108 protein-coding genes, 3 tRNA genes and 1 pseudogene (2 of these 112 running past the window's edge) are annotated in these 115,343 nt (G+C 39.2%); 64 read left to right on the top strand and 48 right to left on the bottom strand.

The window, feature by feature from the left end; genetic code table 11:
- Positions 1-700, bottom strand: partial view of a TonB-dependent receptor gene (locus GJ691_RS04975; RefSeq protein ID WP_154364395.1) — the beginning only. The gene continues 2,255 nt to the left of window position 1, outside the view; the window shows 700 of its 2,955 coding nt (coding positions 1-700); it begins with the start codon at positions 698-700; the stop codon falls past the left edge of the window.
- A gap of 545 nt (positions 701-1,245) precedes the next feature.
- Here GJ691_RS04975 and GJ691_RS04970 point away from each other — a divergent pair.
- Together GJ691_RS04970 and GJ691_RS04965 are read left to right on the top strand one after the other, a co-directional pair.
- On the top strand, positions 1,246-1,707 hold the full coding sequence (locus GJ691_RS04970) for an Lrp/AsnC family transcriptional regulator (RefSeq protein ID WP_154364394.1): 462 nt from the start codon (positions 1,246-1,248) through the stop codon (positions 1,705-1,707).
- A 324-nt stretch (positions 1,708-2,031) separates the two neighbouring features.
- Complete coding sequence (locus GJ691_RS04965) at positions 2,032-2,370, top strand: hypothetical protein (RefSeq protein WP_154364392.1); 339 nt, start codon at positions 2,032-2,034, stop codon at positions 2,368-2,370.
- Between the two features lie 248 nt (positions 2,371-2,618).
- On the opposite strand, the gene GJ691_RS04960 is transcribed toward GJ691_RS04965, so the two are convergent.
- Positions 2,619-3,050 (bottom strand): RrF2 family transcriptional regulator, encoded by a 432-nt coding sequence (locus GJ691_RS04960; RefSeq protein ID WP_154364390.1) that lies wholly within the window; start codon positions 3,048-3,050, stop codon positions 2,619-2,621.
- Positions 3,051-3,173: 123 nt separating this feature from the next.
- Between GJ691_RS04960 and GJ691_RS04955 the strand changes: the two genes are divergently transcribed.
- From GJ691_RS04955 to GJ691_RS04880, 16 genes are all read left to right on the top strand, one after another.
- The gene (locus GJ691_RS04955; RefSeq protein ID WP_154364388.1) at positions 3,174-3,680 is read left to right on the top strand and encodes a c-type cytochrome; all 507 of its coding nucleotides are present in this window, start codon (positions 3,174-3,176) and stop codon (positions 3,678-3,680) included.
- Between the two features lie 11 nt (positions 3,681-3,691).
- Complete coding sequence (locus GJ691_RS04950) at positions 3,692-4,273, top strand: fasciclin domain-containing protein (protein ID WP_154364386.1); 582 nt, start codon at positions 3,692-3,694, stop codon at positions 4,271-4,273.
- A 30-nt stretch (positions 4,274-4,303) separates the two neighbouring features.
- Positions 4,304-6,262, top strand: a complete 1,959-nt coding sequence (gene nosZ / locus GJ691_RS04945; RefSeq protein ID WP_154364384.1) for a Sec-dependent nitrous-oxide reductase — start codon at positions 4,304-4,306, stop codon at positions 6,260-6,262.
- A gap of 129 nt (positions 6,263-6,391) precedes the next feature.
- Positions 6,392-7,015, top strand: coding sequence for a hypothetical protein (locus GJ691_RS04940; RefSeq protein ID WP_154364383.1), 624 nt, complete (start codon positions 6,392-6,394; stop codon positions 7,013-7,015).
- A 28-nt stretch (positions 7,016-7,043) separates the two neighbouring features.
- Positions 7,044-7,481: a nitrous oxide reductase accessory protein NosL gene (locus tag GJ691_RS04935; protein WP_154364381.1), complete on the top strand. Its 438-nt coding sequence runs from the start codon at positions 7,044-7,046 to the stop codon at positions 7,479-7,481.
- An 84-nt stretch (positions 7,482-7,565) separates the two neighbouring features.
- A complete protein-coding gene (locus tag GJ691_RS04930) occupies positions 7,566-7,859 on the top strand; it encodes a cupin domain-containing protein (RefSeq protein ID WP_154364379.1) in 294 nt (97 codons plus the stop codon).
- Positions 7,859-9,097 carry a nitrous oxide reductase family maturation protein NosD gene (locus GJ691_RS04925; protein ID WP_154364377.1) on the top strand — a complete coding sequence of 413 codons (1,239 nt, stop codon included), beginning with the start codon at positions 7,859-7,861 and terminating at the stop codon, positions 9,095-9,097. The genes GJ691_RS04930 and GJ691_RS04925 overlap by 1 nt, the downstream gene beginning before the upstream one ends.
- Complete coding sequence (locus GJ691_RS04920; protein ID WP_154364375.1) at positions 9,094-9,804, top strand: ABC transporter ATP-binding protein; 711 nt, start codon at positions 9,094-9,096, stop codon at positions 9,802-9,804. The genes GJ691_RS04925 and GJ691_RS04920 overlap by 4 nt, the downstream gene beginning before the upstream one ends.
- Positions 9,797-10,579, top strand: coding sequence for an ABC transporter permease (locus GJ691_RS04915; RefSeq protein ID WP_154364373.1), 783 nt, complete (start codon positions 9,797-9,799; stop codon positions 10,577-10,579). Before GJ691_RS04920 ends, GJ691_RS04915 begins: the two co-directional genes overlap by 8 nt.
- Positions 10,580-10,617: 38 nt before the next feature.
- Entirely contained in the window at positions 10,618-11,817 is a 1,200-nt protein-coding gene (locus GJ691_RS04910; protein WP_154364371.1) for a hypothetical protein, read from the top strand.
- A gap of 52 nt (positions 11,818-11,869) precedes the next feature.
- The gene (locus tag GJ691_RS04905) at positions 11,870-12,958 is read left to right on the top strand and encodes a sensor histidine kinase (RefSeq protein WP_154364369.1); all 1,089 of its coding nucleotides are present in this window, start codon (positions 11,870-11,872) and stop codon (positions 12,956-12,958) included.
- A gap of 2 nt (positions 12,959-12,960) precedes the next feature.
- Positions 12,961-14,283, top strand: a complete 1,323-nt coding sequence (locus GJ691_RS04900) for a sigma-54-dependent transcriptional regulator (protein WP_154364367.1) — start codon at positions 12,961-12,963, stop codon at positions 14,281-14,283.
- 383 nt (positions 14,284-14,666) lie between these two features.
- Entirely contained in the window at positions 14,667-14,852 is a 186-nt protein-coding gene (locus tag GJ691_RS04895) for a hypothetical protein (RefSeq protein WP_154364365.1), read from the top strand.
- Between the two features lie 12 nt (positions 14,853-14,864).
- A complete protein-coding gene (locus tag GJ691_RS04890) occupies positions 14,865-16,157 on the top strand; it encodes a Glu/Leu/Phe/Val family dehydrogenase (RefSeq protein ID WP_154364362.1) in 1,293 nt (430 codons plus the stop codon).
- Positions 16,158-16,323: 166 nt separating this feature from the next.
- Complete coding sequence (locus GJ691_RS04885) at positions 16,324-16,743, top strand: GreA/GreB family elongation factor (protein WP_154364359.1); 420 nt, start codon at positions 16,324-16,326, stop codon at positions 16,741-16,743.
- A complete protein-coding gene (locus GJ691_RS04880) occupies positions 16,740-17,129 on the top strand; it encodes a hypothetical protein (RefSeq protein WP_154364356.1) in 390 nt (129 codons plus the stop codon). Before GJ691_RS04885 ends, GJ691_RS04880 begins: the two co-directional genes overlap by 4 nt.
- A gap of 67 nt (positions 17,130-17,196) precedes the next feature.
- On the opposite strand, the gene GJ691_RS04875 is transcribed toward GJ691_RS04880, so the two are convergent.
- From GJ691_RS04875 to GJ691_RS04790, 19 genes are all read right to left on the bottom strand, one after another.
- Complete coding sequence (locus GJ691_RS04875; protein ID WP_154364353.1) at positions 17,197-17,658, bottom strand: hemerythrin domain-containing protein; 462 nt, start codon at positions 17,656-17,658, stop codon at positions 17,197-17,199.
- Between the two features lie 15 nt (positions 17,659-17,673).
- Positions 17,674-18,405, bottom strand: coding sequence for an iron-sulfur cluster repair di-iron protein (gene ric / locus GJ691_RS04870; RefSeq protein ID WP_154364350.1), 732 nt, complete (start codon positions 18,403-18,405; stop codon positions 17,674-17,676).
- Between the two features lie 68 nt (positions 18,406-18,473).
- Positions 18,474-18,908, bottom strand: a complete 435-nt coding sequence (locus GJ691_RS04865) for an RrF2 family transcriptional regulator (protein WP_154364346.1) — start codon at positions 18,906-18,908, stop codon at positions 18,474-18,476.
- A gap of 101 nt (positions 18,909-19,009) precedes the next feature.
- Complete coding sequence (locus GJ691_RS04860; protein WP_154364343.1) at positions 19,010-19,402, bottom strand: group III truncated hemoglobin; 393 nt, start codon at positions 19,400-19,402, stop codon at positions 19,010-19,012.
- 22 nt (positions 19,403-19,424) lie between these two features.
- Positions 19,425-20,546, bottom strand: coding sequence for an ABC transporter permease (locus GJ691_RS04855; RefSeq protein WP_154364339.1), 1,122 nt, complete (start codon positions 20,544-20,546; stop codon positions 19,425-19,427).
- 101 nt (positions 20,547-20,647) lie between these two features.
- Positions 20,648-21,754, bottom strand: coding sequence for an ABC transporter permease (locus GJ691_RS04850; protein WP_154364336.1), 1,107 nt, complete (start codon positions 21,752-21,754; stop codon positions 20,648-20,650).
- 4 nt (positions 21,755-21,758) lie between these two features.
- Positions 21,759-22,493 carry an ABC transporter ATP-binding protein gene (locus tag GJ691_RS04845; RefSeq protein ID WP_154364334.1) on the bottom strand — a complete coding sequence of 245 codons (735 nt, stop codon included), beginning with the start codon at positions 22,491-22,493 and terminating at the stop codon, positions 21,759-21,761.
- Positions 22,494-22,539: 46 nt separating this feature from the next.
- Complete coding sequence (locus GJ691_RS04840; protein ID WP_154364332.1) at positions 22,540-23,442, bottom strand: ABC transporter ATP-binding protein; 903 nt, start codon at positions 23,440-23,442, stop codon at positions 22,540-22,542.
- 13 nt (positions 23,443-23,455) lie between these two features.
- Complete coding sequence (locus GJ691_RS04835) at positions 23,456-24,352, bottom strand: HlyD family secretion protein (protein ID WP_154364329.1); 897 nt, start codon at positions 24,350-24,352, stop codon at positions 23,456-23,458.
- A gap of 28 nt (positions 24,353-24,380) precedes the next feature.
- Positions 24,381-25,673, bottom strand: a complete 1,293-nt coding sequence (locus GJ691_RS04830; protein ID WP_154364327.1) for a TolC family protein — start codon at positions 25,671-25,673, stop codon at positions 24,381-24,383.
- A 27-nt stretch (positions 25,674-25,700) separates the two neighbouring features.
- Positions 25,701-26,303, bottom strand: coding sequence for a TetR/AcrR family transcriptional regulator (locus GJ691_RS04825; RefSeq protein ID WP_154364325.1), 603 nt, complete (start codon positions 26,301-26,303; stop codon positions 25,701-25,703).
- Positions 26,304-26,463: 160 nt separating this feature from the next.
- The gene (locus tag GJ691_RS04820) at positions 26,464-27,168 is read right to left on the bottom strand and encodes a sulfite exporter TauE/SafE family protein (protein WP_154364310.1); all 705 of its coding nucleotides are present in this window, start codon (positions 27,166-27,168) and stop codon (positions 26,464-26,466) included.
- A gap of 158 nt (positions 27,169-27,326) precedes the next feature.
- On the bottom strand, positions 27,327-27,773 hold the full coding sequence (locus GJ691_RS04815) for a FixH family protein (protein WP_154364308.1): 447 nt from the start codon (positions 27,771-27,773) through the stop codon (positions 27,327-27,329).
- 19 nt (positions 27,774-27,792) lie between these two features.
- Positions 27,793-29,214, bottom strand: coding sequence for a cytochrome c oxidase accessory protein CcoG (gene ccoG, locus GJ691_RS04810; protein WP_154364306.1), 1,422 nt, complete (start codon positions 29,212-29,214; stop codon positions 27,793-27,795).
- Positions 29,215-29,240: 26 nt separating this feature from the next.
- The gene (locus tag GJ691_RS04805; protein WP_154364304.1) at positions 29,241-30,194 is read right to left on the bottom strand and encodes a cbb3-type cytochrome c oxidase N-terminal domain-containing protein; all 954 of its coding nucleotides are present in this window, start codon (positions 30,192-30,194) and stop codon (positions 29,241-29,243) included.
- Positions 30,191-30,385 carry a CcoQ/FixQ family Cbb3-type cytochrome c oxidase assembly chaperone gene (locus GJ691_RS19675; protein WP_246200116.1) on the bottom strand — a complete coding sequence of 65 codons (195 nt, stop codon included), beginning with the start codon at positions 30,383-30,385 and terminating at the stop codon, positions 30,191-30,193. The genes GJ691_RS04805 and GJ691_RS19675 overlap by 4 nt, the downstream gene beginning before the upstream one ends.
- Positions 30,386-30,391: 6 nt before the next feature.
- Positions 30,392-32,590, bottom strand: coding sequence for a cytochrome-c oxidase, cbb3-type subunit I (ccoN, locus tag GJ691_RS04800; RefSeq protein ID WP_154364302.1), 2,199 nt, complete (start codon positions 32,588-32,590; stop codon positions 30,392-30,394).
- Positions 32,591-32,592: 2 nt separating this feature from the next.
- Positions 32,593-32,817, bottom strand: coding sequence for a cbb3-type cytochrome oxidase assembly protein CcoS (gene ccoS / locus GJ691_RS04795; protein ID WP_154364300.1), 225 nt, complete (start codon positions 32,815-32,817; stop codon positions 32,593-32,595).
- Between the two features lie 73 nt (positions 32,818-32,890).
- On the bottom strand, positions 32,891-35,266 hold the full coding sequence (locus tag GJ691_RS04790) for a heavy metal translocating P-type ATPase (RefSeq protein WP_154364298.1): 2,376 nt from the start codon (positions 35,264-35,266) through the stop codon (positions 32,891-32,893).
- 116 nt (positions 35,267-35,382) lie between these two features.
- Here GJ691_RS04790 and GJ691_RS04785 point away from each other — a divergent pair, with 116 nt between their 5' ends.
- Positions 35,383-36,084, top strand: coding sequence for a Crp/Fnr family transcriptional regulator (locus GJ691_RS04785; protein WP_154364296.1), 702 nt, complete (start codon positions 35,383-35,385; stop codon positions 36,082-36,084).
- Between the two features lie 149 nt (positions 36,085-36,233).
- Positions 36,234-37,133, top strand: coding sequence for a universal stress protein (locus GJ691_RS04780; RefSeq protein WP_154364294.1), 900 nt, complete (start codon positions 36,234-36,236; stop codon positions 37,131-37,133).
- Here the strand turns inward: GJ691_RS04780 and GJ691_RS04775 are convergent.
- Positions 37,130-37,354, bottom strand: coding sequence for a hypothetical protein (locus tag GJ691_RS04775; RefSeq protein WP_154364280.1), 225 nt, complete (start codon positions 37,352-37,354; stop codon positions 37,130-37,132). The two genes, GJ691_RS04780 and GJ691_RS04775, sit on opposite strands and share 4 nt — an antisense overlap.
- A 194-nt stretch (positions 37,355-37,548) precedes the next feature.
- Between GJ691_RS04775 and GJ691_RS04770 the strand changes: the two genes are divergently transcribed.
- The 4 genes from GJ691_RS04770 to GJ691_RS04755 all read left to right on the top strand — a co-directional run bounded on the left by GJ691_RS04770 (position 37,549) and on the right by GJ691_RS04755 (position 44,600).
- Positions 37,549-38,826 carry an NAD(P)/FAD-dependent oxidoreductase gene (locus tag GJ691_RS04770; RefSeq protein WP_154364279.1) on the top strand — a complete coding sequence of 426 codons (1,278 nt, stop codon included), beginning with the start codon at positions 37,549-37,551 and terminating at the stop codon, positions 38,824-38,826.
- 276 nt (positions 38,827-39,102) lie between these two features.
- On the top strand, positions 39,103-40,260 hold the full coding sequence (locus tag GJ691_RS04765; RefSeq protein ID WP_154364278.1) for a homogentisate 1,2-dioxygenase: 1,158 nt from the start codon (positions 39,103-39,105) through the stop codon (positions 40,258-40,260).
- A 338-nt stretch (positions 40,261-40,598) separates the two neighbouring features.
- A complete protein-coding gene (locus GJ691_RS04760) occupies positions 40,599-42,671 on the top strand; it encodes a hypothetical protein (protein WP_154364277.1) in 2,073 nt (690 codons plus the stop codon).
- A 513-nt stretch (positions 42,672-43,184) separates the two neighbouring features.
- Positions 43,185-44,600: an alkaline phosphatase gene (locus tag GJ691_RS04755; protein WP_154364276.1), complete on the top strand. Its 1,416-nt coding sequence runs from the start codon at positions 43,185-43,187 to the stop codon at positions 44,598-44,600.
- 746 nt (positions 44,601-45,346) lie between these two features.
- On the opposite strand, the gene GJ691_RS04750 is transcribed toward GJ691_RS04755, so the two are convergent.
- From GJ691_RS04750 to hutH, 8 genes are all read right to left on the bottom strand, one after another.
- Positions 45,347-46,015 (bottom strand): RluA family pseudouridine synthase, encoded by a 669-nt coding sequence (locus tag GJ691_RS04750; RefSeq protein WP_154364275.1) that lies wholly within the window; start codon positions 46,013-46,015, stop codon positions 45,347-45,349.
- 109 nt (positions 46,016-46,124) lie between these two features.
- Positions 46,125-48,077, bottom strand: coding sequence for a YgiQ family radical SAM protein (locus GJ691_RS04745; protein ID WP_154364274.1), 1,953 nt, complete (start codon positions 48,075-48,077; stop codon positions 46,125-46,127).
- A gap of 360 nt (positions 48,078-48,437) precedes the next feature.
- On the bottom strand, positions 48,438-48,980 hold the full coding sequence (locus GJ691_RS04740; protein WP_246200115.1) for a hypothetical protein: 543 nt from the start codon (positions 48,978-48,980) through the stop codon (positions 48,438-48,440).
- A 17-nt stretch (positions 48,981-48,997) separates the two neighbouring features.
- Entirely contained in the window at positions 48,998-49,414 is a 417-nt protein-coding gene (locus GJ691_RS04735) for a hypothetical protein (RefSeq protein WP_154364273.1), read from the bottom strand.
- Positions 49,415-49,546: 132 nt separating this feature from the next.
- Entirely contained in the window at positions 49,547-50,497 is a 951-nt protein-coding gene (gene hutG / locus GJ691_RS04730; RefSeq protein WP_154364272.1) for a formimidoylglutamase, read from the bottom strand.
- Between the two features lie 2 nt (positions 50,498-50,499).
- Complete coding sequence (locus tag GJ691_RS04725; protein WP_154364271.1) at positions 50,500-52,524, bottom strand: urocanate hydratase; 2,025 nt, start codon at positions 52,522-52,524, stop codon at positions 50,500-50,502.
- A 5-nt stretch (positions 52,525-52,529) separates the two neighbouring features.
- Positions 52,530-53,777, bottom strand: coding sequence for an imidazolonepropionase (gene hutI, locus GJ691_RS04720; protein ID WP_154364270.1), 1,248 nt, complete (start codon positions 53,775-53,777; stop codon positions 52,530-52,532).
- 60 nt (positions 53,778-53,837) lie between these two features.
- Positions 53,838-55,418 carry a histidine ammonia-lyase gene (gene hutH, locus GJ691_RS04715; RefSeq protein ID WP_154364268.1) on the bottom strand — a complete coding sequence of 527 codons (1,581 nt, stop codon included), beginning with the start codon at positions 55,416-55,418 and terminating at the stop codon, positions 53,838-53,840.
- Positions 55,419-55,495: 77 nt separating this feature from the next.
- Between hutH and GJ691_RS04710 the strand changes: the two genes are divergently transcribed.
- Entirely contained in the window at positions 55,496-56,380 is an 885-nt protein-coding gene (locus GJ691_RS04710) for a LysR family transcriptional regulator (RefSeq protein ID WP_154364266.1), read from the top strand.
- A gap of 40 nt (positions 56,381-56,420) precedes the next feature.
- Entirely contained in the window at positions 56,421-56,975 is a 555-nt protein-coding gene (locus GJ691_RS04705; protein ID WP_154364264.1) for a nitroreductase family protein, read from the top strand.
- Positions 56,976-56,987: 12 nt separating this feature from the next.
- On the opposite strand, the gene GJ691_RS04700 is transcribed toward GJ691_RS04705, so the two are convergent.
- Complete coding sequence (locus GJ691_RS04700) at positions 56,988-57,503, bottom strand: DUF456 domain-containing protein (protein ID WP_154364262.1); 516 nt, start codon at positions 57,501-57,503, stop codon at positions 56,988-56,990.
- Between the two features lie 124 nt (positions 57,504-57,627).
- Here GJ691_RS04700 and GJ691_RS04695 point away from each other — a divergent pair, with 124 nt between their 5' ends.
- The 10 genes from GJ691_RS04695 (at position 57,628) to GJ691_RS04650 (ending at position 65,084) form a co-directional block, all read left to right on the top strand.
- Positions 57,628-58,104 (top strand): hypothetical protein, encoded by a 477-nt coding sequence (locus GJ691_RS04695; RefSeq protein ID WP_154364260.1) that lies wholly within the window; start codon positions 57,628-57,630, stop codon positions 58,102-58,104.
- 60 nt (positions 58,105-58,164) lie between these two features.
- Positions 58,165-58,767, top strand: a complete 603-nt coding sequence (gene ruvC, locus GJ691_RS04690; protein WP_154364258.1) for a crossover junction endodeoxyribonuclease RuvC — start codon at positions 58,165-58,167, stop codon at positions 58,765-58,767.
- A gap of 190 nt (positions 58,768-58,957) precedes the next feature.
- On the top strand, positions 58,958-60,091 hold the full coding sequence (gene hemW, locus GJ691_RS04685) for a radical SAM family heme chaperone HemW (RefSeq protein WP_154364256.1): 1,134 nt from the start codon (positions 58,958-58,960) through the stop codon (positions 60,089-60,091).
- Positions 60,092-60,215: 124 nt separating this feature from the next.
- Positions 60,216-60,968: a cyclase family protein gene (locus tag GJ691_RS04680; RefSeq protein ID WP_154364254.1), complete on the top strand. Its 753-nt coding sequence runs from the start codon at positions 60,216-60,218 to the stop codon at positions 60,966-60,968.
- 87 nt (positions 60,969-61,055) lie between these two features.
- The gene (locus tag GJ691_RS04675; protein WP_154364252.1) at positions 61,056-61,415 is read left to right on the top strand and encodes a DUF4260 domain-containing protein; all 360 of its coding nucleotides are present in this window, start codon (positions 61,056-61,058) and stop codon (positions 61,413-61,415) included.
- The gene (locus tag GJ691_RS04670) at positions 61,408-62,031 is read left to right on the top strand and encodes a DUF4230 domain-containing protein (protein ID WP_154364250.1); all 624 of its coding nucleotides are present in this window, start codon (positions 61,408-61,410) and stop codon (positions 62,029-62,031) included. Before GJ691_RS04675 ends, GJ691_RS04670 begins: the two co-directional genes overlap by 8 nt.
- A gap of 65 nt (positions 62,032-62,096) precedes the next feature.
- Complete coding sequence (locus tag GJ691_RS04665) at positions 62,097-62,420, top strand: Dabb family protein (protein ID WP_246200114.1); 324 nt, start codon at positions 62,097-62,099, stop codon at positions 62,418-62,420.
- 11 nt (positions 62,421-62,431) lie between these two features.
- Positions 62,432-62,791, top strand: a complete 360-nt coding sequence (locus GJ691_RS04660) for an MmcQ/YjbR family DNA-binding protein (protein WP_154364246.1) — start codon at positions 62,432-62,434, stop codon at positions 62,789-62,791.
- Between the two features lie 3 nt (positions 62,792-62,794).
- The gene (locus tag GJ691_RS04655) at positions 62,795-63,268 is read left to right on the top strand and encodes a DinB family protein (RefSeq protein ID WP_154364244.1); all 474 of its coding nucleotides are present in this window, start codon (positions 62,795-62,797) and stop codon (positions 63,266-63,268) included.
- Between the two features lie 43 nt (positions 63,269-63,311).
- Positions 63,312-65,084: a MutS-related protein gene (locus GJ691_RS04650; RefSeq protein ID WP_154364242.1), complete on the top strand. Its 1,773-nt coding sequence runs from the start codon at positions 63,312-63,314 to the stop codon at positions 65,082-65,084.
- A 177-nt stretch (positions 65,085-65,261) separates the two neighbouring features.
- On the opposite strand, the gene GJ691_RS04645 is transcribed toward GJ691_RS04650, so the two are convergent.
- Complete coding sequence (locus tag GJ691_RS04645) at positions 65,262-66,362, bottom strand: DUF4407 domain-containing protein (RefSeq protein ID WP_154364240.1); 1,101 nt, start codon at positions 66,360-66,362, stop codon at positions 65,262-65,264.
- Between the two features lie 341 nt (positions 66,363-66,703).
- Between GJ691_RS04645 and GJ691_RS04640 the strand changes: the two genes are divergently transcribed.
- Positions 66,704-67,282 (top strand): PhnA domain-containing protein, encoded by a 579-nt coding sequence (locus GJ691_RS04640; RefSeq protein ID WP_154364238.1) that lies wholly within the window; start codon positions 66,704-66,706, stop codon positions 67,280-67,282.
- A 215-nt stretch (positions 67,283-67,497) separates the two neighbouring features.
- On the opposite strand, the gene GJ691_RS04635 is transcribed toward GJ691_RS04640, so the two are convergent.
- Positions 67,498-68,892: a dipeptidase gene (locus GJ691_RS04635; RefSeq protein WP_154364236.1), complete on the bottom strand. Its 1,395-nt coding sequence runs from the start codon at positions 68,890-68,892 to the stop codon at positions 67,498-67,500.
- A 122-nt stretch (positions 68,893-69,014) separates the two neighbouring features.
- Here GJ691_RS04635 and GJ691_RS04630 point away from each other — a divergent pair.
- From GJ691_RS04630 to GJ691_RS04575, 12 genes and pseudogenes are all read left to right on the top strand, one after another.
- Positions 69,015-69,096 (top strand) — tRNA-Leu (locus tag GJ691_RS04630).
- 186 nt (positions 69,097-69,282) lie between these two features.
- A complete protein-coding gene (locus GJ691_RS04625) occupies positions 69,283-72,027 on the top strand; it encodes a substrate-binding domain-containing protein (RefSeq protein ID WP_154364234.1) in 2,745 nt (914 codons plus the stop codon).
- A 231-nt stretch (positions 72,028-72,258) separates the two neighbouring features.
- Positions 72,259-73,611 (top strand): sugar porter family MFS transporter, encoded by a 1,353-nt coding sequence (locus tag GJ691_RS04620; protein ID WP_154364232.1) that lies wholly within the window; start codon positions 72,259-72,261, stop codon positions 73,609-73,611.
- 38 nt (positions 73,612-73,649) lie between these two features.
- Positions 73,650-75,275 carry a glycoside hydrolase family 32 protein gene (locus tag GJ691_RS04615; RefSeq protein ID WP_154364230.1) on the top strand — a complete coding sequence of 542 codons (1,626 nt, stop codon included), beginning with the start codon at positions 73,650-73,652 and terminating at the stop codon, positions 75,273-75,275.
- Positions 75,276-75,288: 13 nt separating this feature from the next.
- The gene (locus GJ691_RS04610; protein WP_154364228.1) at positions 75,289-78,441 is read left to right on the top strand and encodes a SusC/RagA family TonB-linked outer membrane protein; all 3,153 of its coding nucleotides are present in this window, start codon (positions 75,289-75,291) and stop codon (positions 78,439-78,441) included.
- Between the two features lie 12 nt (positions 78,442-78,453).
- On the top strand, positions 78,454-80,196 hold the full coding sequence (locus tag GJ691_RS04605; protein ID WP_154364226.1) for a RagB/SusD family nutrient uptake outer membrane protein: 1,743 nt from the start codon (positions 78,454-78,456) through the stop codon (positions 80,194-80,196).
- A 78-nt stretch (positions 80,197-80,274) separates the two neighbouring features.
- Positions 80,275-81,162, top strand: a complete 888-nt coding sequence (locus tag GJ691_RS04600; protein ID WP_154364224.1) for a carbohydrate kinase family protein — start codon at positions 80,275-80,277, stop codon at positions 81,160-81,162.
- Positions 81,163-81,440: 278 nt separating this feature from the next.
- Positions 81,441-81,522, top strand: a tRNA-Leu gene (locus tag GJ691_RS04595).
- Positions 81,523-81,763: 241 nt separating this feature from the next.
- Positions 81,764-82,309 (top strand): annotated as a pseudogene (locus GJ691_RS04590) (IS3 family transposase); the annotation flags it as partial.
- 120 nt (positions 82,310-82,429) lie between these two features.
- Entirely contained in the window at positions 82,430-82,696 is a 267-nt protein-coding gene (locus tag GJ691_RS19670) for a hypothetical protein (protein WP_246200113.1), read from the top strand.
- A 273-nt stretch (positions 82,697-82,969) separates the two neighbouring features.
- Positions 82,970-84,877: a glycoside hydrolase family 97 protein gene (locus tag GJ691_RS04580; protein ID WP_218944419.1), complete on the top strand. Its 1,908-nt coding sequence runs from the start codon at positions 82,970-82,972 to the stop codon at positions 84,875-84,877.
- 8 nt (positions 84,878-84,885) lie between these two features.
- Positions 84,886-86,502: a sulfatase gene (locus GJ691_RS04575; RefSeq protein ID WP_154364222.1), complete on the top strand. Its 1,617-nt coding sequence runs from the start codon at positions 84,886-84,888 to the stop codon at positions 86,500-86,502.
- Between the two features lie 894 nt (positions 86,503-87,396).
- Here GJ691_RS04575 and GJ691_RS19805 read toward each other — a convergent pair.
- The 3 genes from GJ691_RS19805 to GJ691_RS04565 all read right to left on the bottom strand — a co-directional run bounded on the left by GJ691_RS19805 (position 87,397) and on the right by GJ691_RS04565 (position 89,257).
- On the bottom strand, positions 87,397-87,525 hold the full coding sequence (locus GJ691_RS19805; RefSeq protein ID WP_281351213.1) for a hypothetical protein: 129 nt from the start codon (positions 87,523-87,525) through the stop codon (positions 87,397-87,399).
- Positions 87,526-87,739: 214 nt separating this feature from the next.
- On the bottom strand, positions 87,740-88,003 hold the full coding sequence (locus GJ691_RS04570; RefSeq protein WP_154364220.1) for a hypothetical protein: 264 nt from the start codon (positions 88,001-88,003) through the stop codon (positions 87,740-87,742).
- An 18-nt stretch (positions 88,004-88,021) separates the two neighbouring features.
- Positions 88,022-89,257, bottom strand: a complete 1,236-nt coding sequence (locus tag GJ691_RS04565) for a 3-deoxy-D-manno-octulosonic acid transferase (protein WP_179955027.1) — start codon at positions 89,255-89,257, stop codon at positions 88,022-88,024.
- A gap of 82 nt (positions 89,258-89,339) precedes the next feature.
- On the opposite strand from GJ691_RS04565, the gene GJ691_RS04560 reads away from it, so the two are divergent.
- From GJ691_RS04560 to GJ691_RS04550, 3 genes are all read left to right on the top strand, one after another.
- Entirely contained in the window at positions 89,340-90,494 is a 1,155-nt protein-coding gene (locus GJ691_RS04560; protein WP_154364218.1) for a DegT/DnrJ/EryC1/StrS family aminotransferase, read from the top strand.
- A 38-nt stretch (positions 90,495-90,532) separates the two neighbouring features.
- On the top strand, positions 90,533-91,549 hold the full coding sequence (galE, locus tag GJ691_RS04555) for a UDP-glucose 4-epimerase GalE (RefSeq protein WP_154364216.1): 1,017 nt from the start codon (positions 90,533-90,535) through the stop codon (positions 91,547-91,549).
- Between the two features lie 127 nt (positions 91,550-91,676).
- Complete coding sequence (locus GJ691_RS04550; protein ID WP_154364214.1) at positions 91,677-92,033, top strand: hypothetical protein; 357 nt, start codon at positions 91,677-91,679, stop codon at positions 92,031-92,033.
- On the opposite strand, the gene GJ691_RS04545 is transcribed toward GJ691_RS04550, so the two are convergent.
- Positions 92,030-92,530: an alpha-ketoglutarate decarboxylase gene (locus GJ691_RS04545; protein ID WP_154364213.1), complete on the bottom strand. Its 501-nt coding sequence runs from the start codon at positions 92,528-92,530 to the stop codon at positions 92,030-92,032. The genes GJ691_RS04550 and GJ691_RS04545 overlap by 4 nt on opposite strands.
- 218 nt (positions 92,531-92,748) lie before the next feature.
- Here GJ691_RS04545 and GJ691_RS04540 point away from each other — a divergent pair, with 218 nt between their 5' ends.
- Together GJ691_RS04540 and odhB are read left to right on the top strand one after the other, a co-directional pair.
- A complete protein-coding gene (locus GJ691_RS04540; RefSeq protein WP_154364211.1) occupies positions 92,749-95,544 on the top strand; it encodes a 2-oxoglutarate dehydrogenase E1 component in 2,796 nt (931 codons plus the stop codon).
- 28 nt (positions 95,545-95,572) lie between these two features.
- The gene (odhB, locus tag GJ691_RS04535) at positions 95,573-96,787 is read left to right on the top strand and encodes a 2-oxoglutarate dehydrogenase complex dihydrolipoyllysine-residue succinyltransferase (RefSeq protein ID WP_154364209.1); all 1,215 of its coding nucleotides are present in this window, start codon (positions 95,573-95,575) and stop codon (positions 96,785-96,787) included.
- A gap of 35 nt (positions 96,788-96,822) precedes the next feature.
- On the opposite strand, the gene GJ691_RS04530 is transcribed toward odhB, so the two are convergent.
- Complete coding sequence (locus GJ691_RS04530) at positions 96,823-97,275, bottom strand: retropepsin-like aspartic protease (RefSeq protein ID WP_154364207.1); 453 nt, start codon at positions 97,273-97,275, stop codon at positions 96,823-96,825.
- Positions 97,276-97,398: 123 nt separating this feature from the next.
- On the opposite strand from GJ691_RS04530, the gene GJ691_RS04525 reads away from it, so the two are divergent.
- The 9 genes from GJ691_RS04525 (at position 97,399) to GJ691_RS04485 (ending at position 103,571) form a co-directional block, all read left to right on the top strand.
- Entirely contained in the window at positions 97,399-98,166 is a 768-nt protein-coding gene (locus GJ691_RS04525; RefSeq protein ID WP_154364205.1) for a TatD family hydrolase, read from the top strand.
- Between the two features lie 4 nt (positions 98,167-98,170).
- Positions 98,171-99,199 (top strand): asparaginase, encoded by a 1,029-nt coding sequence (locus GJ691_RS04520; protein ID WP_154364203.1) that lies wholly within the window; start codon positions 98,171-98,173, stop codon positions 99,197-99,199.
- Positions 99,200-99,265: 66 nt separating this feature from the next.
- Positions 99,266-99,353 (top strand) — tRNA-Ser (locus tag GJ691_RS04515).
- Between the two features lie 227 nt (positions 99,354-99,580).
- Positions 99,581-100,330, top strand: a complete 750-nt coding sequence (locus GJ691_RS04510) for a MotA/TolQ/ExbB proton channel family protein (protein ID WP_154364201.1) — start codon at positions 99,581-99,583, stop codon at positions 100,328-100,330.
- Positions 100,331-100,354: 24 nt separating this feature from the next.
- A complete protein-coding gene (locus tag GJ691_RS04505) occupies positions 100,355-100,786 on the top strand; it encodes a hypothetical protein (protein ID WP_154364199.1) in 432 nt (143 codons plus the stop codon).
- Positions 100,787-100,799: 13 nt separating this feature from the next.
- On the top strand, positions 100,800-101,408 hold the full coding sequence (locus tag GJ691_RS04500) for an ExbD/TolR family protein (RefSeq protein ID WP_154364197.1): 609 nt from the start codon (positions 100,800-100,802) through the stop codon (positions 101,406-101,408).
- 19 nt (positions 101,409-101,427) lie between these two features.
- On the top strand, positions 101,428-101,910 hold the full coding sequence (locus tag GJ691_RS04495; protein WP_154364195.1) for an ExbD/TolR family protein: 483 nt from the start codon (positions 101,428-101,430) through the stop codon (positions 101,908-101,910).
- A 195-nt stretch (positions 101,911-102,105) separates the two neighbouring features.
- Positions 102,106-102,816 (top strand): porin family protein, encoded by a 711-nt coding sequence (locus GJ691_RS04490; protein ID WP_154364193.1) that lies wholly within the window; start codon positions 102,106-102,108, stop codon positions 102,814-102,816.
- 140 nt (positions 102,817-102,956) lie between these two features.
- On the top strand, positions 102,957-103,571 hold the full coding sequence (locus GJ691_RS04485; protein WP_154364191.1) for an ExbD/TolR family protein: 615 nt from the start codon (positions 102,957-102,959) through the stop codon (positions 103,569-103,571).
- A gap of 145 nt (positions 103,572-103,716) precedes the next feature.
- Here the strand turns inward: GJ691_RS04485 and GJ691_RS04480 are convergent, their stop codons facing one another.
- The 10 genes from GJ691_RS04480 to rplM all read right to left on the bottom strand — a co-directional run bounded on the left by GJ691_RS04480 (position 103,717) and on the right by rplM (position 114,514).
- On the bottom strand, positions 103,717-104,322 hold the full coding sequence (locus GJ691_RS04480; protein WP_154364189.1) for a hypothetical protein: 606 nt from the start codon (positions 104,320-104,322) through the stop codon (positions 103,717-103,719).
- Positions 104,322-105,779: an RNA polymerase factor sigma-54 gene (gene rpoN, locus GJ691_RS04475; RefSeq protein WP_154364187.1), complete on the bottom strand. Its 1,458-nt coding sequence runs from the start codon at positions 105,777-105,779 to the stop codon at positions 104,322-104,324. Before rpoN ends, GJ691_RS04480 begins: the two co-directional genes overlap by 1 nt.
- 40 nt (positions 105,780-105,819) lie before the next feature.
- The gene (gene asnS, locus GJ691_RS04470) at positions 105,820-107,253 is read right to left on the bottom strand and encodes an asparagine--tRNA ligase (protein ID WP_154364185.1); all 1,434 of its coding nucleotides are present in this window, start codon (positions 107,251-107,253) and stop codon (positions 105,820-105,822) included.
- Between the two features lie 188 nt (positions 107,254-107,441).
- Positions 107,442-109,841 carry an efflux RND transporter permease subunit gene (locus tag GJ691_RS04465; protein WP_154364183.1) on the bottom strand — a complete coding sequence of 800 codons (2,400 nt, stop codon included), beginning with the start codon at positions 109,839-109,841 and terminating at the stop codon, positions 107,442-107,444.
- 145 nt (positions 109,842-109,986) lie between these two features.
- Entirely contained in the window at positions 109,987-110,544 is a 558-nt protein-coding gene (gene frr / locus GJ691_RS04460; RefSeq protein WP_154364181.1) for a ribosome recycling factor, read from the bottom strand.
- Between the two features lie 42 nt (positions 110,545-110,586).
- Positions 110,587-111,294, bottom strand: a complete 708-nt coding sequence (gene pyrH / locus GJ691_RS04455) for a UMP kinase (protein WP_154364179.1) — start codon at positions 111,292-111,294, stop codon at positions 110,587-110,589.
- Positions 111,295-111,448: 154 nt separating this feature from the next.
- On the bottom strand, positions 111,449-112,273 hold the full coding sequence (gene tsf, locus GJ691_RS04450) for a translation elongation factor Ts (protein WP_154364178.1): 825 nt from the start codon (positions 112,271-112,273) through the stop codon (positions 111,449-111,451).
- Between the two features lie 74 nt (positions 112,274-112,347).
- The gene (gene rpsB / locus GJ691_RS04445; protein WP_154364176.1) at positions 112,348-113,430 is read right to left on the bottom strand and encodes a 30S ribosomal protein S2; all 1,083 of its coding nucleotides are present in this window, start codon (positions 113,428-113,430) and stop codon (positions 112,348-112,350) included.
- A gap of 242 nt (positions 113,431-113,672) precedes the next feature.
- A complete protein-coding gene (gene rpsI / locus GJ691_RS04440; RefSeq protein ID WP_154364174.1) occupies positions 113,673-114,059 on the bottom strand; it encodes a 30S ribosomal protein S9 in 387 nt (128 codons plus the stop codon).
- The gene (rplM, locus tag GJ691_RS04435; protein WP_179955026.1) at positions 114,059-114,514 is read right to left on the bottom strand and encodes a 50S ribosomal protein L13; all 456 of its coding nucleotides are present in this window, start codon (positions 114,512-114,514) and stop codon (positions 114,059-114,061) included. Before rplM ends, rpsI begins: the two co-directional genes overlap by 1 nt.
- Before the next feature lie 252 nt (positions 114,515-114,766).
- Between rplM and GJ691_RS04430 the strand changes: the two genes are divergently transcribed.
- Positions 114,767-115,343: the beginning of a DUF5916 domain-containing protein gene (locus GJ691_RS04430; RefSeq protein WP_154364170.1), read on the top strand. The gene runs 2,075 nt beyond the window's last position; only the first 577 of its 2,652 coding nucleotides appear in the window; it begins with the start codon at positions 114,767-114,769; the stop codon falls past the right edge of the window.

Raw genomic sequence — 115,343 nt, 5'->3', positions numbered from 1 at the left:
CAATGGCATCGGAGCCATATTGAGCGGAGGCCCCATCCCTTAAGATCTCAACACGTTCAATAGAACCTGAAGGGATAAAACTCATATCTACAGAGTTGGCATCGGTACCTGTTTGTGTACCTGCCAAAAGTGCCGAAGTGTGTCTTCTTTTCCCATTGATCAGTACTAGCATTTGATTTGGTGCAAGTCCCCTTAAAGAAGGTGCTATAACCTGGGAGGCCAAATCCCCACCTTGTGATTGATAGGCCGTGAATGAAGGCGCTGTTTTCGTTAGCATTTGGGAAAGATCCACTTCGGGCATATTTACAGCGTTTTCACTAATGGAAATCACATCTATAGGCACCGCGGTCTTAAGTTTTGTTCTTGGCTGCCCTCTGGAACCGATAACTATGGCCTCGGTCAATTGTTCGGCAGATTCTTTAAGTGTTAAATTAATGGTAGATTGCCCATCTATGGCTACCTCTTCGGTAGCATAACCTATGTAAGAAAACACTAAAGTGCCTGTACTCGGGGCGTTCGGTATGGTATAGTTTCCGTCAAAATCGGAGATTACACCAATTGTTGATCCCTTGACTCTTATATTTACACCAGGAAGGGGGCCTGAACTATCGGATGTTGTTCCTGAAACGGAAATGTCTTGTGCATTTACCAGAAAAACTGAATTTATCAGTAGGAGTGTTAGTAAAAGAATTTTCTTCATAAGTCTTGAGTGTTAGTAGTTAAATGCTCATTATAACCACACGGTTAAAAGGCACTAGGTATGGGCTAATGCATCTATAACATATGGTAAAGAAAAGTTCCGGACACTTTTTCTGTTGCTTTCAATGGTCGATAATCAACCAATTGTAACAGAAGCAATATTAGTTAGAGTTTGTTTGAAATAAAAATAAGGAAATGGCGAAAAAGATATAAATAATGAGCCTATATGACTAAAAGGCTGAATAAAATGTAGTAAAATAAAAAAACACTAAGAATAATGCATAATGTAAATCGGTATATCTTAAAAACCTGCTTTATTGATATTTATCGTTTTTCGGGCATTTTTATCATAACTATAATCCTCCCTTTGTCAAAATGAATTATATGCATCATAAGGCGAATTATATTAATAAAAAAACACCAATAATTAAAAAAGACTAAATTATATTTACTAAAACAGAGTTAATGGTGTATAATGTGTAGATATTTAAAGGTCTTGATTAACATTGTTAGGGTCATTTCATCAGAAGAGATAAAGTATAGAATATGAAGAATAAATTAGATCAAATCGATTTTAAAATCATTTCCATTTTAAGTGACGAAGCGCAAATGCCCTATACCGAGGTAGCCAAAAAGCTTATCGTATCCCCTGGTACTATTCATGCCCGTGTAAGAAAAATGAAAGAGATGGGATTGATCACCGGGGCCAGCTTAAATTTGGATTATTCAAAAATTGGGTGGAAGTTAACGGTGTTTCTAGGAATCTATTTAAGTAAAAGTTCCCTTTATAAACAAGTAATGGATGATCTGGTAAAAATCAATGAAGTTGTGAAGATTCATCATACCACCGGTAAATTCGATATCTTTATTAAGATGCATACACGGGATAGTATGCATTATAGGGAGGTATATCAAAATCAAGTATTGGCCATAAATGGGATAAAAGGTGTGGAATCTTTTATTTCAGTGGAAGAAAAGCTCATTAGACACATTCAATTCGATTCCTAAAATTTTCTACTTCCATGATGATATCCTAGCTTATTTTCTTAATCATACACGGTTTTAAACACTTTTATTTTTAAGCCGTATTTCTTTCCCTCATTTTATTTCGTAATACCGTACGCAAGAAAGAGGCTCTATTTAGGAGATATCAGCGCTTATGAGCGTTCCAATTTGTGATGTTTGTAACTTTTTGAACAATTTGATACAAAAAAATGTGATATCCATGATATTTGACGTTAAATCAGGTTAAAAAATAGCAAGTTCACAATATAATAGCTTATATTTGTTATATTAATAAAAATACATGTCTTTAATTATAAAATTACGGTTATGAAAAAAATTGGTTTACTTCTTGTGGCGATATTATTTTTGGGCTCAGGTTGTATTTATGCAAATAACAAACCTATTTCCACTAAAAAATTAACTACGCAGATTTCTAAAATTTTAATGAACAATCCGATTCCGGATGATATCAAAGGTTCTGTAGCTGAATTGCGATTGGCTATCGATAGTTTTGGAGAGATTCAAATTCTCTCAGTTAATACAACGGATAAAAAACTTGAAAGTTACTTAAAGGAAAATATCGAAGACAATATGGTCAATTTAGGGACTTTTAAACCTGGAAAGGTGTATCGCATCCCTGTTTTAATCAGTGCGGATAAAGAATGATTTAATCTGGAGCACCTGATTAAGGAAAATATTGAAAATATGGAAAAGCCGATGTTTTACAGCATCGGCTTTTTTTGGTCTTTGATTTAACCGGTTATAAGAATTAACCTTTAGGCTGTTATTATGGCCGTGGTATTTTTCTTGACCTCTATTTTATAAATAATTCAATATAAGTTGTTTTGACTATCAGGGTGTTGAAAGAGAATATAATAATTGGATAAAAAATGGGCGTGTGTTAATGGCATATATTAGAATGGCAGAAAGGATTTCTCATTCTTTATATCCTTTACCATGTCTTCTATGGTTTTATGTTCAAGGTTATCAAGAAGGTTTTCTCTATAAGATGCTGCGAAATCATGTAAAGGGCATGGGTGATCACTATTGCAACGATTTATACTTAATAAGCAGGCGTTTAAGTTGCTGTCACCATCAATTATAGTAATAACATTGATCAAAGGGGTTGCCATATTTTTTTCATTAAGGTAAAAACCTCCATTAGGGCCTCGAGTTGAAGATACAACGCCATGTTTTGTAAGGTCTTGTAATAATTTGGAGATATAGGCTTGAGGAACGTTAATGGGTTCACTGAGGTTCTTAGCCATGATTTTATTCGATTCACTGGCGTTTACAGCCAAATAGAGTACCGCCTTCAGGGCGTACTTAGAAGAATTTGAAAACATATATTTACTGGAATTTGTTTTAACAAAGATTAAAAGATATTATTATCCGAAATATGACTTTTATCATTTTAATATTGATTTAAGCACTTTAGTTTTACGGTCTAATTTAATAAAATGTTTAACATGAAAATAGTATTAAAGAGTACAGCGATTCTTTTTTCATTACTAATGCTAAGTTGTGGGGGTAAAGAAGAAAAGAAAAAAGAAGGGTTTAGTGTAAAGCAAAAAAAGGCGACCACAGAGAAGGTTGCAGAAGTTCCGGTCGCTACTGAAGCAAAAGCTTCGGAGCGTATTGATTTGGTTAACAAGGGTGTAGGGCCAATTAAATCGGTAACATTGAATGAAACCGTTGATGAGGCAATGGCTGCAGAAGGTAAAGAGGTTTATGACCAAATGTGCTTGGCTTGTCACCGAATTGGGAAAAAGTTCATAGGTCCCGCACCTAATGGCGTTTTGGAAAGAAGAACACCGGAATGGGTAATGAACATGATTCTTAATCCTCAGGAAATGGTTACAAAAGATCCGTTGGCCAAAGATCTTTTAGCAGAATTCAATGGGTCTCCAATGGCCAATCAAGGATTGACAGAAGAGCAGGCGAGAGCCATTCTTGAATACTTTAGGTCACTTTAACCAACAATCATATGAAAACAACAACCAAATTTAAACTATTGTTTAGTTCATTTTCAATGCTACTATTATTTGTAGGTTGCAAAAATGAAGCAAAAACAGAAACCGATACTACTTCTTCAACAGCAACTGAAGTAGTAGAGAAACAGGGCCAAGCCTTTATTGAGGACGATGGCTCTACTCCAAATGTACTGCAGATAGCCATCGGTTCGCCCGATCACACCACTTTGGTAGCGGCTGTGCAAGCTGCGGGACTTGAGAATGCACTCGTAAATGCTGGGCCTTTAATGGTTTTTGCTCCAACTAATGAAGCTTTTGAAGCCCTGCCAGAAGGTACGGTAGGGAATTTACTGAAACCTGAAAACAAGGATGCTTTGGCGAATATTCTAAAGCATCATGTTACTGCCGGAAATTATTCCAAGGATTTTTTAAAGAAATTCAAAAAACTGGGGCAAGCAAATGACCAGAATACCACAGTAGAAGTAAAAGGCGAGGATGTGTATGTTGGTGGAGCTAAAATCATAGCTAGTGTAAAAGCTGGGAATGGTATCGTACATGTCGTCGATAAGGTCATAATACCTCCGACAGAAGAATAAACAACTCAATTAAACATAAAAACAATCACAATGAAAAAAATCAATTATTCAATACTTGCCCTTTTAGGTCTTGTAATGGTTTTCACCAGTTGCAACGATTCGGGCAAGAAATCTTCCAATGGGGCACTTGCATCCAACAACGCCGAAAAGGTGTACGTTGCACCAGGAGAGCAAGATGAGTTTTATGCATTTATGTCTGGGGGTTATAGCGGAAACCTTACGGTTTACGGACTGCCGTCAGGTAGAATGTTCAAAGAAATTCCTGTTTTTTCGCAATTCCCTACTTCCGGGTATGGCTATTCCGAAGAGACCAAACCTATGTTGAACACCTCTTTTGGTTTTGTTCCATGGGATGATTCCCACCACCCAGATATTTCACAGACCAATGGTGAATTGGACGGACGATGGATTTTCATCAACGGAAACAACACTCCACGTATCGCAAGGATAAGCCTTTCTACTTTTGAAACTGAGGAAATAATAGAATTGCCCAACAGTGCCGGTAACCATAGTTCTTCTTTCATAACTGAAAACACAGAGTATGTTGTTGCAGGTACCCGTTTTTCCGTGCCGGTACCTCAAAGGGATATGCCTATCAATGAATATAAAGGCAATTTTAAAGGGGCACTTTCCTTTGTAAGTGTGGATCCTGAAGATGGTAGATTGGATCTTAAGTTCCAAATAATGATGCCTGGCTTCAATTATGATCTTTCACATCCGGGTCGTGGAAAATCCCACGGTTGGTTCTTCTTCACTACGTATAATACAGAAGAAGCGAATTCATTGTTAGAGGTAAATGCATCTCAAAACGATAAAGATTTTATCGCGGCTATTAACTGGAAGAAAATCGAAGAGTATGTGAACAATGGTGGTGGCACAAAAATGCCGGCCAATTATGCACATAACGTATATAGTGATGAGACCCACACAGCAACTTCTACCATGGAGAAAGAGGTATTGACAGTTGACCCCACCAAAGTTCCTGGTGCGGTTTATTTCTTACCGACCCCAAAATCACCACACGGTTGTGATGTTGATCCTACCGGGAATTATATTATAGGTAACGGAAAACTATCAGCTGATCTAACCGTTCATTCTTTTGATAAGATGTTGGCCGCTATTGACGGTAAGAAGTTTGATGGTGAAGCTTACGGAATTCCTATCCTTAAATTTGATGATGTTCTTGCTGGAACGGTAAAAAGCGGAGGTTTAGGCCCCTTGCATACCGAATTTGATGGTAAAGGAAATGCTTACACAACATTCTTTATTTCTTCAGAAGTTGTTAAATGGAAATTGGGGACTTGGGAAGTAATCGACAGGAAACCTACGTATTACTCGGTAGGTCACTTGATGATCCCTGGAGGTAACTCTGCAAAGCCTTTTGGTAAGTATGTTGTTGCCATGAACAAGATCACTAAAGATAGATATCTTCCGACAGGTCCTGAATTGGAGCATTCTGCACAGTTATATGATATTACTGGCGATAAGATGGAGCTCATTTATGATTTTCCAACGCATGGTGAGCCCCATTATGCGGCCGGTATACCAGCGGAGATCCTAGCACCTAAATCCCAAAAAATATATAAGCTTGCAGAAAACAAACACCCTATGGCCACATTAGGTGTTAATGACGCAAGGGTTGAACGTAAAGGAAATGAAGTTCATGTTTATATGGCAATGATTCGTAGTCACTTTACCCCGGACAATATTGAGGGTATCAAAGTTGGCGATAAAGTATATTTCCATATCACCAATCACGAACAGGATTTTGATGTGCCACATGGTTTTGCAATGATCGGAGCTAACAATTCAGAGCTTTTGATTATGCCAGGACAAACGAAATCATTGGTTTGGGAACCTAAGGAAGTAGGGGTATGGCCATTTTATTGTACAGATTTCTGTTCAGCTTTACACCAAGAAATGCAGGGTTATGTTCGGGTGTCACCTGCTAATTCAAATATTGACCTTTCTTGGTCTTTAGGCGAATAATCTACACCGAAATTTAATATTTGATTCGATTGAAAGCGGGCAGTGAATATGATTTGCCCGCTTTTTTTTCAATATGCCAGCAACCTTTTCAAAACCAAACACAATATAAACCATCAAATAATTTTAGTGATGAAAAAAGCAAGTGTGTTAATGATCATCGGTCCATTATTGCTATTAGGACTGTATTTTTTTCCATTATGGAATATTATGTTGGGTGCGCCCCAATATCCCGAACCCTTAGGTATGAACATTCATATTACTGGAATTCAGGGGGTTTCGGAATTTGATCTTCAAAATATAGACGGACTCAATCACTACATTGGTATGAAGGTGATTCCAAAACCGGAAGATATGTGGGAGTTCACGGTTTTTCCTTACGTAATCGGTGGTATGGTTGCATTAGGTGTAATCATAGGCATATTTGGTCTTATGCACAAGGTTAGCTATAAATGGTTTTTAGGCTGGTTTATCTTAATGAGTATTTTAGGTATCTTGGGAATGTATGATTTTAATGCTTGGCTTCTTGACTATGGCTCAAACCTTGACCCTCATGCAATTATAAAGGTGGTCAACCCGGACGGTACACCAATGACGTATAAACCGCCATTGTTGGGATATCAGAAAATGTTGAATTTCGACGTTACCTCCCTACCCCATACAGGGGCGTATATGATGTTCATAGGTATGATGTTGACGGTCGTTGCATTTTTTGTTGGGAAAAAAGCCATAAAGCCTAAAACACCCTTAAGTTAATCAGTGTAACCCAATAAAATATAAACCCATGTTAAGTAGATTCTTTCTTTTTGTCGTAGTAATTGTTAGTATGGTATCTTGTACGGTAGGTCCAAAACCTATTGATTATGGTGCTGATGGATGCCATTTTTGTTCCATGACCATTGTAGATCGGCAGCATGCCGCTGAGATAGTAACTAAAAAAGGTAAAGCTTATAAGTTCGATGCTGCAGAATGTATGATGAATCATCTCAAGGATGTTGATGTAGCTACGATAGAACTTTTTTTGGTCAATGATTATCAAGATCCCGGAGAGTTGATCAATGCACAAGAGGCTACTTTTTTAATCAGTAAAAGTATTCCAAGCCCTATGGGCGAATACCTGTCAGCTTTTAGTTCAAGAAAGGCAGCGGAGCAGATTGAAACTGAAAATAAAGGACAGTTATATTCTTGGGAAGAATTGAAAGCAAGATTCAAAATAGAATAATAGTACTTAATTAAGGGTTGTTCGTAAGGGTAAATCACGTCCTTTCATTTCGATTGCCTTAGTATTAACAATAGATCATTCAAGATGTACGAGATAAACAGTCAAATAGCTGAACAAGGCTTTAATAAATTCCAATTACAAAAATTGGTAAAAGCTACCCATTATGAAGTCCTTAATATAAGTTTGGAAAAAGGTGAAGTTTTTCCGGAACACACCTCACCTACCCACGCCCATTTAATAGTACTTCAAGGTGAAATAATATTTCATATCAACGGAGAGAACTTTCGCTTAAAAGAACAGCAGTATTTTAATTTTCCCAAAGAACAAAAACATTGGGTCGAAGCAGTGGTAGATTCTAAATTTTTGGTCGTCAGGTAATGAAGCATTTCAGTAAGGTACTTGTTTTGATATTATTGCTTATGGGAACTTCCCTTTGGGCCAAAACCATTGTGGTATGTCAGGACTGCGAGTTGGGATCCATAAAGGAAGGAATTGCGGTGGCCGTTGATTTTGATACACTCCTCATCAAAAAAGGTACTTATAAGGAATACAATATCCTCATAGATAAACCTCTGACCTTGTTGGGTGAGAATTATCCGGTTATCGATGGTGGGAAAAGAGGGGAGATCATTCGTATCGTTTCCGATAATGTTACTGTAGACGGACTTTTTCTGATCAACGTCGGTACCAGTTACACAACTGATTATGCGGCCATAAGGGTGGTTAAAAGTGAAAATTTCATCATACAGAATGTAGTTTTGGAAAAACTTTTTTTCGGTATCTATTTAGAAAAATCGAACCATGGCAAGGTGTATCATAACAAAATAATCGGTGATGCCGTAGATGAGTATAACTCCGGAAACGGAATTCAATTATGGTATTCCCACAATGTAGTGGTGGATCGCAACATTGTACAAGGGGTACGGGATGGTATTTATCTGGAATTTTCTGATCATATAACCATCAATAACAACCAAAGTACCAACAACCTAAGGTATGGCCTGCATTTTATGTTTTCCAATGATGATACGTATACCAATAACACTTTTCAAAACAATGGGGCAGGGGTTGCCGTCATGTTTTCTAAACGTATTTTAATGAAAGGCAATACATTTAGACAAAATTGGGGTTCGGCCGCTTTCGGTATGTTACTGAAAGAAATAAACGATGCCGAGATAATTGATAATACCTTTGAGGAAAACACCATAGGAATAAACATAGAGGGCTCCAATCGTATTACTTATGAAGGTAATGACTTTATTAATAACGGATGGGCGGTAAAAGTACTGGGGGCCTGCTACACCAATTCATTTGTGAAGAATAATTTCTTATATAACTCTTTTGATATTTCGTATAACAGTAAGTTGAACGACAATAAGTTCGAGAACAATTATTGGAGCAATTATACGGGATATGACTTGGATAAGGATGGTATTGGGGATGTGCCTTACAGACCGGTGAAATTGTTCTCTTACATCGTGAACCGAACTCCGGAAACTATAGTTTTGTTGCGAAGCCTCTTTATGGATATTATCGATTTTTCCGAAAAAGTATCCCCGGTCTTTACTCCTGATAATCTTATGGATGCAATGCCTTTAATGAAAAAAACAGAATGATACAGATAGAGAATCTACATAAGAAATTTGGCAAGAACCAAGTACTTTCCCATTTGGATCTACGTATTGATGAAGGGGGTATTTTTGCCGTTTTGGGACCCAATGGATCGGGAAAGACCACATTGATCAAAAGTATTTTGGGAATGGTCGTTCCCAATAAAGGGAATCTTTCCGTACTTGGGGCATCCATACGAAAAAACTGGAAATACCGGCAAGAAATCGATTATTTGCCACAAATAGCCAATTTTCCGGGAAACCTTAAGGTCAAAGAATTGATCCGGATGATAAAGGATCTACGCCAAAAACCCAGTAATGAGCAAGAGCTTATTACACTTTTAGGCCTTGAGCCTTTTTTGGATAAAAAACTAGGTACCCTCTCAGGTGGCACCAAGCAAAAAGTAAATATCGTTTTGACCTTTATGTTCGATAGTCCATTGATCATCCTTGATGAACCTACCACAGGTCTGGACCCTGCTTCCTTGCTTAAATTAAAGGATCTGATCCAAAAGGAAAAGTCAAAAGGGAAAACGATCTTGATTACGACCCATATAATGCAATTCGTTGAAGAAATGGCCGATGAAATCGTGTATCTGTTAGAGGGTAATATTTACTTTAAAGGCACTATCGACGAATTGATGGCCAAGACCGAACAAAATGATTTTGAACATGCCATAGCGGCAATATCAACCCATACTACAAATGCTTAAGATCCTTAAATATAGTTTTTACGATTTAATGCGAAGTCGATGGAGTTATGTGTACTTCTTGTTTTACTTGGCATTAGGATTCGTGCTTCTTTTTTTGAACCACGACCTTTCTAAAGCTGTGATCACCCTAATGAACGTGATCATTGTTCTTGTACCTTTGATCAGTACGATCTTTGGGGTAATGTATTTTTATAATTCTAAGGAATTTACAGAGCTACTTTTGGCACAACCGTTAAAACGATCCTCGATTTTCTTGGGACAATATTATGGGGTTGCAGGTTCCTTGACCCTTAGTCTTATATTAGGATTGGGGATACCGTTTATCCTATACGGACTTTTTCAGAGCGATGCCATCTGGGACTTTTCATTGCTATTGGTTACAGGGGCATTTTTAACCTTGATTTTTACGGCTTTGGCATTCAATATAGCTTTATCTAATGAGAATAAGATAAAGGGCTTTGGTTATGCGGTTCTTATGTGGTTGTTCTTGGCGGTTATTTATGACGGATTATTTTTGTTGTCACTGATAATTTTCGAAGAGTACCCCTTAGATTCTTTTTCTTTGGCCGCTACCACCTTTAATCCTATCGATTTGTCACGGACCTTGATATTGTTGAAATTGGATATTTCTGCTTTGTTAGGGTACACGGGAGCCGTGTTCAAATCTTATTTCGGCACTAATTTAGGATTGTTCATCTCTTTGGGTATGTTGGTACTGTGGACCGTTCTTCCTATTTGGCGATTGGCCTACAAATCCAAGCGAAAGGATTTTTAGACTATTTTCGTACTGATAAATAGAGGCTGGTCGTAATTATGAACCTGAGAAACCATGTACATTTAGCGCTGGGTTATTTTATTACGGCGGCATTTCTTGGGTTGTTATTGCGGTCATTCCAAATTTTTGAGTTTCCCTTTAATTATAAATTCATAGTTCACGGGCATTCCCATATAGCGCTTTTGGGTTGGGTTTATGTGGGGTTAACTACTTTATTGTTCAAGTTGTTCTTGGTCCAAGAAGGGCTCAATCGGGAATATCGACGTATTTTTTGGTTTACCCAGATAACCTTGGTCGGTATGTTGGTGACCTTTCCCTTTCAGGGATACGCACTTTTTTCCATTGTTTTTTCAACCTTGTTCCTTGTTGCTTCCTATTGGTTTACTTGGTTTTTTGTTAAGAACGTACCCGATGGTTTGCGAAGGACCAGTTCATACCAATGTATACGTTTTGCACTTATCTACATGGTGTTGTCCAGTATTGGTCCTTGGTTATTGGGTATTATTATGAATACCATGGGTTCAGGGTCGGTTTGGTATAGATTGGCCATTTATTTTTACCTTCATTTTCAATATAACGGATGGATGGTGCTAGCCTTAATGGGTTTATTTTTTTATGTACTGGAACAGCGTAATATTATTATACCCAAGAAAATGTTCACGACCTTTTTTTGGAGTATGAACTTAGGAATCGTGTTCACTTTTTTTCTATCCACCTTATGGATACCACCTTCGATTGTATTAAACATTTTGGGGGGGGTGGGTGCTTTGCTCCAACTTGTAGCATTGGTGATCTTGGTCAAATTTATATTGGCAGGGTATTTTGATTTGAAGAATGTTCTTTCGGGGTTTCAAATTAAAGCGTTGTCCATTGTACTTGTTCTACTTTTTATTAAAATGGGGATGCAGCTAGTAACCAGTCTTCCGTATTTTTCAAAGTTGGCCTCTATTATTCTCGACTTTACAATAGGGTATCTCCACTTAACATTTTTGGGTGTAATTACCATTGCATTGTTTACGTTCTTCGACCATTTTAAATTATTGGAAATAGGTAATAAGGCGTTTACCGCTTTCGTAATGGGGTTTTTTCTTTCAGAAGGGTTAATTTTTTATAAAGGTATCGCAGCTTGGTTAGGTTTTGGTATTTTTGATGGTTATTTTGAATTTTTGGCCTTAGCGAGTTTATTGATTTTTGTTAGTTTGGTATCCTTGCTATTACCAAAGTGGTTTGGGGATTGAAAATCATAGATTGAACTTTTCAAAACCTGAAGCGAACTATAATTTTGAAAGGATGAATTCAACAGAGGCCATATTAAAAGAAAGGATTAAAGAGCTTACCTGTCTTCATGAAGTAAACTCTATTATCGTAAATTCAGACTACGACCAACTGCACCTGTCGCTCGAAGCTATCGCTTATTGCCTTAAAAAAGCTTGGCAATTCAATACCTATGCAGAAGTTGAAATTAAAAGCGCTTCATATTATGTAAAAACAAAAGGTTTCAACCCATCAATGGTAACCATTAAATCGGATATTAAAGTTTTCAATAATGCTGATGGTCATATCCTGGTAGGATATCCGACGAATAAATATGCGAAATCCGATTTTTTAGAAGAAGAAGTAGCCCTGTTGAATAACGTTAGTCTGGTCGTTTCCAACCTAATGGAAAGGAAACAGATCAAGGACAGTGAAGAGAAGGTAAAAAGGCAGATAGAACGAACCGATAGGTTGCATATTCTTGGGGAGATTACTGCTGGCATTGCCCATGAACTCAACACCCCTTTGGCCAATATCCTAGGATTCACCGAGTTGTTGAAAGAAAGGTTTTCCGATAGGGAAGCAGCCCGGGATCTGCAGAAAATTGTTGATAATACTATTTTTAGTAGAGAGATCGTAAAGAAACTGATGTTTTTCGCTTGCGAAATGCCCCAAGAAATGGATGTTATTCAATTGAATCCTATTGTTGATAATGTTTTAGAACTGTTACGGCCTTCTTTTAAGGCAAAGAATTTACGGTTATCAAAGTCCTTTGGTGTACAGAAGGTTCATTTAAAAGCCGATACAGTGCAATTGACTCAAGTGCTTTTTAACCTTATAATGAATGCGGTTTATTATTCGCCGATAGAAGGGGAGATCAATGTTCATATTGAAGAGGAAGGAAAGAACGTTCAAATTCATATTTCTGATGAAGGACCGGGAATTGATTCCGAGATTGGAGAAAAGATCTTTGAACCATTTTTTACCACCAAAACAATTGGTGAGGGTTCTGGGTTGGGACTAAGCGTAGTCCATGGTATAATCAGCAGTCATAAGGGGAGTATTTCACATAGGCAAAATCATCCCAAGGGTACAGTATTCACCGTCAATTTTCCTAAATTGTAAGTATGTTACGTAAGGAGAATATTTTATTGGTAGATGATGATATCGATATTTTGGAGCTCTTACAGCGTCATCTGCAATCTATGGATTATCACACCTATAAAGCAGTATCCGTAAAGGAAGCTTTATATATCTTGAAAGATGCCCATATTGATCTGTTGATCACCGATATTCAGATGCCCGAGGTCGATGGTTTGGAGTTGTTGAAATTTGCCGAAGAGCATTATCCGGAAATGCCTAAATTGGTAATTACGGGCTACCCCTCCGTTTCAGGGGCCTTGGAGGTCATTAAAGCGGGCGCTACGGATTATTTGACCAAACCCTTTACCAAGGAAGAGCTAAGGAAAGCGGTTTTAAAGGCTTTTGAGCAAAGTTCACAACGTAAATATTCCAAGAATAAAAGCAATAACCCTTTGGCGGGATTGAATGCTGAAATGGTAGGTGAATCGGATGCGTTTGGGAAAGTAACCGATATCATAGAAAGGGTGAAAGATAATAAGGCAACGGTTTTGATCAAAGGGGAGAGTGGTACGGGAAAGGAAATGGTGGCAAGGGCTATCCACTATTCCGGAAAGTTTTCCCGGGCACCTTTCATTGCGGTCAATTGTGGGGCTATCCCAGAAAATTTACAAGAAGCTGAGTTCTTCGGTTATATAAAGGGGGCCTTTACCGGAGCCAATGAAAACCGCGAAGGATTCTTTCAGGCAGCACAAGGGGGAACCTTGTTTTTAGACGAAATAGGAACAGCGTCGTTGGCTGTTCAAAGCAAGTTATTGCGAGCACTTCAGGAAAAAGAGGTTACCAAAGTGGGCGCTAGGAAAACAGAAAAAGTGGATATACGGGTGATAGCCGCTACCAATGTTAATTTGCTGGAAGAAATCAAAAACAAGGGATTTCGGGAAGATTTGTATTACCGCCTAACGGTAGTTGAGATAGATGTGCCCCCCTTACGGGAGAGAATGGCCGACATACCTATTTTAGTCGAAAAGTTCGTAAAGAAATACGGAATCGAATATAAAGATCGATTATTGCGAATTACACCTGAAGTCTTTGATATATTGAAAAGATACCCTTGGCCCGGTAATGTGCGCGAGCTTGAAAATGTTATTCAACGGGCCATAATCATGGGCGATGGCACCATCGAAGTAAAGGATTTACCCGATAAGCTGAAGTTTCAAATCGACTTTCCGGATACCCATTTGGTTTCCCTGGATGAAATGGTGAAAGATTACGTTCAAAAAGTGCTTATCCATACCAAAGGCAATAAGACAAAAGCGGCCGATATTCTTCAGATAGATCGAAAGACCTTGCGGGATAAATTAAAATAACCTACTGGGTAAAAATTCCTCAACTGGGTAAAAATTCCCCATTCTGTTTTTGTTTCATTTTTTAATTAATCAACTGGAGTGGTTGACAATCAGCTTATTAAATAATTTTCTGTACTTGTTTGTTCTTTAAGGCACACCTTTTGCCAAAATTGGTATCGGAAACCAATGTATTGCGAGTTGAAAGCGTAAAGAAGGTCACCGAATCCCGGGTATTCTTAGGTCAATACCCGATGTCTGATCAGGTGAATCAAGGTTTGTTGGGCAATATGCATATTGGTTTGACGCTGTTGTCTATCCGGCTTTCCCGAAAGTGAATGGGTTGGTTTTTGTATGGGAGGTCGGTTATATAGGTAAGTCATTAAATGGAGCTAAAAATAAAATATATGCGACGAAAATTCAATAGGAGTATTTGCTCTACATGCCAGTACATGTCTTTTTGTGAAATAACAACGGACAAAAGCAACATTACTATGTGCAGTGAATATGAGCATTATTTGGATGAGGTAAAAACTTACGATAAGCGTAGCGGTAATTACAAAAACGTTGAAAATCAAGCACAATTAGTTTAAAATAATAAGTAGATGATAACAAAAACGCCGAAGAATAAAAGGCAACAAAAACAGGGCATGTTAGAGAATGTCATGAGACAGTTTAACCATGCCGCCGATATAATCGGCCTAAATACCAATATTCGTAAAATATTGGAGGTGACCAATAATGAATTGGTCGTACACTTTCCCGTTCGAATGGATAATGGGGAAGTAGAGGTTTTCACAGGTTATAGGGTGCAGCATAATAATGCGCTTGGACCTTATAAAGGAGGATTAAGGTATCACCCAACTGTCGATATCGATGCAGCTAGGGCTTTGGCGATGTGGATGACCTGGAAAACTTCTTTGGCAGGCTTGCCTTATGGTGGGGCAAAAGGAGGAATACAATTACAGCCTTCAAAATACAGTCAAACCGAACTGGAGCGGATTACCCGTAGGTTTACTTATGCCTTAGGTGATAATATTGGTCCTGAATTGGATATTCCTGCACCTGATGTCAATACGAATCCACAGACCATGGCTTGGATTTTAGATACGTATATGTCGACCAAATCACCAAATGAGCGATCAAAGAACATGCATGTGGTTACGGGCAAACCTATAGGAGTAGGTGGTTCAGAAGGCAGGGATAGAGCTACTGGATATGGGGTTTTCCTTAATATCAAGTTCTGGGCAGAAAACAAGAAGGTTGACCTTAATGACAAAAAATTCATTGTACAAGGTTTTGGCAACGTAGGTTATTGGACTGCTTATTTTCTCGAAAAAGAAGGTGCCGTATTAACGGCCGTCCAAGATGCGTATGGTAGTATTTATAATGAAGATGGTATATCAGTGGAAAAACTTTTGGCGTTCACCCAAGCCAATAAAGGTAGTATTCTAGGCTATGTTGGAGCCTTGCCGATAGAGAATAAGGATTTCTTTGGGTTGGACTGTGATATCTGCGTGCCTGCTGCCCTGGGCAACCAGATAACTTCGGAAAATGCTACAAACATCAAAGCGTACTTGATTGCCGAAGGGGCCAATGGACCTACAGATGTCGAGGCCGAGAAGATATTGTTGGCAAAGGGAATCGATATCATTCCCGATATATTATGTAATTCAGGTGGTGTAATTGGTAGTTATTTTGAATGGCTCCAAAATAGGAACGGTGAAATTTGGCACTTAGAAGAAGTAATGGAAAAATTGGAAAGGAAACTCAGAGGATCCTTTAGCAAGGTTTTGAAAGTATCCAAAGAAAGGGAGGTTGATATGAGGTCCGCTGCTTTCATCATCGCAATTGAAAGATTGGAACAGGCGTATGAGCAGCGTGGAATTTTTCCTTGACATCATGTCATGGAAAAAGAGTGTGGATTAGGCTCAGGGCATTGGTCATGTTTCTGGATATCGTGAATGTGGTTGGTGCCATGAGCCCATTGAATCCTAGTTTATAGCTAAAGGTAACGTACATTTTTTTTTAAACTGAGATGCCCCAGAACTAAAATTTGAAAAAATGAAATACGGAAATTTGATCATAGAAAAGAGGGAATATGTTTTGCTGAAAAAACTTATGAATCTCTCCAAATATTACAAGGATGTTACCTTGGGAAAGTCAATAAAAAAACTAAGCAGCGAGATAGAATCCGCAAAAATTTGTGATGAAAAGGATATGCCCAATGATGTTATTCGATTTAATAGCACAATAACCGTTGTATCCGAAAAGGGATGGAGTAAAAAATTCACCTTGGTTACACCCTCGGAAAGTGATGTTAAAGAAGGGAAGATCTCTCTATTGACCCTTATGGGCTCCGCCGTTATTGGATATGCGGAGGGTGATGCCATTATTTGGGAGTTTCCATCGGGCGAGCAGAATTTGATGATTGGGAAAGTGGAGCAAGGTAACCGGAAATTAAATGTAAGTATGGTATTATGAGTAGAAGAATTTTTTATGAACATGAGTCCGATAGTCGAATCATGTTGAAGAAGGATAAGAAAGAACTGGAGAGCTGGACAGAAAGCCTGGATTTTATTGGTGAAGAAATGAATTATCTTATAACCATTGAAAATCTTATGTTGAACGATCATGGGCTTTATAACGAACTACTTAACATGCGTCGTGAAAATACTCTTAAATCAGGTATAATGTACCGTTATGAAACTTCGAATTTGAATGCACATGAATGCGATGATATGGCTTGTGATTCTTATTATTTGAATAATCACGAGAAACATCGTGACTTATACTTGGAACATCTAGGAAAGTATAGGGCATTAAAACGTAAGTTGCTTTCCAAAATACTCTTAAAGGTAAAAAGGTAGTAGTATTAAAACCATTGTCTAATGGCTGGGGTAGTAATTAGTTTTCCGAAAGGTTTAATCCATCATTTTATGCCCAGAATTCGTCTACCAAGTTATCCAAAAAGTCTTCTTCTTTGTGGAGGTCCCCTACCAAGTTAAGTTGCTCCTCTGTAGCTACTTCCTGTATTTCTTGGAACAATACCCGCTCTTCGAACCGAATATGTTCTTGCAAGGTTTCCACGATCATGTGTAATGCATGTTCAATGTCATCGGAATCGGTGAATAGGGCGATTATGCAACGGTGTTCTGCGAGGGCTTTTTTGACCAATTCATTTTGGTTGCCCAGTATGGGGAAAATATATTTTTCCTCCAAGTCAAAATGGGGCATTAGGTGTGTTTCGAAGAACCAATCGGTATACCGTTTGATACGCTCTGTCGATACGTTCTTGGAGAACCCGGTTCGGATTTTCCAACAAAGGAGTAAGCCGTGATGATGATCACGACTTACCGGTATCAGGTCCTTATTCCTTTTAATGGGTGATTTTTTCATGCTAAGGTAAATTTATTATCTAGGGTCGCCCAATTGTTTTTCCAGTTCCGCTGCTTTGGGGAAAAGGATATTGTTTTCCAAATGAATATGATTGTGTAAGTCATTTTCAAATTCCTTTAATAGTGAAAATGTTACCCTATAGGTAGTGCATCCGTCCGCAGGTGGGGTGTAGTTATTGCTTAACCCATCTATTTGTCTAAATCGTTCTCCTTCATTATCGTGTTCCTGCATCATAACTTGTATGGGATTTTGGATGGTGCCAAAATGGAATTTATCTAAAAGGACACTGTTTTGGGAGGCTGCGACCATTTTCCTGACCGCAGGGAAAACAACTAATTCTTCCTTTTTCAAATGTTTGGTCAGTTCATCGGCAGATTTATAGAAATGTTCCCTGATTTCAAATAGTTCCGGATGGTTGGTGCCATGTGTATGGGCAAGTTTATCCAGGTATTGTTTTAAAACAGGTATCTGCTTTTCCACATATCTGTGGTGTTTTTTTTCAATATAGTCTGCAAGAAGATCCAAAGGCCAAGATTTATAATCGATAGTATCGGCTTTCGTTTGATTCAGGATTTCAGTGACTTCTTTTAAGAGTTGTTCGGCATCCAAGTTGTTCTTTTCGGCAACTTCCTGTATACTTCGGTTGCCCCTACAACAAAAATCGATATTATGATTTTTAAAAACCTGTGACGTGCGGTAGTCTTCTGCTACGATCTCCCCAATGTTCGTCTTTAGTGTATTTTTCATGATAGCTCTTGGTATTAATTGATTCGAATTTAAATAGGATAAAAATGTCCTGTTTAATGATAAATTTTTTATCGTTTTAAATACGTGAGGCCGACTTCCAGGCCTCTGGTCATTTCCAGTAAGGTTGTTGTCTCCAACATATTTTTAAGTCCGTCGCGAATACCTATAAATTTGTCATGTACCGGACAGGGCTTAGCGCCATTACATTCTCTTAAGCCCAGACCACATCCATGATATACCTTATCCCCGTCGATGGCATAAACGATTTGACTGAGTTTTATGGTATGTACATTCCTTTTTTGGATTTCAAAACCTCCTGAAGCCCCTTTGACCGATTCAACGATTTTATTTTTTGATAACTGCTGCAGGATCTTGGCCGTGAACGCCACCGGGGAATCGGTTTCCTTTGCGATATCTTTTAAGCTTGTGCGTTTCCCTTCAAGTGACCGCAAAGCAATATATGTTGCCGCCCTGATTCCGTATTCACATGCTTTTGAAAACATTTCTGTTAATAATTATTTGCTGTAAAGATAGTATTAATTTATAAATAGGACAAAAATGTCCTAAATAAAATATAGCCTAAAGCGCAATAGGGGGCGGGTGGTTATTTGGATCTATGCTGATACATGTGCATAAATAACATGGTGCTCATCTTTTGGGCCCTGTTTTTTGCAATCCATGCCGTTTCCCCTTCAAACAATTCGTCCAATGTTTGGAACCATAGGTTCAGCCAAAACCCAAAGTGTTCCGGTGTAATGGTCTGGTTCGTTTTTTCATCAACTTCTTCATGGGCGGTTACAGGGTTTCCAAAGTATTTTCTTTTTAAAAATAGCTGAGTCTCCCAGAAATCTGTCAACAGTTCTAAATGGGCATCCCAATCGTTTATGATATTATTGAAGATTGGGCCAAGTACTTTGTCTTTTCTGACTTTTGCGTAAAACGTATTGACCAATAAAGAAACATCTTTTCTGTCTTTAATATCTGTCTTGGTAGCCATTGATCCTTGTTTTGGGATAAAGCTAAGTGAATTTTTTGTAACTCATTACGGCTAATCCGTTCATGGCGACCGCATAGAGCAAAGTCTTTGCCAATTGGGGTAAAATATCTGTAAATCCTGCACCTTTAAGCATTACCATACGCATTACCTGAACAAAATACTTGATCGGGTTGAACTCGGTCAACAGCTGTGCCCATTGGGGCATACTTTCAATCGGGGTGAATAAACCGCTCATTAAAATGAAGATGACCATAAAGAACCAAGCGATGAACATGGCCTGTTGTTGCGTGTCGGTGTAATTGGAGATAAACAAACCTATTCCCAGTATAACAAGAATATAAACAACCGTATAACCGTACATAAGAAAGATACTGCCTATAATAGGTACATTGAACAGTAATTTTGCAATGATCAATCCTACGGTCAATAAAACCAACCCTAAAACAAGGAAAGGAAAAAGCTTGCCAATAATGAACTGGAATTTTTTGATCGGGGTTACGTTTATCTGTTCCAAGGTGCCTATTTCCTTTTCCCTGACCACATTCATCCCAGAAAGGAAAAGGGTGATCATCGTAACCAATAACACTAGGATTCCGGGTACCATGAACGTTTTATAATTCAAGGTTTCGTTGTACCAAAACAACGGAATGGTCTCTATGGTCTGTGGTCGGTCATTTACCGTGTCGTAGAGCATTAAGTCTACCTGTACGTTTTTATTGAATTGTTGTATGATCTGTGTAACATATACGTTTTCAACTCCGGCCGCAGCACCGTCAATGGCATTGATTGTTACGGATAAATCAGTTTTCTTTTCCCTTACAAGGTTACGGTCAAAATATTGGGGAATCTCCAGTATTACATCAACATCACCGTTTAACATGGCTGATTTCGCCATTTTTGCCGAAGGATAATCTGAAAGCACGTTAAAATAGGTTGAGGCATTGAATTTTTCCACCAATTCCCTGGAATACGGGGTTTTGTCATTGTCGATATACCCGAATTTGATGTTTTTGATTTCAAACGTTGCCGCATTGGAGAGTATGATCAGTTGTATCAATGGCATCATAAAAATGATAGGTAGCATGGCCTTATTCCTGAAAATCTGCCTGAATTCCTTTTGTATGATATATCGAATGATGTTCATGTTCCTTTTAGATGCTAGAATCTAGAGACTAGACCATAGATTTATTTTATTATATGTTTTCGCCTCCTCTGTTTTTAACTTAGTGTCCCGTACTGTCCTCTTCATTCCAATCTGATTTTATACTTTTTTATACTTATGGTTATGAAGAACAAGGTCATTCCTATTAAGATCAATGTTTCTTTCCAAATAAAGTTCAAGCCTACACCTTTTAGCATTATTCCCTTTATGATGATTATAAACCATTTGGCCGGAATGATATTACTTAAGATCTGTAAGGGTAGGGGCATGCTGCTAATGGGGAAAATAAATCCCGATAAAAGAATCACGGGTAACATTAAGCCCATTAGGGAAGCCATCATGGCGGTTTGTTGGGAAGAGGCGATCGTAGAGATCAGTATTCCTAAAGAAAGGGCATTAATGATGAAAAGGATACTTTCGGCCCCCAATAGCATAAAACTACCTTGAACCGGCATTTTGAATACGAAAAGGCTCAATAAGATGATGACGATCGCATTAATAACGGCAAGTAGTATATAGGGCACCACTTTTCCAATGATTACTTGAAATGGTTTTAAAGGCGAGACCAATAATATTTCCATAGTACCGAGTTCTTTTTCCCGGGTAATCGATATGGAGGTCATCATGGCCGAAACCAGCATTAGGATAACCGTCATGACTCCTGGAACGAACATAAAAACACTCTTAAGTTCCGGGTTATAGGCCAACCGTACCTTAGGTTCTATTTGATAGGATAACTGAATTCCCCGGTTTAGGTCTTGTTGATAGTTTTTTAAGATAGAAGTCGTGTAATTACTGATGGTGTTGGCGGTATTGGGGTCGGTAGCATCTGTTAAGATCTGGATGGTCGCCTTATTATCGGTTATCAGTTTTTTGCTGAAGTCCTTTTCAAAATTCAAGACCGCTTTGATCTTTCCTTTTTTAAATACTTTTTCGATAGATGCCTCATTGTCTATGACCTGTTTTATGCTGAAATATTTTGATGCTGAAATTTTGGCGATTATTTCTTTTGTGGTCGCATCTTTGGAATGGTCCAGGATCGCAATATCAACATTGTTTATCTCATTGGTGATGGCAAATCCGAAAAGTAAGACCTGTACAATGGGCATACCGAATAGGATGAACAGCGAGCGTCTGTCCCTCAGGATGTGGTAAAACTCTTTTTGTATGAATCCTATGAATCGTTTCATGCTGTTATTCTATGTTTCTTGCCAATTTTAGGAATACCTGGTTCATTGAATCTACTTTGTATTGGGTTTTTAGGTTTTTTGGAGAGTCCAAGGCCTCGATTTTACCCTCGACCATTATCGATACACGATCACAATATTCGGCTTCATCCATATAATGTGTGGTTACGAAGATCGTTTTGCCTTTATGGGCTTCACGATATATCATTTCCCAAAATTGCCTTCGGGTAATGGGATCTACACCACCGGTGGGCTCATCTAAAAAAATAATCTGTGGATCGTGCAGTAGTGATACCGAAAAGGCGACTTTCTGTTTCCAACCGAGAGGTAATGACCCCACCAATTTATTGGCTTCGTCATGTAGGCCCAGATCATTGATCAATGCTTGGGTCTTTGTTTTTATAGTCGCTTTTTTAAGTCCGTAGATACCCCCGAAGAAAGTAATGTTCTCCTTTATGGTAAGATCATTGTACAAAGAGAACCTTTGACTCATGTACCCTATGTTTTTCTTTACATCATTGGCATGGCTGGTTATATCGTAATTGGCTACTTGGGCTTTGCCAGAAGTAGGTTTTAAAATACCGATGAGCATTTTCATCGCTGTGGTTTTTCCCGCGCCATTTGCTCCAAGAAAACCGAACACCTCTCCTTTGCCCACATGGAACGATATGTTGTTCACGGCAGTAAATTCACCAAAGGTTTTGGTCAGGTTTTTTACTTGTATGGCATTTGCTGCTTTCATTCTTCTTCTGGGGTCAATTGTTTAATACTTTATTCCCGTTTTAATTTTATTTGGACAGTTCCATGAACGTATCTTCGATCGTGGCATTCGTTTCAAGGACTTCGATTTGGTTATGTTTATTTGCCTTTAGGTAATCGATTAATTCACTGGGCTGAAAATCGGATTGGGTGCTCGTAAAATGTATGTATTCCCCAAACGGATATGCACTATGTGTCTTATTATAGGTGCCTAGGTCTTGAATCAGTTTAAAGGTTTCCGAGGATCTTACCTTATATATTTTCTTTGGAAAGGAAGCCTTTATGGCCTCCGGGGTATTGATTTGTAAAATCTTCCCATCGGTAATCAAAGCTATCTTATCGCACAGTTCGGCTTCATCCATATAAGGGGTGGAAACGAAAATCGTGATATTCTGTTTTTGCAAGCGCTTCAACATTTCCCAAAATTCCTTACGGGAAACGGGATCCACCCCAGTTGTCGGTTCATCTAAAAAAAGCACCTTGGGTTTATGGATCAAGGCACATGAGAGGGCCAATTTTTGTTTCATACCGCCTGATAACCTTCCGGCCCTTCTGTTTTTAAAAGGTTCTATCTGTACATAGATGTCACGGATGAGATCATAATTCTCTTTTATGGTAGTGCCGAATATGGTGGCGAAGAACCTTAGGTTTTCTTCTACGGTAAGGTCTTGGTACAAAGAGAACCGTCCTGGCATATAACCAACATTGTTCCGGATGGATTTGTAATCCTTAACTATATCGAACCCGTTTACAGAAGCCGTGCCTTCATTAGGTAATAACAAGGTGGTCAAAATCCGGAATAAAGTGGTTTTTCCGGCACCATCTGGGCCTATTAGACCAAACAATTCCCCAGGTCGTACTTCTAGCGAAATATCGTCTAAGGCCTTTACTTGGCCGTAGGACTTGCTTATGTTTTTTACGATGATCGACATGGGCGTAATAGACTTATTCTTTGTTGTTCAAAATCCAGATTTCGGCAGGCATTCCTATTTTTAGACTTCCATCATTTTTGACCAAGACCTTTACGGCATATACCAAGTTTACTCGCTCTTCTTTGGTTTGAATGATTTTTGGAGTGAATTCTGCCGTGTCCGAAATCCATGAAACTTCTCCTTTATATGATTTCATACTATCATTGGCATCTATTTTCACGGTTACCTCTTTTCCTATTTCTATATCTGCCAATTGGGTTTCACTTAAATACACCCTTAGTTCCATAACATCAAGATTTGCTATTTTATATAGGGGTTTGCCGAATGCGGTTATTTCATGGGGTTCGGCATACTTTGTTAGTACCGTTCCCTTTAAGGGATTCTGAATGATGCTTTTTTTTATTTGATCTTCGATCTGCTGAATTTGCACTTCAATACTTTTAACTTCGGTCACTATTGGGGTGTTTTGGGTCTCAACACTGATCATTTGTTGTTTTAAAATTTCTATTTGGCCATTGATATCATCTAACTGTTTTTGGGTAGCCGCATTTTCTTTGATGAGGTTTTCTATTCTTTTGTGGTCGTTTTGGGCCACTTTCAATTGTTCTTTAATGACTTCACGTTGTGAAAGTACGTTTCGGGATTTTGAAAAGACACTCTTTTTATTTGCTAGAAGTTGAGCCTTTTTCAATGATAATTGAATCGTATCGACAACACCTACTATGTCATCTTTCTTGAGTAATTGCCCTTCTTCCACAGAAAAGAAAAGGAGTTTGCCATTTGCTTCGGAAGATATTGTTGTTTCGGTGGCTTCAAAGTTGCCGTAACCATCCGCTTTTTCCCCGTTTCCATTACAAGAAGTAAATAAGATTCCTGTAAGTAGTGCTAATATAAAAATGGATTTTTTCATTGTTCTGGTCTGTTTACTTATTGAGGAATTAATTGGTTCCATAGGTTCCATTAGTAATTTGGAATTTGATTTGTTGTAGTAATAATTGAATGCGGTGTAAGTTTAAATTGCTCTTAGCTTCATATAAATCGGTGAATTCCGATATATAGGCTGATGATGTAATTACCCCGTTTTTTAATTGGGATGCGGCTGATTTGACCATGTTTTCCCGAATCGGGATAATCTCCTGGTCAATGGTTAGATACTCATTTAATTTATCTATTTCAGATTGTATCTGAACAAGTTCCAAGTTGTTGTTAAGTTCAAAAGTCTTTTCCTGTGTATCTATAATGTCCTTGTTTATGGCCAATGATTGCCTTTCGGTTTTGTTCTTGTTCCAATCAAAAACATTCCAGTTAAGGCGCAATCCGGTATAATAATAGGTAGTAAAGGTATTGTCGAGCATGTTTAATCCTGGGTTACCATAACCTCCTTGTACAAACGCATTTAATTTGGGTAGCTTGGATTTGGATAGTTGTTGGATGGACTTTTCTATTTGATTTTTTTGAAGATCGAACAGAGTAAGTTCTGGCCGCTGGGATAAGGGGTTGTTCGTTATTTTGACCGTTGGGGTTTGTAAAACTATATTATTATTGATTTCATTCCCGATTAGGAAAGATAAACGTTTAAGTAAACTTGATTTCGAATGGTCCAGTTCAGCATAGTTTTGTTTTATTTTTAAAAGCTCTACAACTAGGGCATCTGCAGATGTTGGGAGTAAAGTGCCGTATTCCACACCCGCCTTTACTTCTTTTAGCCGTGTTTGTAACTGTTTTTCCTTTGCTTCTAGTAATGATCGGTTTTCCTGAATAAGAAGAATGGAGAGGTATAATTCATTAATGCTCGATTTTAAGGCGTATAAATTCACTTCTACTTCTTGTAAGCCCACACTGGTATTACTTTCTTCTAATCTTGCTTTAGCATCTATCAAGCCGCCGTTATAGATAGGTAGGCTGGCATCCAAAGTGGCTTTGTATTGGTCTTTATTTGCGTAGTCGACCGTTATGTTCGGTAAGGCCACGGGTAAATGGGTCACATCCGATTGGTAGGTGGCTTGGGCATTTAAGTCTAGTTGAGGTAATTTTTCTTTGTTTATCGCTTCAAGGTCTAAGTTGGATTTAGTGCGTAATAGTTCGATTTGTTCCGCTATGGGGTGATTTTTGGTGACACGGTCGAAACATTCATCCAACGTTAGTGTCTGCTGGGCAATAAGGACGAACGGGAAGAATAGTAAAAGCAGGAAACTGTTTATGGTGCCGTATTTATTTTTTGATGTGTTCATAATTTAATAGGTTTAGTGCATGATTATTTATGCGCTTATACTACTGATGAGTTGTTCTGCTATCAATGTTTTTCGCTCTTGGATCATTTTATGGTAATCTTTGTCTTCAATGTCAAGTACAATTTTGAATAAAGTGTCCCCTACAAAAGGGAAAATGGTTAATGAGAAAAGGTTTAAAACTATTTGTTTGGGAGGAATGTCCTTGATTCTACCCGCTTTGATTTCTTTTTCAAATTGAATTATAAGTGGTTTTGGGTCGGGTTTGTTCGGATGTAACATAATCTTTTTGACAAAATCTGGATTGTGTTTTAACTCATGTATAATGAACAATGGTAAATAAGGATTCTCTAACATAAAGTCTATATACCCAGCGGTAAACTTTCTGATTTTTTCAAAAACATCAATTTCTGAGGCGAAAATAATGTTCATTTGGGGTGCTAATTTTTGAAAGGCGGACATTAATACGGCTTCGAACAATTGTTGTTTATTTCGAAAATAATAATGTAACATCGCCTTGTTAATATGGGCTTCATCTGCAATTTCCTGCATTCTCGCACCTGCCATGCCCTTTTTTTGGAAAATGGTTATGGCTGCATTCAATATTGCTTGTTCGGTATTAATGTCTTTCATTAACTGTATGGTTTAACCAAATGGTTAACAAATGTACATAATTAATTTTTAAGAAGAATGAATTTCATGTAATTCCTTAAAAATTGTGGTGCGTTCTGCTACAGGAATTTTGGCATTCGGATAAATTAAAATGGAAAGTATGAGACTAAGGAGTCTATAATTATGGTTGGCACTCCATGGTGCTTGTCGTTACGTTCGTAACCGGTTTTGGCGATATATAGGGTATGCCCAGGCCCATTCCCCTTAAAATGAAAAGTGCACCGATGACTACAACAAAAACAGGAATCAATTGTTGTATTCTTTGTTTCACCGAACGCTTAAGAAAACCACTCATATAAATGGCAGTGGTCATCAATGGCACGGTACCCAAACCGAAAAGAACCATGTACAGTCCGCCTTCTAATGCATTGCCCATAGCTATTGCTCCGAAAAGGGCCATATAGACCAGACCGCAAGGTAAAAAGCCGTTAAGAAAACCAATGGTCAAGAACGTATCAGGGGATTTTTTCTTCAATTCCTTGCCTAATCTACTTTTGATTCTTGATATGATCCTGAACAGTGGTTTTGAAAAATTGTACTTACTGAAAGTTTTATAGGGTATCAGTACAACTACGATCATCAAAATACCTGTTATGATCGATAGTTTTTGTTGCATTCCAAAGACATACAGTCCTTTTCCTAGAAGTCCGAAAACCAAACCAATTAGTCCGTATGCCAATAGCCGCCCGGTATGGTAAAGGGTGATCTGAAAGATTTTCTTTAGGTTATTGTTTCTATCAACAGGTAGCATAAAAGCAATTGGGCCGCACATGCCAACGCAGTGCAGACTTCCCATAAGACCCAATACCAATGCTGATAATAACATATTGTTCCGATATAATAGGCTAGAAGCTATTTGCCGATTATTTGCTTAATCTTACTTTTCTTTAAATGTCAATTGAGGTTCCCTTTTAATTACCCTAAATTGACTAAGGGCATTATATGTCTTGCCCCTTCTTGGATTTAATTGCTTTACCTTTTTTCTTAATAGGTAAAGCTTTTTTTGTATAAATAAGGCTTATCGAGGTATTCCCATGCGATTTTAATGTCCCAGCGACCATCCAACAAACGTTCGTCAGGTATGAGCAAATGTGTATTGGATAAACTTATGGGTAAGTCAAAATCCAAGTGTTTATTGGATGGCCTATATAGGGACACTGTGCCTTTGATTTTATTTATATCTTGTTCTTTTGGAAATTCAATTATTATTCCTTTAGGGGTTTTACGTGTACTGAGTTTGGTTGTTAGGTTATTCGCATTGGTTTCTGCATCTATTTCTTTTTGATAGCCTAATTCTTGTTGGTAATATTCTTCGGTGACCAGGTCATGGTTGGCATGGTCGTCCATGTTCATTCGAATGACGAAAAACAATATAAAGCTTATGAACCCTATGAATGCCAATACAATTCCTGTTCCCCAATTAATTTTCATAACACGTTTTTTTCACTGTTCAATTATAGCTCCTTGGCGCTAAAAATCTTGCTGTAGTAGTTTCGATTAATTTATCGCCACTATAGACGCCGATTTTCAATTTGTCCTTATCGCCATTAAGAGCCGAATTGTTGATTTCTATAAACAAAGTGCCTTCGGCCAAATCCTGTGCGGGCACTGTAAAGTTGTCCGTGGTCACTAATTTGATGGTGCCATTATGGGATAAAAGTTTAAAGCTGACATCTTCAACTTCTTTTGTTGTCTTATTGATCAATTTATAGGTGTATACATTACTGATGATATTCCCTTCTTTGTGTTCGTATAATTGACCCGGAAGCCTAAGGATGTTCGCTTCAAGATCATTACGTAAGAACAACATGCCGATAAGTACACCGGTCAAAATGAACAAAACGGCAGAGTAACCTTTTAGCCTTGGTGTAAATTTGAACTTCTCTTTTTTGGTAATTTCGTCTTCACTGGCATAACGGATCAAACCTTTTGGAAGGTTTATTTTTTCCATTACCGTATCGCATTCATCAATACAGGCGGTGCAGTTGATACATTCGAGTTGCGTTCCGTTCCTAATGTCGATGTTCGTAGGACATACATGTACACATTGTTTACAATCAATGCAATCACCATGTCCCAATGCTTCACGATCTTCGTTTTTCCGAAATTTTTTACGTCCATTTTCGGCTTCACCCCGTTTATGGTCGTAGGCAACTATAATAGATTTATTGTCGAGCAGAACCCCTTGCATTCTTCCGTAAGGACAGGCGATGATACAGACCTGTTCCCTGAACCAAGCGAATATAAAGTAGAATACACCCGTAAATACCAATAGGGCCACCAATGTGCTCAAATGTGCCATTGGGCCATCGGTGATGTACTGTATCAATCTATCGCTTCCTATTAAATAAGCAAGGAATACATTGGCTATAATAAACGATATGAGGAAGAAGATAATCCATTTGATTACCCTTTTCCTGATTTTTTCTGCATTCCAGGGTTGTTTGGCCAAACGCATTTGCGCTGGGCGATCACCATCTATCCAAAACTCGATTCGTCTGAAGACCATTTCCATGAATATGGTCTGTGGGCAGATCCATCCACAGAAAATACGGCCAAAGGCGACAGTAAAAAGGGCAATGAAAATAACCCCGATGATCATAGATATTACGAACAGGTGAAAATCTTGCGGCCAAAATGGGAATCCAAAAATATTGAAACGGCGTTCCAATACATTGAACATTAAAAATTGGTTGCCGTTTACCTTTATAAATGGCGAGAATATAAGAAATGCCAATAAGAAATAACTTACTAACTTCCTGTACTTATAAAACCTGCCACTCGGTTTTTTAGGAAATACCCAAGCGCGTTTACCTTCTTTGCTAATAGTACCTATGGAATCCCTAAAATTCTCTTTGTCCTGTTCTGCCATTGTCTATTATCCTTTTGTAAAGAATATTATTCATTCACGGCCACTGTAACTGAATCGGTCGCTTGTTCTGGTGTTTGTTCTAATGTTTCTTCTTTTGCGGGTGCATTCTCGTCTACCCATACATCACCTTCCGGTGCTTTGGGATTGGCGGGTGTTGTTCCTTGAAAACTCAGTACATAACTTGCTATCTGGGCTATTTCCGCTGGTTTAAAGTTCGATTTCCATGCTACCATACCCTTGCCGTCACGACCTCCTTCAGAAATGGTATTGAAGACGTTTTTGATGCCACCACCCAAAATCCAATGATCATCGGTCAGGTTTGGCCCAATTCCACCACCGCCATCTGCCATGTGGCAAGCTACGCATGTAGTTTCGAATATGGCCTTTCCTGCTTTTAAATCGGAAGCGTCCGTCAATAACTCTACCGTATTGGCATCTACAAGGTCTTTAGCTGTTCTCTTGTATTCCTCAATGGCCAAATTAGCGGCAGCAACTTCCTGTTCATATTCCAATTCTTGGTCATAATCACCGTAAATCTCAAAACGTACGAGATAAATAACGGCAAATACAGCTGTTGCGTAGAACATCCAGACCCACCAAGGCGGTAAATCGTTGTCCAATTCCTTAATACCGTCATAATTATGGTCTAGAATAATCTCGCCTTCTTGTTCTATAGGTTTATTGGCCGTCATCTTGGCCCATACTTTTTTGCCCCAAGCCCATTCCCATTGTTTTGCTTTTTCGGCCAGGTATCGTTCTTTGCCTTCTTCGCTAAGTGTTTGGAACATTACACTTTCGATTGACCTCAAAATCACTTCCATGGCGATTAAGATCAATAACACCATTAACATGAAAAACTGTGTTATGGGGTATGCAAAAATTGCCAATTGCTCTCCAGAGTCTATAAAGTACTCCATCAATCCGAAAATGATGAAGAAGGTTACGGGGATCCTGATCCACCAGGGTGACATATTTTTCATAATTCTTGTTTATTGTTTTGGTTGTTATCTTCTAATGGGAGTGAGCTTACTTCGTCAATATATGCTTTACGTGCTGTGAAAACCCACCAAAAAAGCAATGCAAAGAAGACAAAGAATATAATTAACGATACCATGGGGTAGGTTGTTACCCCATCTATACTTTCTAAGTGACCTTTTATGAATTTTAGCATGGTTTACTATTTTTCAGTTAAAATCTCTCCGGTTTCCTTCACTTTGATATCGGTTCCCAAACGTTGTAAGTAAGCGATTAAGGAAACGATCTCACGATCCTTCATTTCAACAAAATCCAATCCGTTCTCTTGGGCATATGTTTTATCGGCCTCATACGATTTAACGAAATCTGGATCGGAATAGAGGTTTTTCTCTATTTTGGTGGCTTGCGCATCCATTGACTCAAAAGCATTGGCGATTTCCTCTTCTGTGTAGGGTACGCCCAAGGTTACCATGGCTTCCATTTTGTCCTGTATGTCGCTACGGTCGTGTTCGCTAAGTACCAGCCATTGATAAGCGGGCATTATGGATCCTGATGATGTACTTTGAGGATCGTACATATGGTTTAAGTGCCAACTATCGGAATATTTACCACCAACCCTTAACAAATCGGGTCCGGTACGTTTACTTCCCCAAAGAAATGGATGGTCGTATACGAATTCCCCAGCTTTTGCATATTCACCGTAACGTTCCACTTCGCTTCGGAAAGGACGAACCATTTGCGAATGGCAACTAACACAACCTTCACGTATGTAAAGATCTCTACCTTCCAGCTCTAAAGGAGTGTATGGTTTTACACTTGATATGGTAGGTATGTTGGATTTTACCATAATAGTAGGTACGATCTCGATCATACCACCAATTAAAATGGCCACTGTTGCCCAAATAGTCATTTGAACAGGCTTACGCTCTAACCAGGTGTGTAGGGTCTCACCTGCAGTTCTTCTACTGGATACACGGGCTAAGGCAGGAGCTTCGGCCAATTCATTTTCAACTTTGCTACCTGATCTTATGGTAACGATTACGTTGTAGACCAATGTGAACATACCAAGAATGTAAAGGCTACCACCTATGGCGCGCATCCAATACATAGGAATTATTTCATGTACGGTTTCCAAGAAGTTACCGTAGGCCAAGGTTCCGTCAGGGTTAAAGTCTTTCCACATTAAAGCTTGTGTGAACCCGGCAACGTACATAGGCAATGCATAGAGAATAATACCCAATGTGCCGATCCAGAAGTGGAAATTGGCCATACCTACGGAATGTAATTTGGTTTTGAACATTTTAGGTACCAACCAGTAGATCATACCAAAGGTCAAGAAACCGTTCCATGCTAAAGCACCAACATGAACGTGGGCAATGATCCAATCACTGAAGTGGGCAATCGCATTAACGTTCTTAAGGGAAAGCATTGGGCCTTCGAAAGTTGCCATACCGTAACCTGTAATCGCAACAACCATAAATTTAAGCGTAGGATCTACTCGAACCTTGTCCCAAGCACCACGTAAGGTCAATAGACCGTTGATCATACCACCCCAAGAAGGAGCGATCAACATTACTGAAAAGGCTACACCTAAGTTTTGTGCCCAGTCAGGTAGTGCCGAATATAATAAATGGTGAGGTCCTGCCCAGATATATATGAATATCAAGGACCAAAAGTGAACTATCGATAATCTGTAGGAATATACAGGTCTGTTGGCCGCTTTGGGAACAAAATAGTACATAAGCCCCAAAAATGGTGTCGTTAGGAAGAATGCAACGGCATTGTGACCGTACCACCATTGTACCAAGGCATCTTGAACTCCGGCATAAACCGAGTAACTTTTCATGAAACTAACAGGAAGTTCCAAACTATTGAATATATGTAGTACGGCGACGGTAACAAAAGTGGCCAGATAAAACCAAATAGCCACATATAAGTGTCGTTGTCTCCTTTTGAACATGGTGCCGATCAGGTTGACCCCAAAGGCTACCCATACCACTGCAATGGCAATATCAATGGGCCATTCCAATTCTGCATATTCCTTGGTTGAAGTATACCCTAATGGAAGTGTTATCGCTGCGGCCACTATGATCAATTGCCATCCCCAAAAGTTGAATTTACTTAGGAAATCGCTGAACATACGGGCTTTCAACAATCGCTGGGTAGAATAATAGACCCCGGCAAATATGGCGTTGCCCACAAACGCAAAAATCACCGCGTTGGTGTGTAAAGGTCTAAGGCGACCGAAACTTAACCATGGGATACCATCGGTTACATTAGGGAAAAGAAACATGAAGGCCAGTAATAGCCCCACGGACATTCCCACAACTCCCCAGAACATGGTAGCATAGAGGAAATTTTTTACGATTTTGTTATCGTAATAGAATTGTTGTACTTCCATAATTACAGTTTTTGACTTTGTTTTAGTTGGATTGATTTATTCTTCTTCTCTGTTTTTGTGGATTTTGCGGACGAGGTATCCTTTACTATCTCATCTTCAAATAGCATACGAACGGATGGCGTATACGAATCATCGTACTGCCCGCTACGAACGGAAATAATAAAAATGGTGAAAAAGACTATAGCCACAACAAGGCTAATAGCCAATAACACATAAATAACACTCATACCTTACCTGAAATTCGGCCCAAACATATATAATTGCCATGAGGTAAAACATGATATATGTCAGGTTTTTAAATTAATTTACTTTTTTCCCTAAAAAATTTGTCGCCAAGGTCGTGAAACCAACCACGCTAATAGAACTCAAAGGCATTAGGATTGCCGCAATAACCGGCTCTAATTGCCCGGTTACTGCAAAATACAAACCAACAACATTATAAACAAGTGATAACAGAAAACTTAGCTTAATGATTTTCATTGCTTTTTTTGATGCGATGATATATTGGTTCAGTTCCTTGAATTTGGAAGCATCGAGTATGCCGTCACATGCGGGTGAAAAAACGTTCACGTTTTCAGAAATGGCGATTCCTACATTACTTTGCGCCAGTGCCCCGGCATCATTGAGTCCGTCGCCGACCATCATTACTTTTTTGCCTTGTTCCTGAAGTGATTTTATAAAATTGAGCTTGTCCTTGGGTTTTTGGTTAAAATACATTGGGGTAAGCGGAGGCAGTATTTTTTCTAGCCTAACCTTTTCCCCTTCATTGTCACCGGATAATATCGCCAGGTGCAGATGTTCGCCCATAGCTTTGAAAACTTCCGAAACCCCGTCGCGATAATGGTTGTGGAAAACAAAACGGCCTTTATAGGTGTTGTTGGTGCTTATGTGAACCGAGGTTGTTTCTATGTCTTGGTCCGTGGCATTCCCTACAAAATCAGCGGAGCCTACTTTTATGTGGCCTTCATCCTTTTGTCCTTCAATTCCTTTTCCCAAGTGTTCTTGGTAGTCGTCCAATGGTACAATATTATGTTCGGCCAACATGTCGTACAATGTTCTGCTCAATGGGTGGTTCGAGGCCCGTAATGTATTTTTTAATAAGGATTCTTCGGCCAATGTCAATTGCATGCCTTCATAGGTGGCACTGCTTTTTTGTGTAGTCGTAATCGTTCCTGTCTTATCGAAAATCGCAGTATCGATTTGGGCCAATTGCTCTATGGTCTGGGTGTTTTTCAGGTAAAATTTCTTACGCCCAAATATCCGTAGCATATTCCCAAGGGTAAAAGGGGCCGCTAAAGCTATGGCGCAGGGGCAGGCTATAATGAGTACCGCTGTAAAAACGTTCATGGCCTTACTGCTGTCGTAAAAAAGCCAAAAGCCCGTAGTTACGAATGCGATGGTCAAAACGGCCCATGTAAAACGTTTGCCGATACTATCGGTCAATGTTTGGAACTTGCTTTCCTTGTCTTCACTAAAGACCGTACTGCTCCATAATTGGGTCAGATAACTTTGAGAAACTGATTTAAGCACGTCCATTTCTATGGCACCGTCCAATTGTTTGCCACCTGCATAGATCTTGTCGCCCGATTCTTTGAAAACAGGTTCGGATTCACCGGTGACAAAACTATAATCAATTTGGGCCCTTCCATTGATCAATATACCGTCGACGGGAATCAGTTCTTCGTTTCGGATAAGTAACCGGTCTCCTTTCTTGATATCATAGACTTGAACGGTTTCTTCCTTGTTGTTTTGGCCTATTTTTGTAACTGCAATGGGGAAGTAAGATTTATAATCCCGCTCAAAAGATAGAAATGAATATGTTTTCTGTTGGAAGAACTTTCCTAACAAGAGAAAGAAAATCAACCCCGTTAAGCTGTCGAAAAAACCGGATCCCCAGTCAAAGATGATCTCTGCCGTACTTCGTAGGAACAACACTAAAATTCCCAAGGCAATGGGAACATCAATATTCAATATTTTGGATCGTAGACCTTTAAAGGCCGAAATCAAGTAATCTTGACCTGCATAAAACACTACCGGAAGGGAAAATGCGAACATTAACCATCGGAACAGGATTTTATATTGGTCGAGCCAAAATTCCTGAACCTCAAAATATTCAGGGAATGACAAGAACATAACGTTGCCAAAAGCGAAACCCGCTACTCCCAATTTGTAGATAAGCCCACGGTCTACCTTTTTTTTGCCTTTACCAAAGTCTTCCAATGATATGTAAGGTTCGTAACCTATTCTTGCCAATAAGACCACCAAGTCTTTAAGCCCTATCGATTCCGGGTTAAAAACAATACGAACCGTTTTTTTGGGAAAATCTACTTGTGAGCTACTGATTGCCGGGTTCAGCTTGTTCAGGTTTTCCAAAATCCAAATACAGGAACTGCAATGGATATGGGGAATATAAAGATTCACGATTTGAAGGTTGTCCTCATTGAATTCCAACAGCTTGTCTATAATCTTGGGGTCGTCCAGAAAATCATATTTGCTGATTACAACATTGGGGGTCGCCCCTGCGGAGGATTGTAAATCGTAATAATGGGAAAGGTCGTTGCTAGAGAAAATCTCGTAAACGGTCTTGCAACCATTGCAACAAAAATTCTTCCCATCGTACACAACGGGATTCTTGCCACAATCGTCACCACAGTGATAACAATGTACCTTATCCATTTACTTTTGCTTATACCTATAACAAATATCCTGAACTTTCCTGAAATAATACATGATAATTGTCATCTTTTCAATATTTTTATGCGATATTTAAAGAAGTCCTAAGAGCGTAATTTATGGAGGAGGCAAATCATAACAGATGTGAAAACTGTATTATTAGACAGTTCAACTCTTTACGTGCCATGAGCAAGGCCGAATTGAAAAAGGTTTCGGACTCAAAAATCACTAAAAAAGTCAAGAAAGGTGAAGCCCTTTTCGAAGAAGGGGATAAGCTAGATGGGGTCTTCTGCGTTAGGGAAGGTATTTCCAAACTTTCAAAATTAAGTGCAAACGGAAAAGACCAGATCGTGAAACTTGCCAGTAAAGGTGAGGTAATGGGGCAAAGATCTGTAATTGCGGAGGAATATACCAATTTAAGTGCAGTTGCCGTGAGCGATATGGAAGTTTGCTTCATACCAAAGGACAGTATAGTACATACCTTGAGCAGAAACCCGGATTATGCCATTGAGATTTTACGTCATATGGCCCATGACCTTAAAGAAGCCGATGATGTAATCGTAAATATGTCCCAGAAAACCGTAAAACAGCGTATAGCTGAAGCTTTCCTATATTTAAAGAATAATTATGGGGAAGATGATCAAGGCTTCTTGGTCCTTACTCTTTCCAGGGAAGATATTGCCAATGTCGTAGGTACGGCCACGGAATCTGCAATAAGGATCATTTCTGAATTTAAGAAAAAAGGAATGATCAGGACTTCGGGTAAAAAAATTGGTGTTCTGAACGAGAAACTGCTCCAAGATTTGATAGAAGGCTTCTGATTTCTTCATTTTCCTCAATAATAATTAAGTAAATATTCCATTATAAATCCTTTGTTTTTAAGGGTTTACAGCATTTTGTAAAAACTGATATAAATCATAGTTTACGCCCTCGCCTTCAGATAATTTTACACATTATAAAACTGAATGGAATGAGAAATGTATTATTGCCCACTGACTTTTCAGAGAATGCTTGGAATGCTACCAAGTATGCTATTGAATTGTTCAAGGATGAGGAATGTGTTTTTCATTTGCTCAATACATATACACCTGCTATTGTAAGTAGCAGATTCATGGCAACCAACGTAGGGCATGTTCAGGAAAGTGCCGTTCGTGATAATTCGGAACGTGGATTGGAAGAATTGGTGGCTATGATCAAAAAACACTATAACTATCCAAAGCATAATTATAAAACCATATCCTCATTTAGCCTTTTGGTTGATGAAATAAAGGATATAGTTGAAAGCGTGGGAATCGATATTATAATAACGGGAACCAAAGGAGCTTCTGGTTTGGATGAGGTGTTTATGGGTAGTAATACCGTTCGTATCATAAAATCCGTGAAGAATTGCCCGGTTTTGGCGATTCCGCAATATTTCGATTATGTCAGCCCTACCGAAATCGCTTTTGCAACCGATTTCAATAGGTTTTACTCCCTTTCAGAACTGCAACCGATAATAGATTTGGCCAAAGCTTTTAAAGCGGTCATTCGCATTGTCCATGTGCAGTATGAGATTAAGGCTTTGACCGAGATTCAGATGTTCAATCTTAATATGTTACGAAAGTACCTTAATGAAGTTGAGCATTACGTGCATACGGTTTCCGAGCTCAATTCGGTTTCCAAAACATTGGATGTATTCACCAAAGAACTGGATATCCATTTATTGGCGATGCTTAACTATCAGCATAGTTATATGGAGAAGATGACGCGCGAAGCGGTTGTGAAACGCATGGCTTTCCATACGCAGATACCTTTATTGGTTATTCCGGAACTAGGAATGAACATGCCTGCAAAATCTTCAATGAACAGAAAAAATGCAGTAATGGATTAATTGGATTCACCTATTGGGTGGTCCTCATAAAAATCCTTGAATGTTTTTTTGGTGGTGTAATTGTCCGTTAAAACCTTATAAACCATATAAACGACCATTGATTGGCCCAATACGGTAACGTAAAAAACCCAATTGAAAGAGAAATTCATAGCGGCCATTATCGTTACGATGACCAGGGTAATGGTGGTGTTGGCCACCCAGAACATTGCCGAATTTTTCATGTTTTTATTTACAAAATACGAAAAAAGGGTTTTGGTTTGGGTTAAGAAAAACTAAAAAGAGGTCTTTTATATCTTTTATTTGGTTGTAGGTTTATATATTATCCATAAAATTTCATATTTCTGACAGATTTTGTAAATGAATTAACCACGGGTATTATTCTCGATTAGGAATGCTTAATTTTGTATAAAAAAGCATGAATATTCCTAAGACAGAGAAGAAAAGGGTAGTGGTGATCGGAGGTGGTTTTGCCGGAATTTCATTGGCCAAACGATTAAAGGATCTCGATGTTCAATTGGTGCTTATCGATAAACAGAACTACCACACTTTCCAACCTTTGTTGTATCAAGTGTCCACTAGTGGTTTAGAACCGGATTCAATTGCCTATCCCTTGCGTAAGGTGCTGAAAAAGCTGAAAAATTTTTACTTCAGGTGGGCTACGGTAACCCATGTTGATCCAAAGAAGCAGATAGTTTTTACCACAAAAGGAAGCCTTTCCTATGATTATTTGGTTATGGCAACCGGTACTAAGACCAATTATTTTGGCAATGCCGATATTGAGAAATATGCCATGCCCATGAAGAATATTCCGCAGGCACTGAATATTCGTAGTCTAATGCTCCAGAATTTTGAAAAGGCAGATGATTGCACCGATAGTGAGGAGCGTAAGGCGTTATTGAATTTTTGTATTATAGGGGCCGGTCCCACAGGTGTGGAGCTTGCTGGGGCTTTTGCCGAACTTAAGAATAATGTTTTTCCTAAGGATTATCGACATTTGAACATGGCAGAAATGCAAATTCATTTATATGAAGGCGGTGGACGCGTTTTGCCTCCCATGAGCTCTAAAGCTTCTGATAAAGCATTACGGTTTTTACAAAAGTTGGGGGTAAATGTGCATTTGAATACCATTGTTCAAGATTATGATGGTGAAACCTTAACCTTGAACAACAAAGAAACCATAGCAACCAAGAACTGTATTTGGACCGCAGGGGTTACAGGTGCCGCAATCGAAGGATTCGGGAATGACGCACTTGTCGATCGCGTGAATAGGTATAAGGTAAATGAATTCAACCAAGTTGAAGGGTATACGAATATTTTCGCCATAGGTGATATAGCATTGATGCAAACAAAGGAATATCCCAAAGGACATCCGCAAGTTGCACAACCTGCCATTCAACAAGGAGAACTTTTGGCCAAAAACCTTAGGGGCCTTCTTACGGGCAATAAAATGAAACCATTTAACTATTATGACAAGGGTACAATGGCCACGGTAGGTAGGAATAAGGCGGTGGTGGATTTGAAAAAGGCGAAATTCGGTGGGTTCTTGGCTTGGTATATTTGGATGTTCGTCCATTTAATGGCACTGGTCGGCTTCCGAAATAGGGTAATCGTTTTTTTCAACTGGATGTACAATTACATTAATTTTGATAAAGCTGCCCGTTTGATCGTTAGACCATTTACGCCAAAAGAATAGCTTATCGAATTGTCTGCTTCTGTAAGAGGAATTTGAAAAACCTTTGTATATTTGCCATGTTGTGTTGAGCTTCGATTTTGGTCGGGGCTATGGTGAAAATGCCTTTTGGCATAAACCAATGAAAGGCTTTCCTATACTGGGAGGCTTTTTTTATGCCCTAATGTGAATAATAAAGTCCTTTTGTATATTGGGTGTCATACTTGAAAAATTGCCATCGTATTTTCTTCACAAGATCTATTATCGTATTTTTAAGAGGTACAATTAAATCGTGTAACTATGCCTTTATACCATAAATTGGGAAAAATACCGCCAAAGCGACATACCATTTTTAAAAAGGCCGATGGTTCTTTGCATTATGAGCAGCTCTTCGGCACTATTGGGTTCGATGGCATGTCGTCACTGCTCTATCATTTGTACCGCCCAACAATGGTCAAAGAAGTTAAATCCGCGAAGGATGTCTCCCCAAAAGCGGCAGTGACACATAATATAAAGTCGAGATTGTTGAAAGGGTTCCAAGTTAGTCCTGAAGAAGATTACCTGGAAAGTAGAAAGATAGTACTTTTCAATTCCGATGTGAATGTTGCCCTGGCCGCACCTAAGAAATCGATGACCGATTATTTTTATAAAAATGCAGATGCGGATGAACTGTTGTTCGTTCATCAAGGTTCCGGTACTTTAAAGACATTTCTAGGTGAGATAAAATTTGAATATGGTGATTATCTACTGATTCCAAGGGGAATGATCTATCAGGTGGAATTTGATTCGGAAGACAACAGGTTATTGGTGGCCGAGTCGTACAGTCCCATTTATACCCCGAAGAGATATCGAAATTGGTTTGGGCAGCATTTAGAGCACTCACCATATTGTGAACGCGATTTTAAATTGCCCCAAAATTTACAGACCCATGATAAAAAAGGTGAGTTTGTAATGAAAATAAAAAAGCAGGGGCATTTACATGAGCTTGTATATGCTTCCCATCCTTTTGATGTTGTTGGTTGGGATGGTTATAATTTCCCATACGGTTTTTCAATCCATAATTTTGAACCGATTACAGGAAGGGTTCACCAACCGCCACCGGTGCATCAGACTTTTGAAACAAATGCCTTTGTGGTCTGTTCCTTTGTACCGCGTTTGTATGACTATCATCCAAAAGCCATTCCGGCCCCTTACAATCATTCCAACATAGATTCTGATGAGGTTCTGTACTATGTTGATGGGGACTTTATGAGTAGGAAAAATATTGATAAAGGATATATATCGTTACATCCGGCCGGCATTCCCCATGGCCCACACCCGGGCACTTATGAAGCAAGTATCGGTAAGGCCAAAACGGAAGAATTGGCTGTTATGATAGATACCTTTAAGCCCTTACAGCTTACACAGGCCGCATTGGATATTGATGATGGAAAGTACTATAGGTCCTGGATGGAGTAAGGTCTAAACCATCGGTTGTTTTTTGGGGTAAATAAGTAAACCATTGGGATTTTGAGGTTTATCGGAGCTTTACGAGTACAATTATTCTATTTTTTTCGACTATTTGTGATTTTGGTTAAAACTTATTCAAATCTTACTTTTTACAAGGTAAGAATTGTTTAAAAACCAATTATCTTTGTCATTTTGGTTTTGCATTTATTTTTCGAGTGAAATTTTTTTGTGAATATTTAATGTTGCACTGTAAAGTAAGTTGCATAAAATTTATAGTTGTAAAAGCTGTAGGGATACATTCCCTTTCTAGAATTTCGTTCAGATGAACGGTTTAAATTAAAACACCAATGACGAATAATATACTTATTGAAAATCAATATAACCGGACAAGTTTATTTGAAAAAGAGAATGTGAATTATCTGGTTCGCGTTTTAAAAAGATTCAATACGGTACCCAAAATAAATAATATTAATATCATTACCTCTACCCGTGAGCCAAATGTATTTAAGATCGTACCCAATAAGTCTATTGTCATTGGTTCCTTGTTTTTGGAAAAGCCAGTTCTTGCATTGGTTTATTTACGATATGGTATAGAGTGGCAACTTTGGTACAAGGCCTTAAGTGGGGAAAAACAGGATACTGTTTTGTGTGATGTGGCTGCGTTGGAGGTTACTAAGATATTCTATAGGCTATTACCAAAAGATGACAAGGAAAAACTAAAATCCCTTGATTATTTTTTAATCGATCTTATAAAAAGTGAACAAGGTTATGATGCTGAAGAAATATTAAAGAACGAAGCATTACAGGCTTTTCATGGCTTAAAGAACCCGAACAATAAATTTAAGGACTCTTGGAAGCCTATAATCGAAAATTTAGCAAAGCCGACTGAGTATTTATTGATGGATGGGGGAGACCTTCGGTTGAATATAGACGAAATCGATCTTTTGAACAAATATGGTTGTAGACCCTTTCCAAGACCAGAAGCGTTTACATTTGCCTCTTCTACGGCAACGAGCGTTTCAAATTATGCTTTTGATAAAACGGACAAGGTTAGGAGTATACTTATTAGGAACAGTCTAAGAAATGGGTTTGAAAAAACCACCATCGAGTTTTCCGAATTATTGAAAAACAATCTTAGGAAAGTATTTAAATTATATGATGGGTGCGAAATTATTTTCTCGCCATCAGGCACTGATTCCGCATTGCAGATTGCTGCCATTACCCAAATTGTTTCCCAAAATGATATTACCCACGTTTTGGTTGCTTCCGATGAAACGGGAAGTGGTGTGCCGGCAGCATTGAAAGGATGCCATTTTGAGAATACCACTGCTTTGAACCATCCGGTTAAAAAAGGCGATAAGATCGAAGGCTTTAGGGATGTTGATGTAATTAAGATCACTTTCAGGGATGAAAAAGGAGCGTTGAAATCGACCAAACAATTAGACGACGAGGTTTTCAATGCCATTTCCAAAACAAATGACCTAGGCCGGCATGTTGTATTGCATACCATGGATCAATCTAAGTTGGGTTATCAGTCCCCAAGTGATGAATTGATCCAAAAACTGAATAAGCTTAAAAAATTGTCCATGCAGATAATCGTTGATGGTTCACAGCTTCGGTTAGATCCCAAAGACGTTAAAAATTATTTGAAAAAGGGCTATATAGTAACCATTACGGGTAGTAAGTATTTTACAGGCCCTCCTTATTCCGGAGCATTGATATTGCCTAAAAGTGTAGGTGAGTTAGTGCAATCGGTTAAGAATAAATTACCTGAAGGTTTAACCGAATATTATAATCATTCTGATTGGCCAACTTCGTGGTTCTGTTCCAATGACCTTCCGGGAGGATATAATTATGGCTCCTATATGCGTTGGAATGCTGCCATGGTTGAAATGGACAGATACTATAGAACACCGATCCTTTATCGAAATATGGGTGTAGAGATGTTCTGTAATTTCGTTGAGGATTCAATAAATGACGCCAGCTTTTTAGAACCAATTTATGGGAATGAGGCAAAAACGAATAGTTATAATAGTGAAGAATTCGGGATTCGGAATATCCGTACCATTTTCCCCTTTTTCATTCTTAAGGACAACGAGGTGTTATCTGTTGATAAAGTAAAGAAACTATATACCCTGTTGAATTCTGATTTATCTGATCAATTTCAAGATTCTTCTTTGGAAACTATTAGGCTTGCCGGTCAAAAATGCCATATAGGACAAGCGGTTAATGTAAAATATGGCAATGATATCGAAAGTGCCGTATTAAGGATCAGTCTAGGGGCAAGGGTAATTTCCGAAAGTTGGGTCAATAGGGATATTAGCCTTTATTTTAGGAATATAGAAACTCAAATGAGCCAAATCACCGTTATTATAAAGAAAATCGAATTGATTCTGAATAGTCCCGAATTGTTGGGTTGAGCAATTGCCAAGCCAGGACATTTTACGGCTTTTGGTTTTGATTTTGTAAAGATCTAGAATGGTCAGCTAAGGTATTGTTCGGTTAAAAATTGCTATAAACTTTAGTGGGGCTTTTGCACCCTGGGCGATTGGGTTTTCGTACCTTTAATCCAATAATCGAATTAAGGGTTTTCACGATTGTTCTGATTGTGTTTATGATTACCGGAAAGGTTTGTTTTCTTGGATTAAATATGGAAAAATGGTCAATGCATTTCATTTTTTTTGAAAAAAAATCAAGGATCCGCCGTTCTGATTGATTAGGCTTTAAATCTTTGTTTTTTGTTGCCATATTTCTGATTTGAAATTGTCCCGGCCTTCCTGTATCTACCTGTTTTGGGTATTACTTCATTTGCATATTGACGGTATTAAATAAAAGGGCTTTCAGTAAGCGGCCCAAATCTTTTGGTGGCTTATTCGTTCGGTTCTTTTTAAATGAGGTGCATTCAAAACTATTATTACATAAAATAGTACATTATGAATAGAAGAAAATTTTTCAGGAACGGATCTCTTTTTGCACTTGGCTCCTCCTTACTTAGTCCTTTTGATCTAAAGGCAACGACCTTGGATCCTGATACTATAAACAGGAACAAAAAAGCAAAGAATATAATTGTTTTGGTGAGTGACGGTATGAGTAACGGAACTTTGAACATGGCCGATTTATACCTTTCAAGAAAAACGGGAAAGGGAAGTAATTGGCTTCAATTATATAAAGATAACAGGGTTAACCGGGCCTTGATGGATATGGCTTCCGCAAGTTCCATCGTAACCGATTCAGCCGCTGCCAGTTCTTCTTGGGGAAGTGGTTTCAGGATAAACAATGGTGGACTCAATATCGGCACCAAAGGCGAAGCTTACGTTCCAATTTGGCAAAAATTCAAAAAGGCCGGTAAAATGGCAGGTTGCGTTACCACCGTACCTATTACCCATGCAACACCTGCCGGATTTTGTGTAAACAGCAAAAGCAGGAACGATCAAGAGGGAATTGCCGAAAAGTATTTAAGGCTGAAATTCGACATTATGATGGGTGGGGGAAATAATTATTTTTCTTCAGAGTATCGAAAGGATAAGGTAGATATGTACCAAAAATTTGAGGCACAAGGCTATCAGGTGGTCAAAAATAGGAGCGAGATGTTGAAAGCAACCTTAGACAAACCGATTTTAGGTGTTTTTAATAATGATGGACTTCCCTATACCATTGATAGAAATAATAATAAGGAATTGACTGAAAAAATTCCGACTTTGGCCGAAATGACCCAAAAAGCCATTGACCGCATGAAAAACCATGAAGAAGGTTTTGTACTTCAGGTAGAGGCAGGTAAAGTGGATTGGGCGGCACACGGTAATGATATTGCTGGTCTAATATATGACCAAACTGCACATGACGAAGCCGTGAAGGTGGCGATAGATTTTGCTGAAAAAGATGAGAATACACTGGTTATAATTACAACCGACCACGGAAATGCAAATCCTGGTGTTATCTATGGTAAAAAGGCCAACAAGCAATTTGACAGTATACAGGAATATAAACACACTAATGAGTGGATTTTAAATGGCTTTGGAAAGGAGACCTCGGTATCCCAGATAAAACAAAGAATTGAATACGCCAATAACATTGCCCTAACGACTGAAGAAGCCAATGTTCTTTTAAGCTATTACAACAGCATTAATACTGAAAAAGGATTATATAACCCCAAGCAACTGCCATTTCATGAATTGGCGCAAATTCAAAAACAACACAATTCCGTTGGTTGGATCAGTATGAACCATTCTGCCGATTATGTAGAGCTTGCAATGTTCGGTCCCGGAAGTGATTTATTGAAACCATTTATTAAGAATACGGACTTGCATTATTTAATGTTAGAGGCTGCTGAAGTAGAGAACAACTTCTGATATGGGTCTTATTAATCAAAGAAGGGTTTTTGCTGATAATAAGTCACTTTATATCATTGATCGTAACTACTTCTTTTAATATGGGTAGTATGTTCCTTCTATTGATAGAATTGTCGCTGTTTTGATGTTCTTAATGGTCAGAAAGAAAAGGACGGGGTCAAAACAGAAAAGAGGGTGGATTAAAAAGGAATTCCAAATACGATAAATTCCGATTTATTATTTAAATAAAAACCTTGGATAGTGATTGGAAAATTACGTTCTGGTTTTTTCAAGGGAATGTTATATTAGGTGCTTGTTATATGGTTAAAAAGTAAGGACATCCAACCATTTTAAAACTAATAGGAGTACAAAGGTAATACCGGTACTGAGATAAATCGCGCCTTGCCAATAATAGGTTCTTGCGGTCCAATTTTTCCACATCTTCTTTCCATATTCTTTTTTGAAGTAGCCACGAGTAGTTTTCCAAATCAGAAAATTAGTAGTTATAAAAACCAATATGGCTATAATGAACCCGAAATTTTCCATCCATCACATTTTTTACTGTTCATACTCCTAATCCGAAGTCCCAATGGGTCTCAATATTTATGATGTGTTTGTTAACAGACCAAGTTGATGATCGTTGTACTTTTTCACATCTTAATAAAGATAATGATTTTGATTTAAGGGTTGAAATAAAAATAAGGAAGGCTTTACCTTTGAATAGAGTTCATCCGGGCAATAGAGCTTATTAAAAATAGCCGATTAGCTTAGATGCATTTAAATGCCCAAAAAACGTTTTTGGGTACTTGAGCTTCGAAGGTATGGGATTCTTTGGAGCCAGAGACTTCATAAGTTAATTTCCATGCATGAAGACAAATAGATAAGGGTAAGTATTCTTGATCTGAACCATATTTTGCATCTCCGATGATAGGCAGACCAATATTCGCTAATTGGGCCCTTATTTGATGGAATCGACCGGTTTTTGGTTTTATTTCTAAAAGATAACCAAAATCATTTTTGCCCATTACTTGATAGGAAAGCATACAGCTTAAGGAGTCTTTTGATTTTGTTCGCACGATTTTCGCTCTTTTTTCTTTGGTGTTTTTTACAAGAAAGTCCACAAGGTTCCCCTTGTTTTTTGCTGGCTTGTTTTTAACAATCGCTAAATAAGTTTTTTGGACTTTACGGCTACTGAAAAGGTTGTTGAAATCTACCAGGATGCTTTTTTTCTTTGCCAGAATCAATACGCCACTTGTTACGCGATCCAATCTATGTATTATGCCGATATAAGGTTTCCGCTTTTGTTTTAGAAGGTGATTGAAAACTTGGGTCTCAACCGTAACGGTTTCGTAAGGACTTTTTTCACTTATAAGACCGGCAGCTTTGTTTACGACAATATAATCGTTGTTTTCATGTATGACTTCAAGCTGTGGCATTTGCAATTTCCCTTTTCAAATTTCAAAATAGTGTAATTACATTCAAGACTTTAAGGTGAGATCGGGTTGGTGAGGTTTTGATTACTTGAAATTAAGATTGGTCTACACATTAGCTTCTCTTCTTTTTCGATTTGTGTTTTCTTTTTCGACGGGAATGAATTGCGGGAATAGCATTATCAAAAGTGTTTTTAACGCTGGTAGGCTTAATGCTTTTCCATGACTTATTTTCTTTTTCAGGCACTAAAACATCGACCAGGTCTTTTCTGCCCAATTTATTCAAGGTGTTTCGAATCCAATCTTTATTACTTTTTTTATACCAAAAGAAGAAACGATGCTGTTCGTCTTTTTCTTTTTTGGATTTTGGTGTTTTTGTAGGCTTTAAAGTATAGGGATGGTAACCACTATAGTAAATAACCGTTGCAACGGTCATAGGGGTGGGAGTGAAGCCTTGTACTTGCTCTAACTGAAACCCCATATCCTTAGTTTCAGCCGCTAGATTCGCCATATCTTCCACTTCGCAAGCAGGATGGTTCGAAATAAAATATGGAATCAACTGAAGCTTCAGGTTCTTCTTTACGTTGATTTTATCAAAACGCTCTTTGAACTTGTGAAAATATTCGAAAGATGGTTTGCGCATCAATTTCAAAACAGGATCGGAGGTGTGTTCTGGAGCTACTTTTAAACGCCCGGAAATATGTTTGGTCATCACCTCTTCCGTGTAATCATCTAATTCTTTAGGGTCGGCATTCTTATTGAATTCCGGCACCAACATATCATGGCGAATGCCACTGCCGATAAATGATTTTTTTACCTTCGGGTGCTTGTCTACTGCTTGGTATAGTTTGGTCAATGGTTTATGCGACGTATCCAAGTTGCTACATATTACAGGCGAAATACAAGAAGGTGCAACACATTTGTCGCATATGGATTGTATCTTCCCTTTCATCTTGTACATATTGGCTGAAGGACCTCCAATATCTGATAGATAGCCTTTGAAATCTGGCATGTTGGCCACTTTATCAACTTCCCTTAATACAGATTCTTCACTACGACTTGCGATAAATTTTCCTTGATGTGCCGAAATTGTACAAAAACTACATCCTCCAAAACAACCACGATGGATGTTTATGGAAAACTTGATCATTTCAAACGCAGGAATCGGGCCGCGTTTATTGTATTTTGGATGAGGTAATCGGGTGTAGGGCAAATCGAAAGATGCATCAATTTCCTTTTCCAACATCGTAGGAAATGGGGGGTTTATCACCAATGTTCTGTCTTTTATCCCTTGAAAAATCCGTCTTGCTTTTAGTTTATTGGATTCTTGCTCAATGATTTTAAAATTGGAGGCGAACTTTTTCTTATTCTCCAAGCAAACATCATGCGAATGTATCTCAACATCGTCCCAGTTTTTGTTCTTCGGAATGGTCTCATCCTTACGTACTAAAAAAGCGGTTTGTTTTACGGTTTTTAAGCTTGAAAAAGGCACCCCCTTTTGAAGTAGTTTAACAACCTCCCTCAAAGGTTGTTCCCCCATACCATAAACCAATAGATCTGCTCTTGAGGTTTCTAGGATACTTGGCATTAGTTTGTCACTCCAATAATCGTAATGTGTTACACGACGCAGTGAAGCTTCTATACCCCCTATTAAAACCGGGACATCTGGAAATTTATCCTTTAAAATATTTGTATACACCGTTGTGGCGTAATCCGGTCTAAATCCTTTATCGCCATTTGGTGTATAGGCATCTTTATCCCTGCGTTTTTTACTCGCCGTATAATTACTCACCATGGGGTCCATACAGCCACCGGTAACACCGAAAAATAATTTTGGCGTTCCTAATTTTGTAAAATCCTGAAGATCATCGTTAACATTGGGTTGCGGAACAATGGCCACTTTTAATCCATAACTTTCTAAAATACGACCAATAACTGCAGGTCCAAAGGAAGGATGATCTACATAAGCGTCCCCGCTAAATAGAATCACATCCAATTCTTCCCAACCTCGAATTTTAACTTCTTTGTTCGTTGTCGGCAGCCAATCTGAAAGTTTATTGATTTGCATATATCTGCAAATATATGGTTAAATTATTTTTGCAACTGAACAATAAGGTCTTTGAAGGCAACAGATAAGCTAGATTGAAGCCTTAAAGAAACTTTTGAAAATTCCTTAAGTGCAATAAAGATTGTTTTTCCTTCTTTAGAAATAAAGACGTAAATAGTTGCTGCAAACCATAAAATTATTATTCCGATTAGAATTCCTGTACCCGTTTAGATGGTTTTCAATTTGGATTCCAAGTTTTCGGAGCTCTTCTTTTTTTATTGAATTATGGATGGCTAAGGCTTAGCTATGATAGTGCTAATGTAAACTGTCTATTGAAGCAATGAGTCTGGGTTTACTTTTGCTTAATCATGGGTGTTTTTATCAGTTTCTATATAACCTAATCGCCTTTAGATAATTTATCGCTCCGTTCATGGTCATATCATTACTGAAACCATCGAGTTCGGGATGGTTGTTTTTAATCCAATCCACTAAAGCATCTTTCTCCTTGTTCCAGATGTTCCAATTGGCACCTATGGATTCCAATTCTTCAATTTTTGAGATTTTCCCTGAAGTAAAAGAGATTTTTTGAAGGTACACCAAAGGGTTATTTTTTAAAAACGTATTACGCATATTATTCTGGGCTATGGTAACGATAATCTGATTGTCGTTTTCCTCTATATCGATTACTTCATAAGACGATCTGAAAATGGAGTCCCATTTAAATTGTCCATAAAAACTATCAAGGTTATAAGGCATAACATAATCTCCTGAAATGAGTGTTATACTATCGTGTATAAGTGTTTTTAGTTCCTTATAGTTACCTGTGTTCCTGGCGTTATAGTATTTATATACAGATTCACGATGGGATAATGCCTTTTCCTTACACCCTGTAAGTAGGCAGAAGGCAAAAAGTATAAAAAACATGTTTTTCACTGACATCATCAATTACTAGATTGTGAGACTGTTATGCTATCGAAATAATTTCCGGCTTGTAATGCGATCATAAGTTTCCTTTCGATACCTGTTTCGTTTTTGGCCATTTCGATATATATTTCGGTTGCATTTTTCCTTTCGATTCTATATTCGATTTCGTCTATGATAAAATTCTCGGCAGTAGTGTCGATTTCATTTCTGTCGAAACTTGAAGAGCCGTTCAAGTAGATGCCATCAATCCACCACCAGGATCCTTCCGTTATGATAACGATGGAATCATTGTCAACACAGAGTTGGACTTCTTTTTGTGAGAGTTTAATATTGTCATCCCATTTTCCTATAGGCTGGTCAGATTCCGAGCAGGAAATACTTGAGGTAAGAACTAGTAGAAATCCGATTATTTTAAGTTTGGTCCTAGTTTTCAAAGTGATATGGTTTAACGGGAAATTAGGTTTATTGCCACTTGTCCATATTAAAAATAAGTATTTAAGTTTAAATGAGATATATAGAAAATGCCCATAGCTGCATTATTTGGACTAAAGTATATTTTTATAGGGTCATTCCGAAATTCTGTGTATCACAAAATGTATCAATGATGCTGCAAGTTTCGCCGTTTGATCGTCAATGTCATAGGTTGGGTTCATCTCGGCAATATCCATTCCCAGTAATTTCTTGGATTTGATGATCGTCCCTAAAGATCGTAACACGATATCAGGCGAAAAACCCATGGGTGATGCCGCACTTACCCCAGGGGCATAGGCGGAAGAAAATCCGTCTAAATCAATGGTCACGTACACATGGTTTACTCCACTAATAAATTTTTTAATGACCCTTGATACGGTTTTCAACTTCTGTATATTGAATTCGGTATTCCTTAAGAATTCAACCTCTAAGTCTATGGCGGTTTCAAATAGGTTTTTATCATTGGAATCCGGGCGTATGCCCAAACACAGATATTTGAAGGGAGTTCCGTTGGCATTGCAATCCTGCGCGATTTGGTAAAAAGGAGTTCCTGAATTAGGGCCGTTTTCAACTGATCGTAAATCAAAATGGGCATCAAAATTAATAATGCCGATAGTTTTCCTTTTTCCGATATGATCGGCCAAACCATTGTAATGTCCGTATGCGATATCATGTCCGCCACCCAAGATTATCGGGAGGGCGTTTTTGGTAAGCGATTTACTCACCATTTGGGACAATTTGTTTTGGGTAACTTCCATATCCCCTTTGATACATTGGATAGTACCACAGTCGTAAACCTCTGTTTTTGAATCCAGATGATTGGGCATTTTTCCTAGTTGTGCTCTGATGGCATTCGGACCGTCAACAGCCCCGACCCTACCTTGGTTGCGTTTTACGCCCTCATCACATTCATAACCCAATAGGGCAATGGAATGCGGTGAAATAGACTCAATAGGGCCGCATTTTATCTTTTCATGCATATAAAGTCGTTGGTCAGAGGTTCTGCCCGACCAGATTTTGGGATTTGCTTTTTTGTAAATAGCCATAATCAATCGAATAAATTATCCAACATTCTTTCTTCCACTAAATTAGGTAGCGTGACCTTAAGTTCTGGGGTGCGGTCCATTTCCCTTTTTATAGCAAATAGGGCTTCTTCGTTTCTGGCCCAACTTCTCCTCGAAATTCCGTTGTTCACATCATAGAACAACATGTTCTTTAAACGTTTGGAGGCATCATCTGACCCGTCCAAGACCATTCCGAATCCGCCATTGATTACCTCGCCCCAGCCAACACCACCACCATTGTGGATAGAAACCCAGGTGGCACCTCTAAAACTGTCCCCGATTACATTGTGTATGGCCATATCTGCCGTGAATTTACTACCATCATAAATATTACTGGTTTCCCTAAAAGGGGAATCCGTACCACTAACATCATGATGGTCCCGCCCCAAAACTATGGGAGCGGTAATCACCTTATTCTTAATCGCTTTGTTAAAGGCTTCCGCGATTTTTGCCCTGCCTTCGGCATCCGCATATAAAATACGTGCTTGGGATCCAACCACCAATTTGTTCTGCTCGGCTTCTTGGATCCAAGTAATGTTGTCCTGTAGTTGTTGTTGAATTTCTTCCGGAGCAGCTTCTTTTATCCCTTTCATGACATTCAAGGCGATAGTATCGGTCTTTTGAAGGTCTTCAGGCTTTCCTGAGGTACAGACCCATCGAAAGGGACCAAAACCATAGTCGAAACAAAGTGGCCCCAAAATATCCTGAACATAGGAGGGGTATCTGAAATCGATGTTGTTTTCGGCCATAATATCCGCTCCTGCACGGGAGGCTTCCAACAAGAAGGCATTGCCGTAATCAAAAAAATAGGTTCCTTTAGCGGCGTGTTTATTGATTGCAGTAACCTGTCTTCGTAATGATTTTTGTACTTGTGCCTTAAAGGCGCCAGGGTTATTCGCCATCATATCGTTGGATGCTTCAAAAGTCATTCCGACAGGATAATATCCGCCCGACCAAGGGTTGTGCAAAGACGTTTGGTCCGACCCCAAATGCACGAAGATATTCTCACTGTCAAATTTCTCCCAAACATCTACCACGTTACCGATAAATGCCAAAGAAACTACTTCATTGTTCTCAATGGCCTTAAGGGTCCTGGCCACCAACTGGTTCATATCATCAATCAACTCATCGACCCAACCCTGCTTATGTCGTTTTTTTGCCGCGGCAGGATTCACTTCTGCACAAATGGTGATGCATCCGGCAATGTTTCCTGCTTTTGGTTGTGCACCGCTCATTCCCCCTAATCCGGCTGTTAAGAAGATTTTTCCTTTGGGAGATTCGTTCTTCTTCAATACTTTTCTAAAGGCGTTCATGACCGTAATTGCCGTGCCATGGACAATGCCCTGAGGGCCGATGTACATATAGGAACCGGCCGTCATTTGTCCGTATTGGGTTACACCGAGCGCATTGTATTTTTCCCAGTCGTCGGGTTTGGAGTAGTTAGGGATCATCATGCCATTGGTTACGACGACCCTTGGTGCATCTTTTGATGAGGGAAAAAGGCCCATGGGGTGCCCCGAATAGATGTGCAAAGTCTGTTCTTCGGTCATCGAAGCCAAATACTGCATAGCCAACAGGTATTGTGCCCAATTCTGGAACACGGAGCCATTACCACCGTAGGTAATTAGTTCTTCGGGATGTTGTGCTACAGCGGGATCCAGATTGTTCTGGATCATTAACATGATGGCGGCTGCTTGAGGGGTTTGGGCAGGATACTCGGAAATGGCCCTTGCGAACATTTCATATTCCGGAATAAAACGATACATATATATTCTGCCGTACATGCTCAATTCACTGGCAAACTCCTTGGCCAATTCGGCGTGCCAGGTTTTGGGGAAATACCGGAGCGCATTCTCGATAGCCAATTTTTTTTCCTCAATAGAAAGGATGTCCTTGCGTTTTGGGGCGTGACTGATTGTGGAACTCCGTTCCCTTTTCAAAGGTAATTCAGAAGGAATACCTTGCAGTATTTGCGATTTGAAATCTGTGGAAAAGCTATTTGATTGCATGTTGATCAGTGCTTATGTTTATTATAGGCCAACGCTCCTTTTTTCCATACCATGCATGGTTTAAAGTTTCCTTGATTGTATAAAATCTCTTTATAATCAGCAGTGTGGAAAATGCTGAGGTCGGCCAAACATCCCGATGATAATCGTCCTCTATCCGTTAAGTTCAGAGCTGCAGCAGCCCGAGTTGTAATACCCGCCAAAACTTCAGCGTTACTCAATTTTTGAAATGTGCCCAAAATGGCGGCTTGGGTCAATAAATCGCCCATTGGGGCAGAACCCGGATTGTGATCACTTGCTATGGCCAAAGCACCACCGGCATCCAGGATTTTACGTGCTGGGGTGAAATTACAACCCAATCCGATTGAAGCCCCAGGGAGTGCTGTTGCGATAACATTGCTCTTTGCCAAAAGCTTTATTTCTATATCCGTACTGGCTTCTAAATGATCCGCGCTTATGGCATTGTATCTAATGGCGACTTCACTGCCGCCGGTAGAGAATTGGTCGGCGTGTACGGTAATGTCGAAACCAAGTTCCTTTGCCTTGTTGAAATAGGGTTCAATAAGTAAGGGATAAAATGCGCCCTCTTCTATAAAAGCATCGATTCTATTTGTAAGTTTTTCGGCTTTAAGTGTAGGGAGTAATTCACGTGTGATTTGTTCTAGATATTCAGCAGGACTCCCTTCAAAATCCCTTGGGACCATATGTGCCGCCAAACAGGTCGAGACCAAATCAACAGGAAGCAGTTCATCGGCATCTTTGATGGCGTAGAGCATTTTAAGTTCTTCGGCCACGGATAGTCCATAACCACTTTTGACCTCAATGGTGGTCACCCCATTTGCCAAATGTCTTTTGGCTCTTTTAACGATGCCCTTCGTCAAGGTTTCTTGCGATGCTTTTCGGGTTTGGGTAACCGTGTCCCAAATGCCACCACCGGCTTTGGAGATTTCCATATACGTTTTGCCGGAATTCCGCATGGCATAATCATTGGCCCTGGATCCCGAAAAACAGATATGGGTATGCGCATCTATGAATCCAGGAAGGCAGGTATGGTCTCCTTTAAGTTCGTGTATCTCGGTATCATTCAGTGATGTTACTTTAACTAAATCGTCGAATTTTCCGATTGTTTTAATGCGGTCCCCTTCAACAAGAATACCGCCATCTGCCACAATTTCCAATTGATTGTCGGTGATAGCCCCTTTTGTGGGGAGCCCTGTCATCGGGATTATTTGTTTAAATGGGCCTATGAGTTTCATGTTTTTGGGTTTTGATGTAAAATACTTTTCCGCTAAAGCGGGAATTATAGAAAGCAACATTTAAAATACTTCAAATTCATTGGAAAACGGAGTCTTGAATGAAATCTTTTTCTCCTTTTTCGTTTTCTCGATGGTTTTGATGATGGTCTTGTCCTTTATCATTTCTATGCCAATCGCTATGTCATCGGCAAATACCCTGTCCTTAGCTGCAAAAGGTACTTTTTCGCGAACTGCCTTATGAACTTCATCCAATAAAATACCCGATTTTAAGGGTTTCCTGAACTCAAAGGCCTGTGCTGCGGTCAAAAGTTCAATGGCTAAGATCTTCTCAACATTTTCAAGTACTTGCAAGGCTTTTCGTCCGCTGATCGAACCCATGCTCACATGGTCTTCTTGTCCCAACGAAGTAGGAATGCTGTCCGCACTTGAAGGATAACATAAACCCTTGTTTTCACTGGCCAATGCTGCAGTTGTATATTGCAGGATCATATAACCGGAATTGATCCCGGTATCCTGCATCAGTAATTTAGGCACCCCGGGACTATTGCCTTCCAAAGCAAGGTAGATTCTTCGGTCTGAGATGTTCCCTATTTCCGAGGCAGCGAGACAGGCATAATCCAAGGCCATGGCCAAAGGCTGACCGTGAAAACTTCCACCACTAATGGTGAGCTCGTCGTCAATGATTATGGGATTATCGGTAACCGAATTCAATTCAATCTCCAATAATTCCTTCAGATGCAACCAAGCATTTCGGGAAGCTCCGTGTACTTGGGGAATGCAACGTAAAGAATAAGGATCTTGAACCCGTTCACAAAAAGCATGGGCCTCCATGATTTCAGAGCCTTTTAATAAGCGTTTTATTCTCTTCGCTACGTGCACATTGCCTTTATAGGGTCTTAAGGCATGTAGTTCATTGTAGAAAGGTTTTATGGAACCTTGTAGTCCTTCAATCATCATAGCACCGATGATATCTGCCTGTGATAGGCAGCTGTGCATTTTTTCAACTACCTTAATGGCATGTGCCGCTATAAATTGGGTGCCATTGATTAGGGCAAGTCCTTCTTTTGGCCCTAATTCCAAGGGCTGCAAATCTGTTTTCTCGAAGAGTTCATCAGTAGTAAGTATTTCACCTTTGTATTCCAATCTTCCCAAGCCAATTAAAGGAAGGAATAAATGGGAAAGTGGAGCCAAATCCCCGGAAGCACCTACAGAACCTTGGGAAGGTACTAAGGGAATGGCATTATGCTCAATATGCCAGATAATGCGCTCTAACGTGGTCTCTGAAATTCCTGAAAAACCTTTAGCAAGGGAATGTGCCTTTAAAATGAGCATAAGTTTTGCAATTTCCTTGTCAATAGGTTCACCCACGCCCACACTATGGCTTTGCAATATGTTGTTTTGGAGGATTTTCGTTTCCGCTTTCGATATCTTGGTAGTACAAAGTGGTCCGAAACCCGTATTTATGCCATAGACCGGTTGGCCTTTTTCAACAATGTTCCGGACGATTTCCCAACTTTCAGAAACCTTTGTACGTGTTTTTTTGGATAGGGTCAATTGCAAATCGCCATTTGCAATGGCAATAGCCGCACTGGCCGTTAGCCAATCTTCCCCTAAGGCGAACGATTTTGGTAATGAAACCATTGGTATAGTTTTATACTATAAATTTATTGATTAAGTTTGATAATTGCCAATACCAAAAATATCACGTTATAATAATTATGGGTTATCAATTAGAACTTCGACATTTTACTTATTTTTTAGCAGTGGCAGAGGAACTCCATTTTAGAAAAGCTGCTGAGAAGTTGTTTATTTCACAACCGGGATTAAGTAGGCAGATTAAACAAATGGAGGAAATTCTTGAAGTTCAGCTTTTTATACGCGATAAGAAAAAAGTAGTACTTACTCCTGCTGGCCATTATCTAAAGAATAAGACGGAGGATATTTTCCATCAGATAAAAGAGATGAAAAGGCAATTGCAGTTGATCGGCGAAGGGGACTCTGGAGAAATTCGAATCGGGTTTTTGGGTTCTGCGATGCATAATGTAATCCCTAACCTACTGTTGGATTTGAAAGACAAATTCCCCAAAATAAAAACTTCATTGGAGGAACTGCCCAATACGGATCAAGTCGAGGCTGTTTTAAAGGATGAATTGGACTTGGGGTTTGTACGGTTGTCAAGGGTTCCGGCGGCATTGCAAATGACAACGGTCTATGAGGATACGTTTTCATTGGTGTTACCGGAGAGCTATCCCATGCTGACCCGTAATTATGAGGGAATGCATCAATTTGCCCATGATAATTTCATTTTGTTCAGCAAGGAGTACAGTCCGTTTTATTATGAGACGATCATGAGTATTTGTTCCGATGCCGGTTTCGTGCCCAAGGTTTCGCACAAAACAGTACATGCCCATACCATATTTAAGTTGGTAGAGAATAATCTTGGTATAGCCATTGTACCCACTGCCTTGCAATCAGGTTTTCGAATGCGGGTAAAATTCATTGAATTGAAACAAATTGACCAACGGGCATTGTTATCCGTAATATGGAAAAAGGACAACCCCAATCCAGTTTTAAAAAATTGTGTGGATTTACTTTTGAAGTAAGCCATGGAAAATAGTAGTTTTAGAACCTAAATAAAAAAACATGATTCAAGACTTGATCAAGGACAGACGTTCGGTCTTTCCTCCACAGTATATAGATATGGCCATTCCGAAAAAGAATTTGGACCAGATTTTAGAGGCCGCGAATTGGGCCCCTAACCATAAAAACACAGAGCCATGGAGATTTAAGGTCCTTCAAGGTGGGGCAAAGGTAAAATTGGGTAAGTTCTTATCTGAAAAGTATCAGCAAATTGCGGAACGCCCTCAACAGGTAAAGATTAAAAAGTTAGGCACGTATCCCGTTAAATCCGCTGCCGTGATTGCGATATGTATGCAAAGGGACCCCAAGGAATCCGTACCCGAATGGGAAGAAGTGGCTGCCGTTGCCATGGCCGTTCAGAATATGTGGCTAACCTGTACTGAAATGGGTATAGGTTGCTATTGGAGTTCTCCACCACTTATTGATTTCATGGATGAATTTTTTGATTTGGCCGAAGGGGAGAAGTGCCTCGGATTTTTATACATGGGTTATTATGAGGAAGAACTCTCGAGAGGCACAAGAAAACCAATAAGTGAGAAAGTCGTTTGGCTCGAATAGTTCTGGGAATATTTAATTGAAGTAAGGAAACAATGTTCCTTTATATTCCCATGCAGTTGCGATAAAAAGACCTAGATACACGATGGTGACCATGAATTTTAGAAAGGTTCCGGTCAAAAATCCTATAAAAGAACCAAAAGCGGCCTTTGTGGCCGTTTTTTTATCCGCTTTGTTAAGAAGTTCCCCCACCAATGCTCCGATAAAGGGCCATATGATGATACCGAAAGGTCCTAAAACCGGAAAAATTAAGGCAACCAACAACCCTATGGTCGTTCCGAGCATTCCAGCTTTTGTGCCTCCGAATTTTTTGGTCCCAACGGCGGGAATAATATAATCCAGCGCAAATACAACAAGTGCAATTACGAGGGTAATGCCCAAGAAGACCCAGTCATCAGGTATGGCTTTGGTCAGGTATAATAGTAGAAGTCCGATCCAACTAATAGGCGGACCGGGCAAAACGGGAAGAAAACTCCCAAGAATCCCGATCAACATAAAAATAAATCCGAAAATCAGTAAAGCAATATCCATGTAATAGTATTTATCGTTTGACGAAGATAAGGGGTAATTGTTACATGTCTTATTTTATTTATTGGGGGTTCGTCAAGATAAATTTCCCCAAAAAAATCGTAATTTCCCCCTTGAAATTGGGTTCATGAGAAAGTTTTTCACCATACTACTTTTATGCTCTTGCCTTTCCTGTGATTTGTTCGAATCGAAGGAGGCAAAGACCCAAAAATTGGTCAATAAGGAAATGCAGGCCATAGATTGGAACGATGTAGACAATTATCCGTTATTTGAAAATTGTGATGAATCAACCTCAAAAGCATTTCAAAAAGAGTGTTTTGAAACGGAATTACTCAATCATATGGCAGCTACCTTAAATGGGTATGAATTTGTTATTGGTCCTGATATGGATACAATAGTTCAGGTAGATTTTTTAGTGGATCAAGAGGGTAAAATGACCGTACTCAATATTGCAAAGGATAGGACCATCAATGATTTTATGCCCGAATTCGATGGTATTATTTCGCAAAGCCTGAAGAATTTACCGCCCTTGGCACCAGCATTGAAGAGAGGTATCCCGGTAAAGGCAAAATTTAGGATACCTATTGTTCTCAGTGCGGATTAATTTCAATAATTCCGGTGTAAGTTTGCCAACGTAATTTTCTAACAATTAATAGTATAAAATTTGTCCAACGAAAAAATCATTTTGGGAATAGATCCAGGAACCACGATTATGGGTTTTGGACTTATAAAAGTAGAAAACAAGCAAATGAAATTCGTTCAGATGAACGAATTATTACTTCAAAAATATAAAGACCCTTATACCAAATTAAAACTCATCTTTGAGCGTACCATTGAGCTGATCGATACGTACCATCCTGATGAAATAGCCATTGAGGCCCCGTTTTTCGGAAAAAACGTACAATCGATGTTGAAGTTGGGGCGCGCACAAGGGGTAGCAATGGCCGCAGGGTTATCGCGGCAAATCCCCATTACCGAATACCTGCCCAAGAAAATAAAAATGGCCATTACCGGTAACGGAAATGCGAGTAAGGAGCAAGTGGCACGAATGCTTCAAAGTACTCTTGGTTTAAAATCCTTACCCAAAAATCTGGATAGCACCGACGGACTGGCAGCTGCCGTTTGCCATTTTTACAACGAGGGTAAAATAGACATCGGAAAAAGCTATTCAGGTTGGGATGCCTTTGTAAAGCAGAACAGCCCCCCGACCCCCAAAGGGGGAGTTGGAAATACACCAATTGTAAATCTGCGTAAAAAGAAGAGTTGAATAAGCCAACAGTTGGTGGTGAACAATAAATAGTTGGGAGTAAACAATAAGAATTGACAATAAACAATTAGATTGAGGAACCATCACCCAATGGATAAATCATATGAGTTTGCCTTGAAAATTATGGTGTTCTTTTCTGAAAACTACAAGAATAAGCAAAGGCTAAAAATTGCTAATTGAAAACTGAATTATGTCCGGCATATACATCCACATTCCCTTTTGCAAACAAGCCTGTCACTATTGTGATTTCCATTTTTCGACCAGTATGGCGAAGAAGGATTCGATGCTCGAGGCCTTAAAAAAGGAGTTGTTTTTGCGTAAGGACGAATTCAAGGATGAAGAGGTAGGGACCATTTATTTTGGTGGTGGTACCCCATCGGTTTTAGATACGAACGAAATCAACGATTTGATAATTACTGTACAATCGCATTATAAGGTTGCTGAAAACCCGGAAATAACCCTTGAGGCCAATCCTGATGATTTGTCAAATGGGAAAATAGTGCAATTGTCCCAAAGTGAGGTCAATCGTTTAAGTATTGGGATTCAATCATTTTTCGAGGAAGACCTGAAGATGATGAACCGAGCACACAATGCAATAGAAGCGGAGCAATGTATAGCGGAAGCGGTAAAGTTTTTCGATAATATTTCCATAGACCTTATTTATGGAATCCCGGGAATGTCCAATGAGCGATGGCGACAGAACATAGAAAAGGCCCTTTCTTTCGGTATACCCCATATCTCTTCCTATGCTTTGACAGTTGAGCCTAAGACCGCTTTGGCCAGTTTTATTAAAAAAGGATTGATACCTCCTGTCGATGATGCCTTGGCGCAACGGCATTTTCAAATACTATATGAAACGTTGACCGATCAAGGCTATGATTGTTATGAGGTATCCAACTTTGGTAAACCAGGGTATTATTCAAAAAACAACACCTCCTATTGGCTAGGTAAGAAGTATATGGGCATAGGTCCGTCGGCACATTCCTATGACGGGGAGCGTAGAAGTTGGAATATCAGCAATAATCCAACATATTTAAAGGCCATTGATCTAGGTGAATTGCCCATGACCAGTGAGGAACTTTCCCGAACCGATAAGTACAATGAATATGTAATGACCGGTCTGCGTACAAGTTGGGGTGTTTCTCTGGATAGGATAAAGCTTGAATTTGGTGAGAAATACCTTGTATATATTACCGAACAGATAAAAAAATATGTAGATAGGGACTTGTTGACCATAGCGAAAGGACAACTGGTAGCCACCAAAAAAGGAAAGTTCTTGGTCGATGGGATTGCCAGTGATTTGTTTATGGTTAACTTAGGATGACAAAAGTGTTTTTGATGTGATGTCGGTAAAACATAAAGATTCGGTTTTCGTCGGTTCGAGTGGGGTCGATAACCAAAACCCTTAAACTCCAAGGCCTCGATTTCACTCGGCGAGGCATTTTTTTATGATTGCAACAGTTAAGGTCAATAACAGGAACCATACGATAGATCTTTCGAAACCCATTGATATTTCAATACCTATGAAAGGGGAAGCATCCGATGTAAATGCATGGTATATTGAACATCCCCGTATAGAACCGCATACCGAAGGGGATTTTATCGGTGCCGTTTCCAAAGGGGCCGCTGTTAATTTCAATGATATTTGGTTCAACCCGCATTCACATGTCACGCATACCGAATGTGTAGGGCATATTACCGAGGAATTCCATTCGGTCAACAAAAATCTGAATCAGTATTTCTTTTATGCTGAGGTGGTTACTATTGCCCCGGAAAAGTTCAATGATGATTTTATAATTTCGAAAAAACAGCTGCAATATGCCTTTGGGAATAAAAAAAGGGATGCGATTATCATTCGAACATTACCCAATCTTAGGGATAAATTCTCCAAGCAGTACTCAAAAACAAATCCCCCATATGTAACCGAGGAAGCTGCCAGGTTTTTGGTTGATAAGGGCATTGAACATTTGTTGATCGACCTTCCTTCAATAGATAAGGAAAGGGACGGCGGTGAGTTACTGGCCCATAGGGCATTTTGGGATTTTGATGGTAAAATGAGAAAGCAGGCAACGATCACAGAGTTTATTTTTGTGCCCAATAGTATTGAGGATGGTACCTATTTCCTTAATTTACAGGTAGCACCTTTTGAGAACGATGCGTCACCAAGTAGACCAGTGTTGTACAGGAATATAGAACAGTGAAAAGGTGGGGGCGAAGCCTTCACGACGTTGGAGATGCCTCGGTTACCTGATCAAGGCTTAGATCCCGATAACTTAAAAAGTAAGTAGATGAAGACATTGATTAAATTGGAAGAGTTGATGATGTTTATTCTTGGAATATTCATGTTCGGGTTGTTGGGTTACCAATGGTGGTGGTTCTTGGTTTTGATTTTAGTTCCCGATATAGGAATGGCAGGGTATTTGTTCGGTAAGAAGATCGGGGCATTTACCTATAATCTTTTTCATCATAAAGGTTTGGCCATATTTTTATACTTTGCCGGAATGTTTTTTTCGTCACCCATCATTCAGTTGGCAGGGATAATATTATTTTCGCATGCCTCCTTGGATAGGGCATTGGGTTATGGCCTAAAATATAATAAAGGATTTAAGTATACCCATTTAGGGGAAATCGGGAATAAAAATGGATAGTATATTAGAGATATTTCTTGGACTTATTTTAGGGGCCATCCTTATGTATTGGATGTTTTCCATGTTCAGGAAAAAGAAAAGCAAGGAACTGACAGAGCACCAATCAACCGTGCTTTTGGAGAAAATAAGAAGTGTTTGTAAACTTATTTCGGTGGAAGGGGATTTTGCCGAAATTTATAAGTACGAAAACACCAAGGAGCGCTTCCTAAGTTTGGTGAGCAGTAAAAAGAAGGCCCTTATTGTCATTAATGCCAAGGCTTTGATCGGGTATGATCTTCAGAAGATATTGATGCATGCCGATAATGACAAAAAGAAAATCATTCTCACGAATTTTCCGGAACCTGAAGTCATTTCAATAGAACCCGAACTGGAATTCTATGACATACAAAACGGACTCTTCAATACCTTTACCCCAAATGACTTGACATCATTGAATAAAGAGGCCAGAAAGCATATCATGGAAAAAATACCGGAAAGTGGACTTATGGAAACCGCAAAACGGGAAGCTTTGGAGGCGGTACTTTTGATTGAGAAGATTGTTGAGACCATAGGTTGGAAATTGGATTATTCGGCCTTGAAAATTGAGGGGAAACAGAAGAAATTATTGGATTTATGAAAACTTTGATGACGGTATTTTTTTTAATCTTTGGTATAGTCGCATATGGCCAAAAAAATGACACTATGAGGGATTTTGACACGAATTTTGCACATACGGTTTATTTTTGGTTACAGCATCCGGAGAGCCAAGCAGACCGTGATGCTTTTGAGACTTCCTTACAGAAATTCATGGATAATTCGGCATATGCAAAGACCAAATACATAGGAAGGCCCCCAAAGGCGAGTAGGGATGTTGTCGACGGTTCTTTTACGTATTCGTTGATCGTTACTTTCGAATCTGCGGAAGCCCAACAAAAATATCAAGACGAAGCCCCACATAAATTATTCATAGAGGAAGTGGGTCACCTTTGGTCAAAGGTCATTGTTTACGATTCCAAGGGAATTTAGGTATTTGTATTATGAACATAGAGGAGTTCAGGGAATATTGTATAGCCAAAAAAGGAATAACAGAGGAATTTCCTTTTGATGAGCATACCCTGGTTTTCAAGGTTATGGGTAAGATGTTCGCTTTGGTTACTTTGGAAAGGTTTCCCTCCCAAGTTAATCTAAAGTGTGACCCGGAAAGGGCCATTGCCCTTAGGGAAGAGTTTGACGGCGATATTTTACCGGGCTATCATATGAGCAAAGTGCATTGGAATACCATTATGCTGGAAAATCTACCGAAGAAGTTGATAATGGATTTGATTGACCATTCCTACGTATTGGTGGTCTCAAAATTTACCAGAAAGCTTAAAACCGAATTTGATGGTTTGGAATAAGTTATGCGAACGAATTTAGAATACATAATAGAGGATTTAAAGGAATGTTTTGATGGCAAACCATGGTATGGCGATTCGGTCATGAAAAAATTGGATGGCATTGATTGGCGGGTCGTGAATGACAAGGTTTATGGTGAAAAGACCATTGCCGTTTTATTGCAGCATATGATCAACTGGCGAATTTTCGTCCTCAAGAAATTAGAGGGAGATGTCGCTTATGATATCATTATAGATCAACTGAATGATTGGACCGTGACCACGGTCAATAAAGAGCAGGAATGGCAAGCGCTGTTGAATATGATTCGGAACAACCAGGAGAAAATCCTAAAGCATTTGGCCAAGTGCGATGATAATTTACTCAATGAAACGGTACCCGGTAAAAAGTATAAATTCGGACCTATTTTAAGAAGCCTGCATCAACACGATATTTATCATTTGGGTCAGATAGCAATGCTGAATTCCATGGCCAAAAGCTAGGTAGGTTTACTTATCTTTACATACTAAATAAGTTACTGCCCCAATGCAAGAACCCTTAAAGTTCTATAACGAACAGATTTCAGAATATAAAATTCAGTTGTCCCAAGTAAAAAAGCGATTGTACGCCTCTAGTATGTTACGCTTGGCCATTTTTTGCCTATCGGCTTTTGGTGTTTATTTTGCCTTTGGGAATGGCAAACTAGTGGCGGGGATAGTCATTGTTACGATTGTTCTTTTCATTTTTTTGGTTTCAAGACATACCGATTTGCAATACAAACGGGATAGGATAAAGGCATTGCTACGAATTAACACTACGGAGATTGAAGTGTTGCGAAGAAAGTTCCATGATTTGCCAGATGGTAAGGAATTTGATAGGGACGACCATTATTTTTGTAAGGATATAGACCTATTTGGGAGAGGTTCATTTTATCAATATGCCAATCGAACATCATTGAAAGAAGGGAGCGGGTATTTATCATCTCTCTTGTTGTCTAATGATATCGAGAATATTAAGGCCAAACAAGAAGCTATCAAGGAGTTGGGGCAAATGCCCAAATGGAGACAAGGGTTTTCTGCCGTGGCAAGCCTCGTAAAAACGGAGACACCTTTTAATCTCATCGTTAAATGGCTGAAAGGGTACCAGGTGTTTGTGCCTAAATACATGTCCTTTTTGCCCACTGTTTTTTCATTGGCTTCAATCGTTCTGATTTCCCTGTATTTTATTGACCTGCTTAATGGTTGGGGACTGGTGTTTTGGATGTTCCTTGGTTTGGGTATTACCGGGGGCTATTTAAAAAAAATAAACAAACTCTCCTCAGACACTTCAAAGGTTCAAAGTACCTTCCATCAGTATCAAAAATTGATAATGCAATTGGAAAACACTGAATTCAAGGCCGATTTATTGAAAGAGAAGCGGGCCGTGATTTTGCATGATAAAGTCTCAACATCGAAGATTTTAGGGGAATTCTCAAAAATTTTGAATGCGTTCGACCAGCGGAACAATATGATTTTCGGGTTTTTGGGAAATGCATTTTTGCTGTGGGATCTACGACAGTCCTTTAGATTGGAAAAATGGATAGAAGGTCATGGTAATGAAGTGGAATCTTGGTTCAACGTGGTCGCATTTTTTGATGCATATAATAGTTTGGGCAATTGTGCCTTTAACCATCCGAACTATTGTTATCCTAAGATTACAAACGGGGACGTGGTTTTAAAACCGACCAAGGCGGGCCATCCTTTGTTAGATCCGAATAAAAGTGTTTTGAACGATTTTCAGATAGATAAAGAACAGTTCTTTATCATTACCGGGGCCAATATGGCGGGGAAAAGTACATTTTTAAGAACAGTATCCCTACAGATTGTAATGGCCAATGTAGGTTTGCCGATATGTGCCACCCATTCGGAGTACTCCCCGATAAAGCTGATTACCAGTATGCGAACTTCCGATTCCCTGGCAGATGATGAATCATACTTTTTCTCTGAACTGAAGCGCTTGAAGTTCATAGTGGATGAAATTCAAAAAGACCGTTATTTCATCATATTGGATGAAATCTTAAAAGGCACAAATAGTACCGACAAGGCTATTGGTTCCAGAAAATTCGTTGAAAAACTGGTCGCTTCCAAATCAACGGGGATCATTGCTACCCATGATCTTAGTTTGTGTGAGGCAGCGGATGATATGCCCCAAGTACGGAATTTCTATTTCGACGCCGAGATAATCAACAATGAACTTCATTTTGACTATACGCTTAAAAAGGGTGTTTGCCAGAATATGAATGCTTCCTTTTTACTCAAAAAGATGGAGATAGTTAGATAGAAGCAAGATCCAAGTCGTGATATGTTAGACAAACTCCAAATCCCAAATTCCAAATACGGAGAGCGAACTAAAAGAAGAATCAATAGACCGGACTTTTTGTGGATTATCCCTTATCGAAAGTATTGGTTCTAAAAGCACAACGGTCTTGTATCTCAAAGTCTGGATTCCAAATTAAATTCATAGGCCTTTCACCTGTAGATCATGAAAAGCATCGGCTTGGAGTTTTAGAAGCTCTTCGGCTTTTTTCTTTTTATGGGCATAGACGGCTTCTTCCTCTTCGATCTCACTGTAGATTTTATTGTTCAGGGCCATATCGGTTGACAAAATCTGTTCGCGTTGTTTTACCTTTTGGGTAACCCATGTCTTGAGTATGCTTTCCTCTTCTTCTTGCTTAATGTCATATTCTCCTTTAGGGGCCAATAACTTGGCTATAATGGGGGAAGTCTCTATCGCAAGGAATAAAAGAAAAATAAAGAAAGAAGGAAACCAAGGTAATTCACCTAGGGCGTTGATACGTGCCATGAGTCCGTCGAACCCATCGATGATAGGCTGGGAAGTATTTACGGCCGTATTATATTCGGCATTTAAATTGGCGATTTGGGATTCCAAACCAGTAATTTTTTCCGTGTTGGCAACTTTCAACTGTTGTAATTCTGCCAAGGCGGCATCGTGTTTCTCCCGCTTTTCGGCATAAACGGGGCCTTTTCCTAAAAGTCCGGTTCCGGCGGTACCTTCGGCCTCTGAAATATAGGTATCATAAAGAGCGTTCGTTTCTGCTTCTTTGGAGTTTACCTCACCTTTCAATGCGATAATATCTTGATTCAATTTATCGATCAAAGGATTGTATTGTAATGCAATTTGGTCTTTATTGGCCAAAGTGAGTTCGTTCTTTTGTTCTAAAAGCACTTGATTGATTTCCTTTTCGAAAATCTTCATTTCAAGGGGTTTTGAAATGACCACGGCAATGATCACCGCCAAAATGATCCGTGGTGTAGCCTGTAATAGTTCATTACCAAAACTATTTCGTTTTTTAATGGTAGAAACGATAAAACGATCAAGGTTAAAGATCAATAATCCCCAAATGAGTCCAAAAAAGATGGCAGCGTAAATAGTGTCAAAAACGGTGAAAAGGGCGTAAGCGCTGGCTAAAAATGCCATAACCGCGGTGAAAAAGACAGTAGCTCCGATGCCGGCATATTTATTCTGTTCACCTTGGGAGCATGTAGAAAGCAAAGAAGCATCTGCCCCTGAGCAGAGGATAAAAAAACGTTGTAACATAGTGTTCCGATTTAATTATTGAAACCACCCTCGAATTGTTCTTGGGAGGGAATTCCAATATTGATTGATGATTCATATAGATAATTAGAACGTCATCTATGATGTTTTGTTACAGAAAAGCCTACTAAATCGAAGAATTTGGGCAAAATTTAAGATAAAACATAAAGATTTGTATAAATGTCATCGCTTTTCAAACCGTTTTAGAACACTGAAGATTATTTTTCTATTCTTAAAACGTTCCATTTTCAGAAAGGGTAAAATGATTGGTCATAATTTTAAGTGGATCCAAATTCCATTTGTCCTAAATATATGTAGCTTTGCAGCTCTTAAAAACTATCAGAATGGCATTATTGGAAGACTTACAAGCAAGAAGCGGCTCTAAATGTGAACTATGTGGAGCGACCGAAAATTTAAAAATCTACGAAGTGCCCCCAGTATCGACGGGTGGTATCGATGGCAGCCTTTTAGGGTGCGATACTTGCCTTGGTCAGATTGAGGCTCCCGAAACCATGGATCCCAACCATTGGCGTTGTTTAAATGATAGTATGTGGAGTGAGCATGGTGCGGTGCAGGTTGTCGCTTGGCGCATGCTTTCAAGATTGAAGTCAGAAGGTTGGCCACAGGATCTTCTAGATATGATGTATTTGGATGATGAACTGTTGAACTGGGCCAAAGCAACCGGTGAAGGTCAGGACGAATCGGAGAAGGTAGTTCATAGGGATGTGAACGGTGTTATTTTGGAAAATGGGGATAGTGTGGTCCTTATCAAAGATTTGAAAGTAAAAGGGTCCAGTATGGTGGCCAAACAGGGTACGGCGGTGCGACGTATTTCCTTGGATAGGGAAAATGCCGAATATATTGAGGGCAAGGTAGGTGCACAGCAAATCGTTATCATCACGAAGTACGTTAAAAAGATCTAGGGTTTAAAAACCAAATCGTAGAGACAGGCATTATAACGGCAAGAATCTACATTAAAAACAAGGTTTTGCGTTAGGGATAGTAGCGGAAAGCTCTGAACTGTATTTACAGTGAAGACTTGTAGCGAATAGCCCGACCCTTGGGTAACGCCCAAATAAACAAAGGGCAAAGGGTTGGACTTTATCCCCGAAACGTAAAAATGGGGTATCGATTCTAATTATTTCGAGGCCATCATTTCAGTGAAATACTTAAAGAAATAGGGAATGGTTTCTATGCCTTTATAATAGTACCAGAGTCCGTAATGTTCGTTGGGGGAGTGTATGGCATTACTATCCAATCCGAAGCCCATTAAGATGGTCTTGCTGCCCAGTTCTTCTTCAAAAAGGGAAACTATGGGAATACTACCTCCGCTACGTTGTGGAATAGGGGTTTTCCCGAAAGTGGTTTCATAGGCTTTGGAAGCCGCTTGGTATGCGATGGTGTCTATTGGGGTAACATAACCTTGTCCGCCATGATGGGGGGTTACTTTCACTTTTGCCCCTTTAGGTGCGATTTCGTTAAAATGTTTTACGAACAATTCGGTAATTTCTTTCCAATCTTGGTGGGGAACCAAACGCATGGATATTTTGGCATAGGCCTTACTGGGAATAACGGTCTTTGCACCTTCACCTGTGTAGCCGCCCCATATTCCATTGACATCCAATGTGGGTCTTATGGAATTACGTTCGTTTGTCGTATACCCTTTTTCTCCGTATACACTTTCAATTTCCAATGCATTTTGATAGGTATTGATGTCAAAAGGGGCTTTGGCCATTTCGGCCCTTTCTTCGGAGGATAGCTCCTCTACCTTGTCATAAAATCCGGGAATGGTAATATGGTTGTCCCCATCGTGTAATGAGGCGATCATTTTGGTTAAGATATTGATGGGGTTCGCCACAGCCCCGCCGTATAATCCCGAATGCAGGTCGCGATTGGGTCCGGTAACCTCTACTTCAACATAGCTCAATCCCCGCAATCCGGTGGTAATGGAAGGAAATTCCTTGCTGATCATACCGGTATCGGAAATCAAGATCACATCATTTTTAAGTTTTTCTTTATTGTTGGCGACATAGGTAGCAATATTTACGCTGCCGACCTCTTCTTCCCCTTCGATCATGAATTTTACGTTACAGGGCAATTGATCGGTTTTGACCATGAATTCCAAAGCCTTTACATGCATGTACATCTGACCTTTGTCATCACTGGCACCTCTTGCGAAGATAGCCCCCTCAGGGTGTTCTTCGGTTTCTTTGATCACAGGTTCGAATGGAGGTGAGTCCCAAAGCTCTACCGGGTCGGGTGGTTGTACGTCATAATGGCCATAGACCAAGACCGTCGGTAACGAAGGATCTATGATTTTCTCTCCGTAAACAATGGGGTAGCCATCGGTTTCGCAGAGCTCAACAAGGTCGCATCCGGCATTGACCAAAGCTTTTTCCACTACTTCGGCCGTATTGATCACGTCTTGCGAAAAGGCCGAATCCGCACTGACCGATGGTATTTTTAGCAGCTCAATGAGCTCGTTTAAAAAGCGATTTTTATGTTGTTCTACGTACTCTTTGCTACTTTGCATGTTTCTTGTTTGGATATAAATTCAAAAATACAAAAAGAACTTTTTAAAAAGAGAGTATCGTAAATTCAAATTTTGCTTTATATTTGCATCCCGATAATCAAATAGGTTATTGGAACAAGTATGCGGGCGTGGTGGAATTGGTAGACACGCTAGACTTAGGATCTAGTGCCGCGAGGTGTGAGAGTTCGAGTCTCTCCGCCCGTACAACAAGAGAAAAGCCGACTTTTAGGAGTCGGCTTTTTTGTTTTTGGTAAACTTGGGTAGCATCGGTTATTAGATGCTTGTTGTATGTACTTTGTAAATCAATTGCATATTCGATTAGAATTAAAGTATTCAAGGTTTTAAGGGTATTCTCAATTTCTTTAAATTTACAGGATAAACTCAATTTTCATGAGTCCCAAAAGAATCAACCCAATTTTATTTTTATTTCTGATTTTTCTTCTTTTCTCGTGTTCTTCACGGAATGAAAAAGATGGGATACGTATTGGATTCTCCCAAGCGATGGTAGATGATGAATGGAGGCAATCTATGAATAATGCCATGCAATTACGGGCATCCTTATATCCTAATATCACTTTAGACATATCAAATGCCAATTATGATGTTCAGCGACAGATAACACAGTTAAGGAAGTTCATTGCTGATAGTGTGGATATTATTATCGTTTCCCCAATTCAATCAAAGCCTATTACCCCTATCGTGGAAGAAGCGATGAATTCCGGAATTCCTGTGGTATTGGTCGATAGAAAAACGGATAACGAAAAATATACCGTTTATGTTGGTGCCGATAATATTGAGGTTGGCCGCAATGCAGCTAAAATCATTGTTTCCAATATTCGTGATTCTTTAAGGGTAATAGAGATAAAGGGACTTAAAGGGTCTTCCCCGGCCAAGGAAAGAAGTCTTGGTTTTCATCAGGTAATTGATAAGTTTGGCAATATTGAGTTTTGTGGAGCTATTGAAGGTGATTGGGAGAAGGAATCCGTTACTGAAAGTTTTCGGGAAATGTTATTACGTACCGGACCTGTCGACTATGTTTTCGCCCATAACGACAGAATGGCAAAGGGTGCTTGGGAGGTCGCAAGAAACTTAGGTATAGAAAATAATATCAAGATTATTGGGGTTGACGGATTAAATGGCCCAAATGGTGGAATACAATTAGTCAAAGACGGCATGCTTGCAGCTACGATATTATATCCTACCGGGGGCGATGAGGCCATAAAAACGGCCTTGGGACTATTGAACAATGAGGATGTGCCTAAGAACATAATCCTTAATACTACTGTAATAGATCGGTTCAATGCTGAAATAATGCAAAACCAATTGAATAAAATAAATGAACATCAGACACTCCTTGAATCACAGGTATCAGCTATAAAAAGACAAGAACAACTGTACTACTCACAAAGTAATATCTTGAAGATTATTCTTGGTTTTTCTTTGATTATTCTAAGCTTGGCCATTTATAGTATATATTCAAAAATCGCTATTGTCAGGAAAAATAGGCAGTTAGAAATTACCAATAGGAAAATCACGGTCCAAAGAAATCAAATCGAAAAGATCGCTAATGAGGTCAAGGAAAGTAATGAGGCAAAAATGAATTTTTTTACTGGACTATCCCACGAGTTCAAAACTCCCATTACATTAATTATGAGTTCAATTGAGTCGTTAAGGGAATGGGACAAAAAAAAGGGGAATAAAACCGGCTTTGAAATTGAACTGATTCAGAATAATTCAAATCGCCTTCTTCGGTTGATCAATAGTTTGTTGGATTTCAGAAAAGTCGAGGATCAAAAGTTTAATGTAAGGGCCTCAAAAACCAATATTTATAAGTTTTCCAATAATATTTATAAAGAATTCAAAGGAGAAGCGAAAAAGAGGGGCATTAATTTCAATATTAGTTCCAATAATGAGGAGTTGGATTTGTTTATCGATAGAAATTTAATGGATAAGGTTTATTTTAACCTATTGTCCAATGCCTTTAAATTTACACCGGATAATGGTAGAATAGATATTGAAATCCATGATAATTTTGAAGAAAGCAGTATCAGCATCCATTTTAAGGACAACGGAATAGGAATACCGGAAAATGAATTGAAAAATGTATTCACCCCTTTTTTTAAGGGATCGAATAATAGGAAAAACAGTTCAGGGGTAGGTTTGCATTTAAGTAAGCAGTTTGTTGAGCTTCATCTAGGGAAAATCGAGGTAAAATCCCATAATGGAACTGAATTCATTGTTACCTTGTTTAAAGGGAACACCCATTTCAATGAAGATCAAATTGTAGTGGACCCGGAGATAGTCGATTCGACTTTGATCAATTTTTCGGAAGATATTACAATGGATGATACCCATATTAAATTGGACACCAATACTGGGGAAGAGAGGTATTGCATTCTTTTGATAGAGGATAATAGGGACTTGAGTTTCTTTCTTAAGAACAAGCTTAGTGTCGAATATGATATCGTTTTGTCTGATGGAACGGATGGTACCGAGTTGGCGTTCGAGCATGTTCCCGATGTTATTTTATGTGATGTGAACCTTCCCGTTAAGAATGGTTTTGAGATTTGCGAAATATTAAAAAACGATTTGCGTACCTCACATATTCCAGTAATCATATTGACCGCCTTGGGGAATAAGGAATCTTTTATAAAAGGGCTTCAAAGTGGGGCCGATTTATATTTGACCAAGCCGTTTAACTATTCGATCTTAACGCAATCTATTAAGTCGCTCCTTTATAATCGGGAAAAATTAAGGTATTATTATACCAATAATATTCATAAAATAGACCAGGTGCAATCTTTTAGAAACCCGGAACAATTATTCGTTCGCGAATTGAATAAACAAATAAAGGACAATTTGGACAATGCAGGTTTTTCAGTTGAGAACCTGGCCGATGCACTGAATATCTCCAGGGTTCAATTGTACAGAAAGGTCAAAGCTATGTTGGGTATCAGTGTTAGCGATTACATTTCCAATTTTAGATTGGAAAATGCGAAATCTATGCTAGAAACGACCGACAAATCCATTGCTGAAATAGGGTATAGTACAGGTTTTTCTTCCCCGAATTATTTTTCTACCGCCTTTAAAAGTAAATATGGTGTTACTCCAGGGGCCTATAAAAAATCATTTTAGGGCATTTTAATCTTTCCGCTCTTTAAATCATGTATCAATTTTAAACTTACGTGTTACAAAAGTGTAACCTATTAATTCTTCTTTGTTAAGGTGTTTGTGTTAGTATACTGATATTCAGTAGGTTAATATTGTTTGTGGAAATGTGAACGAAATCATAATAAACTGTAACATTGGTAAAATAACTCTTAAATAATTTGTAATAATATAGTCTTCGTATTTAATAATTGTGATATGAGGAAGATATTGGTTTGGTCTATTACTGCGGCTTTGGCAGGATTTTTATTTGGTTTTGATACCGTAGTGATTTCTGGAGCGGACAAAAAATTACAGATGTTATGGGGAACTTCAGATGTGTTCCACGGAACCGTGGTTATGGCCATGGCTTTATGGGGTACGGTAGTAGGTGCATTATTAGGGGGAATACCAACCAATAGGCTCGGTAGAAAAAAAACGCTTTTTTGGATCGGGGTTTTATATACCGTTTCCGCTTTAGGTTCTGCATTTGCAAATGACCCTATAACCTTTGCTTTCTTTAGGTTTTTGGGAGGGTTGGGTGTAGGGACATCCACAATAGCCGCTCCCGCATATATTTCTGAAATTTCACCCGCCAAGGATAGGGGGAAACTAGTAGGTCTGTACCAATTCAATATCGTTTTTGGAATATTGGTGGCCTTTTTATCCAATTACCTGTTAAGTGGTATTGGGGAAAATGCTTGGCGATGGATGGTTGGGGTAGAGGCCATTCCTGCTGTAATTTATACACTATTTGTCACCACCGTGCCACAGAGCCCTCGTTGGCTTTTGACAAAGCTTCGAACCGAAGAAGCTCTTAATGTGCTTAATGTGATAAACCCTGATCAGAATGCGGAGGAAATGATGATGGAAATTAATCAGGAGAACGAAAATAAGGCACCGGGAGATAATATTTTCATGAAGAAATACCGTTTTGCACTGATTCTTGCTTTTTGTATGGCCTTTTTTAATCAAGCATCTGGTATAAATGCTTTTTTATACTACGCCCCTAGAATATTGGAAGAGGCCGGTCTGGGAGAAAGTACGGCTTTATTGAGCAGTATTGGAATAGGTGTCACCAACCTACTTTTTACCCTTGTGGGTATATTTCTAATTGATAGGTTCGGTCGCAAACAACTAATGTATATAGGCTCTTTTGGATATATAGTGTCGCTCACCTTGGTGTCTTGCGCTTTCTTCTTTGGTTGGGAAGGAATGTCCGTAGCCATATTCCTGTTCCTTTTCATTGCCGCACATGCCGTAGGGCAGGGTACTGTAATCTGGGTGTTCATTTCCGAAATTTTCCCCAATCACTTAAGAGGCTCCGGTCAATCCTTCGGAAGCTCGGTTCATTGGGTATTGGCGGCAGTGATCCCCTCATTGATCCCTGTGTTGTTCTCATCGATCGGTGCAGGAACCGTATTTGCCTTTTTTGCCTTTATGATGTTTTTGCAATTGCTCTTTGTAGCCTTTGTTATGCCAGAAACAAAGGGGGTTTCCTTGGAGGCTTTGAGCAAATCCTTAAGTAAATCAGAAGGTGCAAATACTAAAAAAGGCAATGTGATTGAATAGTGTAAATGTGTAAGATTTAAACCCAATTTATTTAGAGTATGAAAAAACATAGATTAAAATTAGTACTTGCCATTGCCGGCCTGTGTATGATTTTTGCATGCAAGGAACATCGGGAAAAAGAAAACAAGGGTGTTGTTGTACAACAAGAAAGTCCTTTAGATGCCGAAGAAGAGCTGTATCGCCCAAATTACCATTTTACACCTAAGGTAGGATGGATGAACGATCCCAATGGGATGTTCCATTACAATGGGTATTACCATTTGTATTTTCAACATTATCCAGACGGTAATAAATGGGGGCCCATGCATTGGGGTCATGCAGTAAGTACCGATATGGTAAAATGGAAAGAGCAGCCTATTGCATTATACCCTGATGATATGGGATATATTTTTTCTGGAAGTGCGGTAGTTGATTTACAAAATTCCTCGGGCTTTGGGAAAGAAGGCCAAGTACCGATAATCGCCATGTTCACTTATCATAATATGGAAATTGAAAAAGCTGAAGGGATCGATGTCGAGTCACAGGCAATAGCCTATTCCTTGGATGAAGGGCTTACTTGGACAAAATATGAAGGGAATCCGGTTATTGAAAATCCCGGAATTAGGGATTTCAGGGACCCCAAGGTATCCTGGGACGAGGAACATGAAAAATGGGTTATGGTTTTGGCTGCCCATGACAAAGTGATGTTTTATGGTTCAAAGGATCTTAAAAAATGGGAACTGATGTCGGATTTTGGAGGGGATATGAAAAAGGATCTCGGAACACATGGTGGTGTTTGGGAATGTCCGGATCTTTTCCAGATGCCTGTAGCGGGTACAAATGAAACCAAATGGGTGCTTTATGTTAGTGTAAATCCTGGTGGTCCCAATGGAGGTAGTGCTACGCAATATTTTATTGGTGACTTTGATGGTCGAAAATTCACCATTGATAAGGGGTTTGAAACTGTCCTGAACAAAGGGCAGAAATTTTGGATAGATTTTGGAAAGGACAATTATGCCGGGGTCACCTTTTCCAACATCATCTCTAAGAACGGTGGAAAATTTTATATGGGCTGGATGTCCAATTGGGAATATGCCAATGAAGTCCCAACAGAGACTTGGCGCAGTGCAATGACCGTGGCAAGGGAAGTGAAATTGATCAAGGATGCGGAAACCTATAGGTTGGCATTTGACCCGGTTGATGAATTAGACGCTTATAAAGGTGTAAAGTATAAGAAAGAAAGAATTGCCGTGAATGGGCTGTCGGCACTTCTTGATTCAGAAAAGGTAAATCTCTCACGAACTGCAATAAGTTTCAGTATTTCAGATGTAAAGAAAGATAGTTTCACTTTTAAACTTTCCAATAAACAAGGAGACGAATTATCCTTTGGATACAATGGGGGGGATAATAGTTTTTTCATTGATCGTGATACCTCCGGTAAAACAGGGTTTTCCGATAGGTTTTCGAATAAGGTCAGCAAAGCCAAACGATTTTCCGACAATGGAATGTTGTCCGGGACAATCCTCCTTGATAAGACATCAATAGAATTGTTTTTTGATGAAGGGTCTACGGTAATGACTGAGATTTTCTTTCCCAATGCGCCATTCGAGACACTTTCAATAGAGTCGGCAAGCGAAGACTTTGTTCTTGATTTTTTAGAAGTAAATGAACTGAATATTAACTAAATAAAACTCAATTATGAAACTAAAACTCTTTTTATTACTAATGACATTTGTTCCCTTGGGGTTATTGGCCCAAGAACGGATAAATGGTACGGTGACCTCCCAGGATGATGGTATGCCACTGCCAGGTGCCTCTGTGGTTGTATCTGGGACGACCATTGGTACAACGACGGATTTTGACGGGAACTTCACACTTGATAAAGTACCTGCGGATGCGACACTCTCGGTAAGTTATGTTGGCTTTTTAAAAGTTGAGGTCCAGGTAAATGGTCAAACTTCTTTTAATATTGTTTTACAGGCAGATGCGCAATTGTTAGATGAGATAGTGCTAACCGGTTATACAACTGAAAGAAAAGCCGATTTAACAGGAGCTGTTACAGTTGTAGAGCTTGGTCCTGTGGAAGGTCAAAGTTTAAGTTCGGGTAATGCCATGCAGGCCTTACAAGGTAGGGTGCCTGGACTTTTTGTTGAAAAATCAGGTAACCCGAACGGTACCAGTAGTCGAATTTTGATTCGGGGTGTCACCACCTTGGGAAATAACGATCCTCTTTATGTTATTGATGGGGTTCCAACGGTTAGGCAAGAAGTTTTTTCAGGTCTTAATCCCAGTACCATAGAATCAGTTCAAGTGTTGAAAGATGCTTCAGCCTCTTCCATTTACGGATCAAGGGCAGGTAATGGGGTAATTATCGTAACCACCAAAAATAGTTCTAAATCAGGAGGAGATGAAAAGTACAGGGTAACTATAAATTCGAATATTTCTGTGCAGTCTGAAAAAAAACAGCGATACGATATGTTGAATTCCATTCAGCGAGGAGAAGCTTTATGGAGGGCGTCTGTCAATGATGGTGCTGATCCGACCGGTGGATATGGCGAGATTTATAATTTTGATTGGAATGGCGATTTTAATAATCCAGTGCTGAACAGTGTAACGCTCCAGCCTTATGTTGGTGGTGATGTCAGCGTGCCGGTGGGAGATACGGATTGGCAGAATGAAGCGTATGAAACAGGTTATACTTTCAATAATGAAGTATCCATTTCGGGGGGCACTGATAAATCGTTTCATCTCATTAATTTGGGGCACCTTAAGAATACAGGCATTTTAAAGTATACGGGTTACGAAAGGTTTTCAGGCAAATTGAATTCCAATTTCAAATTGTTCAATGATAAATTAAAGGTTGGGGTCAATACGGTTTTTACCACTTCGGATGAAACATTGGGATCTACAGATATAGGTAGTGCCCCAACACCATCATTGGCAATTAGCTTGGCACCAACCATTCCTTTGTTCGATAGTAATGGTAATTATGGTGGGCCATTGGGGGCAGGGTATTCGGACCGTAACAACCCTGTTTTGATGCAGTATTTGAATAGATGGGACAACACGGAAAGGACAAATATTTTTGGAAATGTATTTGCCGAACTCCAAATAATAGACAATTTAACTTTTAGGACTAGCATTGGTCTGGATTATAATGATTTTAAAAGTAAGGACATTGAACCTACGGTATCCAATGGTTTTGTTAACCGAAGCAATAATAGGTTGATCTTGGATACCAATAAATTTACCAGCGTTGTTTTTACCAATACCTTGAATTATAACCTTGAACTGGGAGAGCATAGGCTTGGCGTATTGGTTGGTGCTGAATCGATAAAGAATGATTTTGATTCGGTAACGGCTATTGCTGATGGTTTTGCGGTAGAAACAGAGTCCTATTTTGTCTTGGATGCGGCAACAGGGGCAAAAACCAATACAGGAAGCTCTAGTGGCAGTAGTTTGTTATCTCAGTTCGCAAAACTCAATTATGCATTTGCAGATAAATATTTGGCTTCAGTTACAGTACGTAGGGATGGTTCTTCTAGATTTGGGGAAGATAACAGATACGGTGTTTTCCCTGCGGCAACAATTGGTTGGAGAATTAGTAGGGAAGATTTCTTTAATGATGAAGGTGTTGTTTCTGATTTAAAACTAAGGGCAGGTTATGGTGAGGTAGGTAACCAGTCTATTGGTGATTTGGCAAGATTTGGTTTGTACGAATCAAGATATGGGCCTAATCAAGATCAATATGTGCCAGATTTCTTTAACCAGTATTATAATGTTGGGACTGCTTATGATCTAGGGGGTAACAATAGTGGAACATTACCATCAGGCTTTGTTTCCATTCAAGCGGCGAACCCTTCTTTAAAGTGGGAAACTACCAAAGAATTTAACTATGGTATTGATTTTGGACTTTTTCAAAATGCTGTTGTAGGTACGTTTGACTATTTTACAAGAAAGACCAGTGATATACTTATTACTCCACCTATTGCCTCTGTAATTGGTGAAGGCCAACAGCGGGTTTTAAACGGAGCAACTACCGAAACAAAAGGATGGGAGCTTTCAGTTGCGTATTCCAAGGCATGGGAAAGTGGATTTACATTAGGCGTATCCACAAACTTCGGTGCTTTCAAAGATGAGATTACGTTTTTACCAGAAGAAGTTAGGGCTGGTTTTCCAGGTACCGCGGAAAATTCAATATTAGGTCATTCCCAGTTTTCGATCTTTGGATATAAAACAGATGGTCTTTTCCAAAGTCAAGATGATATAGATAGTAGTCCGGCACAAGTAGGTGCGCGACCTGGAGGCTTAAAATTCCAAGACCTTAACGGAGATAACGTTATTGATTCCGATGATCGTGATTTTATAGGAAATACATTGCCAGATCTGGAATATGGTATTCGTGTAGATTTGGCATACCGTAATTTTGATTTCTCTGTTTTTGGATCAGGTGTTGCGGGTAGAATAGGACAGGATCCATATATCTTATGGAACAATTTCACACAGGGTCGGGAGAATGCCGGGCTTGGTGTTCTTGATGCATGGACCCCAACTAATACCGATTCTGATATTCCATCACTCTCACTAGCCTTTAATGATCTTAGAACTTCTGATTATTTATATAGGAAGAATTCGTATTTCAAAATAAGGAATTTACAATTGGGGTACTCCTTGCCCGAGGATTTAATTGGAAAATTAGGGGGAATGACCGGTTTACGCATTTATTTTCAAGGGGAAAACCTATTCTGGTTTACTCCGAAAGATTATATAGGCTCTGATCCAGAACGTACCACGGTAGATAATATTCCGGTTCCCACAGTACTTTCTTTAGGACTTAATGTGAATTTTTAATAAAAGAAAATCATGAAAAAAAATAAATTTTTAATATTAGGAATGCTGGTTACATTATTTCTGGTTTCTTGTGACAAGGATTTTTTAGAATATGAACCAGAGGGCGTGCTATCAAATGAGAACGTAGCAACTGCGGAAAATGCGGAAGCATTGGTGGTAGCAGCTTATGCAGGGATTGCCAATGATGAGATGATAGGGCCTTTGACCCATCAATGGGTGTATGGAAGTGTGCGTTCCGATGATGCATATAAAGGAGGTGGAGGCCGTGGTGATGTTGATGTGGTAGATCGCTATGAGCAATATAATTTAACGATTCCTGATTATGGCGACTGGATGACACCAAGAACATGGACCAATTACTACAAGGCCATTTCAAGGGCTAATTTTGCTTTGACCGTAATTAACGATATTCCCGATGCAGAATATGAAAACAAGACCTTGAGACAAGCTGAACTTAGATTTTTGAGAGCACATTCCCATTTTATGTTGAAGCTGTTGTTCAAGAAAATACCCTATATCAAGGAAGGTCTGACCCAAGAAGAAATAGCGGCGGTTTCCAATGATGTGCCGAACGATGAGTTGTGGAATACCATAGCGGAAGATTTCATTTTTGCCTATAACAATCTTCCCTTATCACAAGATGAGGTTGGTAGGGCAGATAAAAATGCAGCCGCGGCATATATGGCCAAACTTAGGCTTTACCAAGCTTATGAGCAAAACGAGCAACATCAGGTCACTGCGATCAACCCTGAGCGACTTCAAGAGGTAATTGTTTATGCTGATGAGGTTGTGGCAGGTCTTGAGGCAGATTATGGCAACAACTTTTTAGATGGTTTTGATAATGGTCCTGAATCTATTTGGGCCGCCCAATTTTCTATAAATGATGGTACCAAGGTTAGTAGGGTGAGTTTTGTTACAGGACTTAATTCCCCACATGGATCTGCGTTATATGGTTGTTGTGGGTTTCATTTGGCTAGTCAGAACATGGTAAACGCGTTTAGAACCGATGAAGCTGGACTACCTTTATTGGATAGTTTTAACGATACGGATATACTCACTGCTGTTAATGAGGATGGAATCGTAACGCCAGCTACAGGATTAACGGTTGACCCTAGGTTGGATCATACGGTAGGAGTCCCGGGAAGGCCTTTTAAATATAGGAATACAGTGAATACTACAGGTGATATGGTTTATAACTTTACTTGGGCCAGGGATCCAGGGGTTTATGGTTATTTTGGGAATATGAAGGAACAACAAGCACCGGATTGCTCCTGTTACGTGAAGGAAGGGCCGTTTGTGGGTACTTCAAAGAATGTTGATTTTATTCGATATGCCGATATCTTACTTTTTAAGGCAGAGGCCTTGATACAATTGGATCGTTGGGATGAGGCTTTGCCCTTGGTCAATCAGGTTAGGGCACGTGCAGCTGCAAGTACCCAACGTCAAATCGATGCCGGTGCTACGGATATTTATAATGTACAGGAATATCTTTCTTTTCCAAATAAGGAATATGCTTGGAAAGCATTAAAATTTGAAAGAAGGTTGGAATTTGGGATGGAAGGACCTCGTTTCTTTGATTTGGTAAGATGGGGAGAGGCTGCAGAAGTATTGAATGCTTATCTAACCGAGGAAAAAACCAAAAGGGATTTCTTGTCAAATGCAGAATTTACTGCCGGAAGGGATGAGTACTATCCAATTCCACAAAGGGAAATAGACTTTACAGGAGGTCTTTATAAGCAAAACCCGGGATATTAATATAAGACGAAATTGTTTGAGTTAGTTTATTAGGCACGGAGAGTGGTTTCTTCGTGCCTTTTATTTAAAGTTTGGTTTATGAAAAAATTAAATGTGATTTGTTTTGGTGAGGTTTTATTCGATAATTTCCCAACACACTCAAAGATCGGCGGAGCTCCCTTGAATGTTTCTTTACGACTAAGGTCATTTGATGTAGACGTAAGTATGATAAGTAGTGTAGGCGATGGTAAATATGGAAATAGGATACTTGACTTTCTGAATAATCGTGGGGTCAATACCGATGGGATTCAGATTAGTCCACTTTATCGTACAGGTCAAGTGAAAGTTAATTTAAATAGTAGTGGGGTGGCAACCTATGATATCTCCTATCCCGTTGCTTGGGATAAAATAACATCAAGAAGTAGTTATGAAAAACAATTGAAAGAAAGTGATGTTTTTATTTATGGCAGTCTTGTCTGCAGGGATAGCACATCAAGGACTACCTTGATAGGCTTATTGCAAATAGCACCTTACAAGGTTTTCGATGTAAATTTAAGAGCACCATATTATTCGAAGGAGCTGCTTTTGGAATTGATACAGCAAGCCGATTTTGTCAAATTCAATGATGACGAATTGTATGAAGTGGCTGAATACCTTGGTTCCAAATATAACTCCATGGAGCAGACGATTGTGTTTTTGGCCGAACAGATTCAGATTGAAACCATTTGTGTAACTAAAGGGGCGTATGGTGCTGTATTGTATCACCAGAATGTATTTTATTATAATAGTGGATATAGAATTAAGGTTTTGGATACCGTAGGCTCCGGTGATTCATTTTTGGCTTCAGTAATCTACAAATTGCTAAATGGGGAAGGGCCACAAGAGGCTATCGATTTTGGTTGTGCTGTAGGAGCCTTGGTTGCTAAAAGCGATGGCGCTAATCCCAAATTGAGCATGCAGGAAATCGCAAAGTTTATGAATCCTTGACCTATCGGGTTGTTTAGTTTAAATCCTTGCTAAAAAAAAGTTATTGGTTTTTGTGTTGACAAGATTTTACAATAGGCTATGTTATAATAAAACCAGTACTTAAAAATTTATATCCTTATAAGGGGTAATTATATGAAAAATCAGCAGGATAATAATTAATAAAGACCTCTTAGAAAATTGGTTTGACTTCTTAATGTTCCCTCAAAGTTGATTTTTGAGATAACGTTATATATATAATAATAAGTCCCAATAATCAAATAGTTTTTTGGATCAAGAATGTGGGCGTTGTGGAATTGGTAGACACGTTAGACATAGGATCTAGTGCCGTGAGGTGTGAGAGTTCAAGTTTCTCCGCCCGTACTTCGATAAGCCCTTCAGAAATGAAGGGCTTTTTTTATTTTTAGTGTCTCGTCCTGAAATAAGTTGACATAAAATCGACTTATTTATGAAACATTCAATTATTACGGTGAACAAGCGAACCCAACGCGATTAAGATCTGGGCTTTAAATTAAGTATTGTCCATCAGGTCGAAAAAGGCGAGATGACATATAAGCAGGCGCAAAAGGCTTATGGTTTTCAAGGTAGAAGTACCGTTTTGGTTTGGCTTAGAAAACATCCTAATCTGATGAAAGAAATCAAAGTTTGCAGACCGGAGGAGTTCTTCGTCAGTGACATTACATACATTAAAAGTAGGGAGCGGACACATTACCTATCCTTGGTAACCGATGCCTATAGTAGAAAAATAATGGGGTACCATCTTAGTGATGATATGAGTGCAGAGAATGTGGTAAAGGCTGTAAAAATGGTGAACAACAATAGATTAACGAGCAAACATCTAATTCATCATTCCGATAGGGGATTGCAGTATTGCTCGGCCATATATCAAAAAGAACTACAGCAATGCAATATAACCCCATCAATGACAGATGGGTATGATTGCTACCAAAGTGCAATGGCAGAACGAATGAACGGTATATTGAAAGGAAAATTCTTGATATATAAATGGAACAGTGGCAAAGAGTTGAAAAAGCTTATAGCAGAATCAATAACAACGTATAATAACAAAAGACCGCACTTGAGTTTAAAATATAAAACACCTAACTTTATACATAATATTAAACCAGAGAAGCTAGCTTCTCTGGTTTAATATTAATAATTTAAAAACTGTCAACCTATTTTAGGACGACTCAGGGGTAGTAAGTCCGGGTATTTCAGCGGTGTTTGTATTAGGTTTTTTTTGGAAAAAAACCACCAATAACGGGGCGATTTGGGGTGCTTTTTTATCAATACCGATTGCTTTGTTGTTGAAATATATTCCCATTTCGGCTTTGGAACCTTGGATGCACCAAATGGGATTGACGGCATTTTAACCATAATGATCATTATGGGGGTAAGCCATCTTGAGACCAAAGGGAAAGATGACGCTAAAGGAATAATCTTGTCTAAAAAACTATTCGAAACATCCCCTTTGTTCAATATCGGGTCTTTTGTTCTTTGTGTTGTTATTGCTGTTTTATATTGTTTGTTCCGGTAAAGACGATAAGGGATTGCTGAAAAAACAATCAAAGGCCATGCGAAACATGACCATGGTTATACCCCGAATTGCCAAGGCTGTCCAATGATTTTTCGGTAGCGCGTGGTTTATGGTTCGTTCTGTCAATGCGTGCCAAACGGAAAGGAAACAGGTCATGATGGAATGGTACAAGGTAGTGGGGCAGATGGTAAGAGGGCTTCCTAGGCCAAAAAACCAATGTTCAAGGAAGCTGTAAGGTAGCCTAAATAAAGGAAACGTTTTAAAATAGAAAAGATGAAAGGAATAGTAAAGGTTACAATGGGTCTTGCACTCATTTTCTTTAATTGTAAAAAACCCAAACAGTTATCGATTACATCCCCCGATGGCCTAATTGAAGTTGTATTGGATCAAACGGATAAGGGTTTGGGCTACAACCTTTATGATGGTGGCAAAGACATCATTTTAAATTCAGGAATCTCCATTTTACCCGACTTGCAAGTTGAAGTTTTGGATACTGAAATCAATGAAGTACGTAAAACATGGAATCCCGTTTGGGGGCAGTTCAGTGAAATTGAAGACCATTACAAAGAGTTGGAAGTATCGCTGAATTACGAAGGTGTCCCTGTTACACTTTTGGTAAGAACCTACAATGATGGTGTTGCTTTTCGTTTTAAGGCCGATGAAATTCCAGCAGGGGCCAAGCCTTCTTTTTTTATCGAATACGGTTTGCCCGATACAAGTAACCTATATTCACCGGCGGGAGAAGGGCAGCCCTTTGGACCTGTGGCTTTGGCCGACTTGGGGAAAACCCAGCCCAATGGCAAAAAACAAAAAATAAAAATGCCCTTGGTCGTAGCGCATCAAGAAAGTAAATTTTTATCGCTTTTGGAATCGGATTTGATCAGTGCGCCGGGTTTTGATCTCATAAACTTCAATTATGATGACCAAAGAAACAAATTGGTTTCAAAAAACGGATTTGAGTCCGATGAGAGGAGCTTAACAACACCTTGGCGGGTAATTCTTTTGGAAGACCGAATGGGTGATTTACTTACCAATACGGTGCCACTGAATGTGGCGGCCCCTAATCAAATTGAAAACACATCATGGATTAAACCAGGAAAAACCCTTTGGGATTGGAGGGTTCATGGTTTGCAAGCCAAGGACGGATTTACGTATGGGATCGATAACGAAAGTTATTTCCGATTTATCGATTTTGCATCAAAAAATGGGATTGAATATTTCCTTATTGACGATGCCTGGTACACCCATGTGGAACCAGGGGAAATAACAATGTCCGATAAATTGGATTTGGATAAAGTAGCGGCGTATGCCAAAGAAAAAGGGGTGTCCCTAATTCTGTACTATGACAGGCGACAAGGGAATTATGGTGATGATGCCTTGTTCCCGTATTACAAATCCCTTGGGGTCAAAGGTATCAAATACGGTTTTATGGGGGCAAACGTGCCCTTTACCAGAGACGCCATTCGTATGAGTGCCGAAAGTAATTTATTGATTGATTTTCACGATGGACCCGTGCCGTTCACTGGGGTAACGAGAACCTACCCCAATGCCATTACTAGGGAATTTTGTCATGCACAACAAGATTCCAGACGGGCTTTCACGCCTAAAGCCTTTATTAGGATGGCATTGATCAACGCGATACAAGGCCCCTTGGATATGAACAATGGTGTTTTCGATATTACAAGTGTTAATGCAGGCGAAAGGGAAAAAGGACCTAAAAAACTGAATTCATTACGTACAACGGTCACTGCGGAAGCCGCCAGAACCCTTATCGTATTCAGCGGATTGGTGTGTATCCCTGATGCACCCGAGGCTTATGCCGAAAAACAGGATTTGTTTGAATTCATTAAAGAAATGCCCGTAGGAAAATGGGATGAAACAAAAATATTGCACGCCAAAATGGATGGGTATATTTCCACGGCAAGACGGCATGGAGAGGAGTGGTTTATCGGTTCGGTGCACAACGAAGGCGGTACGCTTGATATAACATTGGACTTTTTGAATGATGACCAAGAATATACCATTACCTTTTATGAAGATACCGAAGAAACCGACAGCACTACGAATCCGGAAGCTTATCAAGTACGAACCGCAACCGTAATGAAGGACGCTGTTGTACAGGCCAAGATGGTTTCCGGTGGTGGCCATTGCATGTGGATAAGGCCTGAATCGAAGAAATAAGATCGCCCATGAAAAGACCAATATATTTCCTGGCGCTGATGACCCTTTTATCGGCATCATGCAAAAATGAAGATCATCTTTCTGATTCCAATAAACCTAACATCCTTTTTATCGTGGTAGACGATTTGGGGTATGCCGATTTAAGTGTTATGGGCAGCGAATATTATGAAACCCCGAATATCGATGCCGTGGCAAAATCGGGGAATGTTTTCACCAATGGCTATGCAACGTGTTCCGTTTGTAGCCCTTCGCGAGCAAGTTTGTTGAACGGACAGTTTACCGCAAGGCATGGGATTACACAGTTTGTTGGTGCGCCATCGGGATCGGAGTGGAAAAAAAAGAACCGATACACAAAGCTTTTACCGCCCGAGTATAAGCATCATTTGGATCATGATGATGTGACTTTGCCTGAAGTATTGAAAGAGAACGGATACCGAACCTTTTTTGCGGGAAAATGGCATTTAGGAGGCGCAGCGGATCACTCCTTACCGACCGATCATGGATTCGATATCAATCAAGGGGGGTATGAAAAAGGTGGCCCCTACAGCGGAGGTTATTTCTCTCCCTTCAACAATCCGCAAATGGAAGACCAGGAGGAAGAAAAAGGAATGTCGCTTTCCATGAAATTGGCCAAAGAAACTTCAGGATTCATTGAGAAAAACAAAGACACCACATTTTTGGCATACCTCTCTTTTTATGCGGTACATGCCCCTATACAGACCACCAAAGACAAATGGAAAAGGTATAGGGACAAAGCCGAACAAATGGGCATTGCAGAAAACGGCTTTGAAATGGAACGTATTTTACCTGCCCGAAAATACCAAGATAACCCAGTGTATGCCGGTTTGATCGAACAAGTGGATGAGGCTGTCGGAAGTGTCCTTAAGACTTTGAAAGATAATGGTTTGGATAAAAATACCATCGTCGTGTTCACTTCGGATAATGGGGGGGTTACTTCCGGAGACAACTTCTCGACCGATCAATTGATGTTAAGGGGAGGAAAAGGGTACCAATGGGAAGGCGGTTTACGGGTGCCTTATTTTATTTATGTACCATGGTTAAAGCAAAATGGAGGTATGATAGAAACCCCGGTTTCCGGCGCAGATCTGTACCCGACATTGTTAGACTTGGCGAATATCCCTTTAAAACCCGAAGCACATGCCGATGGTATTAGTTTAAAGCCACTTTTAAACGGGGAAGAAATTGATGATAGACCACTTTTTTGGCATTATCCGCATTACGGAAATCAAGGGGGGGAGCCGGTTTCCATTATTAGAAAGGACAATTGGAAACTGATTCATTACTGGGAAGACGGTCACAATGAATTGTATGATTTAAATACAGACCTAAAGGAGGGTAACGATTTGTCTGGGAAAAACAAAGCGATAGCGGAAACCTTATACACACAATTAATGGATTGGTTGGAATCCATGAATACCCAATATGCAAAGGAAGACCCCGAATGGGATGAAGCTGCCCGTATTAAAAGACTGGAAAGCCATAAAACGAAACTCATGCCACGCTTGGAAAAGCAAAGAAGGGAAATGTTGAGTCCTGATTGGCAGCCCAATGACGATTGGTGGGGAAGTGAAGTCAACGAAATTAACAAAAATCAAAATTCATGAATCCTTAAGTGCCTATTGAATTATCTAGAAAGGACTTTTCATATTTAAAAATTGCATAAGAAGAATAAAGCTATTTCGATTTCAGTCTGTTAATGCTTTTCCTCTCGTCATATTTCTTTCTAATCGACCCATTCGGTTGTTTATGTCTTGAATGGGAAGATTTTACTTTTTCTGCTTGCTCATCCTGGGGGATTTAGGGTCTGTATTATACCTATATAGCAATAATTTCGTTTTCGATTTCAGGGAGCCGCATAGCTAATCTGTTATCCTTGTTTCCCTTTATGTTGGTTTTGGTGGGAAAAACTATTTTTAAGGTAGTGTTATTTGATCTAGTTTTTATAATGATAAACAACCTGGCAAATGTTGGTAACACATTTTATGGTTTCAAATCGATTTAAATGAGCTTAAGTTAAACTACAAGACGCACAAAATCAATTATATGTATTAAAATGGTTAAAAAGCCAAACTTAGGATCTAGTGCCGCGAGGTGTGAGAGTTCGAGTCTCTCCGCCCGTACAACAAGAGAAAAGCCGACTTTTAGGAGTCGGCTTTTTTTATACGCTGTGTTTTTGGTCGGGAATTGGTATGTAATAGAGAAATGGTTGAGCCGGGCGAATTTAAAGTAAAGGTAGGGGCGGCATCAGATGATATTAGATTGGAATCTGTGTTTCATGTAAAATAGGTCATTCAATGTATAGGATAAGAATACGGTAACCTATGAATCAATGGTTAAAAATTATGGGATTGATTGGTTGGGTTCATTAATTGGTTAAGTAATGGCTTTAAAGAAGAAGTGATGGTGTGTGAATCAAAAAAGTCCATTTCATAAAAATGGACTTGTTATTTCTTGAAAAATAGGAGGTAATATTTGAGGAAATCTAAATTCAATCGCATTTAAAGTATCCCAACGGCAGCTAATAAAAGTCCGCCGACTACGGAAAGCAAAATCGCAATCAAAACCACAATCATAATACCCAGAAAAACGTTGAGTATTTTATTGCCAAATGTAATTTCGTGCTCCATGATTTTTATTATTTACTACAATATAAGCATTTGTCACCTGAATTTGCCCGAATTTCTAAGTTATTTCGACTAAGTGTCTGTCGCTTAGTATGTTTATCGGATGTATTACCCAAAAATTCGATGAGTGGCATAAGATGAAAAGAGAGCCTTTTTTATTTCCTTTGAGTTTACCGTTAAGCGCTTCCAATGAGTTTTATCCCCAACTATAAAGTGCTTAGTTATTAAGCAGGGCCATCTTGGGTTTCAACGTATCCAGATCTTTTGATTTTTTACGTTTTTTGGAAATGCTGTCGCGGGAACTTTTGTTAGGAACTTGATAATCCTCCTTAGGGGTTGATCTTGAATTTTGGTGTTCTTCTATAGACGGAGTTCTTTTCTCCTGATTTTCGGTATCATCGTATTTGGTGTGTATTTCTTTACATGAAGTAAGAAGTACGCTGAACAATACCATAAGTATAAAAATTTGGGGAATTCTCATATTGGTTCTCTAATCGTATCATAGTAATGTACGTAGGTATGATATGATTTGGACGCTTGCACCTTTATTCGCTGTGACATAGTCGGAGTTCACCTTACCGGTTTTGGCGGCGAATTCTGGATTTTCCAGTAATCGGGTCATTGTATCGTTGAATTGTAGACTGTTTTGAACGACTATAATGCCTTCTTTCCTAACCAGGGTTTCAGCTTCTTTAAAACCAGAATAATCAGGGCCTATTATTACGGGGATGCCATGAACGGCGGGTTCAAGGGTGTTGTGAAGGCCAGTGCCGAAAGCCCCTCCCACATAGCCGATGTTCGCATAACTGTAAATTTTTGTAAGTAGGCCAATGGTGTCAATGATCAATACATCAAAATTAGAGGGGTCATGTTGCTCTAATTCGGAGTATAATAGAGTAGTTTTTGAGATTGATTTTTTTAGGGAAACAATGTGTTCCGGTTTAATATTGTGCGGGGCAAGAACGAACTTTAGGTTTTTTTCGGTTTCATTGATGAATGGTAGCATAATGGCTTCATCATCTGGCCAAGTGCTTCCTGCAACGAAACATAAGGAACCTTCCTTGAAATGGTCCATAAACGAAAGCTGATTATCCTGTTGTAGAATTTCGGAAACCCTGTCAAAACGTGTGTCACCGCTTAAGGTTGAATTTTTCAAATCAATACCTTTCAATAATTCTATCGATTTTTCATCTTGAACAAAGAAATGGGTGAAGGTTTGCAAAGCCTTGCGCATAAGACCACCGTACCATTTAAAGAATACTTGGTCTTTTCTGAAAATGGCCGAGATTAAAATAGTCGGTATATTATTCTCTGCCAGTACTTTTAGGTAATTGGGCCAAATCTCATATTTCACGAATATCGCTACTTTGGGATTTATGGTATTTATAAAACGTTTGGCGTTCCCGATTGTGTCGATCGGTAGATAAACAATGGCATCGGCTACGGCCGAGTTCTTTTTTACCTCATAGCCCGAAGGGGAGAAAAAGCTTATTACTATTTTGTATAAAGGATATTGGGCCTTGAGCTTCTCTATCACGGGCAGTCCTTGCTCAAATTCCCCTAATGAAGCAACGTGTACCCAAATAACGGGATCATCTTTTTGAATGGATTTCCTTAAAATGGAAAAAGTTTCTTTTCTTCCTTTGACGAAAAGCTTGATTTTTGGCTGAAAAAAAGCCACTGATTTTAACAGAAACCATGAAAAATATGCAATGGTATTGTAGATGTAGATCACTAGGTTATGGTTTGTCGCTAAAATACGGTTCTTTCCAGAATTGTTCCTTATTTTTGCACCGATACTATGCTAAAACTTGCAGATGCGAAAAATACAAATGGTAGACCTTAACGGTCAATACCAATCCATCAAAGAGCAGATAAACTCATCTATTGCGAATATTCTAGATACTTCGGCCTATATCAATGGTCCGGAGGTACATGCCTTTCAAAAGGAATTGGAAGAATATTTAGGGGTGAAACATGTGATTCCCTGTGCCAATGGTACGGATGCATTGCAGATTGCCATGATGGGTTTAGGATTGCAACCTGGTGACGAAGTAATCACCGTTGATTTTACTTTTGCGGCTACCGTAGAAGTTATAGCCCTTCTTCAATTGACACCTGTTTTGGTCGATGTTGATGTTGAAACCTTCAATATCGATATTGCGGCCCTTGAGCGAGCCATTACCCCAAAGACTAGGGCTATTGTCCCAGTTCATCTTTTTGGGCAATGTGCCAATATGGATGCTATAATGGCATTGGCCAAAAAACACGATTTGTTCGTTATAGAAGATAATGCACAGGCTATTGGTGCCAACTACAAGTGGTCCGATGGTTCTAAACAAAAAGCCGGTACTATAGGCGATGTAGGTGCCACCTCATTCTTTCCTTCCAAAAACTTGGGATGTTATGGTGATGGAGGTGCGATTTTCACCAATGACGATGATTTGGCACATACTATAAGGGGTATGGTGAACCATGGTATGTACGAAAGGTACCATCACGATGTGGTTGGTGTCAATTCTCGATTAGATTCCATTCAGGCTGCGGTTCTTAGGGCAAAACTTCCTTTGTTGGATAGTTATTGTGATGCGCGTAGAAAAGCGGCACGGGCCTATACAAAAGCCTTTGAAGGTCAAGAAAACATTATTGTTCCCGTAACTGTAAATAATTGCGGGGAGATTTGCGATACTTGTGATAGTCATGTTTTTCATCAGTACACTTTAAGGATAACCAATGGGAAAAGGGATGCCTTGGTAGCACATTTGGCCGAGAAGCAAATTCCTTGTGGGGTTTATTATCCCATTCCTTTGCATAGCCAAAAAGCGTATGCGGATGAGAGGTACCGGGAGTCCGATTTTCCTGTAACCAATCAACTGGTGAAAGAGGTTGTCTCATTACCCATGCATACGGAGTTGGATGCGGAGCAGATAGATTTTATAACCGAAACGGTTATTGGTTTTGTTAATGGCTAATGATCATTTATTATAATTTGAATTAAATTAAGGTTTAGATGAAAATATTGGTTACTGGCGGATTGGGATTTATAGGTTCACATACCGTGGTTGAACTTCAGAATGAAGGCTATGAGGTCGTTATTATAGATGATTGTTCAAATGCTGATGAAAAGGTGCTTGATGGGATTACGGCCATCACGGGTAAAAAGCCTGTATTCGAAAAAATCGATTTAAAGGAAAGATCCAAAGTTGAAGAGTTCTTTAAAAGACATCAAGATATCGAAGGGGTTATACACTTCGCGGCATCCAAAGCGGTGGGAGAGAGTGTAGAAAAACCATTATTGTATTATGAGAACAATATTGGAACACTCGTTTATATGTTGAAGGAATTGTCCAAGAAGAATTCGGCCAGTTTCATATTCAGTTCTAGTTGCACGGTTTACGGTCAGGCCGATACCATGCCAATAACCGAAAATGCCCCGGTAAAGCCGGCGGAATCCCCTTATGGCAATACCAAACAGATAGGGGAAGAGATTATTCGCGATACATGCAAGGTAACCCCGGGTTTAAATGCGATTGCCCTGCGTTACTTTAATCCAATGGGAGCCCATCCAAGTAGCGAGATAGGGGAGTTGCCTATTGGTGTGCCACAAAATCTGGTTCCTTTTATTACCCAAACAGGTGTGGGTCTACGGGAGCAACTATCAGTGTTCGGGGATGATTATCCAACATCTGATGGTACTTGTGTTCGGGATTACATCTATGTGGTAGATTTGGCAAAGGCCCATGTTGTAGCCCTTCAACGCTTATTGGGCGGTAAGAACAAGGATAACTATGAGGTGTTCAACGTAGGTACCGGTAAAGGTAGTACGGTTCTTGAAGTTATCAAGAGTTTTGAAAAGGTATCCGGCAGAAAACTCAACTACAAAATTGTAGATCGGAGACCTGGGGATATTACTTCGGCCTATGCCGATACGACCATTGCAAATAAGGAACTTGGTTGGAAAGCGCAATATACTTTGGATCAGGCCATGAAATCGGCATGGGATTGGGAGCAAAAAATAAGAAGCTGATTTTATCTTTGTATTGACAACTGGATAATTGGCAGGCATTTTTTTAAACGGAAGAATCAAGATCGCTCCAGTACATGGCATAGATAGCGTTGTAAACCAAAAACCCATCAACCTACGTATGTAATTTATGAGACTTGACTTCCCCAATAGCAATGAGCTTTTAGCAAATGTCAAAACCGAAAACCTTTATGGTAAACTGGTGCAACAGATCAAGAAAGATTTCGGGCTTGCCAACATACCAATAGATCTTGCCGATTCTGTTTCCTCAGAAGACTTGAGGATATTTCTTCATGAGAAGATATATTATTTGATCATGGAAAAATTCGTTGAGTATTTAAACTTACTATATGTAATAGATGTACCTGAAAAGGCATTTAGAGAGATTCAAGTGACAGATGCTGTTGAGGTTGCCGAGCAAGTTTCTTTTTTGGTCTTGAAGAGGGAGTTTCAAAAGGTATGGTTGAAAAAAAAATATTCCTCTTAAAAGTACACTCTTACAAAAGGCATTAAAGCATTGGCATATATACTTTTGTCGTCGTCGTAGAGCACATCGTACCGAAGTCCGAACGTAACGTTTTGGTTACTATATCCCAAGCCAAGGAAAAGGGCAGGGGACCAATAATTGTCTTCCCTGTTTCCCCCATCAAGGGCGTATGTCCTGTTTATTCTCAATTGCTCCAATTCTGCGGATAATTGAATATTGGGGATAGGATTGTATAAAGTTAATATGCTTCCGCCATAAGCGAAAAGTTTGTCGTCGTTGAATTTGGCATAATTGAAGTTTAAGCTGGTCCCTGTCGCGAACTGCTCATTTACCTGATAAATTGCACTAGGTGAAATAGACCCGTTAAAACTACCGTTGGTGAACCCGATTCCGATACCACCTCCAAAACGTACATTGCCCCAAAAATTATTGGAAGAACCTTGGCCAAAACAAGAAATGCCAATAAGTAATAGAAGTGTAAATATGTAATGTTTCATTTTGTGTAGATTTTGTGTTTTATATAAACAGATCTTGATTTTTGGTCAATATTACTAATGAAGATACGCCTAGATATGTGAAATATTGTATTTTTGACCAGTTTTTGTTATTGAAACTTTATTTGAAAATTACTGATTATTTTTTTCAAACAAAATAAAATAGAATTGATCTCGTCCTATGACGGGATTTGTTTCTTATAATAAGATAGAGCATATTCATGGATAAATATTCCTTTTTAAATGCGGCGCATACTTCATATTTTGCTGAGGTATACGACAAATATTTAACAGATCCCGATAGTGTTGAGCCAAGTTGGAGGGCATTTTTTCAAGGTTTTGATTTTGGGGTAGAAAGTTCAACGGACGGGCCATATGTTTCTTCGGAACAAGAAGCAGTGTCATCTACTTTGGTTGCGGATGGCCAAGTGCCAGAGCATATGCAGAAAGAGTTTAAAGTGGTTCGTTTGATCAATGGCTACCGAACAAGGGGCCATCTTTTTACAAAGACCAATCCGGTACGTAAACGTAGAACTTATGTTCCAACATTGGATCTTGAGAATTTTGGTCTAAGTGATGGTGATTTGGATACGGTATTCACTGCCGGTGAGGTAATAGGTCTTGGTCCTAACACACTTCGTGAAATAGTAGGGCATTTACAGCGTATTTATTGTGATGCTATTGGTGTAGAGTACATTTATATTCGCAAGCCCGAATTCGTGAATTGGATTCAGGATTGGATAAACGTGAACGATAACCATCCAGATTTCAATAGCGACCAAAAAAAACATATTCTTAAAAAATTGAACCAAGCTGTTTCATTTGAAAGCTTTCTTCATACAAAATATGTGGGCCAGAAACGTTTTTCCTTAGAAGGAAACGAATCGTTGATCCCTGCTTTGGACGCCATTGTTGAAAGGGCGGCGGAAATGGGAGTTGAGCAGTTTGTTATGGGTATGGCGCACAGGGGAAGACTCAATGTTCTTACGAATATTTTCGGAAAATCCGCTAAGGCCATATTCAGTGAATTTGATGGAAAGGATTACGAACAGGAGATTTTTGACGGTGATGTTAAATACCATTTAGGATGGACCTCAGACAGAAAATCTGATAATGGTAATAAGATAAAAATGAACATTGCCCCCAATCCGTCGCATTTAGAGACGGTCGGCCCTGTGGTCGAAGGTATCGTAAGGGCCAAGCAAGATGCCCATTATAAGGATAATTTTTCCAAAGTATTGCCGATTGTCGTACATGGGGATGCGGCCATTGCTGGTCAAGGTGTGGTTTATGAAGTGGTACAAATGGCGAAACTAGATGGTTATAAGACCAATGGTACCATACATATAGTAGTGAACAACCAAATCGGATTCACCACTAACTATCTGGATGCACGATCATCTACCTATTGTACAGACGTTGGTAAGGTTACTTTAAGTCCGGTCCTACATGTTAATGCAGATGATGTAGAAGCGGTTTGCCATGCGGCATTATTTGCTTTGGAGTACCGAATGCGTTTTAATACCGATGTTTTCATTGACCTATTGGGTTATAGAAAATATGGTCATAATGAAGGGGACGAACCAAGGTTCACACAGCCTAAATTATATAAAGCAATAGCCAAACATAAAAATCCAAGGGATATTTATGCTGAAAAATTAATTGCCGAAGGAATCATTGAAGAAGGGTATGTTAGGCAATTGGAGGAAGAGTACAAGGCATCTTTGGAAGAAGAACTTGAGGATTCAAGAAAAGAGGATAAAACCATTATCACTCCCTTCATGGCCGATGAATGGAAAGATTTTACGGCAGTTCGTGAATGGGAAATGCTCGATTATATTGATACTACCTACGATAAAAGTAAATTGTCCCATATAGCGGAAGTTCTTACCAAGCTTCCTGAGGATAAGAAGTTCTTGAGAAAAATGGTCAAATTGGTAGGTGATCGAAAGAAAATGTTCTTTGAAACCGACAAATTGGATTGGGCTATGGGGGAATTATTGGCCTACGGTTCCCTATTGGAAGAAGGTTTTGATGTTCGTATGTCAGGTCAGGATGTTGAAAGGGGTACCTTTTCACATAGACATGCCGTAATGAAAGTTGAAGATAGCGAGGAAGAGATCATGCTGTTGAACAATGTTTCTGAAAAGCAAGGGAATTTTCATATATATAACTCCTTACTTTCTGAATATGCGGTCGTTGGTTTTGATTATGGTTATGCAATGGCCAGTCCAAATACATTGACCATTTGGGAAGCACAGTTCGGGGATTTCAGTAATGGGGCCCAGATAATGATCGATCAATATATTTCTGCAGCTGAGGATAAGTGGAAACTTCAGAATGGTTTGGTTATGTTATTGCCACACGGTTATGAAGGTCAAGGGGCCGAGCATTCATCGGCACGAATGGAGAGATATCTACAATTGTGCGCACGTGATAATATGTATATTGCCGATGTTACCACACCGGCACAAATGTTCCATATCTTAAGACGTCAAATTAAGGCGAACTTTAGAAAGCCGTTGATCATCTTTACACCAAAGAGTTTGTTGAGGCACCCTGAAGCCGTATCGTCGGTAGAGGATTTTGTTTCCGGACGGTTCAAGGAAGTTCTTGATGATGCAACTGCTGAGGTACAAAAGGTGAAGTCCTTGGTACTCTGTACTGGTAAGTTCTATTATGATCTCTTGGCTGAAAGGAATAGGTTGAAAAGGAATGATGTAGCTTTGGTAAGGATTGAACAGTTATTTCCATTGCCAATTGATCAAATAGATGCTATCTTGGAAAAATATAGCGGTGCCGATGATGTGGTTTGGGCACAGGAAGAACCACGGAATATGGGTGCATGGAGCCACCTGATGATGCATTATGAAAAATCGAATGGTTTCAGGGTGGCATCGAGAAGGTTTTATGCTTCACCAGCTGCAGGAAGTGCAGTGCGTTCTAAAAACAGACACCAACAAGTGTTGGATTTTGTTTTTGACAAGAGCAAGGATAATATGACAAGACCAAAATAAAGAAATTAAACATCTAATTTTTTAAAGAATGATTTTAGAAATGAAAGTCCCCTCACCGGGAGAATCTATTACCGAGGTTGAGATTGCGGAATGGTTGGTCGAGGATGGCGATTATGTTGAAAAGGATCAAGCTATTGCCGAAGTTGATTCAGACAAGGCAACATTGGAGCTTCCTGCCGAAGCTAGTGGTGTTATTACATTAAAGGCAGAAGTAGGTGATGCCGTAGCGGTAGGTGCCATTGTTTGTTTGATCGATACTTCAGCTGCTAAGCCGGAAGGGGCTGCGTCTAAAAGTGTAGAGCCCGAAGCGACTAAAACTGAAGCTCCGGCTCCAAAAGTCGAAGAGAAAAAAGAGGCAACCTACGCAACAGGTACTGCTTCACCGGCTGCCAAAAAGATATTGGCAGAAAAGAATCTTGACGCAGCCAATATAAAGGGGACGGGAAAGGATGGTCGAATTACCAAAGAGGATGCCGTAAAGGCCGTGCCGTCTATGGGGACAACACCCAATTGGGGTAACCGAGGTGAGACCCGTTCAAAACTTTCAATGCTAAGAAGAAAGGTTGCCGAGCGATTGGTGGCAGCTAAGAACGAAACGGCAATGTTGACCACATTCAATGAAGTGGACATGTCTCCTATTTTTGAACTTCGAAAAAAACATAAGGAGGATTTCAAAACCAAACATGGGGTTAGCCTTGGGTTTATGTCATTCTTTACTAAAGCCGTTGTTAGGGCATTGGAAATGTATCCGGCTGTAAATTCGATGATCGATGGGAAAGAGATGATATCTTATGATTTTGCCGATATCAGTATAGCGGTATCTGGTCCCAAAGGATTAATGGTCCCTGTTATCCGTAATGCGGAGAAACTTACCTTTAGAGGGGTTGAGGCAGAGGTAAAACGATTGGCTATTCGAGCACGTGAAGGTGAGATTACGGTTGATGAAATGACAGGTGGCACGTTCACCATTACCAATGGCGGTGTATTCGGATCTATGTTGTCTACACCGATTATCAATCCTCCTCAAAGCGCTATTTTAGGAATGCACAATATCGTGGAAAGACCTATCGTAAGAAATGGTGAGATAGTGGTTGCACCTATTATGTATGTAGCCCTATCCTATGATCATAGGATTATAGACGGAAAGGAATCCGTAGGTTTTTTGGTTGCTGTTAAAGAAGCATTGGAAAGTCCGGAAGAACTTTTAATGGACAATAATGTAAAGAAGGCTTTGGAAATGTAATTCCAGGGTATGTAATAAGATGAAAAGGGCTCGATTTATTTCGAGCCTTTTTGTTTTAGATATACACAGGATTTTTCGTAGTCGATTATCGCTTTACCTTTTTTGAGTACATCGGCACCAATTATCCCATCTACGGGAAGTGCTTTGTGGGTGGTGAGGGCTTCATTTACATGGGTAAGGTCGAACAATACTATCTTGAGTTTCTTTTTGCTCCATTTTCCGATTTTTATCGAGTTTTTTGTCGATATCATGGTTTCCATATTGGTGGCCCCGGCCCCGGCAGCCTTAATTTTGGACTCTTTTGAATTTAAATTGAAAAGTTCGGTTTTATCCAGTCCAATACAGGTGTTCGAAGCCCCGGTATCCAAAATAAAACACCCTAGGATCCCATTGATTTTTGCAACCACTTCAAAATGATTGGTGGCGGTATAAACCAAGGGAATTTGAATGTAGTTTTTCTTCTTTAAAAACTTTTTGAGGCTCAACATCTATTTTTTTGATAAAGATAAGGCTATTTTTGCTCCTTGAAATGGGACCGTCAGTCAATCATGACATTCTATGTGCGCCTGTTTTAATGATGGTAAGTCTTAAATTTAAAGAGTCGAACACAAATGATATTAACCGATACGCATACACATTTATATAGTGAGGCTTTCGACGAAGATAGGGATGAGGTAATACGGAATGCCATAAAGAATGGGGTAGAACGTTTTTTTATTCCCGCAATAGATTCGACCTACACCGAGTCTATGTTTGCCTTGCAGGCAGCTTATCCAGAGCATATGTTTTTAATGACGGGGCTTCATCCAACTCATGTGAAAGAGGATTTTCGGGAAGAGTTGAATCATGTTGAAAAGCTATTGTCACAGAGGAAGTTTTATGCCATTGGCGAAATCGGAATCGATTTGTATTGGGACAGGACCTTTCTAAAGGAACAGCAAGAGGCATTTCAATATCAGATTCAATTGGCCAAAAAGCATGGTTTGCCTATTGTTATTCATTGTAGGGAGGCTTTTGATGAAGTTTTTGACGTGCTTGAACGTGAAAAAGGTGAAGGACTGTTTGGTATTTTCCATTGCTTCACAGGAACTTTGGAACAAGCTGAAAAAGCTATTTCATACAATCTTAAATTAGGGATAGGTGGTGTAGTGACCTTTAAAAATGGAAAAATAGATACGTTTTTACAGCAGGTTCCTATAGAACATATCGTTCTGGAAACCGATTCGCCTTATTTGGCACCCGTACCATATAGGGGAAAACGAAATGAAAGTGGTTATTTAGTGAATGTTGCCAATAAATTGGCAGATATCCATAATATGGATATTGAAGACCTTGCTAGGATTACCACTCAAAATTCAAAAGAAATATTCGGAATATAACACCATGGATCCAAGACCACATATATTGCTTATTTATACAGGAGGTACCATTGGTATGATCAAGGATTATGCTACCGGTTCGCTTAAGGCTTTTGATTTTAAGGGCTTAACCAGTAATATTCCCGAGTTGAACCAGTTAGATTGTAAAATAGAGAGTGTTTCATTCGATATTCCGCTGGATTCTTCCAATATGAACCCGCAGTATTGGGTGAAGATTGCTGAATTGATCGAGGATAATTATTCTGTTTATGATGGGTTTGTTGTATTGCACGGCAGTGATACGATGAGTTATACAGCATCGGCACTAGGGTTTATGTTAGAGAATTTGTCCAAACCTGTGATATTTACAGGTTCCCAGTTGCCCATAGGGGATTTGCGCACAGATGCAAAGGAGAACCTTATTACATCAATACAAATAGCGGCGTTACAAGAGGGAGGGAAACCGGTAATACAGGAAGTGGGACTTTATTTTGAGTATAAGCTCTATAGGGCCAATAGGACCACAAAAATAAATGCAGAGCATTTTCAGGCCTTTAATTCCCCTAATTATCCTCCATTGGCAGAATCAGGGGTGCATTTAAAGGTTTATAAGGAGTATTTGTTAAAAGCAAAGCCGTCAAAAAAACTGAAAGTGCATAAGAATTTGAATACTGATGTTGCGATTTTGAAAATGTTCCCGGGATTAAATGAATCCGTAGTGAAAAGTGTGTTGGGAACACCAAATCTGAAAGCTCTGATTTTGGAGACATATGGCGCCGGAAACGCCCCGACTGACGAATGGTTGTTAAATATTTTAAAAAAAGCCATTGCCCAAAATATTCATGTAATCAACGTTACCCAATGCCCCGGTGGTAGTGTTATAATGGGGCAATATGAAACGAGCAGGGCATTGATGCAAATGCAAGTCATTAATGGTAAGGATATTACGACAGAGGCCGCTATAACGAAGTTGATGTACTTATTGGGGGATAAAGTTTCCCCAAAATTGTTCAAAACGATTTTCGAAACTTCGTTGCGTGGAGAAATGCAATAAAAATAACGTTTTAAATTTTATTACTTGAGTATTTTTTTGTTAATTGGCCAACCTTTAGGCTAAACTAGAGAGGTGGCCGAGTGGTCGAAGGCGCACGCCTGGAAAGTGTGTATACACCAAAAGTGTATCGAGGGTTCGAATCCCTTCCTCTCTGCAAAAGCATTTGTACTTAAAAAACAAATGGGGAAGATAACTTCAGCATTTTTTAAAGGGTACAACTAGGTCCTAATACGACTAAAGGGAATGCTTGTTATTTTTTAATCGGAGGTATTGGAAACAACGTGGTTTTTCCCTTCCTCAATGCAAAAATTTTTAGTATTTTTGTCATGTTTTTTATTTATCTTTAACCCTATTAACTAACTAAATTTAAGTTTGAAAGAAATGAAAAGATTATTCTCTACCCTAGCTGTTGCTGGGTTATTTGTAGCAGGTACAAATACAGTAAGTGCAAACGTTGCTTCAGCGATGGTTGCTGTTCAGGATGCAGCTCCGGAAGCATCTAAAGGTTTTACCCAAGTTTTAAAGGAAATGTTCATAACAGGTGGTGCCGGTTTCATGGGTATCGTACTTTTATGTTTGATTCTTGGATTGGCGGTAGCTATTGAAAGGATTATTTACTTGAACATGGCTACAACCAACACGACAAAATTAAAACAACAAGTAGAAGATGCTTTGGCATCAGGTGGTGTTGAAGCTGCCAAGGAAGTTTGTAGAAATACAAAAGGACCTGTTGCTTCTATCTATTACCAAGGTTTGGACAGGGCTGATGAAAGTATAGATTCTGCTGAAAAATCAGTTGTTGCTTACGGTGGCGTTCAAATGGGTCAATTAGAGAAAAACGTTTCTTGGTTGTCTTTATTTATCGCAATTGCACCAATGCTTGGTTTCATGGGTACGGTAATCGGTATGATTCAGGCCTTTCAGAAAATTAGTGCAGTTGGTAACTTAAGTGCCTCTTTGATTGCAGGTGATATTCAGGTTGCGTTATTAACAACGGTATTCGGTCTTATTACGGCTATCATACTTCAAATCTTCTATAACTACATCATTGCAAAAATCGATAGTATTGTAAATGATATGGAAGATTCATCAATCTCTTTGATTGATATGTTGGTAGACCACAAGAAATAAGTAGGACTTAATACAAATAGTATCATGCATAAATTTTTAAAATTATTTTTGTTGATAATTGGCGTTATTTCCGCTATACTCTGGTATTTGTTGCCAGAGAAGGATATGCCAGTTGCAGAAGCAGCCCAAAGTGGGGCGATGAACGCCATGTTCATGATTACTTACCTTCTATTGGGTATTGCTGTAGTCGCTAGTTTGGTGTTCACATTGAAAAACCTTTTTGCTAATCCTGCAGGCCTTAAAAAGACCTTGTTCGTGATTGGTGGTTTTCTTTTGGTTGTTGTTATATCCTATGTGTTGGCTAGCGGAACAGACGTAGCTGATGATTATATGGCAATGTCAGATGAAAGTACAGTGAAGAAAATAGGAATGGGACTTAATGTCTTCTTTATCCTTACCGTAGTAGCTGTTGTGGCAATTGTATTGCCAGGGATAAAAAGAATGTTCAGTAAATAAAATATTATAAACTATGGCTAGACGAGGAGGAGCACCTGAGGTGAATGCTGGATCTATGGCCGACATAGCTTTCTTACTATTGATCTTTTTCTTGGTTACTACAACCATTGAGACAGATGCAGGTTTGGATCGTATGTTACCACCGATTGAGCCGCCTGATTCCGATGTTATTATTAAACAGAAGAATATATTTCAGGTCAATATTAACAAGAATGGTCAATTGTTGGCCGATGAGGAATTGACAGATCTAAAAAACCTAAGGGCTAAGGCTATGGCTTTTTTGGATAATGGTGGGGATGGTACCTGTAGTTATTGCAAAGGGAAAAAGAACACTGAGTCATCGGATAATCCAACTAAGGCGATTATATCATTGAAGAATGATAGGGAGACTAAATATGGTACCTATATCACTGTTCAAAATGAATTGGTCGGTGCCTACAATGATTTGAGGAATAGGGAAGCGCAGCGCTTGTACGGTAGAAAATTTACCGATATGGAAGCTGAGTATCTAAATCCTGAAACAGCTCAAAGCGTTAAGGACGAACTTAAGGAGAAAGTGAAGAAAATACAAGATCTGTTTCCACAGAAATTGTCTGAAGCTGAAACCTCTACCGCGAATTAATAATATCTAAAGAGAAGCTATGTCTAAATTTAGTAAGAAAAAAAGTGGCGAACTGCCACCAGTATCTACGGCATCTTTACCGGATATCGTGTTTATGTTGTTATTCTTCTTCATGACGGTTACCGTAATGAAAGATAGTTCGCTTAAAGTTGAGAATGTACTCCCAAACGCTAGTGAAGTTAAAAAGCTAGAAAAGAAAGATCGTGTTATTTATATCTATGTTGGTAAACCAACACAGGAATTTCAAAAGGTTTTTGGTTCTGAGCCAAAGATTCAATTGAATGATAAATTCGCTAGTCCTTCTGAGGTGGGTGATTACATCTTGTCAGAGAGAGCTAAAAAGTCACAGGAATTACAAAATGTTTTGACAACTGCTTTAAAAGTTGATAAAAATGCCAATATGGGATTAATATCCGACATTAAGCAGGAGTTACGTAAAGTGAATGCACTTAAGGTGAACTACACCACTTATGAAGGTGATGCATTTAGAAATTTACAGTAAACAATATCATTTCAAACTTAAAAAACGCCCTGATAAAATTATCAGGGCGTTTTTTATTTCATTATTTTTAGTTTTCATTTGAGGGTTTGTACGGTTATTCTATTGTATCTGTGAATATGCAACAATTTATTGTTTAACCTCCTTCTTATATATCACTAACATTAGTTCCTGAATAAAGATATAGTACTTAGATATATGAAACAGTTGCTTTTTGGCTTCATTCTTTTGACTAATTTGAGTATCCTTGCTCAGAACGACAGGCAATCTGATCATATGGATTTAAAATATCTTGAAGATCAGTTCTATTTAGGAATCACCTATAATTCGCTTTTGAATAAACCTACCGATTTTACACAGCGAAATTTATCATACGGTTTACAAGGTGGTTTTATCAAAGATATACCCGTAAATTCCAATCGGACTTTCGCAATAGGTCTAGGTCTAGGTTATGCGATAAATTCTTACTATTCCAACTTATGGGCATCGGAGACATCTGAAGGTGTTGAATATAGTATCATAGATGAGGATGTCATTACCCTAGATGGGAACGAGGTTACCGTAAAAAGGAATAAATTCGAAACACATCTACTTGAGGTTCCCTTGGAATTTAGATGGAGAAATTCCTCCCCCAATGTTTATAAATTTACAAGGATCTATGCGGGTATGAAATTCGGATATATTTTTGGAGGAAGATCTAAACTGGTCACTTCATCTGATAAATCATCTTTTGAAAATCCGGATATAAGGAAGTTCCAGTATGGCCTTATGCTAAATGTCGGTTATAATACCTTCAATATACATGTTTATTATGCGTTAAGTAATCTTCTAGAGGACGGTGCTTTCGTTGATTCGGAAAGTCTTGATCTACAACCCCTGCGCATAGGGTTGATTTTTTACATTTTATAATTGGCATGCATTTTGATTCTTTTAAAGTAATTACGGTCAAGGATGGTTGATTTCACTTGACTTAGTTACCTTCCCAAGGGTTTCTTACTATACAAATTATACTTTACTATGGTTTTATGACGAAACCAACACAAAGTATTATGGGAAAGAAGACCAATTTTTCAAAAGTTAATGCCGGATCAATGGCGGATATCGCCTTTTTGATTTTGATTTTTTTCTTGGTAACAACGACAATTCATTCAGATTCTGGTATAGATAGATTGCTACCTAAGCTCCAGGATGAATCTGAAATAGGTCTCGTGCAAGAAAAGAATATTTTAAGGGTAATAATCAATGAAGAGGGTGATTTGTTGGTTGATGGCCAGATAACAGCGCTAGACGAATTAAAGGAAACCGTAAAAGGGTTTTTGGACAATGGTGGATTGACGAAGCATGATCCGGAATATTGTGGTTATTGTTTGGGTGATAGAAGTATAATATCATCAGATAATCCTTCTAGGGCCATTGTTGTACTATCCTATGATAGAAAGGCCTATTACAGTAGTTATATTGCGGTACAGGATAAACTAATGGCGGCTTATAATGAATTAAGAAATCGGGAGGCGCAGCGTCTGTATGGGGAAGATTATACGGTTTTAGAAACAAAATTTGTTCAACCAGGTACTTCCGATGACTCCAAAATACTCATTAAAGCCAAAATAGAGTCTATACGGGCTTTATATCCCCTTAAGCTATCGGAAATCGAAACCAAATAAATAATGTGTTAACGGCTTTGGTTTAGGGTTCGTTTAGAAAATTCCTTTAGCGATTTCCATTATTGAAAGCTGAACTTACTGTATTTTCTTTTTTGTAAAACCAATGTACAAGAAGACGGTTATTGGTTAAAAAAATATAGTTTGTTTACAACCAGTATTTTACGGTCAATAGTTGCGAAATGATACCAATAGTAAGGCCTATTAGTAATTCTAATTTGCTGTGGGCGTGAAAGTATAGCCTTGATGTGGCTACGAGACCGATAATGAGTATGAATATACTCAGGGCAATGGTTATATTGATCTCAAAATGAATACTGAGATTAATTAAGAACATCAACAAACTGCCCATTCCCATAAGGTGCATGCTGCTTTTTATCTTTAAAAATAAAAGTAGGGTCGTAGCGACGGTTGCGCCGATGAGACCAACGAAATAGAAATAAAGTTCAATGACGTAGTTATTTGGAATTACCTTAAAAACGATCATTGACAAGAGAACAAGATTAATGATCAATGGGTACTTGCGTTCCTTTAAAGTAGGTAACTGTACCGAATGTACATAGCCGATATTCTTTAAAATAAGAAATGTAATGATGGGTATTATTACCGTAAGGATGAAAATGGGCAATATATTGCCACTTTGCAGTTCTAAAGGACTGTATTTGGGTGTTATTATGAAATAGGCAAAGGTCCCGGCAATTGGAACAAAAAGTGGGTGAAAGATATTGGTTATCGCCTTTTGAAAAAGTCTCATTAAATCTGTTTACGCAACCTTGCTACAGGTATACCTAGTTGTTCCCTGTATTTGGCTACCGTTCTACGAGCTATGGGATAGCCTTTTTCTTTTAATATCGCCGCTAATTTATCATCGGTCAGAGGCTTTTTCTTTACCTCATCCGCTATAACGGTTTCCAGGATTTTTTTAATTTCCTTGGTAGATACGTCTTCGCCTTGCTCGTTTTTCATGGATTCGGAAAAGTAATCCTTGATTAACTTGGTGCCGTAGGGAGTGTCAACATATTTACTGTTGGCAACCCTTGAAACCGTAGATACGTCCATATGAATTTCATCGGCGATATCTTTAAGGATCATAGGTCTCAGATTTCGTTCATCACCGGTCAGGAAGTATTCTTTCTGGTATTCCATTATGGCGCTCATGGTTATGAACAAAGTCTGTTGCCTTTGTTTTATGGCATCAATAAACCATTTCGCGGCATCTAACTTCTGTTTGATGAACATGACCGTATCCTTTTGGGATTTTGACTTTTCTTTAGAGTCCTTGAATCCCTTGAGCATATTATTGTATTCTTTGGAGACATGCAATTCGGGAGCGTTCCTGCCGTTCAGTGTCAATTCCAACTCACCATCTACGATCCTGATGGAAAAATCGGGAACAACATGTTCTACGATACGGTTGTTACCTGCATATGACCCGCCTGGTTTGGGGTTTAATTTTTCAATTTCGGAGATGGCATCCTTAAGCTCTTCTTCGGTAATATTATGTTTTTGAAGTAGTTTTTTGTAATGCTTTTTTGTGAATTGCTCAAAGGATTTTTCCAATATGGTAATGGCCATTTCAATATTGGCATTTATTTCCTTTCGTTTCAATTGAATTATTAGACACTCTTCCAATGACCTGGCTGCAACTCCTGGAGGATCCAATGACTGTACAACCTTCAAAACCGATTCTATGGTCTTTTCATCGGTGTAAATATTTTGGGTAAAAGCCAAATCGTCCATAATGTCGGTCAAAGGCCTTCTTATATAACCACTTTCATCTACACTCCCTACCAAGAATTCGGCAATGGCCCATTCTTCATCACTCAGGTAAACGGTGTTCAGCTGGTTCAATAAATATTGATTGAATGAAGTACCTGCTGCATAAGGGACGCTCTTTTCATCGTCATCGGCGCTATAGTTGTTGGCCTTGGTTCGATAATCGGGAATCTCGTCATCACTCAGGTATTCGTCTATATTGATATCCTCTGTACTTATATTCTCACTATCCAATTCATTTTCATAGAGGTCGTCGAATTCGTCCTCGATGGTATCACTTTCTTCTTTACCGCCCTCCAATGCAGGGTTCTCTTCCAATTCTTGTTTCAAACGTTGTTCAAAGGCCTGCGTAGGCAATTGAATCAACTTCATCAACTGAATTTGTTGGGGTGAAAGTTTTTGTGATAATTTGAACTGTAAGTGTTGTTTGAGCATAAATATTGTTTGTATGCCTTATAAAGTTAACGATTTCAATTTAGAATTCCGCATTCTGCGGTGTTCTTGGAAAAGGTATTACATCTCGAATATTGCCCATACCCGTAGCGAACAACACCAGCCGTTCAAAGCCTAGTCCAAAACCGCTATGTACGGCAGAACCAAATTTCCGTAGATCAAGATACCACCAGAGCTCTTTTTCGTCAATGCCTAAGGCTTTGATTTTATCAAGTAATACATCTAGGCGTTCTTCCCTTTGAGAACCTCCGACTATTTCACCTATACCTGGGAAAAGGATGTCCATTGCCCTTACGGTTTTGCCATCTTCGTTCAATCGCATATAAAATGCTTTGATGTTGGCCGGGTAATCGAATAGTATAACAGGGCATTTAAAATGCTTTTCAACAAGGTAGCGTTCGTGTTCACTTTGAAGGTCGGCACCCCATTCATCTATGGTGAATTGGAATTTTTTCTTTTTATTCGGTTTGCTGTTTCTCAAGATTTCTATGGCTTCTGTATAAGAGACCCTTCTGAAATTATTCTCACAAATGAATTTCAATTTTTCTATCAATGCCATATCGCTGCGCTCGGCTTGTGGTTTTGACTTTTCTTCATCAAGGAGTCTTTTTTCCAAAAACTGTAAATCGTCCTGACAATGTTCTAGAACGTAATTGATTACATTTTTGATGAAATCCTCGGCCAAATCCATGTTTGCGTCAAGGTCATAAAAGGCCATTTCCGGTTCGATCATCCAAAACTCCGCTAGGTGTCTAGAGGTGTTCGAGTTTTCGGCCCTGAATGTTGGTCCAAACGTATATACTTTGCCCAATGCCATGGCATAGGTTTCGGCTTCCAATTGTCCCGAAACGGTAAGATTGGTCTCTTTACCGAAGAAATCCTCTTTATAGTTTACCTCTCCGTCATCAGTTAAAGGCGGATTTTTGCTGTCCAAGGTAGATACTTTAAACATTTCGCCTGCCCCTTCTGCATCTGACCCTGTAATTATCGGGGCATGAAAATAATGGAAATCATTCTGTCTAAAATACTGATGTATGGCAAATGCCAATGCCGAACGTACACGCATAACGGCCGAAAATGTATTGGTCCTTATACGTAAATGGGCTTTTTCCCGAAGAAACTCCAATGAGTGCTTTTTGGGTTGGATCGGATATAGTTCTGGATCTGCATTTCCGTGTACGAAGATGTCGGTCACCTGAATTTCAACATTCTGGCCCTTGCCTTGACTTTCTACCAAAGTTCCGGTAATTTTTAAGGCCGATCCGGTATTGATTTGCTTTAAAACGTCTTCACTGAAATTTTCAAAGTCAACAACACACTGTATGTTATTTATCGTAGATCCATCATTTAAGGCGATAAACCTGTTGCTTCTAAAAGTTCTGACCCATCCGTTTACGGTTACTTCCTGGAGCTTGGGAGCCATTGAAAGTAGTTCTTTTACACTTGAAGATTTCATTTTAAATCAAATAAAAATTAAAAGGGCAAAGATAGACTTTTGGACAAAAAGAAGCGAGTTCTATAATATTTAAAAAAATATTAAGGTTTTTTGCTGAAATCAGCATGCATTTAAGCTTGTTTTAGGCAATTATACCTAAAGTCAAATAATTTTTATTGCACTTGATTCGGAAAGATCATAAAGACGTTTCAGTCCAAATCCTTTATGTTGTCCTCTTCTATGGGGAGAATGTCTATCTGTGGTTTTTTAAGCACCTCTTTGTTCGCAATACTGCGTTCTAATGATAATAATAAAGAAGGTAATAGTATTAAATTGGCAAGCATGGCGAATAATAATGTTGCGGAAACCAATGAACCTAATGCAACGGTGCCTCCGAAATTGGATATGACAAAAACTGAAAATCCGAAAAAGAGAACTATGGAGGTATAGAACATGCTAACTCCGGTTTCCCTTAATGCCGCGTAAACCGATTTTTTTATCTGCCAACGATGTGTTGCAAGTTCTTGCCGGTATTTGGCCAGAAAGTGAATCGTGTCATCGACCGAAATCCCAAAAGCGATACTGAATACCAAAATAGTGGAAGGTTTTATAGGTACGCCAACGAACCCCATAACACCTGCTGTTATAACCAGTGGTAGTAAGTTCGGAATCAAGGAGATAATGATCATTTTGAAGGACCGGAAAAGGAAGGCCATGAACAATGCGATAAGGAAAATGGCAAATGCTAGGGAAATTACAAGGTTCTTTACCAAGTATTTTGTGCCTTTTAGGAATAAAAGTGCACTACCTGTCATATACACATTATATCTTTCAGAGGGGAATATTTTCGCGATATCCTCTAATAAGTGGGCTTCAATACCTTCCATGCGCTCGGTCTTAACGTCTTTCATGAAGGTGGTGATGCGTGCTGTTTGCCCTGTACTATCTACAAAGCTCTTTAAAAGATTTCCATCAGTGGATGATTTACGGGCCATATCCATGATGAAACTATTCTCTTGTGTAGTAGGTAGTTGATAGTATTTGGGAATACCGTTGTAAAATGCCTGTTTTGAGTATTTTACTAAATTAACAACGGATACCGGTTTTGATAATTCGGGAATATCATCGATTTCCGTACTCAAGCGATCCATTCGTTTAAGGGTAGCGGGTTTTAAGACTCCTTTTGGTCTTTTGGTGTCAACTACGATTTCCACTGGCATAATGCCATCGAATTCCTGTTCAAAAAAACGGATATCCTTAAAGAATCCGGCTTTTTTTGGCATGTCTTCAATTGGGCTTCCCGATATTTCTATCTGATAAATACCGATAATGCTTACTACCAACAATACTATGGAAGTTACATAAACGGTAATTCGCTTGTTCCGAACAATATGTTCCATCCAATTTACAAATGCATCGATCCATTTTTTGTTTAAATGTTTCAGATGTTTTGTTTTGGGTAAGGACATGAAACTGTAAATGATCGGTATGATCAACAAGGATAGTACAAAAATGCCTAAAATGTTTATTGAGGCTACAATACCGAATTCCTTAAGCAATTTACTATCGGTTATGATAAAGGTAGCAAAACCGGATGCTGTCGTAATATTGGTCATTAAAGTGGCATTCCCGACTTTTGATATGACCCGTTGTAAAGACAGGGCTTGGTTCCCGTGCTTTTTTACTTCTTGTTGGTATTTGTTTATAAGGAATATACAGTTGGGGATCCCGATTACAATGATCAAAGGGGGGATCAAGGCGGTAAGTACCGTTATTTCGTACTGTAGTAAACCTAAAATCCCAAAAGCCCACATTACACCTATGATTACAACGAACATGGAAATAAGGGTCGCCCGGAAACTTCTGAAAAAGAAAAAGAATATCAAAGAGGTTACACCAAGTGCAGCTAAGATGAATTTACCGATCTCATCAATAATATTCTGGGAATTCAGAGTTCGTATGTAGGGCATTCCAGATATTCTAACGTCAAGTCCGGTTTCCTCTTCGAAACTATCGATTAAATGTGTAAGGTCTTCAAGGATAAAGTCTTTCCGTACAGATGTGTTCACAATATCCTTATCCAGATACATTACCGTTCTAATAGTTCTGCTTTCCTTATTGAATAAAAGGTTTTCATAGAAAGGTAGGTCATTGAACAGGTGGTTAATGACCGTGTCAACATCTTTTTGGGTATTGATTGCGCCTTTGATCAAGGGCTCAAAGATGAAATTTTTATTCTCTTTGTCTTTTACCAGTTCCTGAAGATTATCGGTGGAGATTACAAAATCCACTTCAGGAAAAGCACCGAGTTGTTTACTGAGCTTATTCCATCTATTGAAATTAGTAGGAGAGTATAGGGCACTGTCTTTTACCGCGAATACTACCGCATTGCCTTCCTCTCCAAATTGATGCAAGAATTTTTGATATTCCAGATTTACCGGATGGTCATCCGGCAATAGGTTGGCTTGGGAATTGCTGAAGCGCATATTGTCCCACTGCATGGCCAAAAAGAAGGTTACCGCAGCGACCAAAAAAAGGATTAATATCCTATTCCTTAAAATTATTCGGGCAACCTTAGCCCAAAAGCCTTGTGTGAGTTTAGCAACCATCAGGAATTTTTACGAGCGCAAAGGTAAAGAATGCTTGGCTGTCTTCCTAAATTGCGTGCCTTAAATAAAACATAATCCATTGAGATGGAAAAAGCGCCCTTTTGGGGCGCTTTTTCTATTATTGTTTCTATCGTTTGCGGTTTGCTTAAACCTTCATGATCTCTTCTTCTTTGGCAGATAAGAAATCATCTATTTTTTTTATGTATTTGTCAGTTAAATTCTGTACATCAACTTCTGCATTTTTCTGAAGATCTTCAGAGGCATCTTCAGAATCACGAATTTCTTTGTTGGCTTCTTGTCTGGCATTTCGCACCCCGACTTTAGCATGTTCTGCTTCTGCCTTCGCTTGTTTGGCCAATTGAATCCTTCGTTCTTCAGTCAATGGTGGTACATTGATGATGATCATGTCACCATTGTTCATTGGATTGAATCCAAGATTGGCGTTCATGATTGCCTTTTCTATTTCTTGTAACATGTTCTTTTCCCATGGCTGTACCGATAACGTACGGCCATCGGGAGTATTGATGTTGGCCACCTGTGACAATGGGGTTTGTGATCCGTAATAATCAACCTTTACGGATGATAACATGGAAGGGTTTGCCTTACCGGCACGAATCTTTATAAATTCTTTTTGAAGATGGACAATAGCTGCATCCATACTTTCTTTAGCTGCATCTAAAATGAATGTAATTTCTTCGTTCATATTTTAATCTTTAAAAATAAAACTAGCACAAAGTGTACCAAACTATAGATTTACTTTTGTACCTACATTTTCCCCATCAAGTACTCGGAGTAGGTTTCCTTTTTTGTTCATATCGAAAACGATGATGGGAAGTTCGTTCTCTTGACTCAAGGTAAATGCTGTTGTGTCCATGACCTTTAAGCCTTTGCTTAACACTTCGTTGAATGATATATTGTCGAACTTAGTGGCATCTTTATTTTTCTCTGGGTCGGAAGTATAAATACCATCAACCCGGGTTCCTTTTAAGATAACATCGGCTTCAATTTCGATTGCTCGCAAAACAGCTGCTGAATCGGTTGTAAAATACGGATTCCCGGTTCCACCACCAAAAATCACTACCCTACCTTTTTCTAAATGTCTCATGGCCCGCCTGCGAATAAAGGGTTCTGCCACCTCATTGATTTTAATGGCTGACTGTAATCGTGTTTCAACGCCTTCTATCTCTAAGGCACTTTGAAGCGCAAGACCATTGATTACCGTTGCCAGCATTCCCATATGATCGCCTTGAACACGGTCCATACCATTACTTGCACCCGCTAAACCTCTAAATATATTTCCGCCGCCAATGACTATGGCAACCTGCATGCCTTTTTCTACGACTTCTTTTATTTCCTGGGCATATTCCGCAAGTCTTTTGGGGTCGATACCATATTGTTTCTCGCCCATCAAGGCTTCGCCACTTAGTTTTAAAAGTATTCTTTTGTATTGCATGCTTTGTGATTGTTTGACACAAAAATAGGCAAAAAAAATTATGCTACGATTCACTTTATAGGGATTAAATCATAGAGGTTGCCACAAAATAAATAGTAATAAAAAACCACCATACGAAAGTATGGTGGTTTTAATATTTATAAAGAAACTTTAATTAACCTAAAGCAACCCTTTTGAAACCAGTTACGGTTAAATCGGCATTTACCGATTTTACGTATTGGGCAACACTTTGCTTGCTATCTTTGATAAAATCTTGGTTTACCAAGGTGTTGTCTTTGAAGAATCTTTTAAGTTTACCTTTGGCAATATTGTCTAACATTGCTTCAGGTTTTCCTTCTTGACGTAATTGATCTTTCGCAATCTCGATTTCTTTATCGATAACCGATTGGTCAACACCATCTTCGTTCAAAGCAACCGGATTCATCGCGGCAGCTTGCATGGCAACATCTTTGGCAACAACATCAGCACCATCAACAGCAGCTGAAAGGCCCGACAAAGTAGCTATTTTGTTACCTGCATGAATATATGAACCAACGAAAGGAGCATTTAATTTAGCAAAACCTCCTATTTCGATTTTCTCACCGATAACACCTGTTTGCTCAGTTAGTTTGTCTTGTACACTTAACCCGTTGAAGTCAGCAGCAAGAAAATCTTCTTTACTGTCGCAACCCAAGGCCAATTCAGCCAAGTCATTGGCCAAACTAACGAAACTGTCATTTTTGGCAACGAAATCGGTTTCACAGTTCAAAGAGATAATGACCCCTGTAGTGTTGTCAGCATTGACTTTAGCTATAGCGGCTCCTTCAGAAGACTCTCTATCTGCTCTTTTAGCAGCAACTTTCTGACCTTTTTTACGAAGGATCTCAATTGCTTTTTCGAAATCGCCTTCTGCTTCGACCAATGCATTCTTGCAGTCCATCATTCCTGCTCCAGTGGTCTTTCTTAAATTATTTACTTCTGCGGCGGTAATTTTAGCCATTTTATTTACTTTTTAATATTGTCATGGTCTATGACAATGTTATTATTTATTGAAATGTCGTTTATGACGAAAGACTATTCAACTCCACCTTTGGTGTTGTCTTGCCATTCTTTAAGCTCGTCCCATTTACCTTCAGCGGCCATTTTAGCTTGTTTAGGCCATGAGGTTGGGTCTAAATGTGCCATTCTTGAGCTAGCTTCAGTAAGGATTTCCTTAATGTTGTCAGCGTTCGCCTCAGCTAATTGTGCGTAAGTCTTGATTCCTGCTTTAACGATAGCCTCGGCAGCTTTAGGGCCTATGCCTTCTACCTTGGTAAGGTCGTCAGCTTCGGTTGTTGCTGGTTCCTCTGCCTCTACCTTAGGAGCTTCAACTGCTTTTTCCTCAACTACTTCAGGAGCTGGGGTAGGTGCTGGTGCTGGAGCTGCTTTTTCTTCTTTCTTGGCTTTTGGGGCTTCGCTTTGTTTCTCGGCTTTACGCTCGGATAAACCTTCTGCAACGGCATCTGTAACTTGACCCATGATGATATCGATGGATTTTGATGCATCGTCATTTGAAGGGATAACGTAATCAATATCCCTAGGGTCACAGTTGGTGTCTACCATTGCGAAAATCGGAATATTCAATTTAAGGGCCTCCTTAACAGCGATGTGTTCTCTCATGGTGTCTACAATGAAAAGAGCGCCGGGTAGACGTGTCATTTCAGAGATAGAACCTAAGTTCTTTTCTAATTTTGCCCTTAAACGATCAACTTGTAAACGTTCTTTTTTAGAAAGTGTGTTGAATGTACCGTCTTTCTTCATTCTGTCGATAGAAGCCATTTTCTTAACAGCTTTACGAATGGTAACGAAGTTGGTCAACATTCCACCAGGCCATCTTTCTGTAATATAAGGCATGTTTACCTTTGCTACTTTATCTGCAACGATGTCCTTGGCTTGTTTTTTTGTGGCAACGAAAAGTATTTTTCGGCCTGAAGCAGCAATTTTCTTAAGAGCCTCATTGGCCTCATCTAATTTTGCAACTGTTTTGTAAAGGTTGATGACGTGAATTCCGTTACGCTCCATGTAGATGTAGGGCGCCATGTTAGGATTCCACTTTCTTGTAAGGTGTCCAAAATGCACACCAGCTTCCAATAATTCTTTTACTTCGACTTTCGCCATTTTAAATTTAGTTTACGTTCTTTTGAATTAGCAATGTTGAAGTGGTATTGCGTTATAGCGCAAAGCCTTCACCATTTAGATGCTAAACTAATTTACCCTATTACGATATGTTTTTATACCGTTAATTTTCATAGGAAATGAAAATCGGGATTTTTTAATTGCCCCAGTAAGAGGCTTTCAATGAACAAGTTAAAAAATATAATAAAGGTGCTCTTCGAAAAGAGCACCTGGTAATCCTGATATTAACGTTTTGAGAACTGGAACTTCTTACGGGCTTTCTTCTGTCCGAATTTCTTACGTTCCACCATTCTTGGGTCCCTTGTCAATAAACCTTCTGGTTTAAGGGCGCCCCTGTTTTCTTCGTCGATTTCACACAATGCTCTTGAAAGTGCCAAACGAATGGCTTCCGCCTGTCCGGTTATACCACCGCCATAAACATTAACCTTAACATCGTAGTTATCTTCGGTGTTGGTCAATGCAAAAGCTTGTTTCACTTTGTATTGAAGTGTTGCTGTAGGAAAGTAATTGGCCAATTCCCTGTTGTTTACAGTAATGTCTCCTTTACCTTCTGAAAGATAAACTCGCGCTACGGCCGTTTTTCTTCTACCTATTTTGTGAATTACTTCCATTATTTAAGGTCGTTTAAATTTATTGCAGTTGGTTTTTGGGCTTCTTGTTCGTGATTTGGGCCAACATAAACCTTAAGGTTTCTGAAAAGGTCGGCACCTAACCTATTTTTAGGAAGCATACCTTTAATGGCTTTTTCAACGATTCTTCCAGGATTCTTGTCCAACAACTGTTTTACACTTGTTGTTCGTTGACCACCTGGGTAGCCTGTATAACGACTGTATGTTTTGCTATCCCACTTGTTCCCCGAAAGGGTGATTTTTTCAGCATTGATGATAACAATGTTATCTCCACAATCAACATGGGGAGTGAAATTAGGTTTGTGTTTGCCTCTAAGTAATTTGGCAACTTTAGAAGCTAGACGTCCTAATGTCTCTCCTTCAGCATCAACCAATAACCACTGCTTGTTTACAGTAGCCTTGTTGGCTGATATAGTCTTGTAGCTTAATGTGTCCACACTAATAATTTTATTGATTAAATACTCCAATCCCGACAAACGGGGTGCAAATGTACAATTATTATATAAAAATACAAATGCAAAAATCGTAATATTTTTTCGAATAAAAAAAGGCAAGTACAGAAGCTTGGTTTTAATTTCAAAAAAAGGAAACAAATTCCTATTGATACTAGAAAAAAAGTGACGGTACTGTAACGTTTTTCAATTCCTCTTGTCTTTAGGGTACATCAATCAATCAAAAACGAATTTCAGATGAGAACGAGCCTTCTTTTAATCTGTATGGTCTTTATTGTGCCATTTATTTCAATTGCACAGGACTCTACTATTATTGTTCCAAAAAGAGTTTATACGACAAAACCTTTAAAAAGTGTTGAACCTCCCGTTGTAGATGGGAAACTTAATGATATTTCTTGGGACATTGTTTCTTGGGAAGATGGGTTTACTGAGTCCAGGCCTGATGAGAATACACCACCAAGTAACCAGACCCGATTTAAGGTTATCTATGATCGGAAGTATATTTATGTGGGAATACAATGTCTGGACAATGAACCGGATAAAATCGTAAAGCGATTGTCCCGTCGTGATGGTTTTGATGGGGATTGGGTGGGAATATTCATCGACAGTTATTATGACAAACGCACGGCCTTTGGGTTTATAGTTTCGGCTGCCGGTGTTAAGGGAGATGTGTTCGAGTCCAATAACGGTGGAAATGAGGACGATAGTTGGAACCCTATTTGGTATACCAAAACCAATATAGATGCTGAAGGTTGGACGGCGGAAATGAAAATACCCCTAAGCCAGTTGAAATTCGGGAAATCCAAGGAACAAG

The organism is Maribacter luteus, from assembly GCF_009674825.1.
Taxonomy (GTDB): Bacteria; Bacteroidota; Bacteroidia; order Flavobacteriales; family Flavobacteriaceae; genus Maribacter_A; species Maribacter_A luteus.
The sequence above is the reverse complement of the archived record's forward strand: the minus strand, read 5'-3'. Positions and strand labels throughout refer to the sequence as shown.

What these genes read in the sequence shown, in the direction of transcription:
- GJ691_RS04670 (WP_154364250.1), top strand. Translation starts at nt 61,408, where the DNA reads ATGGATAGTATATTAGAGATATTTCTTGGACTTATTTTAGGGGCCATC.
- GJ691_RS04560 (WP_154364218.1), top strand. Translation starts at nt 89,340, where the DNA reads ATGCGAAAAATACAAATGGTAGACCTTAACGGTCAATACCAATCCATC.
- GJ691_RS04930 (WP_154364379.1), top strand. Translation starts at nt 7,566, where the DNA reads ATGTACGAGATAAACAGTCAAATAGCTGAACAAGGCTTTAATAAATTC.
- GJ691_RS04860 (WP_154364343.1), bottom strand. Translation starts at nt 19,402, where the DNA reads ATGGCTACCAAGACAGATATTAAAGACAGAAAAGATGTTTCTTTATTG.
- GJ691_RS04490 (WP_154364193.1), top strand. Translation starts at nt 102,106, where the DNA reads ATGAAACAGTTGCTTTTTGGCTTCATTCTTTTGACTAATTTGAGTATC.
- GJ691_RS04620 (WP_154364232.1), top strand. Translation starts at nt 72,259, where the DNA reads ATGAGGAAGATATTGGTTTGGTCTATTACTGCGGCTTTGGCAGGATTT.
- GJ691_RS04550 (WP_154364214.1), top strand. Translation starts at nt 91,677, where the DNA reads ATGAGACTTGACTTCCCCAATAGCAATGAGCTTTTAGCAAATGTCAAA.
- GJ691_RS04770 (WP_154364279.1), top strand. Translation starts at nt 37,549, where the DNA reads ATGAATATTCCTAAGACAGAGAAGAAAAGGGTAGTGGTGATCGGAGGT.
- GJ691_RS04605 (WP_154364226.1), top strand. Translation starts at nt 78,454, where the DNA reads ATGAAAAAAAATAAATTTTTAATATTAGGAATGCTGGTTACATTATTT.
- GJ691_RS04890 (WP_154364362.1), top strand. Translation starts at nt 14,865, where the DNA reads ATGATAACAAAAACGCCGAAGAATAAAAGGCAACAAAAACAGGGCATG.
- galE (WP_154364216.1), top strand. Translation starts at nt 90,533, where the DNA reads ATGAAAATATTGGTTACTGGCGGATTGGGATTTATAGGTTCACATACC.
- GJ691_RS04895 (WP_154364365.1), top strand. Translation starts at nt 14,667, where the DNA reads ATGCGACGAAAATTCAATAGGAGTATTTGCTCTACATGCCAGTACATG.
- GJ691_RS04510 (WP_154364201.1), top strand. Translation starts at nt 99,581, where the DNA reads ATGAAAAGATTATTCTCTACCCTAGCTGTTGCTGGGTTATTTGTAGCA.
- GJ691_RS04905 (WP_154364369.1), top strand. Translation starts at nt 11,870, where the DNA reads ATGAATTCAACAGAGGCCATATTAAAAGAAAGGATTAAAGAGCTTACC.
- GJ691_RS04610 (WP_154364228.1), top strand. Translation starts at nt 75,289, where the DNA reads ATGAAACTAAAACTCTTTTTATTACTAATGACATTTGTTCCCTTGGGG.
- GJ691_RS04530 (WP_154364207.1), bottom strand. Translation starts at nt 97,275, where the DNA reads ATGTTGAGCCTCAAAAAGTTTTTAAAGAAGAAAAACTACATTCAAATT.
- rpsI (WP_154364174.1), bottom strand. Translation starts at nt 114,059, where the DNA reads ATGGAAGTAATTCACAAAATAGGTAGAAGAAAAACGGCCGTAGCGCGA.
- GJ691_RS04970 (WP_154364394.1), top strand. Translation starts at nt 1,246, where the DNA reads ATGAAGAATAAATTAGATCAAATCGATTTTAAAATCATTTCCATTTTA.
- GJ691_RS04570 (WP_154364220.1), bottom strand. Translation starts at nt 88,003, where the DNA reads ATGAGAATTCCCCAAATTTTTATACTTATGGTATTGTTCAGCGTACTT.
- GJ691_RS04505 (WP_154364199.1), top strand. Translation starts at nt 100,355, where the DNA reads ATGCATAAATTTTTAAAATTATTTTTGTTGATAATTGGCGTTATTTCC.
- GJ691_RS04695 (WP_154364260.1), top strand. Translation starts at nt 57,628, where the DNA reads ATGAGAAAGTTTTTCACCATACTACTTTTATGCTCTTGCCTTTCCTGT.
- GJ691_RS04710 (WP_154364266.1), top strand. Translation starts at nt 55,496, where the DNA reads ATGGGTTATCAATTAGAACTTCGACATTTTACTTATTTTTTAGCAGTG.
- GJ691_RS04940 (WP_154364383.1), top strand. Translation starts at nt 6,392, where the DNA reads ATGAAAAAAGCAAGTGTGTTAATGATCATCGGTCCATTATTGCTATTA.
- GJ691_RS04575 (WP_154364222.1), top strand. Translation starts at nt 84,886, where the DNA reads ATGAAAAGACCAATATATTTCCTGGCGCTGATGACCCTTTTATCGGCA.
- GJ691_RS04910 (WP_154364371.1), top strand. Translation starts at nt 10,618, where the DNA reads ATGAACCTGAGAAACCATGTACATTTAGCGCTGGGTTATTTTATTACG.
- GJ691_RS04850 (WP_154364336.1), bottom strand. Translation starts at nt 21,754, where the DNA reads ATGAAACGATTCATAGGATTCATACAAAAAGAGTTTTACCACATCCTG.
- GJ691_RS04965 (WP_154364392.1), top strand. Translation starts at nt 2,032, where the DNA reads ATGAAAAAAATTGGTTTACTTCTTGTGGCGATATTATTTTTGGGCTCA.
- GJ691_RS04640 (WP_154364238.1), top strand. Translation starts at nt 66,704, where the DNA reads ATGGCATTATTGGAAGACTTACAAGCAAGAAGCGGCTCTAAATGTGAA.
- ccoS (WP_154364300.1), bottom strand. Translation starts at nt 32,817, where the DNA reads ATGAGTGTTATTTATGTGTTATTGGCTATTAGCCTTGTTGTGGCTATA.
- GJ691_RS04700 (WP_154364262.1), bottom strand. Translation starts at nt 57,503, where the DNA reads ATGGATATTGCTTTACTGATTTTCGGATTTATTTTTATGTTGATCGGG.
- GJ691_RS04615 (WP_154364230.1), top strand. Translation starts at nt 73,650, where the DNA reads ATGAAAAAACATAGATTAAAATTAGTACTTGCCATTGCCGGCCTGTGT.
- hemW (WP_154364256.1), top strand. Translation starts at nt 58,958, where the DNA reads ATGTCCGGCATATACATCCACATTCCCTTTTGCAAACAAGCCTGTCAC.
- GJ691_RS04935 (WP_154364381.1), top strand. Translation starts at nt 7,044, where the DNA reads ATGTTAAGTAGATTCTTTCTTTTTGTCGTAGTAATTGTTAGTATGGTA.
- GJ691_RS04495 (WP_154364195.1), top strand. Translation starts at nt 101,428, where the DNA reads ATGTCTAAATTTAGTAAGAAAAAAAGTGGCGAACTGCCACCAGTATCT.
- GJ691_RS04545 (WP_154364213.1), bottom strand. Translation starts at nt 92,530, where the DNA reads ATGAAACATTACATATTTACACTTCTATTACTTATTGGCATTTCTTGT.
- frr (WP_154364181.1), bottom strand. Translation starts at nt 110,544, where the DNA reads ATGAACGAAGAAATTACATTCATTTTAGATGCAGCTAAAGAAAGTATG.
- GJ691_RS04765 (WP_154364278.1), top strand. Translation starts at nt 39,103, where the DNA reads ATGCCTTTATACCATAAATTGGGAAAAATACCGCCAAAGCGACATACC.
- GJ691_RS04875 (WP_154364353.1), bottom strand. Translation starts at nt 17,658, where the DNA reads ATGAAAAAATCACCCATTAAAAGGAATAAGGACCTGATACCGGTAAGT.
- GJ691_RS04600 (WP_154364224.1), top strand. Translation starts at nt 80,275, where the DNA reads ATGAAAAAATTAAATGTGATTTGTTTTGGTGAGGTTTTATTCGATAAT.
- GJ691_RS04645 (WP_154364240.1), bottom strand. Translation starts at nt 66,362, where the DNA reads ATGTTACAACGTTTTTTTATCCTCTGCTCAGGGGCAGATGCTTCTTTG.
- GJ691_RS04485 (WP_154364191.1), top strand. Translation starts at nt 102,957, where the DNA reads ATGGGAAAGAAGACCAATTTTTCAAAAGTTAATGCCGGATCAATGGCG.
- GJ691_RS04740 (WP_246200115.1), bottom strand. Translation starts at nt 48,980, where the DNA reads ATGTTTTTTATACTTTTTGCCTTCTGCCTACTTACAGGGTGTAAGGAA.
- pyrH (WP_154364179.1), bottom strand. Translation starts at nt 111,294, where the DNA reads ATGCAATACAAAAGAATACTTTTAAAACTAAGTGGCGAAGCCTTGATG.
- GJ691_RS04660 (WP_154364246.1), top strand. Translation starts at nt 62,432, where the DNA reads ATGAACATAGAGGAGTTCAGGGAATATTGTATAGCCAAAAAAGGAATA.
- GJ691_RS04855 (WP_154364339.1), bottom strand. Translation starts at nt 20,546, where the DNA reads ATGAACATCATTCGATATATCATACAAAAGGAATTCAGGCAGATTTTC.
- GJ691_RS04480 (WP_154364189.1), bottom strand. Translation starts at nt 104,322, where the DNA reads ATGAGACTTTTTCAAAAGGCGATAACCAATATCTTTCACCCACTTTTT.
- GJ691_RS04655 (WP_154364244.1), top strand. Translation starts at nt 62,795, where the DNA reads ATGCGAACGAATTTAGAATACATAATAGAGGATTTAAAGGAATGTTTT.
- GJ691_RS04840 (WP_154364332.1), bottom strand. Translation starts at nt 23,442, where the DNA reads ATGTCGATCATCGTAAAAAACATAAGCAAGTCCTACGGCCAAGTAAAG.
- GJ691_RS04815 (WP_154364308.1), bottom strand. Translation starts at nt 27,773, where the DNA reads ATGAAAATTAATTGGGGAACAGGAATTGTATTGGCATTCATAGGGTTC.
- ccoG (WP_154364306.1), bottom strand. Translation starts at nt 29,214, where the DNA reads ATGGCAGAACAGGACAAAGAGAATTTTAGGGATTCCATAGGTACTATT.
- GJ691_RS04665 (WP_246200114.1), top strand. Translation starts at nt 62,097, where the DNA reads ATGAGGGATTTTGACACGAATTTTGCACATACGGTTTATTTTTGGTTA.
- GJ691_RS04900 (WP_154364367.1), top strand. Translation starts at nt 12,961, where the DNA reads ATGTTACGTAAGGAGAATATTTTATTGGTAGATGATGATATCGATATT.
- GJ691_RS04635 (WP_154364236.1), bottom strand. Translation starts at nt 68,892, where the DNA reads ATGCAAAGTAGCAAAGAGTACGTAGAACAACATAAAAATCGCTTTTTA.
- GJ691_RS04580 (WP_218944419.1), top strand. Translation starts at nt 82,970, where the DNA reads ATGAAAGGAATAGTAAAGGTTACAATGGGTCTTGCACTCATTTTCTTT.
- GJ691_RS04925 (WP_154364377.1), top strand. Translation starts at nt 7,859, where the DNA reads ATGAAGCATTTCAGTAAGGTACTTGTTTTGATATTATTGCTTATGGGA.
- GJ691_RS04805 (WP_154364304.1), bottom strand. Translation starts at nt 30,194, where the DNA reads ATGAAAAATATGTCACCCTGGTGGATCAGGATCCCCGTAACCTTCTTC.
- rpoN (WP_154364187.1), bottom strand. Translation starts at nt 105,779, where the DNA reads ATGCTCAAACAACACTTACAGTTCAAATTATCACAAAAACTTTCACCC.
- GJ691_RS04465 (WP_154364183.1), bottom strand. Translation starts at nt 109,841, where the DNA reads ATGGTTGCTAAACTCACACAAGGCTTTTGGGCTAAGGTTGCCCGAATA.
- GJ691_RS04950 (WP_154364386.1), top strand. Translation starts at nt 3,692, where the DNA reads ATGAAAACAACAACCAAATTTAAACTATTGTTTAGTTCATTTTCAATG.
- GJ691_RS04920 (WP_154364375.1), top strand. Translation starts at nt 9,094, where the DNA reads ATGATACAGATAGAGAATCTACATAAGAAATTTGGCAAGAACCAAGTA.
- GJ691_RS04760 (WP_154364277.1), top strand. Translation starts at nt 40,599, where the DNA reads ATGACGAATAATATACTTATTGAAAATCAATATAACCGGACAAGTTTA.
- GJ691_RS04955 (WP_154364388.1), top strand. Translation starts at nt 3,174, where the DNA reads ATGAAAATAGTATTAAAGAGTACAGCGATTCTTTTTTCATTACTAATG.
- hutI (WP_154364270.1), bottom strand. Translation starts at nt 53,777, where the DNA reads ATGAAACTCATAGGCCCATTTAAACAAATAATCCCGATGACAGGGCTC.
- hutG (WP_154364272.1), bottom strand. Translation starts at nt 50,497, where the DNA reads ATGGCTATTTACAAAAAAGCAAATCCCAAAATCTGGTCGGGCAGAACC.
- GJ691_RS04960 (WP_154364390.1), bottom strand. Translation starts at nt 3,050, where the DNA reads ATGTTTTCAAATTCTTCTAAGTACGCCCTGAAGGCGGTACTCTATTTG.
- asnS (WP_154364185.1), bottom strand. Translation starts at nt 107,253, where the DNA reads ATGAAATCTTCAAGTGTAAAAGAACTACTTTCAATGGCTCCCAAGCTC.
- GJ691_RS04520 (WP_154364203.1), top strand. Translation starts at nt 98,171, where the DNA reads ATGGATCCAAGACCACATATATTGCTTATTTATACAGGAGGTACCATT.
- ccoN (WP_154364302.1), bottom strand. Translation starts at nt 32,590, where the DNA reads ATGGAAGTACAACAATTCTATTACGATAACAAAATCGTAAAAAATTTC.
- GJ691_RS04880 (WP_154364356.1), top strand. Translation starts at nt 16,740, where the DNA reads ATGAGTAGAAGAATTTTTTATGAACATGAGTCCGATAGTCGAATCATG.
- GJ691_RS04705 (WP_154364264.1), top strand. Translation starts at nt 56,421, where the DNA reads ATGATTCAAGACTTGATCAAGGACAGACGTTCGGTCTTTCCTCCACAG.
- GJ691_RS04680 (WP_154364254.1), top strand. Translation starts at nt 60,216, where the DNA reads ATGATTGCAACAGTTAAGGTCAATAACAGGAACCATACGATAGATCTT.
- GJ691_RS04725 (WP_154364271.1), bottom strand. Translation starts at nt 52,524, where the DNA reads ATGCAATCAAATAGCTTTTCCACAGATTTCAAATCGCAAATACTGCAA.
- GJ691_RS04675 (WP_154364252.1), top strand. Translation starts at nt 61,056, where the DNA reads ATGAAGACATTGATTAAATTGGAAGAGTTGATGATGTTTATTCTTGGA.
- GJ691_RS04625 (WP_154364234.1), top strand. Translation starts at nt 69,283, where the DNA reads ATGAGTCCCAAAAGAATCAACCCAATTTTATTTTTATTTCTGATTTTT.
- GJ691_RS04650 (WP_154364242.1), top strand. Translation starts at nt 63,312, where the DNA reads ATGCAAGAACCCTTAAAGTTCTATAACGAACAGATTTCAGAATATAAA.
- GJ691_RS04835 (WP_154364329.1), bottom strand. Translation starts at nt 24,352, where the DNA reads ATGAAAAAATCCATTTTTATATTAGCACTACTTACAGGAATCTTATTT.
- GJ691_RS04750 (WP_154364275.1), bottom strand. Translation starts at nt 46,015, where the DNA reads ATGCCACAGCTTGAAGTCATACATGAAAACAACGATTATATTGTCGTA.
- GJ691_RS04825 (WP_154364325.1), bottom strand. Translation starts at nt 26,303, where the DNA reads ATGAAAGACATTAATACCGAACAAGCAATATTGAATGCAGCCATAACC.
- rpsB (WP_154364176.1), bottom strand. Translation starts at nt 113,430, where the DNA reads ATGGCGAAAGTCGAAGTAAAAGAATTATTGGAAGCTGGTGTGCATTTT.
- hutH (WP_154364268.1), bottom strand. Translation starts at nt 55,418, where the DNA reads ATGGTTTCATTACCAAAATCGTTCGCCTTAGGGGAAGATTGGCTAACG.
- GJ691_RS19675 (WP_246200116.1), bottom strand. Translation starts at nt 30,385, where the DNA reads ATGCTAAAATTCATAAAAGGTCACTTAGAAAGTATAGATGGGGTAACA.
- tsf (WP_154364178.1), bottom strand. Translation starts at nt 112,273, where the DNA reads ATGGCTAAAATTACCGCCGCAGAAGTAAATAATTTAAGAAAGACCACT.
- odhB (WP_154364209.1), top strand. Translation starts at nt 95,573, where the DNA reads ATGATTTTAGAAATGAAAGTCCCCTCACCGGGAGAATCTATTACCGAG.
- GJ691_RS04790 (WP_154364298.1), bottom strand. Translation starts at nt 35,266, where the DNA reads ATGGATAAGGTACATTGTTATCACTGTGGTGACGATTGTGGCAAGAAT.
- GJ691_RS04500 (WP_154364197.1), top strand. Translation starts at nt 100,800, where the DNA reads ATGGCTAGACGAGGAGGAGCACCTGAGGTGAATGCTGGATCTATGGCC.
- GJ691_RS04830 (WP_154364327.1), bottom strand. Translation starts at nt 25,673, where the DNA reads ATGAACACATCAAAAAATAAATACGGCACCATAAACAGTTTCCTGCTT.
- GJ691_RS04915 (WP_154364373.1), top strand. Translation starts at nt 9,797, where the DNA reads ATGCTTAAGATCCTTAAATATAGTTTTTACGATTTAATGCGAAGTCGA.
- ric (WP_154364350.1), bottom strand. Translation starts at nt 18,405, where the DNA reads ATGAAAAATACACTAAAGACGAACATTGGGGAGATCGTAGCAGAAGAC.
- GJ691_RS19805 (WP_281351213.1), bottom strand. Translation starts at nt 87,525, where the DNA reads ATGGAGCACGAAATTACATTTGGCAATAAAATACTCAACGTTTTTCTG.
- GJ691_RS04820 (WP_154364310.1), bottom strand. Translation starts at nt 27,168, where the DNA reads ATGTTATTATCAGCATTGGTATTGGGTCTTATGGGAAGTCTGCACTGC.
- GJ691_RS04885 (WP_154364359.1), top strand. Translation starts at nt 16,324, where the DNA reads ATGAAATACGGAAATTTGATCATAGAAAAGAGGGAATATGTTTTGCTG.
- GJ691_RS04785 (WP_154364296.1), top strand. Translation starts at nt 35,383, where the DNA reads ATGGAGGAGGCAAATCATAACAGATGTGAAAACTGTATTATTAGACAG.
- GJ691_RS04775 (WP_154364280.1), bottom strand. Translation starts at nt 37,354, where the DNA reads ATGAAAAATTCGGCAATGTTCTGGGTGGCCAACACCACCATTACCCTG.
- GJ691_RS04755 (WP_154364276.1), top strand. Translation starts at nt 43,185, where the DNA reads ATGAATAGAAGAAAATTTTTCAGGAACGGATCTCTTTTTGCACTTGGC.
- GJ691_RS04540 (WP_154364211.1), top strand. Translation starts at nt 92,749, where the DNA reads ATGGATAAATATTCCTTTTTAAATGCGGCGCATACTTCATATTTTGCT.
- GJ691_RS04780 (WP_154364294.1), top strand. Translation starts at nt 36,234, where the DNA reads ATGAGAAATGTATTATTGCCCACTGACTTTTCAGAGAATGCTTGGAAT.
- nosZ (WP_154364384.1), top strand. Translation starts at nt 4,304, where the DNA reads ATGAAAAAAATCAATTATTCAATACTTGCCCTTTTAGGTCTTGTAATG.
- GJ691_RS04845 (WP_154364334.1), bottom strand. Translation starts at nt 22,493, where the DNA reads ATGAAAGCAGCAAATGCCATACAAGTAAAAAACCTGACCAAAACCTTT.
- GJ691_RS04745 (WP_154364274.1), bottom strand. Translation starts at nt 48,077, where the DNA reads ATGCAAATCAATAAACTTTCAGATTGGCTGCCGACAACGAACAAAGAA.
- GJ691_RS04525 (WP_154364205.1), top strand. Translation starts at nt 97,399, where the DNA reads ATGATATTAACCGATACGCATACACATTTATATAGTGAGGCTTTCGAC.
- GJ691_RS04865 (WP_154364346.1), bottom strand. Translation starts at nt 18,908, where the DNA reads ATGTTTTCAAAAGCATGTGAATACGGAATCAGGGCGGCAACATATATT.